This is a genomic window from Caballeronia glathei (assembly GCF_000698595.1).
GTDB classification, from domain to species: domain Bacteria; phylum Pseudomonadota; class Gammaproteobacteria; order Burkholderiales; family Burkholderiaceae; genus Caballeronia; species Caballeronia glathei.
Map to the genome: position 1 here is coordinate 1 of NZ_JFHC01000011.1, position 113,848 is coordinate 113,848.

The following is a 113,848-nucleotide window of genomic DNA, read 5'->3' on the forward strand; positions in this document are numbered from 1 at the left end:
AATTGCGTACGAGATGAATCTAAGCGAAATCACCGTGAAGATTCACCGCGGCCAGGTGATGAAGAAGATGGCTTCGCGCACGCTCCCGGACCTTGTTCGAAAGGCAGAAGCGCTCAAGATCGATCCCGATCGTTTGGGTAGCGTCTAGTCCCGGCTCAGGTGGTTTGTGCGTTCGGTTGTTTGCGGAGCCAACTGCGGCAGGCGCGATCACTGCGAGTAGCGTGCGCTTGCGCGAGGCATGCGCAAGGTAGCGCGGATATTGGATTCGCGGGCTCGCCTCCGGTTGAAGCAATATGTCGAAGGGCTGCCTCGATTGCCGGATCGCGTTGGGAAGTACCGTCTCTCATAGTTAACATAATCCCAATTAGCGTATTTTCGACATGCAGTAGCTAAATTGAAATGTCCGGTTGCCAGTCCCTCGCAAGCTGATCCACCAATCCCATCCCAAACCCATTGATAACCCCGACACATCAATCCTTCCAAAGTTTGCACTTATCGTTGCACACGGCACGGTCCAGTATTCCGGCAAAGAGAATCCGCGTGAACCGACGCGCATTCACAAATTTCCGGAGACATCCCGATGCAACCCAGCGCAACCGTCCCGTCCCGCGGGCAGTCGAAGGCCACCGCCGTTTTACGCGTGACCGCCGGCAACTTCCTCGAACAGTTCGACTTCTTCCTGTTCGGCTTCTACGCAACGCAGATCGCCGCCGTCTTTTTCCCGGCGGCCAGCGAATTCGCCTCGCTGATGATGACCTTCGCCGTCTTCGGCGCCGGCTTTCTGATGCGCCCGCTCGGGGCAATCATCCTCGGCGCCTACATCGACGACGTCGGCCGCCGCAAGGGCCTGATCGTCACGCTGTCGATCATGGCGAGCGGCACCATCCTGATCGCGTTCGTGCCGGGCTACGCGACGATCGGCCTTCTCGCGCCGGCGCTCGTCCTGATCGGCCGTCTGCTGCAGGGCTTCTCGGCTGGCGCCGAACTGGGCGGCGTATCCGTCTATCTCGCGGAAATGGCGACGCCCGGCAAAAAGGGCTTCTTCACGAGCTGGCAGTCCGCGAGCCAGCAGGTTGCGATCGTTGTGGCGGCCGCGCTCGGCTTCGGCCTGAACCAATGGCTCGACACGGCCGCCATCGCCGCGTGGGGATGGCGCGTGCCGTTCTTCGTCGGCTGCATGATCGTTCCTTTCATTTTCATTCTGCGGCGCAACCTCGAGGAAACACAGGAGTTCAAGAAGCGGCAGCATCGCCCGACGATGAAGGAGGTCTTCAGCACGCTCGTGCAGAACTGGAATGTCGTGATCGCGGGCGTGATGCTGGTCGCCATGACCACGACGAGCTTCTACCTGATCACCGTGTACGCGCCGACCTTCGGCAAGACCGTGCTGCACCTGAGCACCGCGGACAGCCTGCTCGTGACGCTGTGCGTCGGCGTGTCGAACTTCATCTGGCTGCCGATCGGTGGAGCGCTGTCGGACCGGATCGGACGCCGCCCTCTGCTGCTCTCGATGACGCTCCTCGCGATCGCCACCGCCTACCCTGCGCTCTCGCTGCTCGCGCACGCGCCGAGCTTCGTCAACATGCTGCTCGTGCTGCTCTGGCTCTCGTTCATGTACGGCATCTACAACGGCGCGATGGTCGTCGCGCTGACGGAAGTGATGCCGGTCGAAGTGCGCGTCGCCGGATTCTCGCTCGCCTACAGCCTCGCGACCGCGGTCTTCGGCGGATTCACCCCGGCAATCTCGACGGCGCTCATCCACATGACAGGCGACAAGGCCGCGCCCGGCTACTGGATGAGCTTCGCCGCGGTGTGCGCGCTCGGCGCGACGTTCGCGCTGTACCGGCGCCGTCCCGTCGTCGTGCAGACGGCCTGACGCGGCAATCCTCCGGCTCTCTTTCAAACACCAGACTGTCGCGTACATGACCATGAAAACCATGCAATCGCTTCTACTGAAATTCTGCACCGCCGCCCTCGTCGGGAGCACGGCCGCCGCGGCCAGCGTGCACGCTGACGAACTGCACGTGATGAGTTCGGGCGGCTTTACCGCCGCCTACAAGCTGCTCGGTCCCGGATATGCGGCGTCCACCGGCAACACGCTCGATACGGCGCTCGGGCCCTCGATGGGCAAGTCGCCGGAAGCCATTCCCAACCGGCTCGCGCGCGGCGAACCCGCCGACGCGGTGATCATGGTCGGCTACGCGCTCGACGACCTGATCAAGGAAGGCAAGGTCATTCCCGGCTCGCGCGTCGAGCTTGCGGATTCGCGCATCGGCATGGTCGTGCGCGACGGCGCGCCGAAGCCGGATATCGGCTCCGCGGAGGCACTCAAGGAAACCTTGCTGCATGCCCGATCGATCGCGTACTCGGACAGCGCGAGCGGCGTGTATATCGAGCGGGAGCTGTTCAGGCGACTCGGCATCGAGGACCAGGTGAAATCGAAGGCGAAGATGATCCCGCAGATTCCCGTGGCGTCCGTCGTGGCAAGCGGCGATTACGAGGTGGGCTTCCAGCAGGTGAGCGAACTGCTGCCGGTGAAGGGCGCGACCTACGTCGGCAAGATTCCGGAGGAATTGCAATCGGTGACGCGTTTCGCCGCGGGCGTCCCGGCGGGCGCGCAGCATCCGAAGGAAGCGAAGGCGCTCCTCGACTATCTCGCCTCCCCCGCCGTGCAGCGCGAAGTCACATCGACCGGGCTCGATTCCGTCACCACGCACTGAAAGGAACATGGCCGGTCCGATGGTCCGGCCGGCGCCCCGGATCGGGCATTCAGCTGCGTAAATCAGCGGGCTGATCGAACGGATCGCCCTGTTCGCGCGCGGACGGCCCCAGGCGCAATGCGTCGAGCAGCCTCGCGCGGTCGCACGAACGCTCCCACATCGACACGAAGATCACCGCGCAGGCGTTGCTGACGACGCTCGTCAACGCCCGCGCCTCCGACATGAACCGGTCGATGCCGACCAGCAGCGCGACACCGGCGAGCGGCAGGTCGGGCATCACCGCGAGCGTCGCGACGAGTGCGACGAGTCCGCTGCCCGATACGCCCGCCGCGCCCTTCGATGTGATCAGCATGATCGCGAGCATCGTCGCGATCTGCGTGCCCGAAAGCGGCACGTCGCATGCCTGCGCGATGAACATGGCGGCGAGCGTCAGATAGATCGCGGTGCCGTCGAGGTTGAACGAGTAGCCCGCGGGCAGCACGAGGCCCACGATGCCCTTGTCGCAGCCGAGCGTTTCGAGCTTGACGATGAGGCGGGGCAGCACGGGTTCGGTCGACGATGTCGCGAGCACGATCAGCAGTTCTTCGCGCAGGTAGCGCAACAGGCGCCAGAGCGAGAAGCCGTGCAGGCGCGCGAGCGAGCCGAGCACGCAGGTGACGAACAGCAGACACGCAAGGTAGAACGACACCACGAGCAGGCCGAGCGAGCCGATCGAGCGGATGCCGAAGCGGCCCACGGTGAAGGCCATCGCGCCGAATGCGCCGAGCGGCGCGAGCCGCATGATCATCGCGAGAATGCGAAAGAGCACGTGCGCGACGGCGTCGATCAATTCCTGCACCCGCCGCCCCGCGCTCGCGTTCGCGTTCAGCGCGAACCCGAACAGCAGCGCGAGCAGCAGCACCGGCAGCACCTCGCCCTTCTCGAACGCGCCGACGAGCGTCTCCGGAATCACATGCAGCGCGAAATCGACGAGCCCGTGCGTCTCCGTGTGCGTGGAATACTGCCTGAGGATCGTCGCGTCCAGGTGCCGCGGATCGATGTGCAGGCCCGTGCCCGGATGAAGCGCGAACGCCGCGGCGAGCCCGAGAACGAGGGCGACGCCGGTCAGCGCATAGAACAGCAGGAGCGCCTTCAGGATCGTGCGCCCGATCCGCGCCCCGCTCGCAAGCGAGGTGATGCCGGTCACGATCGTGCAGAAGACGATTGGCGCGATCATCATGCGCACCAGCCCGATGAACGCGTCGCTCAGCGGTTTGAGCGACGCGCCGGCGTGCGGCCAGACATGTCCGACGGCCATGCCGAGCCCCATTGCCAGCAGCACCTGCACGTAGAGCAGCCGGAAGGGTCTCGCCCCCTTTCCCCCGGCGTTCATTTCGCCGCCTTCTTCGCAGCTTCACGCGCACGGCCGCTGCGCTGCGCGTCGATGATCGTCTGATAGAACTCCTGGGCGGCCGGCGTGAGCGGGCGTCCCCTGCGCCTCACGATGCCCACGCGCCGCGTCACGACCGGATCGACCAGCGGCACGCTCGTCAGAATCGGATGGTCGCGCAGGGGCATCGCCATGGAAGGCACGGCGGCCACGCCCAGTCCGGCTTCGATGAGGCCGAGCAGGGTCGTGACATGACGCGTCTCGCAGACGCTCGGCCTGCGCGGCGCGACGGTCGCGAGCGCCTGGTCGAGCAGCAGCCGGTTGCCTGAGGTCTTGTCGACCGACACGTAATCGTGCTCGTAAAGCTCGCTCCACGACACGCGCTTCTTGCGGGCAAGCGGATGATCGCGGCGGCACGCGGCCACGAACCGCTCCTGCAACAGCACCTTGAATTCGACTTCGGTCTCCTGGCTGCCCATGAAGCTCACGCCGAAATCCGCCTCCCCGCTGATCACTGCGCCGAGCACCTCGTTGGCGCTCGAATCCAGCAGCTTCACGCGGATTCTCGGATAGCGCGCGTGATAGCTCGCGATCACGCCCGGCAGGAAATAGTAGGCGACCGACGGCACGCACGCGATGGTCACGTGACCGAGGCGGCTCGTCGAGACATCGCGGATGCCGAGCAGCGCGGCGTCGAGATCGTCGAGCAGTTGCTCCGCGCTCGGCGCGAACACGCGTCCCACGGTGGTGAGCGTGACGCTGCGCGTGGTGCGCTCGAAGAGCCGCACGCCGAGCGCGTCCTCCAGCTTGTCGATGCGGCGGCTCAGTGCCGGCTGCGAAATGTTCACCGCTTCGGCAGCCTTGCGGAAACTCCCCAACTCCACGACGGCGCGAAACGCCTGCAAATCGTTCAGGTCGAAGTTGACGCCCACGAACCGCCCTCCGCATTGTAGATGCGGGTATTGTGCATGATGCGGTGGGCGGGCGGCGTCACACGGCGGTCCATCCTCCGTCGATCGCGAGCGTCGCGCCGGTGATCATCGCGGCTGCCTGCGAGGCGAGGAACACGATCGGATCGGCCACGTTGCGCGGCTCGCCCACGCGGCCGAGCGGAATGCGCGCGAGCAGGGAATCGAGAAACACCGGGTCGTCGAGCCAGCGCCGGGTGCTGTCGGTGCGGGTGAACGTGGGCGCGACCGCGTTCACCCTGATCTGGTGAGGCGCCCATTCGACGGCGAGACACCGGGTCATGTGAATCATCGCGGCCTTCGTCATGCAGTAGACCGACTCGCCGGGCAGCGCGACGAGACCCGCCTGCGAGGCGACATTGATGACCGTTCCGTGCCTGCGCGGCACCATGCGCCGCGCCACGGCCTGCGCGGCGAAGAACGCGCCCTTGACGTTCAGGTCGAACATCGCGTCGAAGTCGGCGATCCCGACATCCAGCGAAGGCGCCGGGCGGCTGTGCCCGGCGTTGTTCACGAGGATCGAGAGCGGGCCGAGCGCCGCCTCCGCGGCATCGACGGCAGCGGGGATCGACGCAAAGTCGGTCAGGTCCATCGATACGGCCGCGGCGCGCACGCCCAGCGCCCGTATTTCGGCGGCAAGGCCTTCACCCGCGTGGCGGTCGCGGCATCCCGCGGCCACATTCGCGCCGGCCCGCGCGAGCGCGAGCGCCGCTTCGCGTCCGATGCCCCGCGTCGCGCCGGTGACGAGCGCCGTCTCGCCTACAAGGGAAAATGCTGTTGCCTGATCGCTCATGATCGGTTCCATGAATTGAAAGTGCGCCGTTCTCTCGCGTCCGCGCGAGCGAGGCGCTGGCCGGCGATGTCACACATGCATCGCGATCTCGAGCGCCTCGCGCAGCTTCGGCGTGCAGCCGATCACGCGGTTGCCCCGCTCCAGACACTGTGCGGTGAGGAAGTCGTTCGTCCACCCTCCGGCTTCCTCGATCAGCAACACGGCGGCCGCCGCGTCCCACGCGTTGATGTGCAGTTCGCAATAGGCGTCCTGCCGGCCGGCCGCCACGTAAGCGAGCCCGAGCGCGCCGGACCCGCGGCGCTTCACGCCCGCACCCAGTTCGTTCAGGCGCGTGGCGACCTTCAGATAGTCGTCGAACGGCGCGCGCGGCGACCATCCCAGTTCGACGATCGACTTTCTCGGGTCGTCGATCGCGCTCACCTTGATCGGGCGGCCATTGAGCGTCGCGCCGCCGCCGTGGCGCGCCGCGAACAGTTCCCCCGCCATCGGGTCGTAGAGCACGCCGATTTGCGTGCGGCCCTCATGCACGAACGCAATCGACACGCAGAAGTACGCGACGCCCCGCGCGAAGTCCGCGGTGCCGTCGATCGGATCGACGATCCAGACGCTTGCGCCGAAGGCGCCGCCGCCCTCCTCGCCGAAGAAGCCGTCGTCAGGAAAGGCCTGCGACAGCCGCAGCGCGATGAGCTTCTCGACTTCGGCATCGGTTTCGGTCAGATAGTCCTGTGGGCCCTTGAAGGTGAGCTCGAGCGCCTCGTCGCGTTCGAGAAAGCGCCTTCGCACGAGTTGCCCCGCTTCCTGCGCAATCGCGCAGGCCGCCAGAAAACGCAGATGCATCGAGACTTCGTTCATTTCGTCACCTCTAGTCGATATCGGATGAAAACGGAACCGCGCATGGCGATCATGCCGGCAGCGTCCCCTTGCGCACGATGATGTTGCCGTAGGGCCGCGCTTCGGCCGTTACGATGATCGCCGCGGCGTTCGCCGCGCGCGCCTTGAAGTCCGCAGGCGTCATCGATGCGATCTCCGCTTGCGGCGCATGGCGGCCCACCACGTCGATCAAGTCTCGCATGACCGGCAGGATCTCATCGGGACGGTCCCTTGCCTGCATGCGCGTCACCGTCCCCGCGCCCCTGTCGAGCGGCAGCACCGAGAGCACCGCATCGAGCGTGCGCACGCCGTCCGATCCGTCGTGGCGAATGATCGTCGGTCCCGCGCTCAGCGCGGGATAGTTGCGATCGGCGATCACGATCTCCTCGCCATGTCCCATCGCGCGCAAGATGGCGAGCAGCTCGGGGCCGAGAAGAGGGTCGATATGCTTGAGCATTCATGTCTCCGGTTATGAGGCACAGCAGGAATCACCCAGCGCCGGCAAGCTGCCCCGGCGGCGAACGTATTCACGGATGACCCGCGGCGCGCCGTGCAGGGTATTCGTCCAGCCGAGCTGCGCCCAGCGCAGGTTCACCGGCACGCCGGTTTTCGCGAAGGGCGCGTTGATTTCGATGAGGCGCGCGAGCCGCGCTCTCGGATAGTGCGCGATGTTCAGCACCCCGCCGCCGAGCACGACGACCTTCGGCGCAAGCAGCGCGACGGCCGTGTCGACGGCAAGCGCCTGATACTGCACGAAGCGCTCCAGTTCGGCGGCGAGTTCAGGCTTGCCCGTCGCCGCGCCGAATACGTTTGCAACCGGCTCGGCGTGGCGCGTCGCGATGTGTTCGAGCGCCCTCCCCGATGCGCAGTCTTCGATCGTCGGCTGCCTCGCGTCCGGTTCGCCGTTGCGTTCGAGAAGACACGGCACATGTCCCGCTTCGAGCGCCCAGCCGCATCCGCGAAACGGCCGGCCGCCGACGACCATCGCGGCGCCGATTCCGGTGCCGAAGAACATGCCCATCACCAGATCGCAATCCTGCGCGCAACCCGCCGCCAATTCGCCGAGAAGCGCGAGCGTCGCGTCGCGTTCGAGCACGACGGGGCGCTGGAGCAACTGGCCGAGTTCCGTTGCGAGACGGTGGCCGTCGAGTTCCGGAATGTTGCGCAGATGAAGGAGCGTGTCCTCGTCTTCGTCGATGAAACCGGGCACGGTGCACACGATCACGTCGGGTTCGATGCCCGCGAGCGCGATGGCTTCACGCGTCTGCGCCGCGAGGCTCGCGACCGGGTGCGCATTGCGCAGCCGCTTCGTGGGAACGAGGTGGGCGAATGCCTCGGGACGCCCCGCCACGACGAAGCCGAACTTCACATGCGTGCCGCCCATGTCGATCACGAGGATGCGGCCGGCGGCCGGGTCGCCTGCCGGCAGGAACGCGGCATTCATGGCCGCACCCCGCAACCGGCCAGAAAGGAATCCATTGCGTCGCGAAACCCGGCGACATGGGCGGGCCGGCTGACCGTCTTCGCCGTGATCTGCGCGAGCCGTGCGTCCGGTATTTCGGCGGCAAGGGTGCGGGCGTATTCGAACGGATGCATCCAGTCCTGCTGCGTTCCGATCACGAGCGTCTTCGCCGCGATGGCCCGGATGTCCGTCAGCGCGAGCCCGGGGCCGTCGAGCGGAATGCGGCTCAGGAGGGCGATCGTCGAAACGGGATCGGGACGCTCGAGCATCGCGTGCAGCGAGGCGATGTTGTCCGGCGACACGGCTGCGATCTCGGCCATGACCGGCATGGCGTCGATGAACCCTCGCGCCGTGTGCGCGTCATGCGCGGCAAGACGTGCCGCGACCTCGGCGTAGATGCGAAGGCGCGGCGGCGCGGGCGCGGCGAGCCACGCCGGACGCGCCAGAATCAGCGCCGACGTGCGGGCAGGATGCCGCGCGGCAATGTGCATCGCGATCGCGGCGCCGAGCGATATCCCGCCCACGACAGCCCGCGCGATGCCGAGATGATCGAGGAGTGCGATCGCGTCGTCGGCGAACTGGCGGATGCCGATGCGCGCGGGGTCGCCCAACTCCGACAGGCCGTGCCCCCTGCATTCCATCGTGATGCGCGAGCGCCCCGCGTGGCCGGGAAACACTTCCGCGGGCTGCCCGCGGTCGGCGCACAGGCCGTGCTGCCACAGAACCGGCAAGCCGGTTCCTGCCACTTCGTAGGCGAGCCGTGTTCCGTCGGCGGCCGTGAAATGTCCGCTATGCATGGCTCGTCTGCCCGATCAGGTGCCGAAGGTGATGCGCCACGGCCGGGGCGTCGTTTTCCGCGAAGCCGTGCGCGATCAGCGCGCCGTCGAAACCCGCCGCCCGGATGGCCGCCACGAAGGCAGGCAGATCGACGGCGCCCCTGCCCGCCGCGACGACCCGCCCTCCGGCATCGATATCCTTCGCATGCGCGAGCACGATGTCGGGGCCGAGCAGGTCCGTCGCCTGCGCTATGACCTCGTGCTGGCGAGCGAGCGTCGGCGGGCTCAGCAGATTGGCGGCATCGAGCACGATGCCGAGGCGATCCGAACCCACGTCGTCGAGAATGCGCCGCGCGATGACGGCGTCGGCGATCACGTTGCCCGGCTCCGGCTCGATCGCCAGCATGATGCCGTGCTCGTGCGCCGCGAGGAGCGCGTGATCCATTTCGACGAGCAGGTCGCGCCATGCATCGGGCGATCCATTCTGCGGATGAGCGCGCCACATGTCGTCCGGATCGCGCGAGCCCGTGCACAGCGTGACGAGCGGTGCGCCCATTTCATGCGCGGCCCGCACGACCCGGCCGAGCGCTTCACGCCCCGCCTTGCGCCGCACGAGATCGGGGTGAATCATGTTGTAGGTGCCCGAGAGCGCGGCGAGCGTCACGCCGGCGCGCCGCGCCGCGCTGCCGATACCCGCTGCCAGCCCCTGCGGCACGCCCGCCGGCATCGGGGCGAGGCCCGCGCACGCGAGGTTGAACTGGACGGCGCGATAGCCCTGGCCCGACAGGCGCGCGAAGATCGCCTCCGGGTCCGCCGATGCATAAGTGCGCGCGAAGATGCCGGGAATCATCAGAGCGCTCCCGCCACGTCAGCGAGCGCGACCGCCCTGCCCGTCCTGACCGACTGATCGATCGCCACCATCGCCCGCACCGATGCCACCCCGTCGTGCACATCGGCGCCGTGCGACGCCGTGCCGTGCAGCACGGTGTCGGCGAAGCCTTCGAGCTGGCGCCGGTAGAAGTGACCGTCGGCGCCGAGCACGCGGCTAGACGACGCGTCCTTCTCATGGAAGATGTCGACTTCGCTCGAACGGTAGTACCACGGGTTGAAGATCTTGCCGGTCGCGCTGCCGTGCTCGCCGTAGACCTGGAAACCTTCGTGCCAGTCCATGCGCACCGCGACGGTGAGGTCCAGATGGCCGAGCGCGCCGCTCTCAAATTCGACGTCGACGAACCAGCAATGCGCGCCGAAGCGCTCGTGCAGCCGGGCCTCGACCGCGACGATCGGACCCGCCAGGAAACGCGCGAGATCGACCAGATGACTGCCGTGCGCGAGCATGTAGTAGCGGCGCCTGTTCGCCTTCGGATCGCCTGAAGGCTTCATCGCATGCCTGCCGGTGCGCGGCAGCGGCTGCACGGCGTCCGTCATGTCGTAGCGATGGGTCGAATCGCAATACCAGGCCTTGAAGGCGAGCATGTCGCCCATTTCCCCGCTGATGAACGCGTGCGCCGCCTGGATGCCCGGATCGAAGCGCAGCATGTGGCCGATCTGCACCCTGCAACCGCTCTCCTGCGCCGCGGCCGCCAGCTGCTCGACTTCCTCCACCGACACCCCGACCGGCTTCTCGCACAGCACGTGCTTTCCGGCGGCGATCGCGCGCAGCGCGGCGGGCACGTGAAACGCATCGGAGGTCGCGATGATGACCGCGTCCACGTCGGGATCGGCGAGCATCGCGTCGTAGTCGAGATAGATGCGCCCGGCGTCGTAGAACGTGCCGAAGCGGTTCGCGAGCGCCTCGTCCGCGTCGCACACGGCGTGAAGCACCGCGTTGCGTGCCTTCTGCACCGATTCGAGATGCGCGAACTGCGCGATGGGTCCGCAGCCCAGGATGCCGATCTTCAAATCGGCGTTCATGCGTTGCTGCACTTGCTCGGTCATTGCCACGCCCTCCTTTTGTTTCGATTGTAAACAAACAAGTGCATTCGTCAAGGCTCGATTGTTCGCTCATTGGCGTCAAAGGCACCGTTTGAAATGCAGTCAGGATGCATATAGAATGCACGCAATACGACACGGGCCAGCCGCGGGCTGGCGACCCGGGAAATGAGCAGGCAGCAAAAATTTTTTCGCACGATCGTGGACAAGGTCGAGCCCGCCACCAAGGCGGCGAAGCTGCGCGAGGTAATGCCGGAGATCGAGCGAAAGATCGCCGCCGGCGCGCATATCGCCGACATCGTCGATGCGCTGAACAGCAACGGTTTCGACATCACGCTCGCCACGCTGAAGAGCTACCTGTACCGCTTTCGCAAGGCGGCGCGGCAAAGCGCTCCGCACGATCGCGCGGGCGTGCCGGTGGCGCGCCTCGCCGCACACGCCGACACGGCCGCACCGGACCCGCACCGCGACTCGGCCGCCACCACCACCGGCCTGCTGCGCCACATCAACACCGCGCGCTGCATGCGCATGCTGCGCCGGGGCACGCCGCTCACGCGCGCCGACCTCGCGCGCGAACTCAACCTCACCCGCGCGACGATCGGGCGCGCGATCGGCGAACTGCTCGAAGCCGGGCTCGTCACCGAAACGGCGGAGCGTGCGGAGGAGGCCCGGCTCGGCCGGCCCGGCACCACCATCCGGCTCAATCCGGACGGCGCCTATTCGATCGGCATCGATATTTCGAGTACATCGCTGACGGGCGTCCTGCTCGACCTCGACATGCGCGTGCTGCGCCGCATCTCGGTGCCGGTCGGACCCGATACGCGCGACGTGCCGGCCGTCGTCGCGCGGATCGCCCGCTTTCCTGCCGAGCTTCTTTCCACCGGCATCCCGGCGCAGCGCGTTCAGGGCGTGTGCGTTTCGGTGCCGGGGCTCGTGGACCATCGCGGGCGCGTCGTCGTTGCGCCCTTTCTCGGCTGGCATGACGTGCCGCTGCGCGATCTGCTGAGCGGGCGCCCCGAGTTGCCGTGGACGATCAGGGTATCGAACGACGCCGTCGCCTTCGCGCGCGGGGAATGCGCGCTTGCGAGCGAGCGCGACACGCAAAGCATGCTGCTCGTGCTGCTCGCGGAGGGCTTTGGCGGCGCGATTGTTCAGGAAGGGCGCGTGTTTCAGGGCGCGCACGGGTATGCGGGCGAACTCGGCCACATGGTGATGAGCGCGCGGCTCGATTCGGCGCCAACCGACACGTTCGAGGTGCGCGCGGGCTATCGGCGCTTTCTGCCGTTCCTGCCTGAGCACCTGTCGTTTGCCGACGGGCTGGCGTGGCTCGCGCGCTTCGAACCGCAGGCGCTCGATCCGCGACTCGTCGCCGTGCTCGACGAATGGTCCGAGGTGCTCGCCGTCGGCCTGCTGAACCTGATCCATGTACTCGATCCGCAAAGGATCGTGCTGGGCGGTCCGCTCAGCCTGCTGTTTCCGCACGTCGAGGCGCGGGTCAAGGGGTTGCTGCAAGGCAGCCTGCTGCACGGTTTCGAGCTGCCCGCCATCACCGTCACGCGGTTCGGCGCGGATGGCGCAGCGATCGGCGCGGCAGCGGTGATTCGCGAGCTGATGTTCTCGCTGCCGGAATTCGACCGGCGATGAGATGAGCGCGGCCGCCTCGTCCGGGAGCATTCTGGCGTCGATCGACAGGTCCGGTTTCCGGCCGTTTCGAGACCTTTGTGCACGGTCGCTCGCGTGGCCTTCACGTGCCTGCGCACACGCATCGACCCATGCTAGAGTGCCTCCGGGCTTCTTCGACCAGCGCCCGACGTAGCGCTATCGACGCGCCGGAGCGCCCGTCCGCCAGTATGCACACGCAACCCCGAAACCAGCCCGATATCAGCCCAAACCACAGCCCCGATGCCGATGCCACGGAACATCAAGATACTGATTCGATGGGGCGCCGCGCTGCCGCTGATCGCCGCGCTCTGTTACGCGGGGTACATGCTGTCGCAGCTCGCACCGGTCGGCACCGGCTATGCGGCCAAGATCCTGTGCACGGGCGTGTTCGTGTCCGGCCGGCCTGCCGATGCGGTGATCGGCGAAGACATCATGGCGGGCGTCCATCCCCTGCTGAAGCTGGTGCGCGCTTCGGTGGACGTCGAGCGGCGTCAGGCCCGCGCGAGCTTCCTCGGCTTCGCCACGCGTGAGGCCGAATTCCGGCCCGGCCTCGGCTGCACGCTGGCGCTCGGCGCGCCTGTGAAGGCACTGAGCCTCGCGAGCCAAGACATGAGTTCCCGGGCGCCGCCCGCCGCGCCCCCGCTGCCTTCCGCCGCGCCGCCCGCGGACGTGGACGTGCGCAAGCTGCGCACGGCCGTCGACAGCGCCTTCGACGAACCGGACCCGCGCGAGCCGCGACGCACGCGCGCACTGGTCGTCATGTATCGCGGCAAGGTGATTGCGGAGCGCTATGCGCCCGGCTTCACGGGTGAGACGCCGCTCATCGGCTGGTCGATGTCGAAGAGCGTGACCGCGGTGCTCGTGGGCATGCTCGTCAAAGAAGGCCGGCTTTCGCTCGATGCATCGTCGCTCGTGCCGCAATGGCGCGGCGCTCACGACCCGCGAGCGCGGATCACGCTCGACGAAATGCTGCGCATGACGAGCGGCCTGCACTTCAACGAGGACTACGACGACCCGCTCTCCGACGTCGCCCTCATGATCTTCACGCAGCCCGACGAGCCCGCGTTCGCGGCGGGCAAGCCGCTCGACGCCGCGCCCGGCACGCGCTGGGAGTATTCGAGCGGCACCTCCGCGATTCTCGCCAGCGTGATCAGGCAGGCGCTGGGCGGCACGGCCGAAGACTATCTGGAATTCCCGCGCCGCGCCCTCTTCGACCCGCTTGGCATGCGCACGGCCGTGTTCGAGCCGGATGCCGCGGGCATGCTGGCAAGCGCTGCGTTCGTGTCCGCGAGCGCGCACGACTGGGCGCGATTCGGGCAATTCCTGCTGCAGGACGGCGTCTGGAACGGCACGCGACTGTTGCCTGCCGGCTGGGTCCGATACATGAGCAGCGTGACTGCGCTCTCGCCGCGCCACGATTTCGGCGCGCACGCGTGGGTCAGGGTGCCCGAGCCGTTCGACAGCCACAGTCACAACCAAGAGTGGCCCGGGCCGTCGCTGCCGGCCGACGCGTTTCACGTCGTCGGGCACGAGGGCCAGTTCGTGAGCGTGATTCCGGACCGGGAACTGGTCGTCGTGCGGCTGGGGCTGTCGCGGCCCGAATCGGCGTGGGACCACGAGGCGTTTCTCGCGCGCCTGCTCGCGGCTATTCCCGCCGGCAAGCGCTGAGCGCCGGATCGACCGCGCGGCTACGAAGCGGGATGCGCGCGCAATTGCGCGACGAAGTTCCTGAGTTCGCTGTTGCCCGCGTCCGTAATCGCCCAGTAATTCATGCCTTGCGCGTTCCAGTGCGCGACGTGGTAGCCCTGCTGCTCCCGGATGCGCGGCTGCGCGCCCGCGTCACTGCCGGGCCACACGTACAGGTTGATCGGGTGCAGCTTGTAGCGGTAGACCATCACGGCGACCGTGCGCCCGTCCACGTAATCGAGCCGCCCGCCGACGAGCGGATAGCCCTCCTGCGCGAGATCGACCACCGGAGGCGCGAAGTCCAGCTTGCCGTTGAACCATGGCTTGACCGTGTGCCTGTCGGTGGAGATGACATCCGAGAGGTGGTTCACCTGCAGCGAGCGGATATGCGTGTCGACGAGTTCCTGCGTGAGCCGCGCTTCGCTCGACGGCACCGCCAGATACAAGCCGAGGCTCACGCTGAGCGCGACGACGCTCAGCGCCATCGCGCCCATCGCCCCGACCGCGCCGAACGGCGCCCACGCGGACGGCGCGCGGCCGCCCCGCGCGCCGAACCACCCGGCGAGCTTCTCCCACGGCGAGGGCGCGCGCGGCAGCGCGGCTTCGATGCGCATCGCCAGTTCCTTCGGCGCATCGACGCGCAAGCCGGGCTGCCTCAACTGCGCACTCACGTCGCGATGCTGCGCAAAGGCTTCCTGGCACAGCGGGCAGCCGGCGAGATGGCGCTCGAATTCGAGCGCCTCCGACAGGCCGAGTTCCTGATCGATGTAACCCGGCAGCAATGCGGATGCTTGTTCGTGGTCCATCAGTGCTCCTGCTTCGCCGGTCCGAGGAGTTCCGCCAGTTGCTGGCGGCCGCGCGCGATACGCGACATCACCGTGCCGATCGGAATGCCTACGATGGTGGCGATCTCCTTGTACGACATGTTTTCCAGTTCCCGCAGCACGACGACCTCCCGGTATTCCAGCCGCAGGCTGCGCAGCGCGGCGTGAACCCGCTTCACGCTCTCGCTGCGCACGAGCATCGCCTCGGGTCCGTCGTCCCGGTCACCGGCGCCCGCTTCGTGGCCATGCACGTCCTCCTCGAACGTCGTGGTCTCGGCGGCGTGCCCGTGGTTCTGCTGATGCCACGTATAGAACGTGTTGCGCACGATCGCGAGCAGCCACGTGCGGGCATCCTCGCCGCGAAACCCCTCGAAAAACCGGAAGGCGCGCAGATACGCCTCCTGCACCACGTCCTGCGCATCCTGATCATTGCGCGTGAGCCAGCGCGCCACATTGAATGCGGAATTCATGTGCGGCAACACGAGCGTCTCGAAGCGCTGAACAAGGAGTCGGTCGGCCATTCCAGAGTTTTCCCGCTTCCAGAGTTTTCCCGCGATAGTCGCCAATCATGACCGTTGCTACAGAAGACTGCCCCCGGGTCGTTTTTATTCCCTCGTTTTTATTCCCTCGTTCCTGTTCCCCTGCATGGCCTTTGGGCATCGCACATTGTAGCCGTGCTGCGCATGCCGTTCCGGCGCGTCGCATCATGGCCGCCGGGCGCGGCACATTTCATCGGCCGCACGGGAATAAGCGCGGGCGAAGCCCCGTCTACTGGTCGCCACTTCGCGCCGCGGATCACCCGGCGCACTGGCTCCCCGACCCCCACGTGAGGCGCATCATGTCATCAGATCTTCCATCCGATCCTTCGCGCCGCGGCGCATTGAAGTGTCTCGCCTTCGGCGGCGCCGGCACGCTGTTCGTCCTGTCGGGCGGCGTGCTGGCGCCCGTCGACCTGGCGCTCGCCGCGACGGACAAGCGAACGCCGCCGGCATCCGGCGTGCCGCTCTTCCTGCAGATCAGCGACACGCATATCGGCTACAACAAGGAGGCGAACCCGGACGTCGCGGCGACGCTCTCGCAGACCATCGACTTCGTCAACGCGATGCCCGTGCGGCCCGCGCTGACGATCCACACAGGCGACATCACGCACCTGTCGAAGCCCGAGGAATTCGACCACGCGGCGGCGCTCCTCGCGGCCCTGAAAATCACCGAACTCCATACCGTGCCCGGCGAACACGACGTGACCGACGGCCCCGGCGCGGAGTACTTCAGACGTTTCGGCCGCGCGTCGGACAACCGGGGCTACTACAGCTTCGACCATGACGGCGTTCACTTCGTCGCGCTCGTGAACGTGATGCATTTCAAGCAGAACGGGCTGGGCAGCCTGGGCGACGACCAGCTCGCGTGGCTCGCAGCCGACCTGAAGGGCCGCTCGTCGAGCACGCCGGTCGTCGTCTTCGCGCACATGCCGCTGTGGACGATCTACGAGCCGTGGGGCTGGGGCACCGGCGACGCCGGCCAAGCAATGAGCCAGTTGAAGCGTTTCGGCTCGGTCACGGTATTGAACGGGCATATCCACCAGATCGTGTCGAAGGTGGAAGGCAACATCACGTTCCACACGGCGCGCTCGACGGCCTTTCCGCAGCCGCTTGCCGGCAACGGACCCGGCCCGATGCCGCTCACCGTGCCGAGTGAGCGGCTGCCCGCGATGCTCGGCGTGACGAGCGTCGCGATCACGCGTCACCCGCTGAAGGCGACGCTCACCGACTCGACGCTCGCCTGAGCGCCGGCTGCCCTTCATCGACCCGGAGCACACTCATGTCAACCATCATGTCAATGCATGTCCCCGTTCGCGCCTTCATGCTTCGCCTCGTCGCGGGCGCGCTCATCGCGGCGTCGGCTTCCGGATTCTGTGCCGACGCGCAGGAAAATGGCGTCGTCATGGTGAAGAACTTCATGTTCTCGCCGATGTCCCTCACGATCAAGGCCGGCTCCGCCGTGACGTGGAAGAACCTGGACGGCGAGCCGCATACGATCGTCGACGACGCCGGCCTCTTCCGTTCCGCCGCACTCGACCAGAACGACACCTACAAGCACACGTTCGACAAGCCGGGCGTCTACAACGTCTTCTGCGGCATCCACCCGAACATGAAGGAGACGATCACCGTCCGGTAGGCGGGCCGGCTAGCGGCCGGCGTTTTCGGGCAGCGGCTCGAACGTGCGCACGAAGTTTTCGAAGCCTTCGATCGGCAGCGGGCGGCAGAAGTAATAGCCCTGGTAGGCGTGGCATCCCGCGTCGGCGAGGAAGTCGCGCTGCGCCTCGGTCTCCACGCCCTCCGCGATGACGCCGAGCCCGAGGCTCTGCGCAAGCGCGACGATGGTCTTGGCGATGGTGGCGTCGTTGGGGTCGTCGAGCACGTCGTGCACGAACGACTGGTCGATCTTCAACTGGTCGAGCGGCAGGCGCTTCAGATAGGAAAGCGACGAGTAGCCGATGCCGAAGTCGTCCAGTGAAAACACGACGCCGCGGGCCTTGAGCGCGCTCATCTTCTCGATGATGTCCTGCACGTTGTCGACGAGCACGCTCTCGGTCAGTTCCAGCTTCAGCCGGTTCGCGGTGGCGCCGGTCCGGCCGATCACGGCAAGCACCTTCGCCGCGAAGTCGGGTTCGCGCAACTGCTGGGCGCTCACGTTCACCGCGATCGTGAGGTCGGCCATTTCCGGCCGCGTCGCCCAGCGCGCGAGTTGCGCGCAGGCGGTCTCCAGCACCCAGCTTCCGATCGGAAGGATCAGCCCGGTTTCCTCGGCGACCGGAATGAAGTCGGCGGGCGGCACGATGCCGCGCTGCGGATGCTGCCAGCGCAGCAGCGCCTCGGCGCCCGTCACGCGCTCGCCGCCGTCCACCTGCGCCTGGTAGTAGAGCAGGAACTGATTTTCCTCGATGGCGCGGCGCAGGTCGGCTTCGAGCGCGGCGCGTTCCAGCACGACGGTCTGCATGGCGGGGTCGAAGAAACAGAGCGCATTGCGCCCTCTTTCCTTCGACTTGTACATCGCGAGATCGGCCTGCTTGAGCAATTCGTCGATCGAAGTCTGATGCCCCCTGAACACGGTCGCGCCGATGCTCGCGCTGCTGCGGTATTCGACGTCGTCCAGCTGATACGCGTTGCCGAGCACCGCGAGAATCTTCTCGCCGACCGCTTCGATCTCGATGGCGGCCTCCTGCCGGCTCTCGCCGAGGCTTCCCAGCACGACGACGAACTCGTCGCCGCCCACGCGCGCGACGGTGTCGCTCTCGCGCACGCTGGCTGCAAGACGCTGCGCCACTTCCTGCAGCAGCCGGTCGCCCTTGTCGTGGCCGAGCGTGTCGTTCAGCGTCTTGAAGTGGTCGAGGTCGATGAAGAGCAGCGCGCCGCATGCGCCGCTGCGCGCGCTGACCGTGATCGCCTGCTTCAGCCGGTCGAGCAGGAGCGAGCGATTGGGCAGGCGCGTCAGCGCATCGAAGAAGGCCAGCTCCTTGATGCGTTCTTCCGCGATCTTGCGCTCGGTGATGTCGTGATGCGTGCCCACATAGTGGCTCACCACGCCGTCCTCGCCCCGCACCGCCGAGATCGTGAGCCACTTCGGATACACCTCGCCGTTCTTGCGGCGGTCCCAGATTTCGCCCTGCCAGCCGCCCGCGCGATGAATCGTGTCCCACATCTCGCGAAAGAACGCCGCATCGTGGCGGCCCGAGCGCAGCAGGCGCGGCGTCTGCCCGACCACTTCATCGGGCGCGTAGCCGGTGCACTCGGTGAACGCCGAGTTCACTCGCAGGATCGTGCTGTTCGCGTCCGTCACCATCATCGGTTCCAGAGAATCGAATGCGACCGCGGCGATGCGCAGCTCGGCCTCGAGCCGCTTGCGCTCGGTAATGTCCCGTCCGCTCGTGCGAAAGCCCGTGAAGGAGCCTCTGGAATTGGTGATCGGTCCCCACGACACCGAGAACCAGACAATCGATCCGTCCTTGCGCACGCACCGGAATTCGAGGTCGTCGCCGCGCAGTCCGTGCAGCCCTTTCAGGAACACCGGCGCGACGCGGGCCATGTCTTCGGGATAGACGAGCGTGCCCGCGAAGTCCTGCATCGCCATGCATTCGTCCACGGTGTAGCCGGTATATTCCTCGACGGACGGATTGATCCAGCGCGGCTTGCCGTCCGGTCCCCACCACACTTCCCAGTTCACCGTGCAGTCGGCGATCGCGCGGAATTTCTCCTCGTTCTCGCGCAACTCCTTGGTCATCGTGGAAGCAAGATGCATGGCGCGGCTGCGGCCGGTGATCATCAGCCAGGCAAGCAGCGCGAGCAGCAGGCTCAGGCCGACACCGGTTCCCGCGATCAGCTCCTGGGCGTTGCCGCCGAAGCGGGACGCGAAGCCGTTGCGCGCGCTCATCGAAAGCGTCCAGTTGTGGCCGGCGACCACCAGGTACTCGTTGGCGGAAATTCCGCCGCCCCGCAGCTCGAGTTCGTGCTGCCCGTCGTGCCCGTCCTTGCCGGACGAGCGATAGAGCAGCGCCTTGGGCGACGGCTCTACGCCGTCGTAGATGGCGAGCGCGAGCCCGGGCGAGCGCTCGCCGTAGAGACTCGCGATGACGTCGTGCATCCGGAACGATGCATAGACCCAGCCGATCAGGTGCGTGCGGCGCTCTGCGACCGTGTCGAGCGGCTTGCCACGCGCGTAGATCGGCAGGTACATGATGAACCCGGGCCGCGCGTCGGCCTCGGCGTCCACCGCGAGCCGCACCTTGCCGGATACCGCCGCCATGCCCGAGTCGCGCGCGCGCTCCATCGCGAGCCGCCGCGCCGGATCGGCCCAGGCGTCGAAACCGAGGTTCGTGCGGTTGCGCCCGATGAACGGCTCGCGCTGGATGATCGGCGCGTAGTTCTCGCGCGGGCCGCCGGGCTGGATCGCGTAGCTGCCGAGGCCCATCCGGCGCATCGCCGCGACATGAAGCTCCTTCTGCGGCGCCGGGACCCACTTGACCACGCCGATCGCCTGGATGCCGGAAAAATTCGCATCGAGATTGAGCGAGCCGACGTAGTCGCGAAAGCTCTCGCGGAAATCCTCGCGGTTCATCGCGTCAGTGGCGGCAAACAGGCTCTGCACGCCGCGCAGCATCAGCTCGTAGGTCGACATGCGCTGCTCGACCCGGCTCACGGCGTCGCCGAGCGAGAAATTGAACTGCGCGAGCAGTTCGTTGCGGGAGGCCTGCCGCTCGTGATCCCACACGACCCAGGTCACGCCGAGCGCGGCGCACAGGATCAGGATCGGCAGCAGGATCAGCCGGGCCCAGCTCACGGCGTCGACTGGAAATCGACCATGGAACGCGCAAGGTCGGGTCTGAAGTACTTTTCGAAGATGCGGCGCACCGAGCCGTCGGCGCGCATTTCGTTCACGAGCGCGCGCCACTTCGCCTGCTCCGCCGCGGCCAGCGCCTTCTTCGACATGATGAGCCCGTGCGGCACCGCCGGGTCGTTGAATTCGATGATGGTGGTGAGGTCGCGGATATGCCTTTCATCGAGCGCCGGATAGTCGAACGGCTCGATGATCATGCCCTGGATGCGCCGCAGGACGAGCGCCTGATAGAGCGGGTCGAGGCCGCCCGCGAGACTCGTGCGGTTCGCCGCGGCGAGCGTGTCGACCAGCCGGTTCGCCGAGTCGCTGTAGCGGAAGCTGCGGATGATGCCGAGCTGGAACTGGTCGTTGTGCTCGAAATCGGCAAGCTGGCTGATGCCCGCGTCCTTGCGCACCAGCAAATAGTATTTGTTGCTGAAGTACCAGGCGAACGAGGCGTACTGCAGGCGCTCGTCGTTGGCGATGCCCGAGAGGCTGAAGTCGAGCGCGCCCGATTCGATCAGCTGCCAGATGCGCGCGCGCGACATGAGGCTCACGCTCACCTTGCAGCCGCTGCGGCGGATGAGCTCTTCGGCGAAGTCCTTGTCGATGCCCGTGTCGGTATCCGCGGAATAGAGCAGCCCGTGATCGTGCAGCGCGAGCGTGAACGGACGCGAGCAGTCGGGTCCCGCTGCGAACGCGCGTCCGAGGCAGCATAGCGCGAGCAGCAGGCCGCCAAGACCGTGTCGGATCACAGTGTCTCCATGGAGTGAAAGCGGTTAGAAAGCGGCTTCTTTATATCGGCTGTCTTGGGGGCGCTTTGGATTGCTTCGGGTTGCCCGGGCTGTCATTCGGCTTCGCACGCGCGATCATACAGGCAAGTCGGTCGCGCATCGCATTTCGGTTGCGTCCGCGCAGGGGCGATCAGCGCAACGACGACCGATTCACACGGGCTCCATACGCGTTGTCGGCAGCACGGCGCGCTTCTTGAGGGGCGGGCGGCAATATTTTGCCGCGGCCGCGCGTGCCTGCCCGCGCGTGGCTCGCGCCCAGGGCATGAATCACGCGCGTGCGGATCAATGCGGAACCGCCGGGGCCACCAGATCGCGCAGGTCGTCCATGTCGAATGGCTTCGCCAGAATCGTCACGCCCAGATGCTTCGCGCGCTCCAGCTCGTCGGCGTAGCCCGTCATCAGCACGACCTTCTGCGACGGCAGCCGCTGCATGATCTGCTCGGCCAGATCGATGCCGTTCATGCGCCCGGGCATCTGGATGTCGGAGAGGACGAGATCGAAACCGTAGCCCTGCCCGAGCAGCTCGAACGCGGCGTCGGCGCTGGATTCGTGATGCACCGCGCAGCCGAACACTTCCAGCACCGCGGCGACGCCCGCCGCCACGTCGCCGTTGTCCTCCACGAGCAGCACCGACGCGCCGCGCGCGCCGTGCTCCGTCTCTTCGACCGGCAACGGCGCTTCGGCCGGTTCATGCACGATCTCGATCTCCGGCTCGCGCTGCGGCACCTGTGGCACCTGCTGTACCTGTGGCGAGGGCGGATGATGGCGCGGCAGATAGAGCCGCACCGTCGTGCCCGCCCCGGCGACGCTCGTGATGCGCGCCGTGCCGCCGGCCTGCTCGCACGCGGCGAGCACCTGCGCGAGCCCGAGGCCCGTGCCCGCGCCGCGCACCTTGGTCGTGAAGAGCGGCTCGAACGCGCGCTGGCGCACGGCGTCGCTCATGCCCTCGCCGTTGTCGGATATCGATATCAGCACGTACTCGCCGTTGGGCAGCTCGCTTTCGCCCGCGCTCACGCGCACGTTCTGGCAGCGGATCACGAGGCGCCCGCCGCGCGGCATGGCATCGCTCGCGTTGACGGCGATATTGACGATGGCAAGCTCGAGCTCGACCGGGTCCGCCATCACGAACCACAGGTCCGGCGACAGTTCCACCGACACGACCACATGCGAGCGCACCGAAGACCGCACGAGTTCGGTGATGCCGGTCAGCCAGGCGCCGGGATTGATGAGTTCCTGCTTGAGCGGCTGCTTGCGCGCGACGCTCATCAGCCGCCGCGCGAGAGACTCGGCGCCCGCCGTCGCGCGCTCGACGGCGAGCACTTCGCTCTCGACATCGTTGAAGTTCTTGCGCCGCGCGAGTTCCATGTTCGACGCGACCACCATCAGGAGGTTGTTGAAGTCGTGCGCGACATTCGCGACCAGATTGCCGAGCGCGCCCATGCGCCGCAACTGCCGGCTCGACGCCTCGATCGACAGGCGCATCGCCACCTCGGCCTGCCAGCGCTCCCATGCGGCCTCTTCGGCGTTCAGGCGGCGGATGGAGAACGCGACGAGCAGCCACACCACCACGCACGGCACGAGTGCGAACGCGGCGATCAGGAGGCAGTGATGCCACCATTGCTGAAAGATCGACGGCATGGCGTAGCCGCTCGCGACGTAGAGCGGATAGTCGCCCACCCGCCGGAAGGCGAGCAGCTTCTCGACGTTGTCGATCGTCGAGGTCATGCGCATGCGGCCGTACAGTTCGTTGTTGCGAAACGCGTTGGTGAACGGCGTGTTGCCGGCGGCCGCCTGCGCATCCGCGGGCGCACCCGGATAGCGCACCAGCACGCCGCCGTCGCGGCGGTAGAGGCCGATCGTGAGCGCGGGGTCGCCGCCCGTCAGCTCGCGATAGAAATTCGAGAAGTAGTCGCGCTTGAGCGCGATCGACACGACCCCGAGGAACCGGCCCCCTAACGAAAGGCGTCCCATGGTCGTCGTGAAGACGTCGGACTGGCCGACCCTGCCGCGCAGCGGCTGCGAAAAATACGTGATGGGCGCGATGGCGCGGGCCGAGCGGAAGTCGTCGCGCTCCGCAATCGACACATGCGGGGAAGGAAAATAGCGGCTGCTCGCAAGCAGGTCGCCGTCCACGCCGAAAAGCGAAATCGCGGCCACCTGCGGATAGCCGCCGCCTATCTCGTCGAGCGTGCGATGCAGCGTGTCTTCGCGGCTTCTGATGTTCGCGTCGTCGTTGTCGGCGAGCAGATCGACGATGCGCGTCTCGAGCTGCTGGTTGAGGTCCATCACCTTGAGCGCGTGCTCGTCGGCGACGCGCGTCATGCGCTCGACCATCTCGTCCGCGGCCGCGACGCGCCGCTCGAAGTCGTAGTAAGCGTAAGCGACGAGACACACGAGCGGAATCAGGATCGACGCGACGAGCACGACCAGCAGCACCCGGCGCGTCGCAGCGAAATTGCGCGACGGCAACGGCAGGTCGAAGTTCGCGGTCTCAGTGGAATTCAAGCGTCCAGCCTCGGTGATGTCGAGTCGATATCGTAACCGGCGCGCGCGCCTCGGCATAGGTCACGCCGGGCGTGGAATTCTCATGCATTCGGGGGCGTTGCGTCAATCGGCATCGGCAGGCGGGCGCGGGCCAGCTCGTGCGGATGCGCTGTAAGGCGGCACGCGCGGGCGGCCGCCTCTTTCGGGAGGCTTCGGGAGACTACTGGCCCTTGGCGTCGGTGCTGACGTTCGCGCCGGGGTGGACCGTGGTATCCGTCGCCGATTTTCTCGGCGCCTGCTTGTGCGGCTTTGGCGAGTGGCTGCTCATTGCGCCCGAGGCGGGATCGCCGCCGGCTGTGGGGCCCGCCGTCGCCGCACCGTGAGCGTTGCCGCCGCCCGTTCCGCCCTGCCCGCCCGTGCTGCCGCCGCCGCCGCCCGCCTGTGCCAGCGCGCTCGTGCATGCCAGGGCCAGCAACGTCGATAGAAGCAGCCTGTCTGCCTGTTTCATGGTTCCTCCACGATTCTGGTGTGTGATCGCAAGCGCTCCGGCACGGATTCGAAATCATGTTCGTGCGGCCGCTTCGTTTCACAATCAGCAAGCGACGTGCCGCGCAACCGGCAGCGCGCCTTGCGTGGAAGATGGAATGCCTCGTTCGCTTTTCTGTTGCCCCATGGTCGCGCCCACCCGCCCGCTTACGCACGCCACTCGTCATGAGGCGTGACGGGCAGTGCGCGTTTGTGGCGCGTCGCATCGTGGAAACGGAAGATGGTCGTATAGACCTCGTCGCTCACGCGCTTGCCTTCGAGGAAGTCGTCGATGTCCTCGTAGGCGATGCCGTAGCTGTCCTCATCCGGACGCTGCGGCGTCAATGTCTCGAGGTCCGCCGTCGGCACTTTCTGGTAGGTTTCGGCGCCTGCGCCGAGTGCCTTCGCGAGCGCGCGCACACGGCGCTTGTTCAGGCCGTAGAGCGGCAGGACGTCCGCGCCGCCGTCGCCGTATTTCGTGAAGAAGCCCATCACCGATTCCGCCGCGTGATCCGTGCCGATCACCACGCCCGCGCGCGCGCTCGCCGCCGCGTACTGCGCGATCATCCGCTGCCGCGCCTTGATGTTGCCGTGCACGAAGTCGCGATGCTTCGCGTCGATGTATTGCGCGCCCGCCGTGTGCAGCGAATCGAGCATCGCATCGGCGGCGGGCTTCACGTTGACGACGAGCGTCTCGTCGGGCGCGATGAACTCGAGCGCGCGCTGCGCGTCCGCTTCGTCTTGCTGCTCGCCGTAGGGCAGCCGCATCGCGATGAAGCGCGCATCCACGCCGCGCCCGCGCAGGCGCTCGACGGCAAGCTGCGCGAGCCGTCCGGCCGTCGAAGAATCGACACCGCCGCTGATGCCGAGCACGTAGCTGCGCAGCTTCTGCGCCTCCAGATAATCCGCGAGAAACGCGATGCGGCGCTCGCGCTCCGCGTCGAGATCGAAGCCGGGCGTCACGCGCAATTCCTCGATGATCGCGCGTTGCCGCGCTTCGCGGGCTTGATGGTCGGGCTGCGGTGAATTCATGTCGGCACCTCTCGCGGGACGTCGAAGCGAATCGAAGGAATGCGCGCGCGGCGCGCCCACGGGCTGATCTTACGCGCCGTCGCGCGGGGGTGCGCTGCCGGACGGGCGCCGCAAGCACCATGACGCCCGCGCGCGAGCGGGGCTGCGCTCGAACCCGGCCGCGATCGCGGCGGCGTCGCCATGCCGCCCGCGCGAGCGGGCCTGCGGGGCACCCGGCGTGGCTCGTGCCCCTCTATGCGATGCCGCCCGCGCGAGCGGGCCTGTGCGCCGCAAGTGCCGTGCCGCGCGCAGGCGAGCCCGCTTGCGCCCTTCAGCCCGCCATTTCCCGCTCGGGCGTCGCCGAGATTTGATGAATGGCGAGGTCCGCGCCGTTGAACTCGTCCTCGCGGTCGAGCCGCAGGCCCACCGTCAGCTTGATCACGCCGTACACGGCGGTGCCGCCCGCGAGCGCGAGCACGATCGTCGCGGCCGTGCCCGCCACCTGCGCGCCGATCGACACCCCGCCGATGCCGCCCAGCCACTTCTGCCCGAAGATGCCCGCGGCGATCCCGCCCCACGCGCCGCACAGGCCGTGCAGAGGCCAGACGCCGAGGACGTCGTCGATGCGCCACCGGTTCTGCACACAGGTGAACATCTGCACGAACAGCACCCCGGCCACGCCGCCCACGACGAGCGCGCCGAGCGGATGCATCACGTCCGACCCCGCGCACACCGCGACGAGACCCGCCAGCGGCCCGTTGTAGGTGAAGCCCGGATCGTTGCGGCCGGCGAACCACGCGGCGAGCGTGCCGCCGACCATCGCCATCAGCGAGTTCACGGCGACGAGGCCGCTGATCTTGTCGACCGTCTGCGCACTCATCACGTTGAAGCCGAACCAGCCGACCGCCAGCACCCACGCGCCGAGCGCGAGAAACGGAATGCTCGACGGCGGGTGCGCCGCGATGCGGCCGTCCTTGTTATAGCGCCCGTGGCGCGCACCGAGCAGCAGCACCGCCGGCAGCGCGATCCAGCCGCCGAACGCGTGCACCACGACCGAGCCCGCGAAATCGTGGAACGGCGCGTCGAAGAGGTGTCGCAGAAGCGCCTGGATGCCGAAGCGCTCGTTCCACGCCGCGCCTTCCAGCACAGGATAGATGAATCCGACGATCACGAAGGTCGCGAATAGCTGCGGATTGAATTTCGAGCGCTCCGCGACGCCGCCCGACACGATCGCCGGGATCGCGGCCGCGAACGTCAGCAGGAAGAAGAAGCGCACGAGCGCGTAGCCGTTGTTCTGCGAGAGCACGTCGGCGCCGTGCAGGAACTGCACGCCGTACGCGATGTTGTAGCCGATGAAGAAGTACGCGAGCGTCGACACCGAGAAATCGACCAGTATCTTGACGAGCGCGTTGACCTGGTTTTCGCGGCGCACGGTGCCGAGTTCGAGGAAGGCGAATCCTGCGTGCATCGCGAGCACCATGGCGGCGCCCAGCAGGAGGAATAGCGTGTCGGTTCCGGATTGAAGTGCCTGCATGTTCGACGATTGGGCAAAAAAGCGGCCTGTTTTGCAAGATCCGGACCAAGCATGGTGCTTATCGCATCGAATCGGTGCGTGGCGGGCATTCGAAGCGGATTTCGTGGTGCGCGATGCGCCGCGCTGGACGCATGCGCGACGCCTCAGAATGGTGCGATGCCCGTTATTGCGGCATGAATGCACCTGTTATGGTCCTTTTATTACGGATCGCCTTCTTCGACGCTTCCACTCATTGCAGACCGGGGCGCGCGTATATTTGTTGCAATGTCCCAGCGCGAGGAGAACACCGATGTCCGACGCGCCTCCGCCTTGCTCCGTGACGCGTTTCGGCGAGCACGTCCGGCTCGAACGGCACCCGCTCGACGCCCGCGTCGCGACCGTCGTCCTCGACCGGCCCGCGCGCCGCAACGCCGTGGACCGCCCGGTCGCCGAGGCTCTGCGGACCGCCTTCGAATCCTTCGACGCCGACGCATCGCTGCACGCCGCCGTGTTGTGGGGTGCGGGCGGCACGTTCTGCGCGGGCGCCGATCTCTCCGCCCTCGACGACGACGCCCGCCGCAACGAGATCCACCCCGACGGCAGCGGCCCGGGCCCGATGGGCCCCACGCGCATGCTTGCGGCCAAGCCGGTGATCGCGGCGATCGCCGGGCACGCGGTCGCGGGCGGCCTCGAACTCGCGGCGTGGTGCGACCTGCGGGTGGTCGAGGAGGACGCGGTGCTCGGCGCGTTCTGCCGCCGCTTCGGCGTGCCCCTGATCGACGGGGGCACGGTGCGGCTGCCGAGACTGATCGGCCTGTCGCGGGCGCTCGACCTGATCCTCACCGGCCGCCCCGTCGATGCCGCCGAGGCGCTCGCCATCGGCCTCGCCAACCGGGTCGTGCCGCGCGGCAGCTCGCGTGCCGCGGCCGAAACGCTCGCGTGCGGGCTGGCCGCGCTGCCGCAGGCGGCGCTGCGCGCCGACCGGCGCTCGGCGTACGACAACGCGTTCCTGCCCGATCTCGCCGACGCCCTGCGCCGCGAAGGCGCGGGCGGCTACGCGTCGGTATTCGGCGAAGGTCTCGCCGGGGCGGCGCGCTTCGCGGCGGGAGCCGGACGACATGGCGCGCCTGACTGAAGGTAACGGCGGCAACGGCGGCAACGGCGGCCACGCGCGACGGCCGTTCGCCAAGGCGGCTTTCAATTCGGTCAAACGCCGACTAAGGTTTCTTTGGAACGCGGCGTGCGCGCCGCGGCCGGTGTCAGGTCATCGTTGGAAGGGCAGCATGGACTCGGTGTTCGAAAATCGCGCCGAGGCGGGCCGCGCGCTCGCCGCATTGCTCGGCGCCTACAGCGGCCGCGACGACGTGATCGTGCTCGCGCTGCCGCGCGGCGGCGTGCCGGTGGCGTTCGAAGTGGCGCGCGAGCTCGCCGCCGACCTCGACGTGCTCGTCGTGAGGAAGCTTGGCGTGCCGGTGCAGCCGGAACTGGCGATGGGCGCGATCGCGTCGGGCGGCGCCTTCTACCTCGACGAGACCATCGTCCGGTATGCGGGCGTCGCGCGGGCGGAACTGACCGCCGTGATCGCGCACGAGCAGGCCGAGCTTGCGCGCCGCGAAGCGCTCTATCGCGGCGCGCGGCCGCCGCTCGATGTGGAAAACCGCGTGGCGATCGTCGTCGACGACGGCATGGCGACCGGCGCGACCATGAAGGCCGCCGCGATGGCGCTGCGCGACAAGAAGCCGTCGCGCATCGTCGCCGCCTTGCCGGTCGCGCCAGCCGATTCGGATGCGCGCATCGAAAGCGTCGTCGACGAGTTCATCTGCGTGCAGCGGCCCTACAGCTATTTTGGCGTCGGCCAGTTCTACGTCGACTTCACGCAGACGAGCGACGAAGAAGTGTTCGACCTGCTTCGCCAGGCGCGCGAAGCCAGCGAGGCGCGCAGGCGGCGCGGCGGCGGGTAGTCGCGCAATTTCCGCCTGCGCAAACGCGCCGAAGCGAACGCAGCGGCGCCGCAGTTCAGCGCGCCAGAGCCGCGTCCTGCAAGGCATCCCTGATCCAGCCGCCGAACGCGTCCATCGTCGCCTGCGTGCGCGCGGGCAGGTGGCGGTCGCGCGGATAGAGGATCGACAGCTCGGGCGCGTCCGTGTCCCACTCCGTCAGCACGCGCGCGAGCGTGCCGTCGCGCAGCCCGGGCGCCGCGATGAAGCACAGCGTCTGCGCGATGCCCGCCCCTGATGCGGCCAGCTGCACGCGGGCTTCCGCGTCGCCGACGGAGATCACGCTCGGCGGATAGACCTCGGTTCTCGCGCCGTCGGCCTCGAACTCCCAGGCGAGGCTCGCGCCGGACTGCGGCAGCAGGAAATCGATCAGCCGGTGCGCGGCGAGATCGTTCGGCTCGCGCGGCACGCCCGCGTCGCGCAGATAGGCGGGCGACGCGACCGTCACGCGGCGCGGACGGCCGAGCGGCCGCAGGACGAGATCCTGGTCCTCCAGCCCGCCGATGCGTATCGCGAAATCGATGCCCTCGCGCACGAAATCGGCGCGGCCGTCGCTCAGCATCAGCTCGACGTGGATGCCCGGATGGCGCGCGAGCCATTCGGGCAGCCGCGGCAGCAGGATCGTGCGCGCAACCGCCGTATTCGCGCTCACGCGCACGCGCCCGGCGAGCGCCTCGCGCGAGCCCGCAAGCGACGCCTCGATGTCGTCGAGTTCGCCGAGCACGCGGCGGCACACCTCGAAGTAGCGCGTGCCGGCCTGCGTCGGCGCGACGGCGCGGGTCGTGCGCGCGAGCAGCCGCACGCCGAGCGCTTCCTCCAGCCGGGCCATGCGCTCCGTCGCGTTCGACGACGACATCGCGAGCGATCGTGCCGCGCGCCCGAAAGACCCCGTCTCGACGATCCGCACGAAAAGCCGCATGGCCGCCAGTTGATCGATGCGCATCGGATTACTCGTTCTGAGCGAAGAAAGAGTTCGGATTGTACGCTCTGGACGAGCAGCCTTCCGGCTCTTATCGTTGACGAACCGCCGTTGAACCGTTCAAAAGGAGCTGCACTCATGGAATACCGCATTCTCGGCCGCTCAGGCCTCTTCGTGTCGCGTCTGACCCTCGGCGCCATGACCTTCGGCGCCGGCACCGGCATGTGGGGCAACATCGCCGGGCTGGATCGCGCGGGGGCCACGCGGCTCGTCGCGCATGCCGTCGATCAGGGCGTGAACCTGATCGACACCGCCGACGTGTATTCGCAGGGCCAGTCGGAGGAAGTGACCGGACAGGCGCTCGCGGAGCTCGGCCTCGACGAAACCCGCATGCTCGTCGCGACCAAGGTGCGCCTGCGCACCGGCCCGGGGCCGAATCAGGTCGGGCTCGGGCGCTCGCACATCATCCGCTCGGTGGAGGCGAGCCTGAAGCGCATCGGGCGCGATCACATCGACCTTTTGCAGGTTCACAATCGCGACCCGCTCACGCCGCTCGACGAAACGCTGCGCGCGCTCGACGATCTCGTGCGCCAGGGCAAGGTCCGCCACGTGGGCGCGTGCAATTTCACCGCGGCCGACCTCGAACGCGCGCACGGCATCACGTCGCACGCGCACTGGGCGCCGCTCGTGAGCAATCAGGTCTATTACTCGCTCGCGGCGCGCGACATCGAGGACGAAATCGCCGCGGTCGCGCGCCAGAACGGCGTTTCGCTGACGATCTGGAGCCCGCTCTCGGGCGGCTACCTGAGCGGCAAGTACACGGCGCAGGGCGGTCAGGCGGCTGCGGGGCGGCGCACCAGCTTCAACTTCCCGCCGATCGATCCCGCGAAGGTCGATCCGATCGTGCTGGAGCTGCGCTCGATTGCCGAAGCGCTCGGCGCAACGGCCGCGCAGGTCGCGCTCGCGTGGCTGCTCGCGCGCGACGAGGTGGGCGCGGTGATCGTCGGCGCACGCTCGGAGGAGCAACTTACCGCGAACCTGAAGGCGGCCGACGTCGTGCTGCAGCCGGAGCACCGCGAGCGGCTCGAACGCGTGTCACAGCGGCAGAAGCCCTATCCGTACTGGATGCAGCAGCGTCACGATCAGGACCGCGTGCTGCCCTGACGTACGCTCCACGAAGCGCCTGCCCGCCCCTGTCGGCGCCCCGTCAGCGCGCGGTGTCGGGCGCCGCCGCGGGCCAGCTGTTCTCGTCGGCGCACAGGGCCACCGGCATGCGTTTCGCCCAGCCCTCGGTCTGGAGCATCGGCTCGTCGTAGAAGCGCTCGACGTGCCCGACGCACAGGATCGCGACCGGCTTCGCGCCGGCGGGCATGCCGAGGAGGCGCTGCACCTCGCCGACGTCGAAAAGCGACACCCAGCCGAGCCCGAGCCCTTCGGCGCGGGCCGCGAGCCAGAGGTTCTGGATTGCGCACGCGACCGACGCGAGGTCCATCTCCGGCATTGTGCGGCGGCCGAAGATGTGCCGCTCGCGGTTTTCCATCAGGCCCGCGACCAGCACTTCGCCGCAGTCCAGAATGCCCTGCACCTTGAGCCGCATGAACTCGTCGCCGCGTTCGTTCAGGGCTTGCGCCGTGGCCAGGCGCTCCTTTTCGACGATCCCGTGCAGCGCGACGCGAAGCGCGCGGTCGGTCACGCGCACGAAGCGCCACGGCTGCATGAAGCCGACGCTCGGGCCGTGGTGCGCGGCGTCCAGCAGGCGCGCAAGCTGCTCGGGCGCAACGGGCGCGGCGGTGAAATGACGCATGTCGCGCCGCTCGTAGATCGCGCGGTAGACGGCAGCGATTTCGGCGTCGGAAAAACGGTGGGGGGTCGGATCGGTCATGGGGCCGTCGTGGTGAGGTAGCGTCGTGATGTCGGTCTTGCGCAATATATACGCACGCCGCTTTCGCGTGGCAACACGATCGGATCGAACGACGGCCCTTCCCCCTGCCTGCCCGGAAACCCGCGCGGGGGCTCCCGGGCAAATCGCCCGCTCATGCGCCAACCTGCGCGCCGCGCGCCTCTTTCATCGCGCGGCAGATCTGCTCGACGTGCCGGTGATCCGTGCCGCAGCAGCCGCCCACCACCGTCATGCGCGGCAGCAACCCGCGCAGCGCGCCGTACTGCCGGCCGAGTTCGCCGGGATCGCCGTCGTCGAGATCGGGCGCTTCGTCGAGTTCCGCGTGGCTGCGCCGCGACGCATTCGCCCGCAGGCCGCGAATCCGCGCGAGCCATTCGCCGCCTCCGCGCAGGACGCCGTCGAAGTGGGTCGGATGCGCGCAGTTGATCAGGTAGTAGACCGCGTAGGCACCGGTGTCGGCGTCGGTCCGCTCGACCGCGTGCTGCAGCGTGTCGCCCGAGGGCAGGCGGCCGTCCGTCTCCAGCGTGAACGCAACCGCGACCGGCATCCCGCACGCCTTCGCCGCCTGCACGACGCCGATGCCCTCCTCCGCGTAATTGATCGTGAAGGCTGCGACCATGTCGGCGTCGGTCGCGGCGAACGTCTCGATCTGCGGTGCGTGGTAAGCGCGTGCTTCATCGGCGCTCATGCGGGCGTCGACCCGGTAGCCGTCCCCGCGCGGCCCGAGGTTGCCGCTGATCACGATCGGCGTCGCGGGCGTCTCGTACTCGTCGCGAATGCGCACGAGCAGGCTGATCGCCTTGCGGTTCGCGTCCGCGAGCGCCGCATCCGAGTAACCGAGCTTGCGCGCCCAGTCCGGATTGGCCCGCCAGGTGGGCGCCTCCAGCACGAGGCCGACGTTTTCGCCGCGCGCCATCTCGGCATAGCGCCGGAAATAGCCTTCGAGCTGCGCGGTGCCCGCCTCGTCCTTCAGCAGGTCGAACGCGGCGAAGTACGGCAGGTCGAGCTTCTGATGAAAGATCAGGGTGGTTTCGAGGCCGCCGTCCGTCATGAACAGCTGGTCGTTCAGTTGCGGCAGGTGCTTGCGGTATTTGCTCATGGTCGTGCTCCTTCAGGGACGTGCTTGGGGACGTGCTTATTGACGTGCTTGTGGACGTGCTCATGAACGCGGCTTCGAGACATCGCGGAACAGCAGCATGTCGACGATACGGGCCGATGCGCCCGGATAGAAGCCCGCCTCGGCGCTGAAATCGGGCGGATTGTGGAAGGTGCCGAACAGCATGTCGAAGACCGGCAGGTCGCCGTAATTGCCCGCATGCAGGTCGCGGGCGTGATGCCTCGAATGGCTCTCCGGACGCTGCACGATGTAGCCGAGCCAGCGCGGCGTGCGGATGTTGGCGTGCTGAAACACCGAGAGGAACGTCGTGATCAGCAGCACCAGCGTGACCGCCTGCGGCGTGAAGCCGGCGAGCGTCATGCTCAGGCTGAAGAGCACCGTGCAGCCGATCATGTCGAGCGGGCTGAACCAGAACGCGCCGAAGGTATCGAGGCGCTCGGCGCTGTGATGCATCTGGTGGAAGGTGCGCCACAGCGCACCCCACGTGTGCATCGCGCGGTGCCACCCGTACACGAGCGCCTGGTAGACGAAAAGACCGATACCCGCGCCGCCCCAGGTGCCGGCGGCGCTCAGGTCGAAGAGCCGCAGGCTCGCCAGGTGCTCGGCCCATGCGAGCGGCAGATACGATGAAAGAAGGAAATAAAACATAAAGGCAAAGAGGCCCCGCAGCCGCCACCCCTTCACGGCCGGCAGCCGGCGCGCGGGCGCGAGGGCCTCCCAGCACACCAGCGCGCCGTACAGCGCGAAGACGCAGAGCGACACGGGATCGGTGATCAGTTCGACTGGAGTTGGCATGTTCGCCTTCCTTACAGTTTAATAACAAGGGTGTGGGAGTGAAGATACGGTCAACGGCGGCTGACCGCTAAAGCGATTTCGGCAACTAACCGGACGAAACGGCCATGATCAACAAAGCGCCCGTGCGCATCAGCATCCTGGCGATGCCCGAAACCTCCGCGTCGGTGGTGTACGGCATGTACGACATGTTCATGTCGGCGGGGAGGGACTGGAGCCTGATCGTCGAAGGCGCGCCCGGCCCCGCGCCGATCGCGCCGCAGGTGGTGTCTTGCCACGGCAGTTCGTTCGTCGCGGGCAACCACGTGCGCATCACGCCCGATGCGACCCTCGACGCCTGCGCGCAGTCCGATGTCGTCTGCGTGCCCGAGTTGATGGTTCCGCCGGGGGAGCCGCTCGACGGCCGTTTTCGCGAGGAGATCGCGTGCCTGCGCCAATGCCACGCGGACGGCAAGATCCTCGCGACGGCGTGCTCCGGGGCCATCCTGCTCGCGGAGGCGGGCCTCCTCGACGGGCTGGAGGCGACCACGCACTGGGCCTATTGCGACCTGATGACCCGCCGCTACCCGGCGATCAAGGTGCGCAGCCACCGTGCGCTCGTCGCATCGGGCGAAGGCCAGCGCCTCATCATGGCGGGCGGCGGCACGTCGTGGCTCGATCTGGCGCTCTATCTGATCGCGCGGCTCGCGGGCATCGAAACCGCGATGCAGACCGCGCGCATCAACCTGATCGACTGGCACGACATCGGGCAGCAGCCGTTCGCGCGGCTCGCGCGCACGCGGCAGGTGGAGGATGCGGTGATCGCGCGCTGTCAGGCGTGGATCGCCGAGCACTACGCGGAGCCCTCGCCCGTGAGCGCGATGACGCAGTTGAGCGGACTCGCCGAGCGCTCGTTCAAGCGGCGCTTTCAGCACGCGACAGGCATGTCGCCGCTCGCCTATGTGCACACGCTGCGGCTCGAGGAAGCGAAGCAGATGCTCGAATCGGACCGCCAGCCGATCGAGGCGATCGCCAATGAAGTGGGCTACGAAGACGCGGGATTTTTCAGCCGGCTCTTTCGCCGCGAAGTGAGTCTCACGCCGGCGGAATACCGGCGGCGGTTCGGCGCGATGCGCGACGCGCTGCGAACGACAGCGTCATGCGATGCGTCATCCGGGCGCGTTCGAGCGTGAACGGTCAGCGATGCCGCCGCTGCCCCTATTGGCAGAAATATTCGTCGGAGGCCGTGCCAGGCACGTCCGTCGATGCCGCTTCGAATTGACTGTACTTGCGGTACGTCTTGCCGTTAACCGTCACCGTCCCGGCTGACGCGCCCTGCCTTGCGCTCTCGCGGTGCGCATCGACGTTCGTGTTGCTCCAGGCACTCGAACCCGAATGCGCGGATGGCTTCTCGCCGCTTTTGCTCGTGGCTGCAATCGCGTTCGTTACCGGGTTGCCGAACGCGGGCTGCTCCGAAGGCTTCGGCGGCGCATAGCCCCATTTCGACGTGAGCGTATTCATGTCGATCACTTTCGGCGTCCAGCCGACGAGCTTCGGCCCGATCACGAGCGGCGACAGTTCCACCGCGACGATCTGCGGCCCGCGGCGCGCGACCAGCAGGCACTTGCCGCCGTCTCCCGTCCTGAGCGGAACCGCGCCGCCGAGCGGAAGGAGCGTCAGCGCGGGCGCGTTGGGCATCGGCTGCTGACCGGACGGGTTGGCCGCCCACATCACCGCTCCCGGCGCAGCTTGCGCGAACACGCGCCCCGCTGCCACGAGCAACAGCATCGAAAACATCAGATGACTCTTCATTCGGCGCCTCGACAGGAAAACGAGGGTTGGCCTTCCGGGGCCATCAACAACAACCAACCCTTGGAAACGAGACAAGGCCGGGTAGACAGCCCTGTCTCTCTGGCGCAAGTTGCCATTGCGCCTGCTACGCCCTACTTCACCAGCGATACTTCGATCCCGTTGCGGGTGACTGGCATCGACTTTACATCGGCGATTTCGTTTGATTCGTTCTTCGCCGGCGCCGGATCAGCCTTCCTGACTTCGGGAGCGCGCTGGGACTTCAGGCTCACTGCAGGGTCGTTCGCCGCGGTGACCGGCAGCCCGAGGCGGGCGCGCACGATCGGATCGCGGTACTTCTCGTCGTCCGACAGTTGCGGGCCGTCGTCGGTCCGCGCAAGGGGCGTGGTCGTGCCCGGACACAGGTGCCCGGTCGCTTCCACCGCGCGGCGATTCGCGTCGCTCTGGCACAGCAGCGCGAGCGCGACGTCGGTGAGACCCATCGCGCGGAATTCGCGCGCATCGAGCCGCCGCACGCACGCCTGATCGACGAGCGTCGTGCCGCCCGTCGCTCCGAAGCCGGTGATCGACAGCCCGAAGCTGGCGGATCCCATGCAGGTGTCGGAGAGCGTCGTCGTGAGCGCGGGCGCGGCGATGCTCGGCGTCGTGTGCACGGAGTAGTTGCTCTGGTTGTAGTCGACGGTCGCGCGCGTGTCGTACGGGCTCGAGCCGGGGCCGGTCGCCGCCTTGTTGGTGGCATCCGTGGCGGTCGCGGCCGGCGTGCCCGCGCCCGTCCCCGCGCCGTTGGACGCGGCCAGGGTCGGCATCGTCACCGACACGTTGACGTTCGACGAGCCCCCCGCCGACGAGGAATTGCCGCCGCGCGCCGACGAGTTGCCGCCGGTCGCGTTCGCGCGTCCGATGCCGCCGACCGAAGACGCGTTCGAGTTGGTCGCGGCCGACGAGGTCGACGAGGTCCCGATGTTGTTCAGGCTCGACCCGCCCCCCTGCCCGATGCCGACGGACGAGGACCCCGAGGTCGAACCGGACGACGAATTGGCGGTCGTGTCGGCATGGGCGGCTTGCGCGGCGCAAAGCAACGCGGCGCAGGCCAGATGTAAAGCGGTCTTGTTCATTGTGGTTCTCCGGAAACGAAAGGGCAGCGCTATGAACAGGCGATCCCTGAACACGATTTAGAGTTGTTATGGATCGGGGGCGAGGCGTTGCGGGTCCGACCCATCGTCGGCCCCGGCGCCGCCTCGTACCCTGCCTCTAGCGCCAGCCGCGGCCGAGCGAACTCCACGCCCTCGCCGCCGCATCGGCGCCCGAGATGCCCGCCGACGACGACGTGCCGTGGCCGTAACCGCCGGCCGTCGACGTGTTGTTGTGGCTCGTGGTCGCGTTGGTCGCGTTGCCCGTTACGTTGAAGCCGCTGCCGGCGATTGCTTGCGCATTGCCGTTTGCCGTGCCGTAGTCGGTTGCGCGGAAGGACCCGAAGCCCGATACCGACGCAGAAGTTTGTCCGCCCGAAGACGACGACGAGCCAGAAGTCGTTATGCTGCCGGCCATCGCAGTGGCCGAGATCAGCGAGAACAGCGCGACGGCAATCACTCTCGTTTTCATGATTTGCATCCCTTACTAAAGTAAAAAGACCTGCTGCTTGTTTTTCTCTACATCGAGGCACTTCCTTACCGGCCAGCCCGCCTCGCCCGCGAATGATGAGCCGGCTTCATCGTGCAGCCGCGCCTAGCGCCAACCGCCGCCGAGCCTGCTCCATGCGTTGGCCGCCGCATCGGCGCCCGACGTGCCGCCCGCCTTCGAGCCGCCGAGCCCGAAGCCGCCGACCGACGACGTATTCGTGTGGCTCGTCGTTGCGTTGGTCGTGTTGCCGGTGCTGCCGAATCCCGAGCCTGCGATCGAGTAAGCATGGCCGTTCGCGGTGCCGGAGTTGGTCGCCGTGAAGTGGCCGCGGCCCGCCGCGCCCGCGCTCGTCGAGCCGCCGGAGGTCGAGCTCGAGCCGGAGCTGGTGCCCGTTGCGAGCGCTGCGCTGCAGGCGAGCGAAAGTACGGCAACTGCGATCAGATTGCGTTTCATGATGAGTCTCCTGATTGTGAAGGCGCGCACTCATCCAGCTGCATCGGCGCCGGTATGCAGCAGGTACGGCAAGAGCGGATTCAGGTCACGGGCTGTGATGCGGCCGCGCGAAGCTTCGACGAAGCGCGCGCAGTGGCAGGATCAGGAGGTGACGGGTGAGGCGACTTGTCAGGGAGTCGCCGGGACTCCGGAGAGCGCGAGGCGCCGGTGCCGGGCATCGATGGCCGATGCTCCCTTGCATTGCGCAGTCGCGAGTTCGGGTGACATGTTCGCGGCGCCCGATGCGCGCACGCGACCAGCATTCATGGACCTGGACAGCTTGTTCATCATGATCCCCCGTGGCATCGATGGTCCGATGCCGAATTGCCTACGGCTTACATCTGTCTTTCTGTGTTTCTTTTTTGTTGACTCTACGTAAGGCTAATCATGAGAAGCGTTGGAGATCCAACACTAACTGTCATCTCAAATGACCTTCGTGCGACAGTTGGTTCGTCAGCGCTCATTCATCGCTCATGCATTGCGCAGAGCCGCGCCGGCGCTCGCGATGCGGCCTCGTTGCGCCGCCCGCGAAGTGCGGATGATGGGGGTTGTTACGGACTGTGAAGCGTTGCAGGGCGCGTGGCGCCCCGCCCTCACACCGTGCTCAGGCGCGTCATCTCGGTTTCGACCAGCAGCTTCTTGAGCTCGGGCACGCACGAGCCGCAGTTGCCGCCCGCCTTGAGACACGACGTGATCTCCGCCGCGGTCTTCAGGCCCCGCTCGCGGATCGCCGAGCAGATCGTGTTGCGTCCGACGCCGAAGCACGAGCAGACGGTCGGTCCCGTATCGGCGCCCTTGCCGACCGGCTGGCCGAGCAGCAGGCCGACGCGGTCCTCTTCGTCGAGCCGCTCCTTCGCAAAGAGGCCCGAGAGCCACGCGCGCGCCGGCAGGTCGGGACGCGTGGAGAGAAAGATGCAGCTCTCGATGCGATCGTCGATAACATGCACCGCACGATACACACCCGCCGCGCGGTCTTCGTATTCGATCCAGTCCGCGTGCGGATCGTCGATGCGAAAGAGCGCACGCGCCCAGCCGCCGTGCTCGCGATGCGCGTCGAACGGGCTGCGTCCGGCGAACTCGTAGCGCACGAACTGCGCGCCGTGCACGCGCGTCCAGTAGGTCAGCTCGTCGAGCGCGGGCGCGTGGCGGCTGAGCGAAAAGCCGTGCCACGCGACGTGAAATTTCTCCACGGCGACAGGCGTGTGCTTGAACTCGGGCTCGCCCGACACCGGATCGACGGCCGGATTCACCACCGCGCCGACGCGTGCGTCGGACGCCACCTGATCGTTCCAGTGGATCGGCACGAACACGCTGCCGCGCGACATGCCGCCGCCATGCTGCACGCGGGCGACCATCGAGCCCCAGCGGCTCGACACGCGCGCAAGCTCGCCTTCGCGCACGCCGCACGCGAGCGCGTCCTGCGGATGCATGTCGACGAACGCCTCGGTCACGTGGCCCGCGAGCTTCGCGGACCTGCCGGTGCGCGTCATTGTGTGCCACTGGTCGCGCACGCGGCCGGTGTTCAGGACGAGCGGATAGTCGTCGTCGGTCGCGTTGGCCGGCGTGCGCGGCGGCGTTGCGATGAAGCGGGCCCGCCCGTCCGCATGGCGATAGCGGTGATCGCCGAAGAGGCGCGCCGTGCCGGCGGGCGGCGCGTCCTTCGCCGCGCGAACCGGCCACTGGATCGGCGCGAGCGCGCCGTATTGTTCGCTCGTGAGTCCCGTCAGGCCCGCAAGGTCGAACGCGCGCGGCACGCAATCGCTCATGGAATCGTGCGCGTGATCGCCGTTGCGATAGGCCGACAGCCGCGCGTGCTCGTCGAATATCTCGTGCGGGCCGGCGAAATCGAAGCCCGCGTAGCCCATGCGGCGCGCGACGTCGCAGATGATCCGCCAGTCGGCGCGCGCTTCGCCCGGCGCGGGCAGGAACGCACGCTGGCGCGAGATGCGCCGCTCGGAATTGGTGACCGTGCCATCCTTCTCGCCCCAGCCGAGCGCGGGCAGCAGCACGTGCGCGAAGGCGTTCGTATCCGTGTTCTCGATGATGTCGGAGCACACGACGAGTTCGCAGCGCGCGAGCGCACGCTTCGCCTGGTCGCCGTCGGGCAGGCTCACGACCGGGTTCGTGCCCATGATCCACACTGCCTTGATCCGTCCCGCCTCGATCGCCTCGAACAGATCGACGGCCTTCAGACCCGGCTTCGCCGCGATCGCCGGCGATGTCCAGAATGTCTGCACGAGCGCGCGGTGGCGCGCGTCGTCGAGTTCGAGGTGCGCCGCCAGCATGTTCGCGAGACCGCCCACTTCGCGCCCGCCCATGGCGTTCGGCTGCCCGGTGAACGAGAACGGCCCCATGCCCGGCTTGCCGATGCGCCCGGTGAGCAGGTGGCAGTTGATGATGCTGTTGACCTTGTCGGTGCCCGCCGTCGACTGGTTGACGCCTTGCGAATACACCGTCACCACGCGCTCGGTGCGCGCGAAGAGCCGATAGAATTCGAGCAGGTCGTGAGCGGCGAGCCTGCACGCCTTCGCGTATTGGGCGAGGTCGAAGCCGGCGGCGGCATCGAGCGCCTGCGCATAGCCGCTGGTGTGCGCGTCGACGAAAGCCGCGTCGGTTGCGCCGTGCTCCGCGAGAAAGGCGAGGAGGCCGTTGAACAGCTGGACGTCGGTGCCCGCCTTCAGCGGCAGATGCAGGTCGGCCATCTCGCAGGTCGCGGTGTGGCGCGGGTCGATCACGACCACCTTCATCTGCGGGCGCTCCTCCTTCATCTTCACGATGCGCTGGAACAGGATCGGATGGCACCACGCCGTGTTCGATCCGACCAGCACGACCAGGTCCGCGAGTTCCAGATCCTCGTAATTGACGGGCACGAGGTCCTCGCCGAACGCGCGCTTGTGCCCCGCCACCGACGACGACATGCAAAGCCGCGAGTTCGTGTCGATGTTCGCGCTGCCCACGTAGCCCTTCATCAGCTTGTTGGCGACGTAGTAGTCCTCGGTCAGCAACTGGCCCGACACATAGAGCGCGACCGCATCGGGACCGTGCTCGTCGATGATCCGCCGAAAGCCGTCCGCCACCACGCCGACGGCATCGTTCCACGGCACCGCATGCAGCGCGCCGGTGTGCGCATCGCGCAGCTTCGGCTGCAGCAGACGGCCGTCGAGGCCCACCGTTTCGCCGAGCGCCGAGCCCTTCACGCACAGGCGCCCGAAATTCGACGGATGCGTTTCATCACCGGCGATAGCGGGTTCGCCGTGCTGGCGCGGCGTCGCACGAACGCCGCAGCCGACGCCGCAATACGGGCACGTCGTGCGAACGCTCGCGGTGGAATCGGTGGAATCGGACGAGATCGGGATGGTGGGAAATCTCACGGTGTTCGGTTCCGGTTGCATTCAGGCAGGTTCAGGCGTGTTTCGGGCAGATTCAGGATTCACGCGCGTTTCAGGCAGGCTCCGCCTCGCAGAGCGCACGGCCGAACAGCAGCCGGCTGCGCAGCGAGGAGACGTCGGTGCGGTTCTGGATCAGGTCGAAGTACCAGCCGCCGTCCTTCACGTCGCCGTACAGCACGGCGCCGATCACGCGGTCGTTCTCGAGCACGAGGCGCTTGTACACGCCGCGTCGCGGATCGCGCAGCACGAGGTCCTCGGTGCCCGGTCCGCCGATGAAATCGCCCGCCGAATACAAGTCTACGCCCGTCACTTTCAGCTTGGTGGCGGTCGCGCGCTGCACGTAGCGGCGATGCCCCGCGCCTGCGAGATGCGCGCCCGCCACGCGCGCCTGATCCCAGATCGGCGCGACGAGGCCGAAGGTCGCTGCGCGATGCTGCACGCATTCGCCCACGGCGTAGACGCGCGGATCGTACGTCTGCAGCGTATCGTCGACGACGATCGCGCGTTCGCAATGCAGCCCCGCCGCTTTCGCGAGTTCGATGTTCGGGCGCACGCCGGCCGTCATCACGACGAGGTCTGCGGGAATCTCGCTGCCGTCCGCGAAGCGCACGGCGGCAACGCGCTCGCCGCCGACGATCTGCGCGGTGTCCGCCTTCAGCAGAAAGCGCATGCCCTTTGCCTCGAGCGTGCGTTGCAGGAGCGCCGCCGCGCTCTTGTCGAGCTGGCGGTCCATCAGGCTGTCCATCACATGCACGACCGTCACCGACATGCCCTGCCGCTGCAGCCCGTTGGCGGCCTCCAGCCCGAGCAGCCCGCCGCCGATGATCACCGCATGGCGATGGGCGCGTGCGGCGGCGAGCATCGTCTCGACGTCCTGGATGTCACGAAACGCGATCACGCCGGGCAGGTCGTGACCCGGCACCGGAATGATGAACGGCTTCGATCCCGTGGCGAGCAGCAGGCGGTCGTAGTGCGCCTCGATGCCCTTCTGCGAGCGCACCACGCGCCGCACGCGGTCGATTTCGACGACCGGATCGCCCGCATGCAGCGCGATGCCGTTTTCCGCGTACCAGGCGCGCGAGTTGATGATGATGTCGTCGACGGTCTTCTCGCCCGCGAGCACCGGCGAGAGCAGGATGCGGTTGTAGTTGCCGTGCGGCTCGGCGCCGAACACGGTGATGTCGTAGAGATCGGGCGCGAGCTTGAGCAGTTCCTCGACGGTGCGCATCCCCGCCATGCCGTTGCCGACCACGACGAGCCGAAGGCGCTTGCCCCCGGTGCCGCCCGCACTCGCCGCGGCGTATTCGGTTTTCATGCTGCGATCCAGACCTTGCCGCCCGCAACCCGCGCCGCGTAGGCGCGCACCGAGTGCTCGGGCATTTCGAGGCACTCGCCGGTGCGCAGGTCGAAGTGATGCTTGTAGATCGGCGAGGCCACGACCACGCGCTCGCCCAGGCTGCCGATCAGCCCGCGCGAGAGCACGGCCGCCTGCGAACCCGGGTCGAAGTTGCCGATCGCGAAGACGCTGCCGCCGCCTTCCGCGACATGGAACACCGCCACCTGCTCGCCGTTCACGAGCGCGCACACGCCGGTGTCCGGCACGATGTCGGCGAGTTCGCACACCGAGGTCCAGGACGGGTCGATTCTGTCGTTCATGGTGATCTCCTTGAAGCGGTTCAGGCCGTCTCGGCGACGACCGGGATGGCAATGCGCCTGATCGCGCGTTCCTCGGGCTTTGCCGGCCGGATCTGGCCGCGCTCCTCGACGAACGTCACGTTCGCATCGCCCTCTTCGCTGTTGACGAAATGGCGGAAGCGCTTGCGCGTCTCGGGATCGGTCACGGCGCGCTTCCACTCGCACTCGTAGGTGTCCACGACCAGCTGCATCTCCGCTTCGAGTTCGGCGCCGAGCCCGAGCTTGTCGTGCACGACGACGTCGATCAGGTAGTCGAGCCCGCCTTCCAGGTTGTCGCGCCACACGCTCGTGCGCTGCAGGCGGTCGGCCGTGCGCACGTAGAACATCAGGAAGCGGTCGATATAGCGGATGAGCGTTTCGCGGTCCAGGTCGGACGCGAGCAGTTCCGCGTGGCGCGGCTTCATGCCGCCGTTGCCGCACACGTAGAGGTTCCAGCCCTTTTCCGTCGCGATGATGCCGACATCCTTGCCCTGCGCCTCCGCGCACTCGCGGGTGCAGCCCGACACGCCGAACTTGATCTTGTGCGGCGCGCGCAGGCCCTTGTAGCGGTTCTCGACGTCGATCGCGAGCCCGACCGAATCGCCCACGCCGTAGCGGCACCACGTCGATCCCACGCACGACTTCACCGTGCGCACCGCCTTGCCGTACGCGTGGCCCGACTCGAAGCCCGCGGCGATCAGTTCTTCCCAGATGAGCGGCAACTGCTCGACGCGTGCGCCGAAGAGATCGACGCGCGCCCCGCCGGTGACCTTCGTATAGAGCCCGTACTTCTTCGCGACCTGTCCCACTGCGATCAGTCCGTCGGGCGTGACCTCGCCGCCCGGCATGCGCGGCACGACCGAATACGTGCCGTCACGCTGGATGTTCGCGAGGTAGTAGTCGTTCGAATCCTGCAGGCTCGCGTGCTCCTTCTTCAGCACGAACTCGTTCCAGCACGAGGCGAGAATGCCCGCGACGACCGGCTTGCAGATGTCGCAGCCAAGGCCGTGGCCGTGCTTCGCGATGAGCGCGCCGAAGGTCCTGAAGCCCTCGACCCGCACCATGTGATACAGCTCCTGGCGCGAATACGGGAAGTGCTCGCACAGGTGGTTGTTGACGGCGAGCCCCTGGCGCTTCATCTCCGCCTTCATCACCTGCGTGACGAGCGGCACGCAGCCGCCGCACGTCGAGCCCGCCTTGCAGGCGGTCTTCAGCGCGCCGATGCTCGTCGCGCCCGCGCACACCGCCTCGCAGATCTGCGCCTTCGTCACGTTGTTGCACGAGCAGATCTGCGCGGCGGCGGGCAGCGCCTCGACACCGAGGCCCGGCTTCGCCTGCCCGTCCGATTGCGGCAGGATCAGGAACTCGGGCGCTTCGGGCAGTTCGATGCGGTTGAGCATCATCTGCAGCAGCGTGCCGTATTCGCTCGCGTCGCCGACCATCACGCCGCCGAGCAGATACTTGCCACAATCGGACACGACGAGCTTCTTGTACACCTGCTTGCGCTCGTCGCTGTACTGGTACGTGCGGCTGCCGGCCGTCGCGCCGTGCGCGTCGCCGATGCTCGCCACGTCCACGCCCATCAGCTTGAGCTTGGTGCTCATGTCGGCGCCGGCGAACGCCGCCTCTTCGCCGGCGAGATGCTTCGCCGTTACGCGCGCCATGTCGTAGCCCGGCGCGACGAGCCCGAACACCTGGCCGTTCCACGCCGCGCATTCGCCGATCGCGAAGATGTCGGGGTCGCTCGTGCGGCAGGCGTCGTCGATCACGACGCCGCCGCGCGCACCGACTTCCAGCCCCGCCGCGCGCGCGAGCTCGTCGCGCGGACGAATGCCCGCGGAGAACACGATCATGTCGGTGTCGAGATGCGTGCCGTCGGAAAACTGCATGCGGTTCCTGCCGGTCTCGCCGTCGACGATCGCCTGCGTGTTGCGCTGGGTATGCACCGTCACGCCCAGTTCCTCGATCCTGCTCCTGAGCACGCGGCCGCCGCCTTCGTCCACCTGCACCGCCATCAGGCGCGGGGCGAATTCGACGACATGCGTATCGAGGCCCATGTCGCGCAGCGCCTTCGCGCATTCGAGCCCGAGCAGGCCGCCGCCGACCACCGTGCCGGTCTTCGAGCGCACGCCGCATTCACGCATCGCTTCGAGGTCCTCGATCGTGCGGTAGACGAAGCAGCCCGCCCGGTCGCTTCCGGCAAGCGGCGGCACGAACGGATAGGAGCCCGTTGCGAGCACGAGCTTGTCGTAGGCGAGCGTCTCGCCCGTCGAGACCGTCACGGTGCGCGCCGCGCGGTCGATCGACACCGCCTTCGCATTGAGCCTGAGCACGAAGTTCTCGCGCTCGAAGAAGCCCGGCGCGACGAGCGACAGATCCTCCGCCGACTTGCCCGCGAAGAACTCGGACAGGTGCACGCGGTCGTAGGCGGGACGCGGCTCCTCGGCGAGCACGGTGATGTCGAGTCCTTCCGACTGGCTTTCCGCGAGGCATTCGAGCAGCTTGTGGCCGACCATCCCGTGGCCGATGACGATGATTTTCATGACGGGATCGCTCTCAGTTTGCAATGCTGTTGTTGATGCCGAGCGCGCGGTCGCGCAGCGCCGCCTCGCGTGCCTTGTGCTCCGGGCTGAAGCGCACCGCCAGCGCGCACAGCGCGGAGAGCGCGACCAGCAGGCCGAGCATGGAGAGCGTCTGCTGCACGCCGCCGAGGCCCTTCATCAGGAAGCCCGCCGCCACCGCGCCGACGTTGCCGCCCGCGCCGATCACGCCCGCCACGCCGCCGAGCGCCTTGCGGTCGATGAACGGCACGAGCGCGTAGGTCGCGCCGCACGCCATGTGCGTGAAGAGGCCGAAGATCAGCATCGCGACCACGGCGAGCGCGACGCTTTCCGCATGCGCGAACCAGTAGAGCCCGATGCCTTCGCCGGCGATCAGCACGAAGAGCAGCGTCGAGCGGATGTCGAGGCCGCGCCGTGCCGCCACCTTGTCCGAGAGCCAGCCGCCGAGCGCGCGGGCGAAGAGCGCGAGCAGGCCGAAGCTGCCCGCCGCGATCCCGGCCGCCTTCAGCGAGAGCTGGAAGTGATCGACGTAATAGATCGCCGCGATGTTGTGGATGAACACTTCGACGCCGAAGCACGCCGCATACGTCACGAACAGCATCCACACGCGATAGTTCGCGCAGGCGGCGCGAAAGCTCGCCCAGCCTCCCTTCTTGCCGCCGTCGATTTCGATGCCGCGCGCGCGCAGGTCCGCGAAATTGCCTTGCGGGCAGTCCTGCGTATAGCGCCAGTAGAACCACGCCATGACCGGCATCGCGATGCCCGGCACGACGAGCGCGACGCGCCAGGCCGAAGCCTCGCCCACGCCGATCGCGATCGCCGCCGCCACCAGAAGCGGAATCAGCGCCTGCGCCGCGCCCGCGCCGGCGTTGCCCCAGCCGGCGCTCGTCGCGTTGGCGGTGCCGACGACGTTCGGCGCAAACATCACCGAGGTGTGGTACTGCGTGATCACGAAGCTCGCGCCGATCGCGCCGATTGCGAGGCGGCACCAGAGGAAGCTCTCGTAGCCCGTCGAGAGGGCTGCGCCCAGCACCGGAAGCGCGCCGAGCAGCAGCAGGCCCGAGTAGACCTTGCGCGGGCCGTAGCGGTCGCACATCGGGCCGATCACGAGGCGCACGAGAATCGTCACGGCGACCGCCGCGATGTTGATATTGGCGACCTGATCGACGGAAAGCCCGAACTCGCGCTTGATGAGCGGCATCAGCGGCGCACAGGCGAACCACGCGAAGAAGCACACGAAGAACGCCATCCAGGTGAGATGGAAGGCGCGCATCGGCGCCGTGCGCAGGCTGAATAGGTCGATGCGGGTTGCTTTGTCTGTCATTTTCTGTCCAGAAAAAGAAAGGCGTCCCGCGAACGCAGTCAGTCGACTGGGTTCGGGGGACGCCATTGTCCAAAAGCTTGGTGGGTCTGCTGCCGGTATTGCGGGGATGGCGCGCTGTTGCGCCGTGCCACGGTGCTGCCGGATCGCCGTTGACCCGATGGCCGGATCAAATGCAAGGCCCATGCCATGCGCCGTGAATCCGCGCCGGAAGGCCATCGCACGGACATGACGGCGTGTTTGCCGCCCGCTTGCGGACGCCGCCGCGATGCATTTTGACGCCCCCGGGCACAGGGATGGTGCGACGCAGCACTGAAGCCGTGCGGGTTTTCACGCACCAAAGCGCGGCAATGCACCGCCAGCGCGCTGGCCCGGTTATTGCGTGCACCAGACGTACTACACGCCGCCCGAGCCGGGCGCCGGCGTTCATGCCGACGGCATGCGCGGCGCCGGCCCGCAAGCGCGGACCCACGCATTCAGATGACACCGCCCCGCGCACCTTCCACCATGCTTCGCGTGCTCCTCGTGACCGACACGGACAAGCCGATCGGCGATCTGCGCCAGGCGCTCGCGCGCCTCGGCTACGACATGCTGCCCGAGGCGGCGACGCCCGCGGCGCTGCCGAAGGTCGTCGAGAGCGAGCGGCCGGACGTCGTCATCATCGACACCGAATCGCCGTCGCGCGACACGCTCGAGCAGCTTGCCGTCATGAACAAGGCCGCGCCCCGCCCGGTGCTGATGTTCAGCAACGACGCCGACCAGCAGTTCATCCGCGCGGCGGTCGGCGCGGGCGTGACGGCCTATCTCGTCGAAGGGCTCGCGGCGGAGCGGCTCGCGCCGATCCTCGAAGTCGCGCTCGCGCGCTTCGCGCAGGAAGAGAAGCTGCGCCAGCGGCTCGCGCAGGTGGAAAGCGAGCTTGCCGACCGCAAGGTGATCGACCGCGCCAAGCGCCTCCTGATGGACCGCCGCAAGATGACGGAGCAGGAGGCGTACGCCGCGCTGCGCAAGCGCGCGATGGATCACGGAATGAAGGTTGCCGAGGTTGCTCGACAGCTCGTGTCGATGGCCGATTTACTGGGGTGACCCGCACGATATGAATACGCCAACACCATCCGCGCGCGACACCGCCGCGTGCCGTCCCGAAAAGACCCACGTACGGCTCGGCTTCGTCGCGCTCTCCGATGTCGCGCCGCTTGCCGCCGCGCGCATGCTCGACCTCGGGCGCCGCCACGGCCTCACGCTCGAACTGTGCCGCCAGCCTTCGTGGGCGGCGGTGCGCGACAAGCTGCTCTCCGGCGAGATCGACGCGGCGCACGCGCTCTACGGGCTCGTCTGCGGCGTGCATCTGGGCATCGGCGGGCCGCAGGCGGACATGTCGGTGCTGATGGTGCTCAACCGCAACGGGCAGGCGATCACGCTGTCGCGCCGCCTCGCCGACGCGTTCGACGAAACCGGCAACCTGAAGGAAGCGCTCGCGTCGCTCGGGCGTCCCGCCGTGCTCGCGCAGACCTTCCCGACCGGCACCCACGCGATGTGGCTCTACTACTGGCTCGCGGCGCACGGCGTGCATCCGCTCTCGGACATCCAGAGCGTCGTGATCCCGCCGCCGCGGATGGTCGATGCGCTCGCCGAGGAGAAGCTCGACGGCTTCTGCGCGGGCGAGCCGTGGCACGCGGTTGCGGAGGCGCGCCACGCGGGCCGCACCGTCGCGCTCACGAGCGAGATCTGGCCGAATCATCCGGAAAAGGTGCTCGCGAGCCGCCGCGATTTCGCCGCGCTCCATCCGAACACGGCGCGCGCGCTCGTGTGCACGATGCTCGAAGCGTGCCGCTGGCTCGACAGCCCGGAGCACCGCGCCGAAATCTCCGGCCAGCTTGCCGCGCCCGAACTGCTCGGCGTGCCTCGCAGCCTGATCGAGCCGCGTCTCTCGGGCATCTACGACATGGCGCGGCTCGCCAGGCCGCCCCTGCCCGTCTGTTTCTTCGACGGCGGCGCCGTCAACTATCCGCGGGCGTCGGACGGACTGTGGTTCCTCACGCAGTACCGGCGCTGGGGCCTCTTAGGCGGCGAGGCCGGCGGCATCGGCGGCGACGCGGCGATCGCCGCGTCGATCTGCCAGACGGCGCTCTACCGCGAAGCGGCCGCGCTCGCGGACGTGCCGGTGCCCGCCGAATCCCGCGCCGACGTGCTGTGCGACGGCCGCGTGTGGGACGGCAGCGACCCGGCGGGCTACCTCGAAGGCTTCACCGTGCGCGCGTGAGCCGCGCCGCGGCCGGCATCCGTCGTCAAACGATCTACTATTGATCGATGGATCCCGACGCGCGCTGCGCAAGGAGGCTCACATGGAACTGTCCACGGTTCGGGTCGAAAAACCCGGCGATACCAATTTCATCCTCGGGCAGACGCATTTCATCAAGTCCGTCGAGGACCTGCACGAAGCGATCTTCGGCACCGTTCCGGGCATCCGGTTCGGCATCGCGTTCTGCGAGGCGTCGGGCAAGCGGCTCGTGCGCTCGTCCGGCAACGACGAGAGCCTGATCGAACTCGCCACGAGAAACGCGCTCGCCGTCGCCGCGGGCCACTGCTTCTTCGTGTTTCTCGGCGACGGCTTCTTCCCCGTCAACGTGCTCAACGCCATCAAGGCGGTGCCGGAGGTCTGCCGGATCTTCTGCGCGACCGCGAATCCGACGCAGGTGCTCGTCGCGGAGACGGACCAGGGGCGCGGGATCGTGGGGGTCGTCGACGGGTTCGGGCCGCTCGGCGTCGAAACCGCCGAAGACGTTCAATGGCGCAAGGACCTGCTGCGCAAGATCGGCTACAAGGCCTGAATTGCGGCGCGCGGGCGGGGAGACGGACGCACCGGGCGGCCGGGGAACCGCGTTCGAGCTTCGCGCCTTCGCCTCGTCGCCGCCGGGATGCGGCGGGACGTGTCGCCGCTCAAGGAGCGGCGGCGCTGTTCGGGTCACGGCGTTGAGCGCGTGTTTGAACTTGGCGCTTCCGCCTCACAGCCGGGATGCGGCGGGACGGCTGGCCGCTCCGGCGCGATTCGGGATGCGGCATCAAGCGCGCGTTTGAACTTGGCGCATGCGGCGGGACAGATGCGCCCTCAAGGGCCCGCTGCGGCGCCGTTCGGGTCGCGGCGTCAAACCGGCTTTTGAACTTCGCGCTTCCCCCTCGCAGCGGGAATACCACGGAACAGGTGGCCGCTCCGGCGGCCGTCAAGCCAGGCTCTGAACCTCCCTCCGCTCATCGCCCACTGACCGTACGCTTAGTGCGCCGGACCCTCACCTACCACGCGGGTACGCGCCGTGCACCGGCCAGCCGGCCATCTTTTCGCGCGGGCCCGGCGGCGCGCCCGCTGAATCCCGCCCTTCACTCCTTGACTTGAGGGCAGGAATGGCGAGAATGTGGGCCCCGGCGGCCCGCCCGGTCGTGCCGGAATGCACCGCAACGGGCCGGAACGCCGCGCCCGCGACATCACGAAACAAATCGGATGCTGTATAACCGGCTAGGCGGACCCGAAGCGGTCCGCTGCAAGCCTGTCTGGCGGCCCGCCGCCGCACCGGTATTCGACGCCGGCCGTCCGGCGCGCCCGCGCGCGCAGCCGGGGCCGCTCATCGGCGTGCGGATGCGCCTCTGCGCCCGCCGCCCGGAATCTTTCAGCGTTGCCCGGGGAAGGGTCGTCCCCGGACAACGGACTTGAGGAGCATGTCATGACCGACTTGAACCCGTCTTTCCTCGGCAGGTTGTCGATTGCCTTCGGAACGTTCTTCACCTGCCTCGGCGACGCCGCGTTCGCCGCGCGCGTGAAGCAGTTGCGCGACGGCCCCGCCCCGGCGGCGGCGCCCGTGCAGGAAGCGCCCGCGCCGGCGCCAGTGCGCCCCGCCCCTGCCCCCGCCCCCGTGCTGAAGGAAGCGAGCCCCGAGGCGGCGCTCCAGCTGCTGGGCCTGCTTCAGCGCGACGCGCGCCTGATCGACTTCATCGAAGAGGACATCGCCCGCTACTCGGACGCCGACATCGGCGCCGCGGCGCGCCTCGTCCACGAAGGCTGCCGCACCGTGCTGCGCGAGCATTTCACGATCCGCCCGGTGCGCGAGGAAGCCGAGGGCAGCCGCGTGACGCTGCCCGACGGCTTCGATGCCACCGCGATCCGCCTGACCGGCAACGTCGTCGGCAAGCCGCCGTTTCAAGGCAGCATCAGCCATCGCGGGTGGAAAGTGGCGGAAGTGCGCCTGCCGAAGCTCGCGGAAAGCCATGACGCCCGCGTCGTCGCCCCCGCCGAGGTGGAACTATGAGCGAACCGCGCTTTTCCATCGGCGTCGATCTCGGCACGACGCATTGCGCGCTGTCCTACGTCGATATCGCTTCGAGCGACGGCGAAAAGACCGTGCAGGGCGTGCTGCCCGTCGCGCAACTGACGGCGCCCGGCGCCGCCGACGAACTCGACCTGCTGCCCTCCTTCCTCTATCTGCCGCACCCGGACGAACTCACGCCCGGCGACCTCAGCCTGCCGTGGACCGCCGAGCGCGACTTCGCGGTCGGTGAGCTTGCGCGCAGCCGCGGCGCCGGCACGCCGATCCGCCTCGTGTCGAGCGCGAAGAGCTGGCTGTGCCACCCGGGCGTCGACCGCCGCGCCGCGATCCTGCCGAACGACGCCCCGCCCGAAGTGGCGCGCGTCTCGCCGCTGGAAAGCTCGGTGCGGTACCTGACGCACCTGCGCGAAGCGTGGGACCACGCGCACCCGGAGGCGCCCTTCGGCGAGCAGGAAATCACGGTGACGATCCCCGCCTCGTTCGATCCGGCCGCGCGGGAGCTGACCGCCGAGGCCGCCGCGAGCGCGGGCTATGGCCGCATGACGCTGCTGGAAGAGCCGCAGGCGGCGCTCTACAGCTGGATCCAGAAGAGCGGCGGCGGCTGGCGCAGGCAGGCGCGGGTCGGCGACGTGATTCTCGTCGTCGACGTGGGCGGCGGCACGACCGACTTCTCGCTGATCGCCGTGGTCGAACGCGAGGGCAACCTCGAAGTCCACCGGGTCGCGGTCGGCGAGCACATCCTGCTCGGCGGCGACAACATGGACCTCGCGCTCGCGCACGTGGTCGCGCGCAAGCTGGCGGCCGGCGGCACGCAGCCCGATCCGTGGCAACTGCGCGCGCTGACCTACGCGTGCCGCTCGGCCAAGGAGACGCTCCTCACCGACGCCTCGCTCGACGCCGCCCCGCTCGTCGTGCCGAGCCGCGGCTCGAAGCTGATCGGCGGCTCGCTGCGCACGGAGCTGACCCGCGCCGAACTCACGCAGACGATCCTCGAAGGCTTCTTCCCGCAGGTCGAAGGCTCGGCGCGCCCGGTGAGCCGCGCCCGCGCGGGTCTCACGCAACTGGGCCTGCCCTACGCGCAGGACCCGGCCGTCACGCGCCATCTCGCGGCGTTCCTGGGCCGTCAGGTCGCGGCGCTCGCGGAACTCGAAGGCGTGCGCGCGACGATGCCCGAAGGCGCGAGCTTCCTGCATCCGACGGCCGTGCTCTTCAACGGCGGCGTGTTCAAGTCGCCGCTGCTCGTCGAGCGCATTCTCCAGACGCTCAACGGCTGGCTCGCCGCCGACGGCGCCGCGCCCGCGCGCCTGCTCGAAGGCGCCGACCTCGATCTCGCCGTGGCGCGCGGCGCCGCCTATTACGGCTACGTGCGGCGCGGCAAGGGCGTGCGCATCCGCGGCGGCACGGCGCGGGCGTACTACGTCGCCATCGAATCGGCGATGCCCGCGGTGCCGGGGCTCGAACCGCCCGTCCAGGCGCTGTGCGTCGCGCCGTTCGGCATGGAGGAAGGCACCGAGGCCGAATTGCCCGCACAGGAATTCGGGCTGGTGGTGGGCGAGCCGGTGCATTTCCGCTTTTTCGGGTCGTCGGTGCGCAGGCAGGATCAGGTCGGCACGCTGCTCGACTACTGGCAGCCCGAGGAACTGCAGGAACTCGACGAGATCCAGGCGTCGCTGCCTTCCGAAGGCCGTACGCCGGGCGAAGTGGTGCCGGTGAAGCTCCACGCGCGCGTGACGGAAGCCGGGACGCTCGAACTCGAAGCCGTGCCGCGGGCAACGGGCGAGCGCTGGAAGGTCGAGTTCGACGTGCGCGGCGGCGCGAGCGCTTGAGCGTCGCGAGAGAGACGAAAGCCACGAAAGCCAAGAAAAGCGCGATGAAGCGGTACATCGTCGGCATCGATCTCGGCACGAGCAACACGGTCGTCGCGTACGCGCAGGCCGGGTCGGCCGAGATCCGCGTGTTCGACGTCGAGCAGTTGGTCGGCCTCGGCGAAGTCGCGGCGCGCCCGCTTTTGCCCTCGCTGCGCTATCACGCGGCGCCGGGCGAGCTGAACGCGGGCGACCTGCATCTGCCGTGGCAGACCGAGAACGAAACCGCTGCGACAGATAGCCCGGATAGCCCGGCTAGCCCGCCCGTCGTGATCGGCCGCCTCGCGCGCACGCTCGGCGCGCAGGTGCCGGGCCGGCTTGTCGCGAGCGCGAAAAGCTGGCTGTCGCATGCGTCGGTGGACCGCGTCGCGCCGATCCTGCCGTGGGGCGCCGGCGACGACGTCGGCAAGGTGTCGCCCGTCGCGGCGAGCGCGAGCTATCTCGCGCATCTGCGCGCGGCGTGGAATCACCGCTTTCCGGACGCGCCGCTCGAAGCGCAGGACGTCGTGCTCACGGTGCCCGCGTCGTTCGACGAAGGCGCGCGCGCCCTCACGCTGGAAGCGGCGCGCATGGCGAAGCTGCCCGCGCTGCGCCTGCTCGAGGAGCCGCAGGCGGCGTTCTACGACTGGCTGTTCCATCATCGCGACGCCCTGAGCGCGGAGCTCGCCGATACGCGCCTCGTGCTCATCTGCGACGTCGGCGGCGGCACCACCGACCTCACGCTCATCAAGGTGCAGATGGAAGGCGGCGAGCCGCAACTGACGCGCATCGGCGTCGGCAACCATCTGATGCTCGGCGGCGACAACATGGACCTCGCGCTCGCGCATCTGGTCGAGGCGCGGATCGCGGCGGGCAACACGCGGCTTTCGGCCGCGCGGCTCTCCCAGCTCGTCGAGCGCTGCCGCGCCGTGAAGGAGCAACTGCTCGGCGCGGATGCGCCCGAGTCGGCTTCGATCACGCTGCTCGGCGCGGGCGCGAAGCTCGTCGGCGGGGCACGCTCGGTCGACGTGACGCGCGAGGAGATCGAGCGGATCATCGTCGACGGATTCTTCCCCGCCGTTGCCGCAGGCGAGCGGCCGGGGCGCGCGCGGGGCGGCATCGTCGAGTTCGGGCTGCCCTATGCGAGCGATCCGGCGATCACGCGTCACGTCGCAGCCTTTCTCGGCCAGCACGCGGATCAGTCGCGCAAGGCGCTCGCGGCGCAAGACACTCAAGGCACGGAAGGCAGTCAAGGCACGGAAGGCGCCCCGCAAGGCGGCGGCGCGCTGCCGATGCCCGACACGCTGCTCCTCAACGGCGGCGTATTCCGCGCCGAAGCGCTGACCACGCGCCTTGCCAGCACCCTCGGCGCGTGGCGGCAAGAGCCGCTGCACGTCCTGCACAACGCCAATCCGGACGTGGCGGTGGCGCGCGGCGCGGTGGCCTACGCGCTCGCGCGCGCGGGGCGTGCGCCGAGAATCGGCGGCGGTTCGCCGCGCAGCTATTTCCTCGTCGTCGACGACGGCAACGAGGCCGCCCGAGGCATCTGCCTGCTGCCGCGCGGCACGGAGGAAGGCCAGGAGATCCATCTGGAGGACCGCACGTTCGCGCTCCGGCTCGGGCATCCGGTGCGCTTCCATCTGGTGTCGTCGGTCGCGGATACGGCGTACCGGGCAGGCGAACTCGCCGATCTGTCGGCGTCGGCGGGCGACTTCGTACGCCTTCCGCCGATCGCCACCGTCGTGCAGCCGCAAAACGCGGGCGGTGCGCGCGAAACGCCGGTCCAGCTGACGACCTCGCTCACCGAGGTCGGCACGCTCGAAATGCACTGCATCGCCACCGGCGACTCTACGCAGCGCTGGCTGCTGGAGTTCCAGCTGCGCGGCGAGCACGCCGCAGGCGACGCACTCCCGGACGCGGACGCAAACCGGCTGCCCCCGTCGCTGCCGAAGGCCGTCGAGCAGATCGACCGCACGTTCGGCGCGCGCTCGCAGGAAGTCGGGCCGAAGGAGGTGAAGCGGCTGCGCGCCCAGCTGGAGCAGCTTCTCGGCCCGCGCGAGAGCTGGGGCAGCGCGCTCTTGCGCGAACTCTTCGGCACCCTGTGGGAGCGCGCCCGGCGCCGGCGGCGCTCGGCGGACCACGAGCGCCTGTGGCTGAACTTCGCCGGCTACTGCGTGCGTCCGGGGTTCGGCTATCCGCTCGACGAGTGGCGCGTCGAGCAGCTCTGGTCGCTCTACGAGCAGGGCATCCAGTACGTCAACGAGAACCAGGTCTGGTCCGAATGGTGGACGCTGTGGCGGCGCGCGGCGGGCGGGCTCGCCGAAAGCGCGCAGTTGCGCCTGATCGACGACATCGCCTTCTATCTCCAGCCGCCCGGCACGTCGCGCTACAGGAAGCCGCCCACTGCGGCGAAGTCCGGCTACGACGACATGGTCCGGCTCGCGGCATCGCTCGAACGCGTGCCCGTGGAGCGCAAGATCGAGGTCGGGCAATGGCTGCTGACGCGGCTCGCCAAGCCGTCCGAAAACCTTCAGAGCTGGTGGGCCGTCGGGCGCATCGGCGCGCGTGCGCCGTTCTACGGCAGCGCGCACGGCGTCGTGCCCGCAGAGGTCGCCGCGCGCTGGCTCGGGACCATCCTCGCGCTCGACTGGAAGAAGGTCGAGCCGGCCGCGTTCGCCGCCGTGCAGATCGCGCGCATGACGGGCGACCGGTCGCGCGACCTGCCATTCGAGATCCGCGCCGACGTCGTGCGCCGGCTCGAGGCCGCGAACGCGTCGCGCACGTGGATCGACATGGTCCGCGAGACCGTCGAACTCGATCAGGCGGACGAAGGACGCGTGTTCGGCGAGTCGCTGCCGGCGGGGCTCAAGCTGATCGGCTGAGGCTCGCGCTCAGGTTGCGGATGAGCGCGGCGGGCCACCGCGGCGTCGAAATGCTTCGCTGTCAGAAGCGAGTGCCGAAGGGAATGCGGTCAAGCTGTCGCGCCGATACATCATCGGGAGAGCAGACTTCTTGATTCCCGGCAGGACGACGCCTATTTTTAACATGTGTCAATTCGACACATGAAGGAGGTCAACATGCCATCACCGAGAAAGGCCCCGCCGAGCAATCCGGCCGAAACGGAAATGTCGAGCCGCAAGAAAAGCGCGGCCGGCACGAAGCAATCGACTGCGAAAGCAGCAGGCGCCAAGGAAATGCAGGTCGCCAAACGCACGACCAAGGCCAAGCCCAAAGCATGAACGGCCAGCGCCCTCGTCGACTATGCCGGGGGCCTCGCCGTCTGCGGGCTGCCGCTCCTGCGCGCCCGGCCAGCCGGAACCGGCGGCCGAAGCGCCGTCGATGAGCCGACCGGACTCCTGCCCTTTTCCCCACGCCTTTCCCGAACCAGATGCCTCTGCCGAAGCACCACGGCCGGCAGCCGGTGCCGCGATCCCGTCCCCGATGCCGTCCCGATTCGCGTCGCATGCTCCCGAATTCTGGCAATTGACGCCCGTATCCCGCTTTTTCACGCCGTATCCCAAAAACTCGTTTTGTCGTACGAGCGCTCTCGCCTAAAGTAGTTAACCTCTCCTTCCTGCACAAGCGAGCATCTCATGGGTGTCCCGGACCGAATCGCCAGCATCGACAAGCCCGGGATCTTCTCTGCCACGGCGCGGGAAGCGGGCGCGAGCCTGGTGAGAAACCTGTCGATACCGGCGCCCTTCCCGGACCCGGTGCTCGAAGCGCAGTTTCTGGAGGATCACAGCCGCCGCTTCTGCGCGTTCCGCCGCGCGTCCGCGCTGCTCGCGCTCACCATCTGGACGTGCTTCCTGTGGTGGGATTTCAGCTTCGCGCGCCACAACAAGACGCTGAACATCGCGCTCTCCGACATCCTGACGCTCCGGTTTCTCGGCATCGCGCTCCTGATCGGCGTGGGGGTCCTCGTGCTCAGGCCGTCGTTTCGCACGCACGCGACCGCGCACCGCGTCATTCTCACGGGCATTTACGGGCTGCTTTTCCTGCTGATGCTGATGGTGTCGATTACGCCGAGCCCGTATAACTACACGCAATATTTCATCGGACTTTATCTCGCGCTTTTTTTCCAGTTCAGCTTCTTCTATTTGAAATCGAGAGCCGCATTGACCGTCGGCGTCGTGACGTTCGTCACGGTCATTCTGCTTCAGATCACAATAAGGATTCTGAATCCCGAGGATTTTTTCGCGGGTTTGTTTTACATGTTCAATGTGATCATTATCGGTCACGGCGTATGCGTGCACGCGGAAAGAGTTTCGCGCGAACGTTATTCGGCGGAGCGGGCGCTTGCTTCGCTCAATGACGAATTACTCACGGCGAATGTCGAACTGGAACGCAAGAACCGGCAATTGCAGGTATCGAAAAAGGATCAGGAAACCAAGACGAACGCGCTGCTTGCATTGAAGGAACAGCAGATGCTCGCCGCGGAAACCGCGAGCAAGGAGAAATCGAACTTCCTCGCCGCCGCCACCCACGACCTGCGCCAGCCGATGCACGCGCTCAACCTGTTCCTGCAGGCGGCCGCGGAGGCGATCCGCAACGGCGATTTCGCCGAGGCCGAGCGGCTGATCGACGAATGCGGGCGCTCGTCCGTGATTCTCGCGCGACTGCTGAATGCGGTCCTCGATTTGTCGCGGCTCGAATCAGGCCGCGTCATTCCGCGCTATCACGTATTTGACCTGAAAATGATTATCGAGGAAGCGGCCGAGCAGCTTCGTCCTTTTGCCGCGAGCCGCGGCGTCGATTTGCGGTTGCGATTGCCGAAGGAATGTCTCGTATGCGTTCGCAGCGACGCGCACTGGCTCGGACGCGCCGTCGCGAATCTGGTTTCGAATGCGATCAAATACGCCAATACCGGCAAAACGATGAAACCGACGGTTATCGTCGGCGTGGTGCGCTCGGCCACCCGCGCGCGAATCGACGTGGTCGATAATGGCATTGGAATATCCGCCGATTATTGGGAAGCGATATTCCAGCCGTTTTTCCAGGTCGGCAATCCGGAACAGGATCGCGACAAGGGGCTCGGCCTCGGCCTGTCGATCGTGAACGCGGTGATTTCGATGCTGGACGAGCACCGGCTCGAACTGAAGTCGGCCGAAGGGCTGGGCTCGCGCTTCTCCGTCGAAATGCCGCTGTGCGGCGCGTCGCCCGACAAGCCGTCGCCGCGCGCGCAGCCCAAGGCGGACGCATCCGAGGCGGCGCGGCTCGACGGCCTCTATGTGCTGCTCGTGGAGGACGACGGCCTCGTGCGCGCCTCCACCGAAGCGCTGCTCGCGCAGTGGGGCGTGCTGTTCGATTCGGCGGCGACCTTCCACGAGTACGAGGAGATTCTCGGCTCGGTGGAGCGCTTCCCGGACCTCATCATCACCGACTATCGCCTGCGCGACTTCAAGACGGCGCGGGAAGTGGCGATGCTCGGGGCGTCGCGGCTCGGCAAGCCGTGCCCGTGTCTCGTCGTGACAGGCGAGCCGTCGGCGACGATCGTCCCGCTCTCCTGCGATCACGACGTGCTGAGCAAGCCCGTGAGCCCGGCCGACCTGCGCCGGGAGATCCTCTCGCTCGTATCGGGGAAATGCCCGGACGAGGCGCTTCAGCAAGGCTGAGGCGAAGGCCCGGACGACGGCATCACGACGCCGACGAAGTATTGCCCATCGGCATTTCGATCCCGCGGCGCGCCATCTCGACGATCAGGAACGTGCGCCGCGTGACATGGAACCGCGCGAGCAGGTCGCTGGAGTATTCCTTCGCGGTGTTCTCGCTGATGTTCATCTTGCGCGCGATCGCCTTGTTCGACAGGCCCTGCAGCAGGTAGCGCAGGGTTTCGGTCAGACGCGGCGGCAGATCGAGCGATTCGACGGTGACGCTGTTGTGATTCGACACGGGCCTCGGGCTGTGCCCGCCCTTGCCGAGTACCGTGTTCGGCAGGTAGACGCGCCCGCTCAGGATGGTGCGCAACGCCTCGCGAAAGACGCTCGCGCCCTGCTCGCTGCCCTTCGAGATGAAGCCGCAGGCGCCGTTCTTGATGCATTCGAGCACGGTGTCGCGGTCGTCCTGCGCAGAGAGCATGATCGTCTGCACCTCGCGCTCCTCCTCGCGGATCCAGTTGAGCAGGTCCATGCCGGTCGCGTTTCCCCGCAGGTGATAGTCGAGGAACATCAGGTCGTAGGAGCCGGCGGCCAGCTTCGCCTTGGCCTGATCGAAGCCGTCCGCCTCGTCGATCTCGAGTAGCGGCTCATTGGCGAGAATCAGGCTTTTCATCGCGCTGCGCGTGAGCCCTTCGTCCTCTACCAGCAATACTGTTTTGAAGTATCCGTTTTCCATTGCAGTCCCCGAGGTCACGAACCGATGGTACGCCGCCTTCGGCCTCTCGCCACCCTCCTTTCGCAGGGGTACATTCGCAGCCCCTCCGAAAAATCGCGCCCACCCTCCTCGCGCCGGGTTTCGAATTAAGCACGGCCGGTCGAAACTGCATCCATCCGATCCACTGCATTGCGGAGGAAGACATGGGCGGCCGCTCTACCATCGACGACGAAAGGCAGTTCGCACTCTGGAGCATCAAGCGGGCGCGGACTCAGGATTCGTCGCGGCGCGTGCTGATTGCGCACAAGGACAAGTCGGTGGGCGAGTCGCTTGCCGTCATGCTGCGGCTGAAGGGCCTGCAGGTCATCCTTTCGCAGGACCTGAAAGCAGTGCGGTCGCTCGTACAGAACTGGAAGCCGCAGGCGCTCATTCTGGATACGAGCCTCGACAGCGAGTCCGGCTATGTCTTCATCCGCACGCTGCGCATGGACGCGGACATCACCGGGCGCCTGCTCGTGGCAATGAGCGACGTGTGGCCCGCCGATCCGATCGAGACGCTCAAGGACGCCGGATTCGACGCGCACTGCCGCAGGCCGTGCTCGACATGGCGCATCGTCGATCTGGTCGACGCGTATTTTTCCGCTCCGGCGGTCAGCAAGACAGGTGCCGTATGAACAAGGAAACGTGCCTCGTCGTGAGGGGAATCACGACGGCGAGCGCCTCGCGCGCCGCCTCGGGCCGCGCCGCGCCCGTCCGGGCGTCGGTGGAGGCGAAGCCTACCAGGCGCCGTCGCCGCCGCGCGGGCGGGCGCCGGTTTCCAGCACGAGCGACGCCTCTATTTCACTACCTGGCGCGATGACGGCCACGCCGGTGTCAGGCAACCCCTTCGCATGCAGGTTGAAGCCGTCGCTCACGTGCGACACCGGCTCGACGCACAAGTAGCCGGCGCCCGCCGGGCAATGCACGACGACGTGCGAGAGCCGCGCGGACGCCTCGAGCCGCAGCGTGCGGCCGTCGGCATAGCGCAGCGTCGCGCGGCCGTCCCAGCCGCCGAGATAACGCGTATAGCCCGCCGGATCGCGCACGTGCAGACGCGCCGGCGCCTGCCCTGACGGCTCGATCGCGATTTCCCCTTCGTGGCGCCAGTCGACGGCGGCGTCGAGTTCCGCCTCCGTCGCCCCGAAATACGGATGGAATCCGAAGCCCGCCGGCATCGGCTGCGCCGAGCGGTTCGCGACGCGCATCGAAAGGCGCGCGCCTTCGCCGCTCACCGAGATCGTCTGGGTGGCATCGAACGCCCACGGCCAGCCGTGCCGCCCCGCCGCGTGCGCATAGTGCAGCACGATGCGCTCCGCGCCCTGCTCCTCGACCGACCACGCCGCATACTGGCCGAACCCGTGCAGCGCGTGCTGCGCGCCGGGAAACGTCGAAAGTTCGACCCGCGCGCCGTCCGGCCCCGGGAACCGCGCGTCGCGCACGCGGTTGGAAAACGGCACGAGCGGATAGCAGCCGCCCTTGGGCCAGGCGTCCGAGAGCCAGCGCGAGACCGTCACGGGCGCAAGCCAGTCGTCGATGCCGTCCTCGCGCATCGTCGCGAAACGCGTGATGCGGCCGCCCGCCGCCGGCGCGACCTCGATGAACTGCGGCCCGCTGCCGATGCGCAGCACGGGCGCCGCGCCCAGATCGACGGTTTCACGCTCCATCCGCGACTCCCCTTTGTCCGCGCGTCATTGCTTCTGCTCCTTGACCCGCGACACAAGCTGCGTCGGACTCACGAACTGCAGCGCGATCAGCACCCACACGAGCGTGATCGCCATGTAGATCATCGCCATCGCATCGATGGACTGCGGCGCCCGCACTCCGGTGGAAAACACCGCGTAGTACAGCGCGACGACGAGCGTCTGCGTGCTCGGCCCCGCCGTGAAGAACGTCAGTTCGAACATGCCGATGGTGCGCACCAGCACCAGCAGCCCCGCCGCGAGCATGCCGGGCACGAGCAGCGGCAGCAGCACGTAGCGGAAGTAGCGCGGCGTGTTGGCGCCGAAGATACGCGCGGCGGATTCGAGGTTCGGATCGATCTGCTCGATGAACGGCGTCATTACGAGAATGACGAACGGCAGCGCGGGTACGAGGTTCGCGAGGATCACGCCCGTCAGCGTGCCGGCGAGATGCACCTTGTACATCACGGTCGCCATCGGAATGCCGTAGGTGACGGGCGGCACCATCAGCGGCAGCAGGAAGACGAGCATCGCGAGCCGCTTGCCGGGAAATTGCACGCGGGCGAGCGCATAGGCCGCCGGCACGCCGAGCGCGATCGACAGGATCACCACGGCACCGACCACCTGGATCGTCACCCACAGCACGCTCGTCAGCTGGAAGTCGCTCCACGCCTGGCCATACCAGTGCAGCGTGAAGCCCTGCGGCAGCGGCGTGCCGAACCAGCGCGTCGCGATCGAATTCACCGCGACGGTTGCGATCAGCAGCATCACGTTGAGCAGGAAGAAGGCCATCGTCGCCCACACGAGCACCTTCCACAGCCTGTCGGGCAGGCTCGTCCGCTGCTTCATGCTCCTGCCCGGCTTGGCGCCGTCGTTGAAGGCCGCCTGCGGCGAGCGCAATGCCTGCGCGGCGCGGTTCTCGGATGCCATCAGCCTTTCCCTCCGGTGACCGGGCCGGTGTAGAAGAAGCGGCGCGCGCCGAGCATCCCGCCGACCACCAGCAACTGCACGAACCCCATCAGGATCGCGATGGTGGACGCAAGCGAATAGTCGTAGCTTTCGAAGGCAGCCTCGGCGGCGGCGATGGAAATGACCCGCGTGGGCCCGGCCGGCGCGCCGAGCAGCACCGCCGACGGAAACACCGAGAACGCCTGCACGAACGACAGGCACGCGGTCATCGTGAGCCCCGGCATCAGAAGCGGCAGATAGATGCGCCGGAACTGCTGCCACGGATTGGCGCCGAGCGTGGCCGCGGCGCGCGCGAGGGTCGGATCGATGCCGGTCACGTACGAGAGCGTGAGCAGGAACGCGAACGGGAAGCCCGACACCACGAGCGAGATCAGCACGCCCCAGTAGTTGTGCGTGAGGCGCACTTCGTCGGTGTAGAGGTGCAGGCCCTGCAATGCCTGCGGAAACCAGCCGTTCGGGCCGAAGTAGGTCAGCATGCCATCGGCGATCAGCACCGTGCCGAGCGTGACCGGAATCACGAGCAGCGTCGTCGCGAGCTTCTGGTAGGGCGAGCTGCGGCGCAGCGCGAACGCCACCGGCACCGACACGCCCACGTTGATGAGCGTCGCGGGCACGGCGAGCTTCATCGTGACGATGATCGTCGGCCACATCGACGTGTCGGTGAAGAACGTCACGTAGTTCACGAGCGCGCCGCCGCCGTTCATCGGATTGAACGACAGCGCGAGCCCGTACGCGAACGGATAGATGAAGAGCGCGAGGATGAAGATCAGCGCGGGCGCGACGAGCCAGCCCTTCGGGTCGCGCCGCGTGGGCAGCGCAGGCGTGCTCATTGCGCTTCCCCGTCGTAGACGAGCGTGCGCGCCGGCGCGACGCGCAGCGTCACGTGCTCGCCCTCGGCGCACTCGCCCGCGATGCGCGCCCACAGCTTGCCGAACGCCGTGCTCACGCGGATCAGCGAATCGCGCCCGCCGTATTCGACCGTATCGACGTGCGCGTCGAATGCGTTGTCCGCGCCGGGCGCGGCGCGCTCCATGTCCTCGGGGCGCAGCGCGACGCTCACGTTCTTGCTGTTGAAGCCCTCCATCGGCGTGCCGAGAAGCCGCACGCCATGCGCCGAGACGGCCACCGCCTCGCCCTGCGTGCCTTCCAGCATGAAGTTCACGACATTGCGAAACCCCATGAAGCGCGCGACATGCAGGTTCTTCGGCCGCGCGTAGACTTCCTTCGGCGACGCCACCTGTTGCACGACACCCTCCTTCATCACGACGATGCGGTCGGCCATCGAAAGCGCCTCGTCCTGGTCGTGCGTCACGTAGATCGTCGCGCGCTCCAGCTTGCCGTGGATGCGCCGGATTTCCGCGCGCATCTCGATGCGCAGCTTGGTGTCGAGGTTCGACAGCGGCTCGTCCATCAGCACGAGCGGCGGCTCGATCACGATCGCACGGGCGATCGCCACGCGCTGCTGCTGGCCGCCGGAAAGCTGGCCGGGCAGCTTCGCGTCGTGGCCGATGAGCTGCACGAGCTGAAGCGCCTCTTTCGCGCGGCGCGTGGCCTCGGCTTTGGGCACGCCGCGCATCTTCAGGCCGAAGCCGACGTTCTCCAGCACCGACATGTGCGGAAAGAGCGCGTAGTTCTGGAACACCATGCCGAAGCCGCGCTTTTCGGGCGGCAGCACGTCGATGCGTTCGTCGTCGAGCCAGATGCCGCCGCCCGTGAGCGGCTGCAGGCCCGCGATGCAATTGAGCGCCGTCGACTTTCCGCATCCCGACGGGCCGAGCAGCGCGATGAACTCGCCGCGCCGGATGTTCAGGTCGAGGCCCTGAAGCGCGGCGAGCTGCTGCCCCTCGGCGTTCGTAAAACTGCGCGAGACCGCATCGAGGCGCAACTGTTCGAAAGAATGCTTCATGACCGCTCCCTGATGGCGCGGCGGCGCCCGCGTTTCGCGACAGCGCCGCCGTGCGTGTTCATGCACGAACCCGAGAACCGCTTACTTCGTCTTCTGTGCGCCGATCTCGCGGTCCCACTTCTGGAACGCGGCGACCATCGCGGCGGCGTTGAGCGGCACCACGTGCGGACGATCCGCAAGCAGCTTCGCGTACTCCGGCCGGCCGAACTTCTTGATCACCTCCTGGCTCTTCTCCGGAGCGGACGAGAGCGGCACGTCCTTCACCGCCGGACCCGGATAGAAGTAGCCGTCGTCGTAGGTGAGCGCCTGCTGCGCCGGCTCGAGCATGAAGTTCATCAGCTTGTAGAGCACCTCGAGCTTTTCCTTCGGCACGCCCTTCGGAATCACCATGTAGTGGGCGTCGTTCACCCAGGTCATGTTCTCGAACGCCTGCACCCGGAATTCCGCCGGCACGATGCCGAGGGCGCGCGGGTTGATGTCCCAGCCGGTCACGGTGACGGTCATGTCACGCGTGCCTTCGCCGAGCTCCTTCATCACCGCCGACGTGCCGCCCGGGTAGTAAGGAATGCACTCGTTCAGTTCCTTGAGGAACGCCCAGGTCTTGTCCCAGCCGTTGACGGGGTCCATCGGGTCCTTGTCGCCGAGGATGTACGGCAGGCCCATGAGGAACGTGCGGCCCGGGCCGGAATTGGCCGGGCGCGCGTAGATCAGCTTGTTCGGATGCGACTTGCACCACGCGAGCAGTTGCGCGGGCGTCTTCGGAATCTCCGTGACGCGCTCCGGGTTGTATTCGAGGAGCGGCCCGGCGGGCATGTACGTCACGGCGAGCCCGTAGCCCTGCGCGAGGTCCTGCATCTTGCGCGGACCCGGCGCGTACTTGTCGAGCACGCCCGGGAAGGCCGCCGAATTGTCCGGCAGGAGCTTGACCCACAGGCCCTGCTGGATGCCGGCCGCGAGCGCGTCGGTGCCGGTCAGCACGAGGTCGATGTCGGAACGGCCCGCGGCCTGCATCGCCTTGATCTTGCCGGGCAGCTGCGGCGCGGGCGCATTGGTGAACGTGATATTGGAGACGAGCGTGGGGTTCTTCGCCTTGAACGCCTCGAAGCCCTTTTGCGTGAGCTGCAGATTGCCTGCGACGTCCACGATATTGATCGACACCGGATCGGCTGCCTGCGCCGCCGTTGCGAACATCGCACCCGCCGCGACGCACAACGTCGCCAACCTGACTGACAACTGTGCACACCAGGTCATTTCGTCTCCTCACTTCTCGATTTTGAAGGGCGCCGGTCGGTTTTTTCTGTGCCGGCGTTCTTGCTTCTGGATCAGGGAAAATAGCGAACGCCGTAAGCTAATGTCAAGCAAATTTGCCGGACACGAGGGGCCGCCGTGGTCCGTGCGTTCGGGGTCTCGCGCATACGCACCGGGCGTTGCACGCATTTTCTCCGGACAAACCCGAACGGGGGCTTGCAGAACTTGTTTAACTGCTTTTTTACGCGGGTTTAGCGTCGCGCCGGACGCCGCGGCTAGTTCAGCGAGCGGTCGAGCGCGATGAGATCCTGAACGGCGGCTGCGATCGGCGCGTGATATTCGTGCGGCGTCGCGCTGAGGAGCGGCAGGATCGGCCCCATATCGGCGATGGCGGACAGCGTCACCGCGTCGTGCAGCACGCGGATCAGCGACACTTCTTCGCGCAGGGTTTCGAGCGGGAGAAACGCGGCGCGCAGTCGCTCCGCCTCGTCGGTTTTGCCCGTCTTCGCGGCACCGAGCAGCGCCGTGACGGCGCGCGGCGCGATGCAGCCGGAGCCCGTGGTCCACGCAGCCATCCCGAACTCGCGCAGGTGCAGGAGCGCGGGCCGCTCGCCCATGCCCGAGATCACCTTCGACGGCTTCACGCTCTGCAGGAGGCGCCGCAGATAGGGATCGTCGGCGGGATTCGCGCGCTGGATCGCGTACTTCACGGCGACGAGCGTGCCGTTGTCGACGAGCCGCGCGAGCGTATCCACGTCGACGTAGTCTTCGCTCTTGATATACAGCGTGAACGGCATGCCCGCGATATCGGCGAGGCGCACGAGGCCCGTCTCGACGCCTTGCGGCGTCGTAAAGCCCGCGAGCGGCAGCACCATCGCCGTCCGGTAGGAGGTCTGCGCCAGGATGCGCGCCTGATCGAGCATCTTGCCGTAGTCCGGGCCGATCGCGGGAATCACGCGCGTGTGCGGCCCTGCGCTCCCGGCGAGCATGTCGAGCAGATCGCGATACTCGCTGACCGCCACGTGATAGAAGTTCGCGTTGCCGCCATAGAGCAGTGTACGCACGCCGCCCGCCTCGATGTGGGCGATCAGCCGGCCGTTCTGCGCGGCGTCGGGCGAATGGTCTGCGCGGCGCGCGAGCGGCGGCACGGCCATCACGGTCCGGGCGAACTCGCTTTCGACGATCGGGGAGACGTTCATGGCACCTCGCGCGCGGCTCATCAACTGGATTGCCGCAAAAAGTAGCATTCCAGATTCAATGTTGTCAAACAACTTTGCGCGAGGGTGTCCGCGGACGCGAGCGGCGCGTTACGACCCGAACATGCGGTCGAGCGCGTTTTCGAGGTGGGCCCGCATCGCGCGTCCGGCGCGGGCCGGATCGCGGGCCCGGATCGCTTCGAGCACTTCGAGGTGTTCGGCCTGCACGAGGCGCTGCCGCTCGATGGTCTTCACGAGCGACAGGTTGCGCGACAGGTTCATGCTGAACACGACCTGCTCCTCGATAAACGACAGGACCGTGATGAAGAACTGGTTCTTCGACGCGCGCGCGATCGCCAGATGGAACGCGAAATCGTCCTTCGCGCCGATGCCCTGCGTTTCCACCACTCGTTCGAGTTCGTCAAAGGCCTGCTGGATCGCGAGAATGTCGCTGTCGTCCGCCTTCAGCGCGGCGAGTTCCGCGGCGCCCGCTTCGGTCACGACGCGAAATTCGTAGCAGCGGCGGATGTCTGACAGCGTTTCGAGCGGCGCGAAGCGGCGCACGTCCGGGTCCGGACGGCGGCCCACCGTCGTGCCGGAACCGCGCCGCGTGACGATGATGCCGTCGGCGCGCAGGCGCGCGAGCGCTTCGCGCACGGTCGGGCGCGACGTCGCGAAGCGTTCGGCGAGCGCATGCTCGGTCAGGAGCCGGTCGCCTTCCTTGAACTCGCCTTCCATGATGCTGTTCAGGATGTCGCTGTAGATCCGGTCGGCCAAACCCGACGATTTCCGCTCGTTCATGTCCGGGCAAACGGCTTGTCAGAGTAAAGCCCGATTGTAAGGCAGATTTCGCGAAGATTGGACCGGAAGCCGGACGGGATGGCCGGAAAGCCTGCCCGGGATCGCGTGCAACGATGGCTCGATCCCGCGAAAGGCGCGCGGCGCACGCAGGCGATGAAAAAGCGCGCCGGGGATCGCTCCCCGGCGCGCCGTCTGGCCGCGCCGATTGCCGAAGCAAGGCGTTGCGCTACATCGAAAGGAGCTTGCGCGCCTCTACCGCGCTCGCCACCGGGCGACCGTACTCCGCGCACAGCGACGCGACGCGCGCAACGAGCTGCGCGTTGCTCTTCGCGAGCGTGTCCTTGTCCCAGCGCACGTTGTCCTCGAGACCCGTGCGGCAGTGTCCGCCGAGTTCGAGGGTCCAGTGATTGACCTCCAGTTGATGGCGGCCGATGCCCGCGGCGGTCCACGTCGCGTCGGGCAATACCGATTTCAGCTGCGCGACTTCGAACTCCAGAATCTCGCGGCGCGCGGGCAGCGCGTTCTTCACGCCCATCACGAACTGCACGTGAACGGGCGATCGCAAAAGGCCCTGATTGACGAGATCGACCGTGCTGTACAGCATGGCCAGATCGAATATCTCGATCTCCGGCTTGACGTCGTGATCGAGCATCATCTTCGCGAGCGAGCGCACGAAGTCGGGCGGGTTCTCATAGACGGTCGTCGGAAAGTTGACCGAGCCCGTGGCAAGCGAGGCCATGTCGGGCTTCAGGTCCAGCATCGCGCCGCGCTGCTCGAACGAGCGGCCGCGCCCGCCCGTCGAGAACTGGATGATGATGTCGGGACAGTGCTTGCGGATGCCCTCCTGCAATTGCGCGAAACGGTCCCGGTCCGAGCTCGAATTCTCCTGTTCGTCGCGCACGTGCAAATGGACCAGCGACGCGCCCGCCTCGTAGGCTTCGTGCGTGCTTTCGACCTGCTCGGGGATCGAAATCGGCACCGCCGGGTTGTCCTTCTTTCGCGGCACCGAACCCGTGATGGCAACCGAGATAATGCAGGGATCATTCATGCTCTTCGCTCCTTTGCGGCGCCGGCCCCTTTACGTCGTGAACGTCGGATCCTGCTGCCGTATAATTTGAACTAACCAGTACAAACACGATGTTGCTGCAACGGCCGCCGCCTTGCAAGCGCGGGAAACCCTAACGCCGCTCAGCGGGGAAGCGGGGCCTCGAAGAAAACGAAGAGCCGCAACCGGAACATTCTTCCGATCCCTGCCGCGCGGTGCCGCAAGCGCACTGCCGCATCGCGCGTCCCCGGCCGGGGGCCATGCTTCACGGCACCGTGGCGACGCCCGCCGCCAGCACCTTGCCGAGCTGTTCGTCCGTCATCGCGGGCATGACGCTGAACGAGAGAAGATCGCCCCATTCGCGCACCCACATCGCGAGCGGTTCGAGCTCGGAGCACTCGCAGACGGCAATGCCGTCTATCGATCCCAGTCCATGCCAGCGCCCGAGCATCCTGACGCCTTCCGGCGGCGCGCCGCCCGTCTTGAGGAAGCGGTCTCTCGCCGCGTGTTCCACTTCGGGAAGAGCAGTCCATCTGACAATGAACAACATGGTGGTCACCTCCATGAACGAACGCCGCACGACCGGCCGGGGATGCCGCAGCGGGCCGGGCCGGGTCAGCGAGTCGATGGCGAAGCCGCGCGTGACGAGTCGCTCAATCAGTATAGGAGTCCGGCCGGCGCCCGTTGCGCCCGCCGCAGCGCTGCTGCGATGCTGCGATGCGGCTAACGGGAAATCGCAGGCTCAGTGCATTCCCGCGACGGACACGGCGAGCACCGGCTGCGCATAGGTCACCACAGGCGACGGCACGACCGCGTAGCTCACGGGCGCCTGTACGACAACGGTCGTCACCGGCCTGGGCGGCGGAGGCGGCGCAAGCACCGGCACGGGAACGACGGCGACCGGCCGCGTGACCGGCACGACGTAGGTGGGCGGCACGTAGTAGTAGGCGGGCCGCGGCGGCGGCGCATAGACGACCGCGGGCGCCACATAGGCGACACGCACGAACGTGGCCGCGGACACGCCTTCGGAACAGGCAAGCGAGCACACCGCTGCCGCTGAAACACTGATCAGACGAAAATTCATTTGAGACCTCACGCATCGAAATCCGGCGGGCGCAGGCTTCGTCGGGCAGGCCTGCCGCCGGTTGATCCGCCCCTCGCGGCACGTTGCCCCTGAGAGATGGCGAACCGTTGAAGCGCTCGTGGCGCCGACGTGCAAACGATACGTAACGGCCGCATGAAAAACGAGCCAGGAGTTATTTCATTCGATGTCACGCATGGCTGGCGCATGGCGAGCGCATGCCCGGCTAAACGGATGGTGCGCTTGCTTAATTGCGCGTGTTGCGGTGACATCCCGTGACATGATTGTCAGGCGGCCGGAAATTGCCTTTCTCGCGGCCATCAATAGAATTGCGTCTGTCATCGCGCGGATCACCGCTTTCACGCGGGCGAAGCTTGACCCATGCTTACGTTGGAGAAACGAACGCCATGAAGAAGATGCTGGCTATCCTCGCCGTGTGCATCGCGTCGGCCGGCGCGCAAGACGCGCTCGCGCAGACCGCCACGATGCCGATGGGCGCGTCGCCGCACGTCGAGCATGCGATGCAGCAGTTGCAGACGCGCTTCACGAAGGCGAACACGACGCACGACGGCAAGCTCACGAAGGCGCAGGCCGAGTCGGGCATGCCGATGGTGGCGAAGCATTTCGACGAAATCGACACGCAGCAGAACGGCTACGTCACGCTGCCGCAGATTCAGGAGTTCGTGCGGCAGCGCGAGCCATCGCACTGACCGCGCGCAAAGATCCGGGCGATGGTCGGCTGTTGCGCGCACGCGCGGCGAACGCCGGTCCGGCCCCCTCTCGCATCGTGCTTTCCTGGAGCCTTTCAGAATGGACACCCCGCCGAAAATCATCGTGCTCGACGACGAAGCGGAACTGCGCAACATGCTGCAGCGCTTTCTCGGCTTGCACGGCTTCGAGGTCCGTGTCTGCGCCGACAGCAAGCGGCTCGACCGCTATCTCCAGCGCGAGCCGTTCGATCTCCTCGTGCTCGACCTGATGATGGAGCCCGAGGACGGCCTCTCCGTGTGCAGGCGGCTGCGCGCCGAAGGGCAGACGCTGCCGATCCTCATGCTCACCGCGAAGGGCGATCCCGTCGACAAGGTGGTCGGCCTCGAAACCGGCGCCGACGATTACCTTGCCAAGCCGTTCCTGCCGCGCGAACTCGTTGCGCGCGTGCGCGCGCTGCTGCGGCGCCAGAAGATCGCTTCGGGCGACCCGGTGCTGAGCGCGCAGACCATCCGCTTCGGCGACTTCCGGCTCGACCTCGGCAAACAGCGGCTTTGTCGCGGCGGCGAGCCGTTCGAGATCCACTCCGCGCAGATGCAGTTGCTGAGCGCGCTCGGGGCATCGCCGAACCGGCCGGTGAGCCGCGACAACCTGATCGCGCGCACGCGGGGCCGCGAGCACGACGCGCTCGATCGCAGCATCGACGTGCAGGTGCTGCGGCTGCGGCAGATCATCGAAGACGATCCGTCGAAGCCGCGCTTCATCAAGACCGTGTGGGGCGTCGGCTACATGCTGCTCGCGGATCTCGACTCATGAGGGGCATCGCGTTTCCGCGGTCGCTCTTTGCGCGCAACATCCTGCTGCTCGTGGTGCTCGTCGCGGTGAGCGAAGTGTGCTCGCTCGCGATCCTGCTGCATTACGTGCAGGCGCCGCGCATCGACCGCGCGGCCGCCACCTTCGCGAACTACGTGAAGACGCTCGACGAACTGCTGGCGAACGCGCCCCCCGATACGCGCGGCGTATTCACCGCCCGGCTCGGCGGACGCACGGATGTGCCGCCGCAGGCCGAGCTGAATCCGCCGCGCTCGTGGCTCAGGTTCTACCGCACGTATCAGCGCGATACGTTCCTCGCGAGCCTGCGCCGCTATCTTCCGGCCGACATGCCGGTGCGCTGGCAGACCGAAGGCGGCCAGCGCCTGTGGATTCGCGCGCATCTGGCGGGCGAGCCGTACTGGATCGCGCTTGCCGTGCCCGAGGCCGCGCACGCGGACGGCATCGATACCACGGTCCTGCTCTCGCTCGGTCTCGCCGCGCTCGCGACACTCACCGCGTATCTGATCCAGCGCCACATCAACCGGCCGCTGGAGCATCTCGCCGACGCGGCGCGGCACCTGAGCGCGGGCGGCCAGCCGGAGCCGCTGCCCGTCGACGGGCCCACCGAGATCGCGCAGGTGAGCGTCGCGTTCAACCGGATGACGCAGGCCCTGCAGGAAGCAGACGCGACCCGCGCGCTGATGCTCGCCGGCATTTCGCACGACATCCGCACGCCGCTCACCAAGCTGCGCCTCGCAATGGCGATGGCGATTCCTTCAGGTGCCGACAGCGCGTTCGTCGTGTCGGCGGAGAACTATCTCGACCAGATCGACGGCATTCTCCAGCAGTTCATGGACTACGCGGGCAGCGGCGCGCGAGAGGCGCCGGTCGAGGGGGATATCAACGCGCTCGCAGGGAGCCTCGCGGCGGATTTCGCGGGGCTCGGCCACGAGTTCGAACTGTCGCTCGGGGAGATCGCGCCCTTCCCGTTCCGGCCGGTGAGCATGATGCGCATGCTCATGAACCTGATGCAGAACGCGGTGCTGTACGGGGTCGTGGGCCTCTCCGTGCGCACCTGGACCGACGTGCGTGCGAATGCCGTATGCATCGCCGTGGGCGACCGCGGCAAGGGCGTCGCCGCGGAGGACCTGGAAAAGCTCAAGGAGCCCTTCCGGCGCGGCAAATCGAGCGGCGAAAAGGTGAGCGGCACGGGCCTTGGCCTTGCCATCGTCGAGCGGATCGCGCGGCTGCATTCGGGCACGCTCGAACTGCGCGCGCGCGACGGCGGCGGGCTGGAAGCGGTCGTCGTGCTGCCGCTTTCGGCCGCAGACGCCGCGCACGCGAAAGCAGACGCCTGATCGGCGGTCCGGCCGGGGCGCGGTCCAATGGAACGCTTGATGCTTGGAAACGACCCCACCCGAGCCGTTTTCCCTGCCTCTCATCGAACCGGAGCGCGCCCATGTCTTCCCAACCGCTGGAATCGTTCGAATTGCCGACGCAGTTTTCGCATGTTCGTCCGCAGGATACGCACTACGAAGATCAGGGATTGCGCGATTTCTTCCTTTACCGCGATCTCGGCATCGCGGATGCGACGGGCGGCCGCGTGCTCGCGCAACTCGTCAAGGCGCATGCCGCACCACAGCAAGGCACGGGCTGGCACCGCCATGAGGCCGACTTCCACATCGTGATCATGCTGAAGGGCTGGGCGCGCTTCATGTACGGCGACAAGGAGACGCTCGTCGCGACAGGCGACTGCGTGCATCAGGCGCCGGGCATCGTCCATTACCTGTTCGACTACTCCGAGGACATGGAGTATCTGGAGATCGTCGCGCCCGCCGACTTCAAGACGGTCGGCGCCGACGCACCCTGCGAGGTGCCGGCGGTCACGCCGTGGGCGAATGAAACCGCATAAGGCGGTGCGTGCGTGCCTGTTGCGCCTGTCGCCCTATTGCGCCGCCGGCGCGGGACGTTGGTCCTGATCGGAAGCATCGTCCGCGGACGTGGCCGGATCGAGCATCTGCTCGGGCGGTATCGCCTGCAACGGGGCGTCCGGTGCGCCCTCTTGCGCCGTCGTGCTCGCGGCGGGCTCCGGCACGGCCTGCGGCGGCGGTATCGACTGAAGCGGCAGGATCGGCTGCGCGCGCGCGTTGACGTTGGTCGGACTCGCCTCGTTGTCGTAGATCAGCGCGCGCACGCGCGGATAGATCTGGCGCTCCCAGCGCTTGCCGTTGAAGACGCCATAGTGCCCGACGCCCGTCTGCACGTGATGCGCCTTCAGATACGGCCGCAGGCGGTCGCATAGGTCCTGCGCGGCGAGCGTCTGGCCGACCGCGCAGATGTCGTCGCGCTCGCCCTCGACGGTCAGGAGCGCCGTGCGCCGGATCGCCGACGGCTCCACCTTGCGCCCCCTCACTTCGAGTTCGTGCAGCGGCAGCGCGTGACGCTGGAACACGGTATCGACGGTTTCCAGATAAAACTCCGCGGTCAGGTCCATCGTCGCGAAGTATTCTTCATAGAAGACGCGGATCGCGTCGGCGGTGTCCTGATCGCCCTTCGCGCGCTCGTAGTGCATGTCGGCGAAGGAGTCGATATGGCGCGGCAGGTTCATCGCCAGAAACGCGTTCAGCTGCATGAAGCCGGGATAGACGCGCCGGCCTCCGCCCGCGAATCCGTAGGGCACCGCGCTGATCAGGTTTCGCTCGAACCACGCGAGCGACTTGCTCTTGGCAAGCTCGTTCACGCGCGTCGGGTTGATGCGCGTATCGATCGGGCCGGCCATCAGCGTCATGCTCGCGGGCTGCGCCGGATGCGCGTCCGCGGCCATCAGCGCCACCGCCGAGAGCGCGGCGACCGTCGGCTGGCAGACCGCGAGGAGATGCGAGCCGGGGCCGATCGTCTCGATGAAGTCGATGATGTGATGGACGTATTCGTCGAAGCCGAAGCGGCCGTGTATCAGCGCGACGTCACGCGGATTGTGCCAGTCGGTAATGTAGACGTCATGGTCGGCGAGCATCGTGCGTACGGTGCCGCGCAGAAGCGTGGCGAAGTGCCCGGACATCGGCGCGATCACGAGCACGCGCGGCTGGCCGGAGAGCGACGCGTCGTCCTTGACGAAGTGCACGAGCGAGCAGAATGGCGTGGAGTCCGCAATGTCCTCGGTGACGCCGACCGTCCTGCCGTCCACTTCGATCGAGTCGATCGCGAACGGGGGCCGCGCGTGCGTGAGGCCGGCGAGCGCGAGCATGTCGCAGTTCGCGCGCAGTGCGCGGGCCTGAGGCGTCTGCGCGATCGCTGGCCACGCGTCGAGCGAGCGGCTGACGAGCGCCGCGCCGTGGCGCAGTGGCAGCATCAGGTCGGACAGCGCCTGGTAGGCGGGATAGGCGAACTGGTTCATCGATTCCGCACGTGAGCGCATTATGGGGAGTTCCAGTCGACGCAATACATATGCCAATCCACCGCATATAACGATAGTAACCCCGTAGCGTTGGCATAGCACTTGCGCGAGTCCCGTTCGCGCATGTATTTCGCCGTTTTTTGGTGCGCGGGCGCACGTGAACGTGCATGCGGGGACGTCGCGCGCAGCGCCATCGGAATGAATGGTCCAGATCGTCCCGCTCAAAGGCAACCGGCACGGAGATTCGTATGGCAAATGCCACGCTCACCATCAGCAGCAAGAACTATTCGTCGTGGTCGCTGCGCGGCTGGCTGCTCGTCAGGTTCAGCGGTCTGGACTTCGAAGAGATCGCGATGCCGATCGACGATCCCGCCGCGCGCGCCGAACTGCTTCTGCTGTCGCCGTCGATTCTCGTGCCCTGCCTCGTTCACAACGGCATCAAGGTCTGGGACACGCTCGCGATCGCGGAGTACCTGAACGAGGTGCGCCCCGGCGCCGGGCTGCTGCCGCGCGAGTTGCGCGACCGCGCGCATTGCCGTGCGATCTGCGGCGAGATGCATTCGGGCTTCGCATCGCTGCGCTCCGCGCTGCCGATGAACCTCAAGGCGCACTTTCCCGGCTTCAAGGTGTGGGCGCGCGCGCAGACCGACATCGAACGCATCGTGACGATCTGGCACGAATGCCTCGGGCAGTACGGCGGGCCGTTCCTGTTCGGCGAACGCACCGCCGCCGACGCGATGTTCGCGCCGGTCGTCACGCGCTTCGTGACCTACGACGTGAAGCTCGATCCGGAGATCGTCGCCTACGGCCAGCGCATCCTCGCGATGCCGGAAATGCAGCAGTGGATCGCGGACGCGCAGCATGAAGTGGATGAAATCGACGAACTCGACATGGAGTTCTGACGCCAGCCGCACGAATCAACACGGACTCGAAGTTTGGCGCGGCGTGAACGATACTGGGAAGATGGAGGCAGGAGACGATCATGTCATCCGCAACCGGCTTCGAGAGTGCGCGTTCTCCCGCGCCGCGTCGCGTGCCACGTGTGCCGCGCGTGCGCCGCGAGGCGAGCGCCTCGCCGCATTCCACCTGCACGATGCGCCAGTTCTGCGAGCCGCCGGAACTGTCGCCCGCGGATCTCGCCCGGGTCGATTCGGTCGTGTTCGCGACGCGCAGCGTGCACCGCGGCGAGACGCTCTATTGCGCGGGCGACGACTTCCACAGCATCTACACCGTGCGCGCCGGCTGCTTCAAGACCGTGATCACGCATCGCGACGGCCGCGAGCAGGTGACGGGCTTTCATCTGCCGGGCGAGACGCTCGGCCTCGACGGCATCTGCACCGACCGCCACGGCTGCGAAGCAGTCGCGCTGGAGGACAGCATCGTCTGCATCGTGCCGTACGCCCTGCTCGAATTGCTGTGCCGCGAGGTCAAGGCGATGCAGCATCACGTGCACCGGCTCCTGAGCGCCGAGATCGTGCGCGAGTCGGGGCTCATGCTGATGCTCGGCACGATGTCGGCGGAACAGCGCGTGGCCGCGTTCCTGCTCAATCTCTCGACGCGCTTCGAGGCGCGCGGCTACTCCGCCGCGGAATTCAACCTGCGCATGACGCGCGAGGAGATGGGCAGCTATCTGGGGCTCAAGCTGGAAACGGTCAGCCGGATGCTGTCGAAATTCCAGAAGGAAGGACTCATCGACACGCACGGCAGGCAGGTCCGCATCGCCGACCGCGAGGCGCTCGCGCGGGTCTAGGCGAGAGCGTCCCTCACCCGCGGATGCGCAGCACGGCGGCGCCCGTCACGCGTCCCGCGCGCAGGTCATCGAGTGCGCGGTTCGCGTCGGCGAGCGCATAGCAGGTCGTGCGCATGTCGAGGTGGAACTGCCCGGCGAGGCGCATGAACGCGCGGCCGTCGTCGCGGGTCAGGTTGGCGACCGACACCACGCGCCGCTCGCCCCACAGAAGCGCATACGGAAACGACGGAATGTCGCTCATGTGGATGCCGCCGCACACCACGATGCCGCCCTTCGCGACCGCCTTCAGCGCGGCCGGCACGAGCGCGCCCGCCGGCGCGAAGATGAGCGCGGCGTCGAGTTCGTCGGGCGGCATCTCGTCGCTGCCGCCCGCCCAGTGGGCCTTGAGGTCGAGCGCGAGCTGCTGCGCGGCGGCGTCGCCGGGACGCGTGAACGCGTACACCGTGCGCCCCTGATGGCGCGCCAGCTGCGCGACGATATGCGCCGCCGCCCCGAAGCCGTAGATGCCGATGCGCTTCACGTCGCCCGCCATGCTGAGCGTGCGGTAGCCGATGAGCCCGGCGCACATGAGCGGCGCCGCCTCGACGTTCGAGTAGCGCGGCGGCACGTGCAGGCAGAAGCGGCTGTCGGCGACGACGCGCTCCGCATAGCCGCCGTCGATCGTGTAGCCGGTGAAGCCCGGCGTGTCGCAGAGGTTTTCGCGGCCGATGCCGCAAAAGTGGCAATGGCCGCACGTGTGGCCGAGCCACGGCACGCCCACGCGGTCTCCGACCGTGAAGCCCGACACGCCGATGCCCACCGCCGTCACCGTGCCGACGATCTCGTGGCCGGGAATCAGCGGACGCTTCGGATCGCGCAGGTCGCCGTCGACGACATGCAGGTCGGTGCGGCACACGCCGCAGGTGTGGACGTCGATCGCCAGTTCTCCGGTGCCCGCGACCGGGTCCGGCAGATCGGTCTCGCGCAGCGAGGGCGTCGAGCCGTCGAAGACCATTGCGCGCATGTCGGACCTCCGCGTTTATGTCAGTGCTTAATGGCCGTCACGGACCCTCGTGCCGCGGCCGCTTCGTGGGGCATGCCTGATCGCGCTGGTGCACGCCTGCACCCTTCGCGCGCCGGATGCCGGATGAAGACAGGCAAGCGGCGGGCGCGCGTCCCCGCGACATTCATCGAGAATATGCAATCCGCCGGCACTCGCGCGCCGCGCGCTGCGACGCACCCGCGCCCCGGGCCCGAGAGCCGGCTTGACTCGGCGTTGTCAGATACAGGGCGTAGACTAGATCATTCGCCGGACGAAAAGGGTGCGTCATGAACCTGCGACAAGATAGTTTGAACTTCGGCATTACGCTTGCTTTCTTACCTCAGTGGCTCGCAGGTCCCGCGCGTATGGCGCATGCGTTGCGCCGCGCCGCCGGCCGGCCGGCAAGCCGCCGGTCCTCACCGCGATGCGCCCGTTCACGCGCGTCGCACGAACACATAAGCGGTACGCGCGATTCCCGCCGATACCGCCGCTATCTCCCGAAGGCGCTCATAGCCCCTGTCAATCTGGCTGGTGCCTGACTATTGAAGTGAATCGTGGAGGATGTCATGCGTATCACCGTCAAACTCGATACCTTCGAGCGCGTCGATTCTGCCGCTTTCGCCATCCTGTGGCTCGACAAGGAGACACGCCGCTGGTCGCGCGAAGGGCATCAGAGCGTCGATCTTCCGGACTGGGGCGGTCTGCAGGCCGCGCCCGACGGCACGCTGATCTGCGGCCAGCACGCCGAGCGCCCGCTCTGCGTGCTCGAGCGCCTCGACTTCGACACGGCCGGCGGCCCGCGCGAAGGCCAGGCGGGCCGCGTGCTGTGGTACACCGGCGCTGCGCGTGAACCCGCGACGGGACGCTGGCATGTCCAGTGCATCGACCGCGAGCAGATCAAGGCCGAGCACGGCGTGTTCTGCGGCGACGAGGACAGCTGATCGCCGTGCCCGTCAAGATTCGTCTCTCGGCGTGGGGTTGAGGAGCACCACGAACGACGTCACGCCGACGATGATCGCCAGCACGCCGTAGTACATGACCTCCGTCTTGTCGAAGAGCAGTCCGTGGATCGCAGCGGAAATGCCCGCCAGCGAAACGAATACCGCGACCAGCGACACGACGATCCGCGATTCAGCCCTGACCATTGTCCTTCTCCAGCAGACGCACGGCCGTGTCGAATGCGACGTGCACGGCCATGTCGGGATCTTCGTCGGTGCTGCGCGCGAGCGGGATCAGCTCGTGATCGGGCGTGATCAGATCGAGCCGGGCGTCGTACAGCCGATGCCCCGGCCGGTCCCACATCGCCTCGATCGCGAGATGGCACCCGGCGATCCGCCCGGAAAAGCGCGCGAGCCGCGCGAGTTCGGCGTGGGCCTTCGCCTCGACGCCGGCGCTCCCCACGAACCCCCGGTAGGCGATCTGCATGCCGACGCTCATTGCGCACCCCCAATGACGGCGCAGGCGGCCCGCGACGACCGCAAAAGCGACCAGCGGCAAGCGGGTTCCCGCGCCCATGATTCATGGTTGTCGCCGGAACGCGCATGCGCGTTGACCTGCATCAAGATCCCGCCGCGACAAGGCAGGCACGGCTTCGCGCGACGGCCGGACGCGCGCCGCACGAGGACAGAGGCGCGCTGCATGAGCAGGCACTGACACGCCCTGCGAGGGCTCCCCGCATGCCGCGCGAACCCCATGCACCGCCCCTTTCGCTCTGGTGTTTTCCCTTGCCCCAATTGGGGTGCGTATATTGGTAGTATCAGGAGCCGGCAGCAGCGTTCGAACGAACGTCCGACATGCCGCGGTCCGATCGAGACACTACGGGAGACGCGAATGAATCAAAAATTCAGTGATCCTTTTAGCCAGTTTGCCGCGATATTCCAGCAGTACAACCTGCCCGGCTTCGACGTATCGGCCATCCTGGAATCGCGCCGCAAGGATGTGGAAGCGCTGGCCGCGACGAACCAGGTGGCGTTCGGCGGCATGCAGGCATTGCGCGACAAGCAGCTTGAAATTCTGCGCCGGACACTGAGTGAACTCGAAACGATCGCGCAGCAATTCGCGGCTTCGTCGAGCAAGCCGCCTTTCAACGCCACCGAACTCGTGCAACGCGCGCTGCGCGACGGGCTCGCCGACATGCAGGACATCGCGCGCACCACCCAGCAGACGCAGGCAGAGGCTTATGCACTCGTCGCGAAGCGCATGGACGATGCGCTGAAGGAACTGAAGGCGTCGCTGGAACGGCCCGGACAGTAGCGGACTGCCGGGGTCCCGCGGCGGCGCATCGCACGCCTGCCGCCGCTACGGAACCCGCGGCCCCGCGGCTCACGCCGAGGCCATGCGGCAAGGCAGCCTGCCGGCGGCAGGAAACGCCACGCCGCCCGCAGGCGGAGGTTTCCATGGAATATGATGATTTCAAGGCGTTCGAGCATACCGGCTGGGAGCATGTCGTCCAGGCCTATGAGGACTATTTCGGCCGGCTGACGGCCCAGTCCCACGGCGCGCTGCTCGATGCGCTTCGCGTCGGCGAGTCGAGCCGCATGCTCGACGTCGCGACCGGCCCCGGCTATCTCGCAGCAGCGGCGATCGAGCGCGGCGCGACGGCGGCGGCCGTCGACTTCTCGGCGTCGATGATCGCCCACGCGCGGCAGGCGTATCCCGAAGTCGAATTCCAGGTGGCGAGCGCCGACCATCTCCCGTTCAGCAGCGAAAGTTTCGACGCCGTCGGCATCAGCTTCGGCATGCTGCATTTTCCGCAGCCCGAACAGGCGCTGAGCGAGGCCGCGCGCGTGCTGCGCCCGGGCGGACGCGTCGCCTTCACGGTATGGGCCGGCCCCGACAAGGCCGTCGGCATGCAGATGGTCCTGAAGGCCATCGAAACGCACGGCAAGCTCGACGTCGCTCTCCCGCCGGCGCCGCCGTTCTTCCGCTTCAGCGATCCCGGCGAGTCCACGCGCGCGCTCCTCGCCGCCGGGTTCACCGACCCGCAGGTGGACGAGGTCAGCCAGATCTGGCACCTCGTGCTGCCCGAGACGCCGTTTCACGGCCTGATGCGCGGCGGCGTGCGCATCGGGGCGCTGTTGCGGGCGCAGGAAAGCTCGGCGCTCACGAAAATCGAACGCGACGTGAGGGCGAGCGTCGCACCCTACGAGCAGCACGGCGAGCTGCTCATCCCGATGCCGTGCGTGCTCGCCTCGGCGACCAAGCCCTGAATGGCGCCTGACGCTCGATAGCCCGCGACGCCCTGGCGGCGGTTCAAGCCTGGTCGGCGAGATCCGCCAGTTCCTTTTGAAGGATCGACAGGTCGATCGGTTTCGCCAGCACGCGCACGCCGGGAATCGGCTCGCCGATCTCGGCCTTGTCCCCGTAGCCGGATACGAGCAGGACCCGCGTGTCCGGCTGAAGGTCGCGCACGCGGCGCGCGAGATCGGCGCCGGACATGCCCGGCAGCGTCACGTCGCTCAGCACGATGTCGTAGCGGCGCTCCGCCACGAGCGGCAACGCCAGTTCCGCGCTCGGCACGGCGGTGCACGCGAGTCCGAGAATCGTCAGCAGGTCGTGCATCGCCTCGCGCGAATCCGTGTCGTCTTCCACCAGCAGCACCGAGCGCTCGCCGGGCGCGCAGCGCGCTTCCCTCGGCGCCGCGGCGACGGCCTGGCGGCCGCGGCTCGCGTCGAGCGCGGCGCGGATCTTGCGCGCGAGGTCGTCGCGGCGGTACGGCTTGCTGAGGAGGCTCACGCCGCGGTCGAGCTTGCCCTGGTGGAAGATCACGTCGCGCGTGTAGCCGGACGTGAACAGCACCGGAATGGGCGGCGAGCACGCCGCCGCGCGCCGCGCGAGTTCGGCGCTCTTCACCTCGCCGGGCATCACGACATCGGTGAAGAGCAGATCGATCGTGAGGCCGCTTTCGATCAGCCTCAGCGCGGCGTCGCCATCCGGCGCCTTCAGGATCTTGTAGCCGAGTTCCGCGAGCATCTCGACCGCCGCGAGCCGCACGTCGGCGTCGTCTTCCACGACGAGGATCGTCTCCTGTCCGCCGACCGGCGCGCCGGCCGTGTCGCCCGTCTCTGGCGCTTCCTGCTCGCGGCAGCGCGGGAAGTAGAGGCGCACGGTGGTGCCCTGCCCCAGCTCGCTCGCGATGACCGTATGGCCGCCGCTCTGCTTGACGAAGCCGAACACCATCGAGAGTCCGAGGCCGGTGCCGCGGCCGTCGGGCTTGGTGGTGAAGAACGGCTCGAACGCATGCTCGAGCACCTCGGGCGGCATGCCGACGCCCGTGTCCGATACCGAGAGGCACAGGTATTCGCCGCGCGCGAGTTCGGACGTCTCGCGGGCCGGCTCGGCCTCGACGATCACGTTGCTCGCCGTCAGCGTGAGCGTGCCTTCGCCGTGCATCGCGTCGCGCGCGTTGATCGCGAGGTTGAGCAGCGCGTTTTCCAGCTGGTTGCGGTCGACGAGCACGTTCCACGGCCCGGCATCGACATGCGTGTGGACCGCGACGGTCTCTCCCAGCACGCGATGCAGCAGCTCCTGCATGCCTTCGAGCAGGCGCCGCGGATTCACCACCGCCGGCGAGAGCGGCTGGCGCCGCGCGAACGCAAGCAGTTGGGCGGCGAGCCGCGCGCCGCGCTGCACGGCGTCGGTCGCCGAGGCGATCCTGCGCTGCGTGGCGACATCGTTGCCGGCGCTCGTCGCGAGCATCTGCAGATTGCCGCTGATCACCTGGAGCACGTTGTTGAAGTCGTGCGCGACGCCGCCCGTGAGGCTGCCGATCGCCTCCATCTTCTGCGCCTGGCGCAACTGCGCTTCGGCGGCGGCGCGCGCCGCGACCGCATCGGCGACGCGCTGTTCGAGCGTGCCGGTCAGCTGCAGCAGCGCCTCTTCAGCGATCTTGCGCTCGTGAATGTCGATGAGCACGCCGGGGAAGCGGTACGGCACGCCGGCCGCGTCGTTCTGGCAGCGCCCGTTTGCCTGCACCCAGCCGTAGCTGCCGTCGGGAAGCCGGATGCGGTACTCGGCGTTGAACGGCTCGCCGCTTTCGATCGCCTCGCGCGCGAGCCGTTCGATGCGCGCGCGGTCGTCGGGATGAAGCGAGCGGTTCACCACCGCGCGCGGCAGGCCGCGCGCCGCTTCCTCCGCGTCGACCGAAAAGCTGCGCGCAAAGCGCTCGTCGCCTCGCAGCGTGTCGGTCGCGAGGTCCCAGACCCAGGTGCCGAGCACCGCGCCCGTATTGAGCGCGAGCTGCAGGCGCTCGTTGGTCGCGCGGTACGCCGCCTCGGCGGCTTCGCGCTTGCGCTCGGACAGGACACGCTCGGTCGTTTCGACGACGACGGCCAGCACCCCGGCCGGCTTGCCGTCGTCGCCCGCGACCGGGCTGTAGTACAGGTCCATCCAGACGGCCTCGGGGCGGCCGTTGCGCAGCAGCACGAGTTTCTTTTCGCGATAGGTGAGCGTCCCGCCGCCGAGGCACGTATCCATCACGTGGCGATTGAACGACGCGACCTCCGGCCAGCCCAGCTCGACCGGCGAGCCGAGCAGATACGGGTGCCGCCCGCCCGCGAAGGCGGCGTAGGCGTCGTTATAGACCATGTAGCCCTGCCGGCCCCAGAGCATGACGAGCGGCACCGGCGACGCCAGCATCAGCCGCACGGTGGAGGCGAGGCTGCGCGTCCAGGCCCCGATCGGGCCGAGTTCGGTTTCCGACCAGTCGAACGCCTCGATGCGCCCGGCCATCTCGCCTTTCCACCCCGGGCACCCGTGGTCCTCCGTCAAAAAGGGCATGTGCTTGTCTCCGCCCGCTCCTGTCCTGTGGTGTCGAGCCGGATCCCATCCGGGACGATCCATGGCGATCCGCGTTTCGTTGCAGCAGTTCCCGGCCCTGAATGGCGCCCTTCTGGAATTCTATTCCAGGCACGACCCTAAAACGTACTGCGACGTACTGCGACGTACCGCGCGCCTCAGCGCTCGGCCGCCTTCACGATGATCTGCGCCTGCGTATCGCGCTCCATCTTTTTCAGCGCGGCCACCTCGGCGTCGAAATCGGCGGGCGTGCAGACCTGCTTGCCGAAGTCGGCGCGCAGCCTGCGCGTCATCTGCACGACGTTCGTCCCCGGGTCGAGCACGTAGCGCGAGCGGAAATCGAAGGACGCGCTCCTGACCTCCGCGTTGTCGGGCAGGTCGACGACGCGCACGCCCTTCGGCAGCGCGATCTGCGCGATCTCGTCGAACTCGCCGCCCACGCACACGTAAGGCTGCGTGCGCACGCGCTCCGAGAGCGCACTGCGCACCTGCGTCGCGATGCCGCCCGAGAGGCTCGTGAGCGCGGGCAGCGCGGTCGTGCCGGTCGGCCACACGACGTTGTCGAGCGTGCCGCGCAGCGTCGTGGCGAGGGGCCCGGCGTTCGCGTCGAGCTCGCTCGTCGTAAGCGACGCCGTGCCGCGCAGGTTCGTGTAGCGCAGACGGTCGGCGGCGATCTGGCCGCGGCGCTGCGCGGTCGCGCCGCGCAAGCCCGTGCGCTCCATTTCCGCGCTCCAGCCCGCGTCCTCGACCCGGTACGAGAACGCGGCGCCGCCGTCCCTGGCAACGTCGATCTGCAGGCGCGCGGTGCGCGAGAGCGGCTGCGTGGCGGGCGTGCGCGAGAGCGTGCCCGAGTCGACGAGGAGCGTGGGCCGGTCCATGTCCGTGAGCGGCAGATAGCCGAACTCGATGCTCGACGCCGTCGAATCAGCGTAGAGCCCGAGATCCGGCAGCCAGGTGATCACGTGGTTGATCGCGCCCGAGCCGTAGCCGGGCACGGCGGGCAGCGAGTACACCGAGCCCAGGCTGATCAGCGCCGGCTCGCTGCGGATGCCGGCCGCCGCGAGCAGCGCGCCGTAAAGCGCGACGTGATCCTTGCAGTCGCCGTAGCGGTTCGCGAGGACCTCGGCGGCCCGGTGCGGAATCGCGGGGCTCTGGCCGATGAAGAACGCCACGTAGCGGATATTGCGGCGCACCCAGTCGTAGAGCGTCTGCGCCTTCGCGCGGTTGTCCGGGTCGTTCAGCGTCAGCGCGCGGGCCAGATTGACGATGGCCGGATCGTTCACGGAAGTGTCGGCGGCGGGTTCGCGATAGCTCGCTGCGAACGACGCGTAGTCCGGAAACGTCGAGACCATCAGCCGGTCGCCGTAGTTCGCATACGCGATGGCGCCGTTCTCGATGCGATCGAAGCTGAGCCGGCTGTAGCGGAACTCGTAGCGCGTGCGGCCGTTTTCCGTGACGGGCGGCAGCGCGACGTAGCCGCGGGCGTCCGAATACAGCGTCTTTCCGGCGGGCAGGTCGAAGATGAGCGTCTGGCTCTCGACCGGCCTGCGGCCCGGCTCGACGAAATAGTTGAACTGGCCGGCGACGACCGGCGTCGACTGGCTCTTGTGAAAGCGCAGATAGACGCTCGACCCGACGCCGACGCCCGGAAAGATCACCGCCTTGAGCTTCGCGTCCTGGAAGGTCGGCGCGCCGGCCGACCGCGGCTCCTGGATCTCCCGGATCTGGTCCGGCGACACGGTGTGTCTCACGCCGTCGCGGTCGATCGCGTACGCATCGACGATATCGACCTTCGCCACGCTGCGGTCGAACCAGACGTAGCGCTGCGCGATCTCGTCGATGCCGGCGGGGGTATTGGCGCGCAGGACCGTGGCGTCGTCCTCGGTAACCGAGCCGTCTTCCCCGACCACGAAAAGATGCACGTCGCTCACGACCGTGGACGGCTCGTCCGGATGGTCCGCTGCGCCCGCCGCAAGCGGTGCGCCGCCCGCCAGCGCACAGGCGATCAGCAGGCGGCGCACGACGTCGAACGAATGGGTGAGCATGGGTGGATGGCCTCGTCGCGGGGCCGGCGCATGACGACAGTCCATCGTACCGTACATCGCTTCGCGCGCGCTGTTCCTCTCACGCGTGCACCGATTTGCACCGTAATTCACCGATTCTCATCAATTCGCACCTTGTGTGTGCATTTTTGTATCATGTTGCGATATAATTTCGAGATAGACGCGAAGCAAGACGGTGCCGCCTTACGGGCGCACCGGCGCGCCCACCGGTCCCGTTTCCCTTTCAGGTCCTCATTTGTTGCAATCCACGCTCGTTCGCTGGCTGCTCAGCTTTGCCCCCGCCCCGGTCGCCCTGAAGTGGCCGGAACGCGTGCGCGCGTGCGTGGGCGCGTTGATCGGCATCGTGCTCACGGGCGGCCTCACGCAGATCACCGTCGGCGAAGCGGGGATGATCCCGCTCCTCGTCGCCCCGATGGGCGCCTCCGCCGTGCTGCTCTTCGCCGTGCCGGCGAGCCCGCTCGCGCAGCCGTGGTCGATCATGGGCGGCAATCTGGCCTCCGCGGTCGTCGGCGTGACCTGTGCGGCGCTGATCCGCGATCCGGTCCACGCGGCCGCGCTCGCCGTCGCGCTCGCCATCTGCGCGATGTTCGTGCTGCGCTGCATCCACCCGCCCTCCGGCGCGGTCGCGCTCACGGCCGTGCTGGGCGGCTCGCAGGTGCACGCGCTCGGCTACGGCTTCGTGCTGGCGCCGATCGCGCTGCAATCGGCGGCGCTGCTCGGCTCCGCGATCGTCTACCACCGGCTGACCGGACACCGTTATCCGCACGCGTGGCGCCACGCGCCCCCGGCCGCCGCCGAGCCGGCCGCGAGCCCGGCCACGCCCGGCTTTACCCGCAGCGACCTGGAAGCCGTGCTCGCGCGCCAGAGCGAACTGCTCGACATCGATCCAGACGACCTCGAAGCGCTGCTGCGCGAGACGCAGTTGCAGGCCTACGCGCGCACCTTCAGGGAGCTCACGTGCGCGGACATCATGTCGCGCGGGGTCATCACGATCACGCCCGCCGCCACCGTCGACGACGCGCTGCACCTGCTCACGCGCCATCACATCAAGGCGCTGCCGGTCGTCGATCCGATGCGCCGCGTGGTCGGCATCGTGACGCGCGTCGACCTTGCCGGGGCCGAGCCCGCCAGGACGTTCAAACCGGGGCTGGCGGCGGTCGGCGGGCGCCTGCCGGAACAGCCGGAAAATGAACCGCTCGTCGCGTCGGTCATGACCGCCGATGTATGCACCGTCGAGGCGTCGACGGTAGTCTCGGAACTCGTGCCGATGTTCGCGAACTTCGGGCACCACCACATTCCGGTCGTGGACGCGGGCGGGCGCGTCGTCGGCATGATCACCGAAGCCGATCTCATCGCCGGCCTCTACCGGCAAACGAACACGGCGCAACGGCGCTCGGCCTGAGCGCCACGCCCCGCCGCCCTTGACGGATCATCAATGAAAGCAGCGGGTAACCTGACCAAGACGGATTTCGAGCAACTGTCGGAATTCCGCTACCAGATGCGGCGTTTCGAACGCTTTTCCGAACGCGCCGCGCAGGGCGAAGGCATCACCCGCCTGCAGTATCTGCTGCTGCTGCACATCAAGGGCTTCCCCGAGCGCAACTGGGCGACGGTCGGCGAACTCGCGGAGCGGCTGCAGTCGCACCATCACGGCGTCGTCGCGCTGGTGACGCGCTGCGAGGCGCTCGAACTCGTCAGGCGCCAGACCAACCAGGACGACCGCCGGCAGGTGGAGGTCCATCTGGAGCCGCGCGGCGAGCAGGTGCTCGCGCGCCTCGCCGCACTGCACCGCGCCGAGCTGAAATCCCTCGAAGGCGCGTTTCGCGTGCCGCAAATCGATCTCTGAACGAACCCCGCCATGGACCTCCACAAACGTGATTTCTCGGTCAACGAGCGCCTGCCGCGCATCTGCGCGCTCGCCGCGGCGATCGGCGCCGTCGCGACGCTCGCCGCCATCGCGCTTCTCGCGCTGATCCATCTGTTCACGAACCTGTTCTTCTTCGGCACGTTCTCGTTCGCCGAGCGCTCGCCCGCGCACCATGCGCTCGGCGCGTGGGTGATCGCGGTGCCGGTCGCGGGCGGCCTGATCGTCGGGCTGATCGCGCGCTACGGGTCGGAGAAGATCCGCGGGCACGGCATTCCCGAAGCCATCGAGGCGATTCTGTTCGGCAAGAGCCGGATGTCGCCGAAGGTGGCGGTGCTCAAGCCGCTCTCGTCGGGCATCGTGATCGGCAGCGGCGGGCCGTTCGGCGCGGAAGGTCCGATCATCATGACGGGCGGCGCGCTCGGCTCGCTCATCGCGCAATGCGTGAAGCTGACCGCGGCGGAGCGCAAGACGCTGCTCGTCGCGGGCGCGGCGGCAGGGATGACCGCCGTGTTCGGCACGCCCGTGGCGGCGGTGCTGCTCGCGGTGGAGCTGCTGCTCTTCGAGTGGCGGCCGCGCAGCTTCCTGCCTGTCGCGCTCGCGTGCGCGGTCGCGGGCTTCGCGCGGGCTTCGGTCTTCGGCACCGGGCCGCTCTTTCCGCTCGTGACGGCCCCGCCCGGCATGATGGCGCTCGCGTCGTGCGTCGTCGCGGGGCTCCTGTCGGGCGCGCTCGCGTCGGGGCTCTCGGCCGCGCTCTACAAAACCGAGGACCTGTTCGGCAAGCTGCCGCTGCACTGGATGTGGTGGCCCGCGATCGGCGGTCTCGTCGTCGGCATCGGCGGATATGTCGAGCCGCGCGCGCTCGGCGTCGGCTATGACGTGATCGGCGACTTGCTGCATCAGCACATCGTCCTCGAAGCGGCGCTCGCGATTCTCGCGGTGAAGGCGGTCATCTGGGTCGTCGCGCTCGGCTCGGGCACCTCCGGCGGCGTGCTCGCGCCGCTCCTGATGCTCGGCGCCGGGCTCGGAACCGTGCTCGGCGCGGTGCTGCCGGGCAACGACGCCGCGCTCTGGCCGCTCGTCTGCATGGCCGCCACGCTCGGCGCGACGCTCGGCGCCCCGCTGACCGCGATCGTGTTCGCCTTCGGCCTCACGCACGACAGCAACGCCCTGCTCCCGCTGCTCGCCGCCACGCTCGTGGCGCACGGCTTCGCGACGGTCGTCATGCGGCGCTCGATCATGACCGAAAAGATCGCGCGACGCGGCTATCACATCTACCGGGAATACGGCGTCGATCCGCTGGAGCGGCACCATGTGGACGAGGTCATGACGCGCGCGGTCGAAACGATCGACGCCGCCACGCCGCTCGCCGACGCGCTCGCGACGCACTTCGGCGCGGCGCAGACGCACCGCGCGTATCCGGTCGTGCGCAACGGGCGGCTCGCGGGCATGGTGGACCGGGCGGCGCTCGCGAGCCTGGCCGACGAGCCGGGCGCGGGCGACCCGTCCGTCACGCTCGGCGACGCGCTGGCGTCGCCGCCGCTCTTCGCGCTGCCGGGCGAGCCGTGCCGGCTGGTCGCGACGCGTCTCGCGGTGAACGAACTGGAGCGGCTGCCGGTGGTGGCGGACAGGGAGTCGATGCGGCTCGTCGGCATCGTGTCGCGCAGCGATCTCGTCAAGCCGTCGCGCGCGCATTTCGACGAGGAAGAGCGGCAGGAGCGCTTCAGGCACCTCCAGCCACCCTGGACGCGGCGGCGGCCGATGGGGCACGACCACCCCGCATGAACGCAACATGAAGGAAGCCGCACGCCCGGAAGGCTTCGGGCGTGCGCGCCATTGCCACCTCCCGGCGATCGAATGTCAGCCAACATTTCACCCGGCGTAATCCAGATTAACACCGGGGCACGAAGCATCCGGTGCCCCGCCACTTCGGCCTCGTCCCGGGAGACGCCCGAAATCAGGCGATTGCGGAGCTTTCGTCGCGCGGCTGAAGGCCCGCGAGTCATACGGGGGTAATCGAACGTTCGCAATATTCGGAAGCTTCTATTACCCAATGGAAAACCCGATGAACAACGAACGTAAGTTTCGGTTGCGCGGATTGCGCGCGTCGCCGCTCATGAGCGTGCTCGCGCTTGCCGCGCTCGCCTCGCTCGCCGCCTGTAACGGCAACAACGACAACGGCTCTCCCGCAAGCACCCCGGCGCCCGCGGCGTTCTCCACGCTCGACGGCAAGGCGCCCCTCGTCATCGGGCACCGCGGCCTGCCCGGCCTGCGCCCGGAGGAAACGCAGCCGTCGTACGAGCTCGCCGCCGACAGCGGCGCCGACGCGCTCGAGGAAGACCTTCATCTGTCGAAAGATTGCGTGCTGGTCGCGCGCCACAATCCGTGGCTCTCGGACAACACCAATATCGCGGATGTCGCGAAGACCAATCCGTCGGTGGCCGCGCGCAAGCGCACGGTGCCGGGCGTGCTGGTCGACGTGAAGTGGCCGACCACGCCGGCCACCGGCCCGTCCCGGTATCTGACCGACCTGACGAATCCGGCGGACCCGAAGTCGGTGCTCAAGTCGCTGATCGTCGACGGCGAGGATCACACCAACGACTGGTCCATCACCGATTTCACCGCGCAGGAGCTGGGCACGCTGATCGGCGGCACGACCTACGACGCCGCCAGCGAGCGCCCGACGGAATTCAACGGCAAGTCGCCCGTGCTGACGTTCCAGCAGATCATCGACATCGCGAAGGCGAAGAGCCAGTCGAGCGGCCGCACGATCGCCGTGTACCCGGAGACGAAGAACCCCACGTGGAACAACGCGCAGGCGATCGCGAACGGGTGCGGCGCGCCGGGCAGCCATCCGCTGGAGGACGCGCTCATCCGGATCCTCAACGACAACGGCATGAACAGCAAGGACGCGCCCGTCTTCGTGCAAAGCTTCGAGCCGGGCAGCCTCAAGTACCTGCGCAGCCACGGCCTCAACACGAAGGTCGTGCAGCTGATCGACGGCTTCGACGTCGACTACAAGACGGGCAACGTGATCTACAACGAAGTGGTCGACAGCCGGCCGTTCGACTGGACCGTCGCGGGCGACCCGCGCTGGTTCGACGTGATGCTCACGCCCGCCGGCCTCGCGGAGATCAGGACCTACGCCGACGGCATCGGCCCGTGGAAGCCGCAGGTCGTGCCGCTGAAGATCACGCCCTTCCCCGCCGCGAACCCGGACGGCACGCCGTTCGCCGGCTCCACGTCGGCGGCGAGCACGCAAAGCGCGACGAGCGTCATCGGCGATGCGCACAAGGCCGGGCTCTTCGTGCACGTCTTCACGTTCCGCAACGAGAAGAAGTACCTCGCCGCGAACTACAACGGCGATCCGAACGCGGAGTATCTCCAGTTCTTCCGGCTCGGCGTCGATGGCGTGTTCACCGACTTCGCGAACACGGGGTTCGCGGCGCGCGCGGCGTACCTGAAGGAACTGGGACGCTGACGCGAGACGATGCCGCGCGGCGCGTTCACGGCCCGCGCGGCTTGAGCCGGAACGGCACGGCCCGGTCCGGCGACGTCGTGACGGCAGCGGTCGGTCGCACGGGATCGCTGTCGGCCAGTTCGACGTCGAATGCCTGGATCAGGCGCGCGAGCACGAGCGTCGCCTCGGCGAGCGCGAACTGCGCGCCCACGCACACGCGCGGCCCGCTGCCGAACGGAAGATACGTGAAGCGCGGCGGCGGCGGCGCACCGGGCAGAAAGCGCGAAGGGTCGAACGCATCGGGGTTCGCCCAGTGCGCGCGATGGCGATGCAGCACCCACGGACTCACGAGCACGAGCGTGCCGGGAGCGATGGACAGCCCGTCCACGCGGTCCGCCGCGATGCACTGCCGCGAGATGGTCCACACGGGCGGAAAGAGCCGCAACGCTTCGCTCACGACCGCACGCGTGTACGGCAGCGCGTCGAACATCACGCCTGCGCGCGCGGGACTCAGGTCCGCGTCGCGCACTTCCGCCGCCACCGCCGCCTGCGCGTCCCGCACGTTCGCGAGCAGATAGAGCGACCAGAAGATCGCGAGCGCCGTCGTCTCATGACCGGCCACGATCATTGTGGCGACCTGGTCGCGCAGTTCCGCGCGATCGAATGCCGCGCCGCTTTCGGGATCGCGCGCCGCGCGCAGCAGGTCGAACAGATCGCGCGGGCCGTGCGCATCCGGCACGCGTTCACGCGCATCGATGATGCGATCGAGCAGCGCGCTCCAGCGCCTGCGAAAACGCGCGCGGCCGATATCGTGAAAGCTCGGCATCGATACCGGCGTGATCATGTCGAGCAGGCGCGCGCGGCCGTGGTGGTGGAAAAACCGCACGAGTTCGGCGCGCACGGCGGGCCCGTACTCCCATGTCTCGAGCGAGAACATCGAGCGCGCCGCGATCTTCAGCGCGAGCGCCTGGATGGCGGGCAGCAGATGGAACGGCGCGCCCTTGCGCGCGGCGAGCGCCTGCACGTCCTCCCCGGTGCATTCGGCGACGTGGCGTGCGAGCATCGGCAGCATTTTCGGCGCGAGCGCGGGCGCGATCGTGCGCCGCTGATGCTTCCATGTCTCGCCGCTGCTGAGCAGAAGACCGTCGCCGAGAAGCGGACGAAGCAGCCGGATCGACGTGCCGGTGCGGCCATAGTTGCCGTGGTTCTCCACCAGCACGCGATGGATCATGCCGGGCTTGTTGAGCAGCACGCGCTTGCGGCCGAAGAAGCGCTGTTCGACCCAGTCGCGTTCATACGCGTCATGCGGCCACACATGCAGGCCGTTGCGTCTCGATGCGCGCACGAACCCGAGCGACGAGTATCTGCGCGAGGGCGGCTGCGGCAGCGGCGACACGAAAAGCGGCGTCTCCCGTTCCTCGCCCGGTGCCGTTGCATGCGACGTGCCTGACGGAGCATTCAAATCGAGAGTCCCTCCGGATGAAGCGATGGACCGGGCGAGCGGCCGTGCCCGGCGTCGCCTCGCAACTTATCACTTCCCGGCAGAAAGCACAGGCGCCGGGGTGCTTCACGCGACACCTGCCTGCAGGCCTGTCCGCAATCGTTCCGCGCTCGCGACACGAAGCGCGCGATGCACGCAACGCAATGGTTTGCTAGCGAACCATTCGGCACGGGCGGCGAACCATCGAGGAATAAACCATACAGGTGGGCGTTATCCGAATACGGGCGACGATAACGGCGCCGCACCACCCTATTTCGGATACACCCTCATGAGAAACGAAGCTCAACGCATGCTTGCTGACATCCAGGAACTCGCTCCCGGATTGGCAGCGCGCGCAGCGGAGATCGAAGCTGCCCGCAAGCTTGCGCCCGATGTGGTGGACACGCTCAAGTCCGTCGGCATCTTTCGCATGTTCGTCCCGCAAAGCCACGGCGGATTCGAACTCGAATTCCCGAAGGGGCTCGAAATCATCAGCGCCCTCAGCCGCATCGACGGCTCGATCGGCTGGAGTGCTGCGATCGGCAGCACGAGCGCCACATTCATACCGCTGCTGCAGCGGGAAACCTACGAACGGATCTATCGGGACGGCCCGGACGTGACGTTCGCGGGTTCCGCGCAACCCGCCGGCACCGCGGAGGCGACGGAAGGCGGATACCGCGTGAGCGGACGCTGGCCGTTCGCGAGCGGCTGCATGCATGCGCAGTGGATCATCGGCTTTTGCATCGTGACCGAGAACGGCAAGCCGCTTCCCGGTCCGGCCGGCGCGGGCGGGCCGCCGCTCGTGCGCGGCTTCGTGATGCCGGCGCGGGACTGGCGCATCGAAGACACGTGGCATGTCGCGGGCCTCAAGGGCACGGGCAGCCATCATGTCTCGATGGATGACACCGTTGTGCCGGCCGAAAATTTCATGGACGTCATGGACGGCACGCCCTGCATGCCGGGGCCGCTCTATCAGGCGGTGCCGCAACTGCTGCCGCTCGTGCACAGCGCGGTCTCCGTGGGGATCGCCGAGGGCGCGGTGAGCGAACTGGTCGCGTTCGCGAACACCGGAAGGCAGCAGATACGGGCCGCGGTGCCGATGCGCGACTCCGAAACGTTCCAGGGCGAACTGGGCCGCATCGCGGCCGATGTCAGGTCCGCGCGGGCATTTCTGGAGGCGCAGGCAGCGAGCCACTGGCGACACGCGCAGAACGGAACGCTCAAAAGCGAAGCGCTTCACGCGGAAGGCACGCAAGCCGCGATCTGGATCGCCACCACCTGCGTTCGCGCGGCCGACGCATGCTTCACGCTCGCCGGCGGCGGCGCGCTGTACGAGAGCTCGCCGCTGCAACGGCGCATGCGGGACCTGCACGCCGCCGCCCAGCATGCCGCCGCGCATTCACGGCATTACGCGACTTCGGGCAAGCACCTTCTGGAGCATTCCGCGCTCGCCTGAGGCGCGGCAACGCGGCCGCCCCGGGAAAGCACGCGCGCATCGGTGTTAACCCAGGGCGTCCCTCCGAATCCATTTGCTTGACACCTAAACTATCAAGGACTAAATTAAATGCCGGTTCTCCCAGTAAGGAGCGGGGCATGCGCATCGTTTGCATCGGCGGCGGTCCGGCAGGGCTGTACTTCGGCCTGTTGATGAAGAAGCAGAATCCAGAACACGAAGTCACGGTGATCGAGCGCAATCGTCCCTACGACACCTTCGGCTGGGGCGTCGTGTTCTCGGACCAGACGCTCGGCAACCTGCAGGCCGCCGATGCCCCGAGTGCGAACGCGATTCTCGAAGCGTTCAATCACTGGGACGACATCGACATACACTTCGGCGGCCGCACGCTGCGCTCCTCGGGCCACGGCTTCTGCGGCATCGGCAGGAAGCGCCTCCTGAACATTCTCCAGGCGCGCGCAGAAGCGCTCGGCGTGAATCTCGTGTTCGAAACGCAGGTGGCGGACGACGCCGGCTACGACGCCGACCTCATCATCGCGTGCGACGGCGCGAACAGCGCGATCCGCACGAAATATGCGGCCACCTACCAGCCCGATATCGACATGCGCGATTGCCGCTTCGTGTGGCTCGGCACCGACAAGCTGTTCGACGCGTTCACCTTCGCGTTCGAAAAGACCGAATGGGGCTGGTTTCAGGCCCATGCGTACCGCTTCGACGAGCACATGTCCACGTTCATCGTCGAGACGCCCGAGCGCGTGTGGCGCGCGGCCGGGCTCGACGAGATGAGCAAGGAAGACGGCATCGCGTTCTGCGAGCGGCTGTTCGCACGCTATCTCGACGGTCACGGGCTCCGGTCGAACGCGGAGCATCTGCGCGGCTCCGCGCAATGGATCCGCTTTCCGCGCGTCGTCAACGAGAACTGGGTTCACTACCGCACGCGCGCGGACGGCGGCGCGACGCCCGTCGTGCTGATGGGCGACGCCGCGCACACCGCGCACTTCTCGATCGGCTCGGGCACGAAGCTCGCGCTCGAAGATGCGATCGAGCTGGCGAACAGCATCGCGTCCCATCCGCGCGATCTGGATGGCGCGCTCAGGCACTACACGGACGTGCGCAGCGTCGACGTGCTGCGCATCCAGAACGCTGCGCGCAATTCGACCGAGTGGTTCGAGAACGTGCAGCGCTATGCCTCCTTCGAGCCCGAGCAGTTCGCGTATTCGCTGCTCACGCGCTCGCAGCGCATCTCGCACGAGAACCTGCGCGAGCGCGACGCCGCGTATCTGGCCGAATTCGAGAACTGGATCGCGGAGCGCTCGGGACTCGATCTCGCCGACCCGGGCAAGCGCCCCGTCCCGCCGATGTTCACGCCGTTCAGGCTGCGCGGCGTGACGCTGAAGAACCGCGTCGTCGTGTCGCCGATGGCGCAGTATTCGGCCGCCGACGGCATCGCGGGCGACTATCACCTGATGCATCTCGGCGCGCGCGCGATGGGCGGCGCCGCGCTCGTGATGACGGAGATGACCTGCGTGTCACCCGAGGGACGCATCACGCCGGGCTGCCCGGGCCTCTACAACGATGCGCAGCGCGATGCGTGGCGGCGCATCGTCGAGTTCGTGCATCGCGAGACCGATGCGAAGCTCGGCATCCAGCTCGGGCATGCGGGCGGCAAGGCCTCGACGAAAGTCGCGTGGGAAGGCATCGACCAGCCGCTCGACGCGGACAACTGGCCGACCGTGTCGGCGTCGCCGCAGCAGTATCTGCGCGGCGTGAGCCAGTGGTCGCGTGAGGCGAGCATCGCGGACATGCGCGAGATCGAGGCCCAGTTCGTGCGCGCTACGCAGTTCGCGGCCGAAGCGGGCTTCGACTGGCTCGAACTGCACTGCGCGCACGGCTACCTGCTCTCCGGCTTCCTGTCGCCGCTCACCAATTTTCGCGAGGATGCTTACGGCGGCTCGCTCGCCAACCGCCTGCGCTATCCGCTCGAAGTCTTCAGGGCCATGCGCGCCGTGTGGCCCGCCGACAAGCCGATGTCCGTGCGCATTTCCGCGCACGACTGGGTGGACGGCGGCATGACGCCCGACGACGCGGTGGAGATCGCGCGCGCGTTCAAGGCAGCGGGCGCCGATCTGATCGACGTATCGTCGGGACAGGTCAGCAAGGACGAGAAGCCCGTCTACGGCCGCATGTTCCAGACGCCCTTCTCCGATCGCGTGCGCAACGAGGCCGGCATCGCGACGATCGCGGTCGGCGCGATTTCCGAGGCGGACCACGTGAACAGCATCATCGCCGCGGGCCGCGCGGACCTGTGCGCGATCGCGCGGCCGCATCTCGCGAATCCGGCGTGGACGCTCAACGAGGCAGCGCGCATCGGCTACTTCGATATCGCATGGCCGAGGCAATATCGCGCGGCCAAGTCGCAACTGGAGCGCAATTACGAACGCGAGCGCGTGCAGCGCGCGGGAGAGGCGGCATGAACGGCGCCCTGTTCGCAAACCGGCATGCGGTGGTGACGGGCGGCGGCAGCGGCATCGGCGCGGCCATCGCGCAGGCGCTCGTTGCGGCCGGTGCGCGCGTCACGCTGATGGGCCGCGACGCGGCGCGCCTCGCGTATCAGCGCGACCGGCTCGCGGCCGAAGGCGAGGTGAGCGTGCAGACGCTCGACGTCACGCAAGCCGATTCGGTGCGCGACGCGTTCGCCGCGGCGAGCGCCGCGCTCGGCCCGGTCGACATCCTCGTCAACAATGCGGGGCAAGCCGAGGCGTCGCCGTTCGTGAAGACGGGTCTAGCGCTATGGCAGCGCATGCTCGACGTGAACCTCACCGGCGTCTTTCTCTGTACGCAGGCCGTGCTGCCCGCGATGCTCGAGCGCGGGAGCGGACGCATCGTCAACGTCGCGAGCACGGCCGGACAGACCGGCTACGCGTACGTGGCCGCATATTGCGCGGCGAAGCACGGCGTGATCGGCATGACGCGCTCGCTCGCGCTCGAAGTCGCGACCAGGGGCATCACGGTGAACGCCGTGTGTCCCGGCTACACGGAGACGGAGCTCTTGCGCCAGTCGGTCGATCGCATCGCCGCCCAGACTTCGCGCAGCGAGGCAGAGGCGCGCGAGGCGCTCGTGCGCGCGAATCCGCAGCGCCGCTTCGTCACGCCGGACGAAGTCGCTCATTCAGTCTTGTGGTTATGCTCGCCCGGCTCCGAAGCGCTCACGGGCCAGGCCATTTCCGTTTCAGGTGGAGAAGTAATGTGACCAAAGCCGCAGCCCGTACCGCCAGGACGAGCCCGAAGCGCGATGCCGCGCTCGCCGACAACGTCGTCGATCTGGAGATGAGCACAGGAGTCGACAGCCACATGGGCCTGCGCCTGTGGCTGCGTCTTCTGACCACGGCCAATCTCGTGCAGACGGAATTGCGCAAGCGCCTGCGCACCGAATTCGACACCACGCTGCCGCGTTTCGATCTGATGGCGCAGCTCGAACGCCACCCCGAGGGCCTCAAGATGAGCGAGCTTTCGCGTCGCCTGATGGTGACGGGCGGCAACGTGACCGGCCTGACCGACCAGCTCGAAAAGGAAGGGCTCGTCGTGCGCGATGCCGACCCAGCCGACCGCCGCTCGATCACCGTGCGGCTCACGCCGAACGGCCGCCGCCTGTTCGACCGCATGGCGCGCGCCCACGAGCAGTGGGTGGTCGAACTGCTGGGCGGTCTGCCGCTTGCCGAAAAGGCGCGCATGCACCAGAAGCTCGGCCGGCTCAAGCAGCATCTGCGCGAGATCGTCAGGCCCTGACGCACACTGCGCGCGGCGCAGGGCATGCCGCACGCGAGACAGGAACGCACGGAGACACGCAATGAACGAAACCACAGCCGCCGCGCTGTTCGCCGGCAACCGCACGGCGCTCGCAGCGTATCGCGGCGCTCATTTCGGCTGGTCGGTCGAAGGCCGCGTCGGCACGATCACGCTCGATCGGCCCGAGCGCAAGAACCCGCTCACGTTCGAATCGTATGCGGAATTGCGCGACCTCTTCAGGCAGCTCGCCTATGCGACCGACGTGAAGGCCGTTGTCATTCACGGCGCGGGCGGCAATTTCTGCTCGGGCGGCGACGTGCACGACATCATCGCGCCGCTCGTCGATCTGCCGATGCCCGAACTGCTGATGTTCACGCGCATGACCGGCGATCTCGTGAAGGCGATGCGGCACTGCCCGCAACCCGTGATCGCCGCCGTGGACGGCGTGTGCGCGGGCGCGGGCGCGATCATGGCGATGGCCTCGGACCTGCGCTACGGCACCGCGCGCAGCAAGCTCGCGTTTCTCTTCACGCGCGTCGGGCTCGCCGGCTGCGACATGGGCGCGTGCGCGCTGCTGCCGCGCATCATCGGACAGGGGCGCGCCGCGGAGCTGCTGTTCACGGGGCGCCCGGCGAGCGGCGAAGAAGCGCATGCATGGGGCTTCTACAACCGCCTGTGCGATCCGGACGAACTCGTCGGGCATGCGCAGACGCTTGCGCGCGAACTTGCCTCGGGCCCGACGTTCGCGCACGGCATCACGAAGAAGATGCTGCATCAGGAATGGAACATGGGCATCGACGAGGCGATCGAATCCGAAGCGCAGGCGCAGGCCATCTGCATGGCGACGCAGGATTTCGGGCGCGCATACCGCGCATTCGCCGCGAAGACGCGCCCCGAATTCGAGGGAGACTGACGTGGCCGACGCTTTCACGGATGCGCTCGACTGGCCGTTCTTCGAGCCGCGCCATCGCACGCTGGGCCGCGACATCAGCGCGTGGGCCGCGGCGCACCTGAGGCATGCCGGACACGAGGACGTCGATACCGCCTGCCGTCGCCTCGTGCGCGAACTCGGCGCCGCCGGCTGGCTGCGCTACGGCGTCGGCGGCACCGCATACGGCGGCCACGGCGACGCCATCGATACGCGCGCCGTATGCCTGCTGCGCGAAGCGCTCGCGCGCGAAAGCGGGCTCGCCGACTTCGCGCTCGCGATGCAGGGGCTCGGCTCGGGCGCGATCACGCTTGCCGGCAGCGACGCGCAAAAGGAACGCTACCTGCCGCGGGTGGCCTCGGGCGAAGCGATCGCCGCGTTCGCCTTGTCGGAGCCCGACGCCGGATCGGACGTCGCCGCGCTTGCGCTTTCCGCACGCGCCGACGGCGACGCGTTCGTTCTCGAAGGCGACAAGACGTGGATCTCGAACGGCGGCATCGCGGACTTCTACGTGGTGTTCGCGCGGACCGGCGAGGCGCCGGGGGCACGCGGCATCAGCGCGTTCATCGTCGATGCGGACACGCCGGGGCTCACCGTCGCCGAGCGCATCGAGGTGATCGCGCCGCATCCGCTCGCTCGCCTTCGCTTCGACGGCGCGCGGGTGCCGCGCGCCGCGCTCCTCGGCAAGCCCGGCGAGGGCTTCAAACTCGCGATGCGCACGCTCGACATCTTCCGCACCTCGGTTGCGGCCGCGGCGCTTGGCTTCGCTCGCCGCGCGATGGACGAAGGCATCGCACGTGCGGCGTCGCGCAGCATGTTCGGCCAGACGCTCGGCGACTTCCAGCTGACACAAGCGAAGCTCGCGCAGATGGCGCTCACGATCGACAGTTCTGCCCTGCTCGTCTACCGCGCCGCGTGGCTGCGCGATCAGGGCAGGTCCGTCACGCGCGAGGCAGCGCTCGCGAAGTGGCACGCGAGCGAGGGCGCGCAGCAGGTGATCGACGCGGCCGTGCAGCTCTGGGGCGGACGCGGGGTGCAAAGCGGCTCGGTCGTCGAGCACCTGTACCGCGAGATTCGCGCGCTGCGCATCTACGAAGGCGCGACCGAAGTTCAGCAACTGATCGTCGGACGCGACCTGCTGAAGACGCATGCCGCGAAGGAGGCGCCATGACGTTCGAACGCCCCGTGCGCATCCGCTTCTCGCACTGCGATCCGGCCGGCATCGTGTTCTTTCCGCAGTATCTCGTGATGACCAATGCGCTCGTCGAGGACTGGTTCAACGAATCGCTCGGCGTCGACTACGGCGCGATGATCCGTACGCGGCGCATGGGCCTGCCGATCGTGAAGCTCGAGTGCTCGTTCTCGAAGCCGAGCCAGATGGGCGACACGGTCACGCTCTCGCTCGACCTGCTGCGCGTGGGGCGCCGCTCGATCGCGATCCGCATCGCCGGACACGCCGGCGGCGAGACGCGCTTCGATGCGCAGCAGGTGCTCGTCACGACATCGCTGGAAACCGGCGCATCGATCGACATCCCCGGCGACATTCGCGCGGCGCTGGCTCGCTTCGCGCCGGAGCGCGCCGTCAATACACAGGAGACGCAATCATGAAGAAGGCCCTGCTTCCCCCGGGATGGGCCGCGCCGCGCGGCTATGCCAACGGCGTCGCCGCGCGCGGCACGCAGGTGTATATCGCGGGCCAGATCGGCTGGGACGCGCAAGCGCGGTTTCACACCAGCGACTTCGCCGCGCAGGCAAAACAGGCGCTCGAAAACGTCATCGCCGTGCTGGCCGAAGCGGGCGGCCGGCCCGAGCACCTCGTGCGCCTCACGTGGTACGTGACCGACAAGCGCGAGTATCTCGCCGCGCTGAAGGAGATCGGCCGTGCGTTTCGCGAACGGGTCGGCGACTACGACATCGCGATGAGCGCCGTGCAGGTCGCCGCGCTGATCGAGGACGAAGCGAAGGTCGAGATCGAGGCGACGGCCGTCATTCCCGACTGAGGCGCCCAGCCATTCCAGTCAAACGCATCGCAATCCGGAGGCTCTCATGCAACCATCGGCTCACGTCGATTCGTTTGCCCGCGACAACCTGCCGCCGCCAGGCGAGTGGCCGGAATTCCTGCTCGACAATGATGACGTGCGGTATCCGCCGCGCTTCAATTGCGCAGTGGAACTGCTCGACCGGACCATCGACGAACGTGGCTTCGGCGAGCGGCCCGCGATCTGGTCCGACGAGAACGGCCAGCCACACGTCACGACGTATCGGGAACTGCGCGAGCGCGTGAACCGCACGGCGCACGTGCTCGTGAACGTGATGGGGCTCGTGCCCGGCAACCGCATCCTGCTGCGCGGCCCGAACACGCTGCACATGGCGATCGCGTGGCTCGCGTCGCTGAAGGCGGGGCTCGTCGTCGTGCCGACCATGCCGCTCCTGCGCTCGAAGGAACTCAAGCAGATCATCGACAAGGCCCAGGTCGGCGCGGCGCTCTGCGACGCCCGGCTCGTCGACGAACTCGCACCGTGCAGCGACCCGTCCCACCCGCATTACTGCGCGAGCCTCAGACAGGTGCGGCTCTTTCATCACGACGCGCCGGATTCCGTCGATGTGCTCGCCTCGTCCCAGCCTGCGGAGTTCGAAGCGGCGGACACGGCCGCCGACGACGTGTGCCTCATCGCATTCACGAGCGGCACGACCGGTGCGCCGAAGGGCTGCATGCACTTTCATCGCGACGTGCTCGCGATGTGCGACCTCTTCCCGCGACACGTGCTCAAGCCCGCGGCCGACGACATCTTCTGCGGCACGCCGCCGCTCGCGTTCACGTTCGGCCTCGGCGGGCTGCTGTTCTTTCCGCTGCGCGTGGGCGCATCGACGGTGCTGATCGAGCGGCTCACGCCCGAGACCCTGCTCGCCACCGCCGAGCGTTTTCGCGCGACCATCATGTTCACCGCGCCGACGTTCTACAGGCAGATGGCGGCGCTCGCCGCGCGCTTCGACCTGTCGAGCCTGAAGAAGACCGTATCGGCAGGCGAGGCGCTGCCCGACGCGACACGCCGGCTCTGGCGCAATGCGAGCGGCCTCGACATGATAGACGGCATCGGCGGCACGGAGATGATCCACATCTTCGTGTCGAGCGCGGGCGCCGACACGCGGCGTCACGCGATCGGCCGCGCGGTGCCGGGCTACGTCGTGCGCGCCGTCGACGACGACATGCGACCCGTGCCCGCGGGCGAGCTCGGCAAGCTCGCGGTGAAGGGCCCGACTGGCTGCCGCTACCTGAGCGACGCACGGCAGGCGAAGTTCGTGCGCGAAGGCTGGAACCTGCCCGGCGACACGGTGCGCATCGACGAAGATGGCTACGTGTTCTACCAGGCTCGCGCGGATGACATGATCGTCTCGGCCGGCTACAACATTTCCGGCCCGGAAGTGGAAAGCGCGCTGATGCAGCACGAGGCCGTGGCCGAGTGCGGCGTGGTCGGCACGGCGGACGAGGCGCGCGGACAGATCGTCAAGGCGTTCGTCGTGCTCAATCCGGGCTACGCGCCGAGCGACGCGCTGGTCGCGGCCCTGCAGGATTTCGTCAAGCAGCAGATCGCGCCGTACAAGTACCCGCGGGCGATCCGCTTCATCGACGCCCTGCCCCGCACCGAAACCGGCAAGCTCAAGCGGTTCGAACTGCGCGCGCTGTAGGGCGGTCCCTGTGCGCGTTCATTCCGGCTCGCAATGCACGACGAACTTCACGAGCGTGGTCGGTCCGAACGTGTTGCTGATCGCGACGTCGGCGGCATCCCGGCCTCGCGCCATCAAGACCCGCCCGATACGCGGCGCGTTGTTGCGCGGATCGAAGGTCTGCCAGGCGCCTCCCACGTAGGCTTCGAACCACGCCGCGAAATCCATCGACGCGTACGGCGGCGGCAGGCCGACGTCGCTGATGTAGCCGGTGCAGTATCGCGCGGGGATGTTCATCGCGCGGCACAGCGTGACGGCGAGATGCGCGAAATCGCGGCAGACGCCCTCGCGTTCCTGGTAGGCCTGCCATGCGGTCTTGGTCGGCCGCGCGTGCTCGTAGCCGAACGTGATGTGGCGATGAACGAAATCGCAGATGGCCTGCACGCGCTCGCTGCCGGGCGTGGTCTTCGCGAACAGCTGCCACGCGATATCCGACAGCAGATCGGTCTCGCAATAGCGGCTGCCGAGCAGGAACACGAGACATTCGTCGGGCAGCTCCTCCACCGGATGCTGGCGGCCTGCGTGCGGACGCGTCTCGAACTCGCCGGCAACCTCGAGGAGCGCCGATGTGGAGAGCGCAAAGAGGCCCTGCGGCGCGACGACCCGGCTGCACAGATTGCCGAAGCCGTCGCGGTACTGGGTGATCGGCACGGGCGGATCGACCGCGAGCACGTCGGGAACGAGCACGTCGTTCGCATGCGTGAAATGCGTGTTCAGCATCAACATCATCGGTGTTGGTTGCGGACACTCATAGACCAGATCGTAGCCAACGCGCAGTTTCATCGGAATGCCCTCTCGCTAGTTGTTGCCATCGAGGGAATCCTCGGTGACGCTTACCTCGACCTCGAGCCCCCGGAACGCACCCGGTGCTCCCTGCCAGGTGCCCCACAGCGGCAGGGCCTGATAGTGATTCCACGCGACCGCCACGCGAATCAGATGGCGATTGCCGATGATGCTGTTGGTCGGATCGAAGTCGACCCAGCCGGCACCGGGCAGATAGATCTGCAGCCATGCGTGAGTCGCCCCGCCGCCTTGCGTGGCGGAATGATCGGGTACGAAGATGTAGCCGCTCACGAAGCGCGCGGCGAGGCCGAGCGAGCGCACCGCGTCCATCATCAGAACCGCGAAGTCGCGGCAGCTGCCGCTCTTGTGGCGCAGCGTGTCGGCGGGACGGTTGACGCCCTTCTCCGTACGCCGCACGTAGGTGAAGTCGTTGGCGATCGCGAGCGTCATGGCCCTCAGCATCGAGAGGGTGCCGGTCGCGCCGCCCGATGAGAGGAACTGCCGTGCCCATGCGTCGACATCCTGATCCGGATGTTGCCGGTTGCGCGCATTGACGAGATCCGACGCCTCCTCGTTCGTATAGGCGAACGGGTAATGCGCGGCGTACCGTTCGAGCGAATAGTCCGGCTGCGGCGCCTCGAAGTGCTCGAGGGTCACGTGGCTTTCGAAGACGAGTTCGGCCGCTTCGTCCGCGAAGGTCGCGACCGCGACGGAGTTGTCGAACACATCGTGCAGCCAGTGCAGGTGCTGGGGCGTCGGGGCGATGCGCAGATGCGTCGTGACGAGGCGCAGGTCATGGCTCGACCTCGGCCGGAACATCATGCGATGCTCGCCGAATTCAACCGGCTCGGAGTAGCGGTAGACGCTCAGGTGCCGGACGGTGAAGCGCTGCGGATCGGTCACTTTGGCTCACTCGATTGAAAGCGCGTGCATCACAGGAATTGCACGAAGCGCACGAAACCCACGCATCGGACGAATCGCAACGCGCGGCGCGGCATGCCGGTCGACGCGCATGGTTCACCTCCCGCTGGCTTGCCTGAATGTTGCGTATCTCCAGTCGATTCAGCATACACGACCCGGGCCGCCGAAAAGAACTCGTTTTTGGTCAGCGCCCCTGAACCCTCGACGGGCCTGCTTCCGCGATCACGCAATGCGCGAAATGCAGCGTCTCGATCGCCGGCCGGGCGAGCATGAACGGACAGGCATCGTGCATCCCGGGGCTCCGGTTAAGGCTGTTGAGCGCATATGTGAGTGGAAACCTGCGTTTCATGGCGCCTCAGTCTTCGCAACGCACGCTCTCGAAGAACACGAGCTGGCCGCAGCGATTGCAATGGAATGCCTTCACGGGTGCTTGCGCGTCGGCAAGGCTGTGCCTGATCAAGCCCGTTTGCGCGCCGTGACAAACTGAAAGGGCCGTGATGCTGCTGCCTTCCAAGTAATTCTTACGCCGATCCGTGCCAAAGGTAAATGTGACGAAGTTGGCGGGATCGTATGAGGTAATGTCCACCCGATTGTTTTTAGCCGCGAACAAAGCCGCGCTGCAAGCGCGACGAATGTGTCCCAGCGAACTGTTCTCACGGTAGCAGGCGCCGCAGTATCTGGGCTTGGACGGCGTCCAGAGGCACCCGCGTCCGGTGCGTCGTGGCGAAGCAGGCAGGTCCATCCGAGGCGAATGTGCCTTTCCGAAATCGCGGCCCGTGCCCTGGGCCGTGCGTGGTTTGTCGATCCAGGTCCGAGGCGGCCATCCAGCGTTCCGGTTCATCCATCAGCGCCGGGCCGCTGAGCGTTCCGTTACACCCGCGCCGTCAAACCCGAGGAACGACGACGGCACGTTGCTTTTCGCCTCCGGCAGTTTGCCCTGAACAAGCGGTCAACATGTGAGAACAGGCAGATGAAAATTGCGATTGTTCACGACTGGCTTGTGGTTTCCGGCGGCGCCGAGAAGGTGCTTCAGGAGATCGTCGAGTGCTTTCCTCAGGCGGATATCTTCACCGTGGTGGATTTCCTCGAGGACCGCACGTGCCTGAAGGGCCGGCCGGTTCATGCCTCGTTCATCCAGAAGCTGCCGTTCGCGCGCAAGCGCTACAGGGGCTATCTGCCGCTCATGCCGCTTGCGATCGAGCAACTCGACCTGTCCTCGTATGATCTGGTGATTTCCAGTTCCTATGCCGTGGCGAAAGGCGTGCTGACGGGCCCCGACCAGCTGCACATCAGCTACGTGCATTCGCCGATCCGCTATGCGTGGGACCTTCAGCATCAGTACCTCAGGGAGGCGGGGCTCGCGTCGGGAATTAAGTCGGCCCTGGCGCGCGTGCTGCTGCATTACATCCGGTCCTGGGATTCGCGTTCCGCGAACGGAGTCGATTACCTGATCGCGAACTCGCGCTTCGTCGCGCGCCGCATCAGAAAGGTCTATGGGCGCGACGCGACGGTGATCTATCCGCCCGTCGACGTGAGTGGTCTGCCGTTGCATCAGGAAAAAGGCGACTTCTATCTGACGGCATCACGCATGGTGCCGTACAAGCGAATGGACCTGATCGTCAAGGCGTTCTCGGAAACGCCCGAGCGTCGCCTCGTCGTGATCGGCGACGGTCCCGACATGCAGAAGATCAGGGCCGCGGCCGGCCCCAACGTCGAGATACTCGGCTATCAGCCGTTCGAAGTCTTGCGCGATCACCTGCAGCGCGCGCGCGCGTTCGTGTTCGCCGCGGAAGAGGACTTCGGGATCTCGGTGGTCGAGGCGCAGGCGTGCGGCACGCCCGTGATTGCCTTCGGCAAGGGCGGCGCGCTCGAATCCGTGATCGGGCTGCCGAAGGAGCGGCCGACGGGCGTGTTCTTCCGCCAGCAGACCACGGCGTCGCTGCTGGAAGCCGTCGGACGCTTCGAGAAAAACGCGGGCATGTTCGACCCGCGGCATTGCCGTCAAAACGCCGAACGGTTCTCCACCGAGAAATTCAAGGCATCGCTGAGCGCGTTCATCGAGGTGCGTCTCGCGCGCTTTCGCGCCGAGCTGCACGGCTCGGAGCTGTCGGTCGAGACCGGCGGCGACGCGTCGCCCCTGGCGGAATCGCCGAGAACGGCGCGCGCATCGGGAAGCGGCATGTGGCATTGACCCGCCGCGCGAGGTCCGGGCATGTCGACAGTCGACGGCGCGCTCCGGCCGCGCGCATGGCGCCGCCGGATCGATCCTCCTGCCCTCAGCGCGCGAGGCGCGCGGCGCGGATGCGCCACACGTTCGAGGTGCGCACGATCGGCACCAGTTGCGACAGGGCCCGGTGCCGCGCGAGATACACCGTCATGTGCCCGAAGTAGAAGCATACGAACGCCGCGCAGCGCAGGAGGTTCGGTTCGATCACGCGATACCGCTTGACGCCGATGTACAGGCGCGCCGCTTCGCAGCACAGCTGATAACGCGTGAGCCCCGCCGTTTGCGTCCCCGTCAGCACGCCGCCGCCGGGCATCGTGTCCCACGCGCGCAGGCCGGGCTCCAGCTCGATCCGGTAGGCGCGCCGCAGCGCGCGCAGGCAGAGTTCGGCGTCTTCGGTGCCGAAGAAGATGTTCTCGTCAAACGTTTCACTGGCAAACAACTGCAAGGGAAAGACCGAGGCATTGATGTGCACGCATTGCGGCACATCGCCGCGCGCAAAGTAGCAGGCAAACGAAAGCCGCATCGGCCAGACCTGGTGCATATGAGGTCCGCTTTGCGGGCCGCCCGTCAGAATGGTCTTGTCGAGCAGCTCCGCCGGCACGCTGGTGTAGTGCGCGCGCGCCGTCGCGAAGAAGTCGGGTTCGACGAGAATGTCGTCGTCGACGAACGACACATAGTCGCAAGGCGACGCCTGCGCGAGACAATGCCGCACCGCGTTGTTGCGATTGGCGCAGACACCGCGCTTCGGCCCGATCAGATACGCGACGCCCGGATGAGCCGCCGCGGTCGCTTCGTTCAGCGCGCGCACCGAAGGATCGGTCGAATCGTCGGACACGACGATGAGCGCAGGAGGCGGATCGCATTGCGTCAGCTTGTCGAGGCACCCGCTCAGCGTGCCGGTGCGGTTCATCGTCGTCACGCAGACGGCGAACCGCGGCTGTGCCGCAGGAGCGGCGTCCGTCGTCGCGCGGTCCGTGCGGTCGGATTCCGCTGCGGTTGAAGTCATGTTCATCGCGGCGCTCCGGCGTGCGTGCACGCGGTCGTTCCGATACGCTCATCGGCCGGCCGGCGGCACTTGCTGGGATGATTGATTTGCACGGGTCAATCCTGTTGTTCGACTGCACGCGGGCGGCGAGGCGCGGCTTCGCATGCAGCACGCCAGGAGACGCGTCCTCGAATGCATGGCACCCGTGATGATGAAAGGGGCATTTCGCGGGGTCTGTGCGGTAGCGCGCAGTCGACCGTGGAACCAGCGGGCACGCGGCTCGGCAGGATCGGACGCGCGGATGCGACGCCCGCAGGCGCCGCCTCTTTCGTCAGATCCTTTCGCGCCTGCGCGCAGGATCACTGCGCCGCCATTGTTCCGAGTGCAAGGCTTTCGGCGTCGCGAGGGCCTTCGATGAGCTCGGTGAACGCCGCATCGCGGCGCGACGCGCCTTGCAGCAGGGGAAGACCGAGAAATCGGCGTACCACGTTGCGCGTGATCTGATCCACGACGACATGGCTCTGCGCGTTCGGGTCCATCAGAACCCGCGCCCAGTCCGTGGTGCCGCAGTTGAACACCCTGCCCTGACCGGAGCCGCCGCCGGGCGGCCGAAAGAGGCCGAGCGCGCCAGCGCCGCCCACTTCCCAGCCCTCCAGGCGAGGCGTGGATGCGAGCAGCCGGAATCCGTTGGGAACGTGCGGCACGCCGTCCACCTCGTAGCCGGCCAGGCGGTCTTCAGCGCCGAAGGTCTCGCCGTTCGTGAGCCCGGTATCGGTGAACACCCAATGATCCGCCTCACGCACGGTGAAGCCGACCGGCTCGCGTTCGCATTCCACCCAGCGCCGAAAGCGGCCCCACCGTCCCCACTTGCCGCCGCCGTAGCCGTAACTCAGACCGATCAGATCGGTCTCGCTGAAGTCGGGCCAGCTATCGCCGAGGCGGTTCATCTCCTTCATGTCGTCGTGGCGTGCGTGCACGCCGAAGTCCACCGGGCGGTAGCAGGTGTTGCCGCTGAAGACAGCCAGATTTCCGCCGCCGGCGATGAAGCAGGCCACATGGTCCCGCATCTCCTGGCTCCAGTATTCGTGATGCCCGACGCTCAGCATGCAGCTATAGTCCACGGCATCCAGAAAGGTGCCGCGATGCAGATCGAGATCCGTGTAGAAGTCGCATGCCAGGTGACGTGCGCGCAGCCAGCGGATGAACTTCGCGTCCCAGTGCGTGAACTGCTGGCGCGGAGAGCGCGTGTCGTACGGATCGTGCGGCTCGCCGAGCTGCGCGCCGAGGCCGCCGCCGGGACGGCGCAGGCTCACCTTCGATGCCGGCTGTGTCCGGTGAATCGGGTCGCCGTAAAAGCAGCCGCCGCCCGTCGAGTTGTACGCGTGGTAGGTGGCCGTCGGAATGATGTAGGCGAGCCGTGCCGAAGGCGACCGGGGACGCGCGATGACGAGCGCCATGCTGTCGCTGTCCGGCGGCGAGCCGTATAGCGGCTTGTGCGCGCTGCAGCGGCGCCCCAGGTCGGTGAGCGGCGCCCCGTCCTGGCCGACCTCGTACGCAACGGCCACGTACGCGCCGCTTTCGAGCTCCGGCACATTCGGCTTCACGGTGAGCGTGGGCCAGCCCCAGTCTTCGTCGAAGCGGACCGGCGCCTCCGAACCCGCGGACTGGAACACGTACTTCCCGCGCACGAGCGTGGTGGTCACATGTTCGGCGCCCGCAACGACGACGCCGCTCACGCTCGTCAGCGCCTCCTGGTCCTGCTGCTGATAGATCGCGATAGAAAACCTGCGTAGCGGTTGCACGGCCAGTGCGAGGAATTCACCGGCTACGAACGAAGGATCGATGGGATAGATCTGCATGCTCAATGCGCCTCTCGCAACGTCAGTGGTTGGTATCCGGCTCAAGGGGCCGTAGCGTTCGGTCAGGACGCTCGCCGCGTGGACACGGAGAGCGTGGCCGTCAGGCGTTCGCGGACTGGCGTGTGCTCGTGACAAAGGTCGCGATCGGGATGCGTGGATGAGCAGTCAATCCAGCGCATGATCTGGAGTTCGAACAATGTCCTGCATCCGGCATCCCGCGTGCGCAGCGGCCAGCGAAGCTCGTGTACGCAGAGCGGGCACGCGGGGGGCATGCCCTGCTCCACGCAATCGTTTCATTGCGTTGCCAGGCGGGCTCGGTCAAGGCTGCTCGCACAAGCGTGATGCCGGACTAATCTTGCAATGCGGCGAACGTGTCGTACGTTCGAAAGCGCACACTCGGGGTGCATCGGGCGTCATGCACGGCACTGCATCGCGGGTTCGCCCTGATGTGCGTCCGGCATCACAGGACCTCCGGGACGCTTGCGATGATGCGGGCGCAGAGTCCGGAGGAGTGCTCGTCGATGTAGTGTTGAAGCGGCACGCTGCGGCCGTAGGCGAGCGTCGAGACGAAAAGCAGCAGCATGGCGGCCCTGAGCGGGCGGGCGGGCCGGACGCCGGCGCGTGCACATGCACGCAGGAACACGGCGGCCACGAGCGCGCCCGTGAGCCATCCGGCGACGGCTTCCGCAACCGTATGAGAGTGATCGAGCACGCGCGCCGCGCCGGTCGCGGCACCCAGCGCGAGGCCCGCCCCGATCCCGAAGACGCAGGCCGTGCGCCGGCCCCGCAGCAGCAGTGCGGCGGTGACGGTCCAGACGGCGGTTGCGAGCATCGCATGGCCGCTGATCATCCGCAGGTCCATGCCTTCGATCTCGACGCCGAGGCCCGCATGCAGTACCTTCGTGATCCCGACGAATGCCACGCCCGCGGCAAGGCACGCCATCCAGAGCACAGCGAGACGGCGGTTCGACATCGCGAGCCAGATCGCGCAGGCAAACGCAACCGACAGCGTCAGCACGGCATCGCCGAGACTAGTGATTTCGCTCCACATGGATTGCCGTGCTCGGCCGCCGCATGGTTTCGCCGTGGCCTCGCACATCGCGCAGCGCCGCGTGCGCGCCCTGGCGCACGGCATGCCAGCGCCGGAAGATGCCGCGCTCGCCCTTGAGCAGCATGCGCACGACCTGAACGAGCCCCGGCGCATCGCGCGTGCCGACGAGCCGGTACCAGCGCCAGACCTTCAGGCCGCGCTCACCGGGGAAATGATCGAGCAGCACGAGATTCAGATTGTAGGAAGAATTGGCGTGGGCGATCAGCGCGGGCGCCGTGCGCGAGTCCTCGTCGAAGCGTTCCGCCTGGTAATGATCGACCTGAACGAGCGGATCGTAGAGCAGCTTCATGCCGGTTCGCCTGACCGCCAGGCTCAGGCCCATGTCGTTGTGAACCTGCGCGCCAGTGCCCTTGAGCCTGCGGTCCACGCCGATCGCCTTGACCACCTCCGCGCGAAAACTCATGTTCGCGCCCTTGAGGATGTCGACGCATCGCGGCGCTCCGTATCCCAGGTGGTGATTGCCCACCGTGCGCCCGCTCGCCTGCACGATTCCCACCTGCTTGTGCCTGCCCGTCAGCAGCCTGCCGCCGACGTGGAGCCGGTCCAGGCCGCCCACGCCGCCGATGGCCGGATCGGCCTCGAAGTGCGCGACGATGCGCCTGATCCAGTCGGGATGGGGCATCGCATCGTCGTCGGTAATGCAGACGATTTCGCACGCGCAGGCGGCGATGCCCGCGTTCAGCGCGGCGACCTGCCCGCCGTCCGTCACGCTGACGACGCGTATCGGCAGATCGCGAGACGGCGCGGGCAGCAGCTCGAGTGCGTCGTGCGTATCCTGATCATCGGTGCGGCAGACCACGAGGACTTCGGTTGCGGGCATCTCCTGCATCGCGAGGGCCTGCAGGCACTTCAGCAAATCCGTCGGACGCCGGTACGTCGGCACTAACACCGATACTTTCATCGACAGGCCCTCTTGATGACGGCAGACATAAGAAAGCAGCTTGGGCATGCGCGTTTCTCGCGGCGCGTGCCGCTCACGTACCAAGCGTGTCATTACATCCGCAACGTGCCGGGCGGAATGTGCGGCACCGCGCAATACGAGCAAGGTCGCGCCGGGCGACGGCGCCTCGTGCAGCCGCCCCGCATGCGCCCGGGCACGCATCGCAGTGGCCCGCCAGGAGGCTTTCTTCGGGGGAAAGAGACGGCTGCCCGGGCGTGACGACGCGCAGCGTTAAATCGGACGATAGGCACGCGCCCCGCGCCTTCAGCCGCCGGCGGGTCGTTCGGGACTTGGTGCGATGGCACACAGAAGCGCCGCGCATCGGCACGTAACCTTGTGAACCGTTGCCCTGCGAGTCAGGTGGACGCCGCTCGCGGACGCGGCGCGCGGGCAATGTCGCGGCACACGCGGCATTGCCGCTCGAATTCCGCGCCCGAGCTTCGCATGGGCGTCGATGCGCGACGACGAAACCCCAATCTGAGGACTTCATCATGCAAGGCGTTTCGACGACGAATTCGATGGATGGCGGCACGCGTGTCGCGCAGGCTGCTCGCGGGCGCTGCATGCCCTGTTCGCGGCGCCTTTCGAGCGCCGCGTGCCGCGCCTGCGATGAAGTGGTCGAAACATGAAGACACTCGCCACCTCGACGATCCCGCCCGCACTTGCTACCGCCCGCGCCCTGGATCGCGCTGTGGCCCCGCCCGGCACGCCATCGGACGAACGGACCATCGACTCCCTCCAGATCGGCATGAACTGGTTCTCCGAGCATCCGGGCGGCCTTGACCGGATGGTGGACGCGCTCGTGCGCACACTGCCCGCGCAAGGCGTGCGTGTGCGCGGTCTCGTGGCCGGCAGCGCAAACGTTCGAGTGTCGACTGACGGCGTCGTCACGCCTTTCGCGGCAGTCGACGCGCCGCTCGCGCGCCGGATCTGGAACCTGCGCCGCGCGGCTGCCCGGCTGCGCGCGGAGCGCGTGCCCGATGTGATCGCCGCGCACTTCGCCCTCTATGCGGCGCCCGTCCTCGGGACGTTCGCGCAGGTGCCGAAGGTCATCCATTTTCATGGACCGTGGGGCGAAGAAAGCGCCTACGGTACGCGCGCACGGGCGAGCGTGGACATTCAGCGCGCGATCGAACGGTACGTGTACCGGCGCGGAAAGCTGCATATCGTGCTGTCGCAGGCGTTCGCCGACGTTCTGCAGCGCTATGGCGTCGATGCCCGCACCATTCGCATCGTGCCGGGCTGCGTGGACGTGAGCCGCTTCAGCATCGATGTCGACCGGCGCACCGCGCGCACCGCGCTCGGCCTGCCGCAGGACCGGCCCGTGCTTTTCAGCGTGCGGCGGCTCGTCTCGCGCATGGGTCTGGAAGACCTGATCGATGCGATGGAACTCGTGCGAAAGGCCGTGCCCGACGCGCTCCTGACCATCGCCGGGAAGGGTTCTCTCTCCGCGGCGCTGCAGGCGCGAATCGAACAGCGCGGCCTCTCGCAGCATGTGCGGCTCGCGGGCTTCGTGGCGGACGAGGCGCTGCCGCTCTGGTACCGGGCAGCGAATGTATCGGTCGTGCCGACGGTGGCGCTGGAAGGCTTCGGCCTCACCACGATCGAATCGCTCGCGGCCGGCACGCCCGTCGTGGTGACGCCGGTAGGCGGTCTGCCCGAAGCGGTCATGGCGCTCAGCCGCGATCTCGTGCTCGAATCGAGCGGCGTGAGCGCGCTCGGCGCCGGGCTCGCCGACGCGCTGCTCGGCCGGCGCATACTTCCCGGCGAAGACGCCTGCCGCGAGTATGCCCGTTCGAATTTCGACATGCCGGTCATCGCGGCGAAAGTCGCGACCGTGTATCGCGAAGCAATCGATACATCGTGACGCGCGGGGCGCGTGCAGCACGCATGCGATCCGCTCTCCCATTTACGCACGACGCTGTTGACGGCCCCTCCGGTGCTCAATGGAAAGAGTCATTCTGAAGAACATAGCGATCAACTTTACGGGGCTCGTTCTGCCCGTATTCGTGTCGCTCGCCACCGTGCCCGCGTACATCCGCGGCATGGGCGTCGAGCGCTACGGCGTGATCAGCCTCGTATGGGCGCTCATCGGCTACTTCAGCGTGCTCGACATGGGCATCTCGATGGCGACCGAGAACCGTATCGCCCGCGTTCGCCATCTGAAGGACGACAGCGTCCAGCGCGTCTTCTGGAGCGCGCTGATGCTCAACCTGGCAACGGGCATCCTGGGCTCGGGGCTGATCTGGGTGGGCGCTTACGTGTACGTCCAGCACATCGCGACCATCGAGCCCGTGTTCCAGCGCGAAGTGCTCGACGCGCTGCCGTGGATCGCGCTAGCCGTGCCGATCGCGAACGTCTCCTGGGTGCTGTCGGGCGCGATCACCGCGCTCGAGCGGTTCGTGCTGCTCAACGTGAACCAGACGATCGGCACGTTCATGCTGCAACTGCTGCCGCTCGCCGCGATCTACATGGTGTCGCCGTCGCTTGCGGTGGTCGTGCCGGCAGCGGTGATCGCGCGGTTTCTCGCCCTGGTCCTGCTCGGCTGGGGCACGTTCCGCGCGCTTCACATCAGGAGCATCCGGATGCCGGAATGGCGGCTGATCGTCGAGCTGATCGACTACGGCCGCTGGATCGTCCTGCTGAGCGGCGCGAACGTGATTTCTTCGACACTCGACCGCGTCGTGATCGGCGCCATGCTCGGCGCGAGATACGTGGCGTACTACAGCGCGCCGCAAAACCTGGTGTCGCGGCTCGACATGCTCCCAAGCGCGATGCTGCGCACGCTGTTTCCGCGCTTTTCCGCCTCCGAGAGCCACCACGCCGACGACCTGTCGTACCGCTCGCTCGCGCTGCTCAACTGCGTGTTCACGCCCTGCATGATCGTCGCCCTCTTCGCCCTGACGCCGTTCATGCACATCTGGCTCGGCCACGACATCGCCGAGCATGCGGCGCCCGTCGGACGCGTCCTCGTCATGGCGGTGTGGCTCACCGGCCAGTGGAACATCATCAGCGTGCTGATCCAGGCAAAGGCGAAGCCGGCGGGCGTGGCGCTCATCGGCTGGATCGGGCTGCCGGTCTTCGCAGTCGTCCTGTGGCTCGGCATTCGCTGGGGCGGGATCGTCGGCGCGGCGGTGGCGGTGGTCGTCAAGGCGTACTTCGACTACGCCGCATTCCTTTTTCTGTCGAAGCTCGCGGTGCGGCCGATCCTGCGCAACATGCTCGGGCATCTCGCGTTCATGATCGTCGCGACCGCGTGTGCCGACCTGATGGATTCGCTGACGCGCATGGCCGCTGTCTGTGTGGCGCTGCTCGCGGGCAATCTGGCGTGGTCGCTCTTCGAATCGAGCGAACTGCGCGGAGTCGCAGCGCAGATTCGACGCAGATTCCTGTATCGTGCCGAGTAGCCCGCAATCGTCAGACGTTTGGCGAGGCCCTGCTCTGTGCGCAAGGCCATATAGCGGGCTCGGGTTTTCACCAATAATGACGACCGGGCTGCCTCTGCCATAACTGCCGGGTCGGTGTGCCGTACTCCTCCTCCAGCGATGAGCCAACATGAACTCTCATGGATTGAAGCGCAGGTTGCTGCCCGGGCGGTATGTGTCTTCCGCAACGCGCCCGCGAAGCGGCGACGGGCAGCATGCGCACACGCCGACCGTGCTCTTCGTCGACCAGAGCGGTGAGCTTGGCGGCGCCGAGTTCGCGCTGCTGCCGCTCGCGGCGGCATGCGCCGCGCGCAGCGAGGTGGTGCTGCTCGCGGACGGCCCCTTTCGAGGCAGGCTCGAAGCGAGCGGCGTGCGCGTGCAGGTGCTGAACGACGCGCGCGTGTCGAACATCGACCGGGAAGCGCTGCGCCTGAACTGGCTCTATGCGGCGCCCGCGATCATCCGGCAGGTGTGCGCCATCGCACAGCAGGCGCGCCGCTTCGACGTGCTGTTTCTGAACACGCAGAAGGCGCTGGTGCTCGGCGCGCTCGGCAAGCCGCTGCATCGGCGGCAGGTGGTGTGGTACCTCCACG

101 protein-coding genes (1 of these 101 cut by a window edge) are annotated in these 113,848 nt (G+C 67.6%); 46 read left to right on the forward strand and 55 right to left on the reverse strand.

Going from position 1 to position 113,848, the window contains the following annotated elements; translation table 11 throughout:
- From BG61_RS09890 to BG61_RS09900, 3 genes are all read left to right on the forward strand, one after another.
- On the forward strand, positions 1-148 hold a 148-nt coding region (locus BG61_RS09890), incomplete at its 5' end, for a LuxR C-terminal-related transcriptional regulator (protein WP_035941642.1).
- Between the two features lie 432 nt (positions 149-580).
- Positions 581-1,876 carry an MFS transporter gene (tcuC, locus tag BG61_RS09895; protein ID WP_035929953.1) on the forward strand — a complete coding sequence of 432 codons (1,296 nt, stop codon included), beginning with the start codon at positions 581-583 and terminating at the stop codon, positions 1,874-1,876.
- 61 nt (positions 1,877-1,937) lie between these two features.
- Positions 1,938-2,720, forward strand: coding sequence for a substrate-binding domain-containing protein (locus BG61_RS09900; RefSeq protein WP_035930119.1), 783 nt, complete (start codon positions 1,938-1,940; stop codon positions 2,718-2,720).
- A 49-nt stretch (positions 2,721-2,769) separates the two neighbouring features.
- On the opposite strand, the gene dctA is transcribed toward BG61_RS09900, so the two are convergent.
- The 9 genes from dctA to BG61_RS09945 all read right to left on the reverse strand — a co-directional run bounded on the left by dctA (position 2,770) and on the right by BG61_RS09945 (position 10,896).
- Positions 2,770-4,092 (reverse strand): C4-dicarboxylate transporter DctA, encoded by a 1,323-nt coding sequence (gene dctA, locus BG61_RS09905; protein ID WP_035929950.1) that lies wholly within the window; start codon positions 4,090-4,092, stop codon positions 2,770-2,772.
- Positions 4,089-5,021 (reverse strand): LysR family transcriptional regulator, encoded by a 933-nt coding sequence (locus tag BG61_RS09910; protein ID WP_035929948.1) that lies wholly within the window; start codon positions 5,019-5,021, stop codon positions 4,089-4,091. Before BG61_RS09910 ends, dctA begins: the two co-directional genes overlap by 4 nt.
- A gap of 58 nt (positions 5,022-5,079) precedes the next feature.
- Positions 5,080-5,850: an SDR family NAD(P)-dependent oxidoreductase gene (locus BG61_RS09915; protein ID WP_035930116.1), complete on the reverse strand. Its 771-nt coding sequence runs from the start codon at positions 5,848-5,850 to the stop codon at positions 5,080-5,082.
- A 69-nt stretch (positions 5,851-5,919) separates the two neighbouring features.
- On the reverse strand, positions 5,920-6,702 hold the full coding sequence (locus BG61_RS09920) for an inositol monophosphatase family protein (protein WP_035929945.1): 783 nt from the start codon (positions 6,700-6,702) through the stop codon (positions 5,920-5,922).
- Between the two features lie 49 nt (positions 6,703-6,751).
- Positions 6,752-7,177: an RbsD/FucU family protein gene (locus tag BG61_RS09925; RefSeq protein ID WP_035929942.1), complete on the reverse strand. Its 426-nt coding sequence runs from the start codon at positions 7,175-7,177 to the stop codon at positions 6,752-6,754.
- 12 nt (positions 7,178-7,189) lie between these two features.
- Positions 7,190-8,164, reverse strand: coding sequence for an ROK family protein (locus BG61_RS09930; protein WP_051672403.1), 975 nt, complete (start codon positions 8,162-8,164; stop codon positions 7,190-7,192).
- Complete coding sequence (locus BG61_RS09935; protein ID WP_035929941.1) at positions 8,161-8,979, reverse strand: alpha/beta fold hydrolase; 819 nt, start codon at positions 8,977-8,979, stop codon at positions 8,161-8,163. The genes BG61_RS09930 and BG61_RS09935 overlap by 4 nt, the downstream gene beginning before the upstream one ends.
- A complete protein-coding gene (locus BG61_RS09940; protein WP_035929939.1) occupies positions 8,972-9,808 on the reverse strand; it encodes a sugar phosphate isomerase/epimerase family protein in 837 nt (278 codons plus the stop codon). The genes BG61_RS09935 and BG61_RS09940 overlap by 8 nt, the downstream gene beginning before the upstream one ends.
- Positions 9,808-10,896 (reverse strand): Gfo/Idh/MocA family protein, encoded by a 1,089-nt coding sequence (locus tag BG61_RS09945; protein ID WP_206540581.1) that lies wholly within the window; start codon positions 10,894-10,896, stop codon positions 9,808-9,810. Before BG61_RS09945 ends, BG61_RS09940 begins: the two co-directional genes overlap by 1 nt.
- A gap of 162 nt (positions 10,897-11,058) precedes the next feature.
- Between BG61_RS09945 and BG61_RS09950 the strand changes: the two genes are divergently transcribed.
- Complete coding sequence (locus BG61_RS09950; protein WP_035929936.1) at positions 11,059-12,534, forward strand: ROK family transcriptional regulator; 1,476 nt, start codon at positions 11,059-11,061, stop codon at positions 12,532-12,534.
- Between the two features lie 264 nt (positions 12,535-12,798).
- Positions 12,799-14,220 carry a serine hydrolase domain-containing protein gene (locus tag BG61_RS09955; protein WP_370818061.1) on the forward strand — a complete coding sequence of 474 codons (1,422 nt, stop codon included), beginning with the start codon at positions 12,799-12,801 and terminating at the stop codon, positions 14,218-14,220.
- A 20-nt stretch (positions 14,221-14,240) separates the two neighbouring features.
- On the opposite strand, the gene BG61_RS09960 is transcribed toward BG61_RS09955, so the two are convergent.
- Both BG61_RS09960 and BG61_RS09965 read right to left on the reverse strand, forming a co-directional pair.
- A complete protein-coding gene (locus tag BG61_RS09960; protein ID WP_035929930.1) occupies positions 14,241-15,044 on the reverse strand; it encodes an anti-sigma factor family protein in 804 nt (267 codons plus the stop codon).
- Positions 15,044-15,583, reverse strand: coding sequence for a sigma-70 family RNA polymerase sigma factor (locus tag BG61_RS09965; protein WP_035929926.1), 540 nt, complete (start codon positions 15,581-15,583; stop codon positions 15,044-15,046). The genes BG61_RS09960 and BG61_RS09965 overlap by 1 nt, the downstream gene beginning before the upstream one ends.
- 317 nt (positions 15,584-15,900) lie before the next feature.
- On the opposite strand from BG61_RS09965, the gene BG61_RS09970 reads away from it, so the two are divergent.
- Together BG61_RS09970 and BG61_RS09975 are read left to right on the forward strand one after the other, a co-directional pair.
- A complete protein-coding gene (locus BG61_RS09970; protein ID WP_035930108.1) occupies positions 15,901-16,845 on the forward strand; it encodes a metallophosphoesterase family protein in 945 nt (314 codons plus the stop codon).
- A 77-nt stretch (positions 16,846-16,922) separates the two neighbouring features.
- The gene (locus BG61_RS09975; RefSeq protein ID WP_370818060.1) at positions 16,923-17,237 is read left to right on the forward strand and encodes a cupredoxin domain-containing protein; all 315 of its coding nucleotides are present in this window, start codon (positions 16,923-16,925) and stop codon (positions 17,235-17,237) included.
- Positions 17,238-17,246: 9 nt separating this feature from the next.
- On the opposite strand, the gene BG61_RS09980 is transcribed toward BG61_RS09975, so the two are convergent.
- The 6 genes from BG61_RS09980 to BG61_RS10005 all read right to left on the reverse strand — a co-directional run bounded on the left by BG61_RS09980 (position 17,247) and on the right by BG61_RS10005 (position 26,780).
- Entirely contained in the window at positions 17,247-20,396 is a 3,150-nt protein-coding gene (locus BG61_RS09980; RefSeq protein ID WP_035929921.1) for a bifunctional diguanylate cyclase/phosphodiesterase, read from the reverse strand.
- Positions 20,393-21,187 (reverse strand): substrate-binding periplasmic protein, encoded by a 795-nt coding sequence (locus tag BG61_RS09985; RefSeq protein ID WP_035929918.1) that lies wholly within the window; start codon positions 21,185-21,187, stop codon positions 20,393-20,395. The genes BG61_RS09980 and BG61_RS09985 overlap by 4 nt, the downstream gene beginning before the upstream one ends.
- Positions 21,188-21,508: 321 nt before the next feature.
- Complete coding sequence (locus tag BG61_RS09990) at positions 21,509-23,731, reverse strand: hybrid sensor histidine kinase/response regulator (RefSeq protein ID WP_035929915.1); 2,223 nt, start codon at positions 23,729-23,731, stop codon at positions 21,509-21,511.
- Between the two features lie 199 nt (positions 23,732-23,930).
- The gene (locus BG61_RS09995; protein ID WP_035929913.1) at positions 23,931-24,218 is read right to left on the reverse strand and encodes a hypothetical protein; all 288 of its coding nucleotides are present in this window, start codon (positions 24,216-24,218) and stop codon (positions 23,931-23,933) included.
- A 185-nt stretch (positions 24,219-24,403) separates the two neighbouring features.
- Positions 24,404-25,267: an ammonia-dependent NAD(+) synthetase gene (gene nadE, locus BG61_RS10000; RefSeq protein WP_035929911.1), complete on the reverse strand. Its 864-nt coding sequence runs from the start codon at positions 25,265-25,267 to the stop codon at positions 24,404-24,406.
- A 310-nt stretch (positions 25,268-25,577) separates the two neighbouring features.
- A complete protein-coding gene (locus BG61_RS10005; protein WP_035929908.1) occupies positions 25,578-26,780 on the reverse strand; it encodes an ammonium transporter in 1,203 nt (400 codons plus the stop codon).
- A 289-nt stretch (positions 26,781-27,069) separates the two neighbouring features.
- Between BG61_RS10005 and BG61_RS10010 the strand changes: the two genes are divergently transcribed.
- Together BG61_RS10010 and BG61_RS10015 are read left to right on the forward strand one after the other, a co-directional pair.
- Positions 27,070-27,894, forward strand: coding sequence for a crotonase/enoyl-CoA hydratase family protein (locus BG61_RS10010; RefSeq protein WP_051672404.1), 825 nt, complete (start codon positions 27,070-27,072; stop codon positions 27,892-27,894).
- A gap of 148 nt (positions 27,895-28,042) precedes the next feature.
- Positions 28,043-28,720, forward strand: a complete 678-nt coding sequence (locus tag BG61_RS10015) for a phosphoribosyltransferase (protein WP_035930103.1) — start codon at positions 28,043-28,045, stop codon at positions 28,718-28,720.
- A gap of 55 nt (positions 28,721-28,775) precedes the next feature.
- On the opposite strand, the gene BG61_RS10020 is transcribed toward BG61_RS10015, so the two are convergent.
- Positions 28,776-29,699: a LysR family transcriptional regulator gene (locus tag BG61_RS10020; protein WP_081868026.1), complete on the reverse strand. Its 924-nt coding sequence runs from the start codon at positions 29,697-29,699 to the stop codon at positions 28,776-28,778.
- 114 nt (positions 29,700-29,813) lie between these two features.
- On the opposite strand from BG61_RS10020, the gene BG61_RS10025 reads away from it, so the two are divergent.
- The gene (locus BG61_RS10025) at positions 29,814-30,839 is read left to right on the forward strand and encodes an aldo/keto reductase (protein WP_035929905.1); all 1,026 of its coding nucleotides are present in this window, start codon (positions 29,814-29,816) and stop codon (positions 30,837-30,839) included.
- Positions 30,840-30,882: 43 nt separating this feature from the next.
- Here the strand turns inward: BG61_RS10025 and bluB are convergent, their stop codons facing one another.
- From bluB to BG61_RS10040, 3 genes are all read right to left on the reverse strand, one after another.
- Complete coding sequence (gene bluB / locus BG61_RS10030) at positions 30,883-31,557, reverse strand: 5,6-dimethylbenzimidazole synthase (protein WP_035929903.1); 675 nt, start codon at positions 31,555-31,557, stop codon at positions 30,883-30,885.
- 151 nt (positions 31,558-31,708) lie between these two features.
- Positions 31,709-32,674 (reverse strand): homocysteine S-methyltransferase family protein, encoded by a 966-nt coding sequence (locus BG61_RS10035; RefSeq protein WP_035929900.1) that lies wholly within the window; start codon positions 32,672-32,674, stop codon positions 31,709-31,711.
- A 60-nt stretch (positions 32,675-32,734) separates the two neighbouring features.
- Entirely contained in the window at positions 32,735-33,487 is a 753-nt protein-coding gene (locus BG61_RS10040) for a sterol desaturase family protein (protein ID WP_035929898.1), read from the reverse strand.
- Positions 33,488-33,591: 104 nt separating this feature from the next.
- Here BG61_RS10040 and BG61_RS10045 point away from each other — a divergent pair, with 104 nt between their 5' ends.
- Positions 33,592-34,656, forward strand: coding sequence for a GlxA family transcriptional regulator (locus BG61_RS10045; protein WP_035929895.1), 1,065 nt, complete (start codon positions 33,592-33,594; stop codon positions 34,654-34,656).
- Between the two features lie 25 nt (positions 34,657-34,681).
- Here BG61_RS10045 and BG61_RS10050 read toward each other — a convergent pair whose 3' ends face one another.
- The 9 genes from BG61_RS10050 to BG61_RS10095 all read right to left on the reverse strand — a co-directional run bounded on the left by BG61_RS10050 (position 34,682) and on the right by BG61_RS10095 (position 46,332).
- Entirely contained in the window at positions 34,682-35,275 is a 594-nt protein-coding gene (locus BG61_RS10050) for a hypothetical protein (protein ID WP_035929893.1), read from the reverse strand.
- A gap of 131 nt (positions 35,276-35,406) precedes the next feature.
- The gene (locus BG61_RS10055) at positions 35,407-36,387 is read right to left on the reverse strand and encodes a hypothetical protein (RefSeq protein ID WP_035929890.1); all 981 of its coding nucleotides are present in this window, start codon (positions 36,385-36,387) and stop codon (positions 35,407-35,409) included.
- Positions 36,388-36,523: 136 nt separating this feature from the next.
- Positions 36,524-36,883, reverse strand: a complete 360-nt coding sequence (locus tag BG61_RS10060; RefSeq protein ID WP_035929887.1) for a hypothetical protein — start codon at positions 36,881-36,883, stop codon at positions 36,524-36,526.
- Between the two features lie 114 nt (positions 36,884-36,997).
- A complete protein-coding gene (locus BG61_RS10065) occupies positions 36,998-37,345 on the reverse strand; it encodes a hypothetical protein (RefSeq protein ID WP_035929884.1) in 348 nt (115 codons plus the stop codon).
- A gap of 632 nt (positions 37,346-37,977) precedes the next feature.
- Positions 37,978-40,776, reverse strand: coding sequence for a nitrate reductase (locus BG61_RS10075; protein WP_051672405.1), 2,799 nt, complete (start codon positions 40,774-40,776; stop codon positions 37,978-37,980).
- Positions 40,777-40,825: 49 nt separating this feature from the next.
- Positions 40,826-42,088: an NAD(P)/FAD-dependent oxidoreductase gene (locus BG61_RS10080; RefSeq protein WP_051672406.1), complete on the reverse strand. Its 1,263-nt coding sequence runs from the start codon at positions 42,086-42,088 to the stop codon at positions 40,826-40,828.
- A complete protein-coding gene (gene nirD, locus BG61_RS10085; protein ID WP_035929878.1) occupies positions 42,085-42,429 on the reverse strand; it encodes a nitrite reductase small subunit NirD in 345 nt (114 codons plus the stop codon). Before nirD ends, BG61_RS10080 begins: the two co-directional genes overlap by 4 nt.
- Positions 42,430-42,449: 20 nt before the next feature.
- Positions 42,450-44,990, reverse strand: a complete 2,541-nt coding sequence (gene nirB, locus BG61_RS10090) for a nitrite reductase large subunit NirB (protein ID WP_035929876.1) — start codon at positions 44,988-44,990, stop codon at positions 42,450-42,452.
- A gap of 13 nt (positions 44,991-45,003) precedes the next feature.
- Positions 45,004-46,332 (reverse strand): MFS transporter, encoded by a 1,329-nt coding sequence (locus tag BG61_RS10095; RefSeq protein WP_035929873.1) that lies wholly within the window; start codon positions 46,330-46,332, stop codon positions 45,004-45,006.
- Positions 46,333-46,836: 504 nt separating this feature from the next.
- On the opposite strand from BG61_RS10095, the gene BG61_RS10100 reads away from it, so the two are divergent.
- From BG61_RS10100 to BG61_RS10130, 8 genes are all read left to right on the forward strand, one after another.
- A complete protein-coding gene (locus BG61_RS10100; protein WP_035929870.1) occupies positions 46,837-47,412 on the forward strand; it encodes an ANTAR domain-containing response regulator in 576 nt (191 codons plus the stop codon).
- Between the two features lie 10 nt (positions 47,413-47,422).
- Positions 47,423-48,589, forward strand: coding sequence for a CmpA/NrtA family ABC transporter substrate-binding protein (locus BG61_RS10105; RefSeq protein ID WP_035929868.1), 1,167 nt, complete (start codon positions 47,423-47,425; stop codon positions 48,587-48,589).
- 82 nt (positions 48,590-48,671) lie between these two features.
- Positions 48,672-49,157, forward strand: coding sequence for an adenosine-specific kinase (locus tag BG61_RS10110; RefSeq protein WP_035929862.1), 486 nt, complete (start codon positions 48,672-48,674; stop codon positions 49,155-49,157).
- A gap of 885 nt (positions 49,158-50,042) precedes the next feature.
- Entirely contained in the window at positions 50,043-50,624 is a 582-nt protein-coding gene (locus tag BG61_RS10115; protein WP_035929859.1) for a DUF2760 domain-containing protein, read from the forward strand.
- Entirely contained in the window at positions 50,621-52,468 is a 1,848-nt protein-coding gene (locus tag BG61_RS10120) for an Hsp70 family protein (protein WP_035929856.1), read from the forward strand. Before BG61_RS10115 ends, BG61_RS10120 begins: the two co-directional genes overlap by 4 nt.
- Before the next feature lie 44 nt (positions 52,469-52,512).
- On the forward strand, positions 52,513-55,368 hold the full coding sequence (locus BG61_RS10125) for an Hsp70 family protein (protein ID WP_035930094.1): 2,856 nt from the start codon (positions 52,513-52,515) through the stop codon (positions 55,366-55,368).
- Positions 55,369-55,548: 180 nt separating this feature from the next.
- Positions 55,549-55,725: a hypothetical protein gene (locus tag BG61_RS42760; protein WP_158447172.1), complete on the forward strand. Its 177-nt coding sequence runs from the start codon at positions 55,549-55,551 to the stop codon at positions 55,723-55,725.
- Positions 55,726-56,079: 354 nt separating this feature from the next.
- Complete coding sequence (locus tag BG61_RS10130; protein ID WP_035929853.1) at positions 56,080-58,101, forward strand: ATP-binding response regulator; 2,022 nt, start codon at positions 56,080-56,082, stop codon at positions 58,099-58,101.
- A 22-nt stretch (positions 58,102-58,123) separates the two neighbouring features.
- Here the strand turns inward: BG61_RS10130 and BG61_RS10135 are convergent, their stop codons facing one another.
- Positions 58,124-58,819: a response regulator gene (locus BG61_RS10135; RefSeq protein ID WP_035929851.1), complete on the reverse strand. Its 696-nt coding sequence runs from the start codon at positions 58,817-58,819 to the stop codon at positions 58,124-58,126.
- Positions 58,820-59,001: 182 nt separating this feature from the next.
- Between BG61_RS10135 and BG61_RS10140 the strand changes: the two genes are divergently transcribed.
- A complete protein-coding gene (locus BG61_RS10140) occupies positions 59,002-59,472 on the forward strand; it encodes a response regulator (protein WP_035929848.1) in 471 nt (156 codons plus the stop codon).
- A gap of 102 nt (positions 59,473-59,574) precedes the next feature.
- Here the strand turns inward: BG61_RS10140 and BG61_RS10145 are convergent, their stop codons facing one another.
- The 10 genes from BG61_RS10145 to BG61_RS10190 all read right to left on the reverse strand — a co-directional run bounded on the left by BG61_RS10145 (position 59,575) and on the right by BG61_RS10190 (position 68,765).
- Positions 59,575-60,501, reverse strand: a complete 927-nt coding sequence (locus tag BG61_RS10145) for an aldose epimerase family protein (protein ID WP_035929845.1) — start codon at positions 60,499-60,501, stop codon at positions 59,575-59,577.
- A 24-nt stretch (positions 60,502-60,525) separates the two neighbouring features.
- Positions 60,526-61,446 (reverse strand): ABC transporter permease, encoded by a 921-nt coding sequence (locus tag BG61_RS10150; protein WP_035929843.1) that lies wholly within the window; start codon positions 61,444-61,446, stop codon positions 60,526-60,528.
- A complete protein-coding gene (locus tag BG61_RS10155; protein WP_035929840.1) occupies positions 61,446-62,315 on the reverse strand; it encodes an ABC transporter permease in 870 nt (289 codons plus the stop codon). The genes BG61_RS10150 and BG61_RS10155 overlap by 1 nt, the downstream gene beginning before the upstream one ends.
- Positions 62,312-63,391, reverse strand: a complete 1,080-nt coding sequence (locus BG61_RS10160) for an ABC transporter ATP-binding protein (RefSeq protein ID WP_035929838.1) — start codon at positions 63,389-63,391, stop codon at positions 62,312-62,314. The genes BG61_RS10155 and BG61_RS10160 overlap by 4 nt, the downstream gene beginning before the upstream one ends.
- Positions 63,392-63,472: 81 nt before the next feature.
- On the reverse strand, positions 63,473-64,582 hold the full coding sequence (locus BG61_RS10165; protein WP_370818059.1) for an ABC transporter substrate-binding protein: 1,110 nt from the start codon (positions 64,580-64,582) through the stop codon (positions 63,473-63,475).
- 332 nt (positions 64,583-64,914) lie between these two features.
- Positions 64,915-65,838: a dihydrodipicolinate synthase family protein gene (locus BG61_RS10170; protein WP_035929832.1), complete on the reverse strand. Its 924-nt coding sequence runs from the start codon at positions 65,836-65,838 to the stop codon at positions 64,915-64,917.
- A gap of 108 nt (positions 65,839-65,946) precedes the next feature.
- Positions 65,947-66,636 carry a FadR/GntR family transcriptional regulator gene (locus BG61_RS10175; protein ID WP_035929830.1) on the reverse strand — a complete coding sequence of 230 codons (690 nt, stop codon included), beginning with the start codon at positions 66,634-66,636 and terminating at the stop codon, positions 65,947-65,949.
- A 226-nt stretch (positions 66,637-66,862) separates the two neighbouring features.
- Positions 66,863-67,684, reverse strand: coding sequence for a 3-oxoadipate:acetyl-CoA acetyltransferase (locus tag BG61_RS10180; RefSeq protein ID WP_035929828.1), 822 nt, complete (start codon positions 67,682-67,684; stop codon positions 66,863-66,865).
- Positions 67,685-67,946: 262 nt separating this feature from the next.
- The gene (locus BG61_RS10185) at positions 67,947-68,231 is read right to left on the reverse strand and encodes a DUF3303 domain-containing protein (RefSeq protein ID WP_035930083.1); all 285 of its coding nucleotides are present in this window, start codon (positions 68,229-68,231) and stop codon (positions 67,947-67,949) included.
- A gap of 192 nt (positions 68,232-68,423) precedes the next feature.
- Positions 68,424-68,765, reverse strand: a complete 342-nt coding sequence (locus BG61_RS10190) for a hypothetical protein (RefSeq protein WP_035929824.1) — start codon at positions 68,763-68,765, stop codon at positions 68,424-68,426.
- Positions 68,766-69,169: 404 nt separating this feature from the next.
- Between BG61_RS10190 and BG61_RS10195 the strand changes: the two genes are divergently transcribed.
- From BG61_RS10195 to BG61_RS10210, 4 genes are all read left to right on the forward strand, one after another.
- Positions 69,170-69,472 carry an EF-hand domain-containing protein gene (locus BG61_RS10195; protein ID WP_035929821.1) on the forward strand — a complete coding sequence of 101 codons (303 nt, stop codon included), beginning with the start codon at positions 69,170-69,172 and terminating at the stop codon, positions 69,470-69,472.
- Positions 69,473-69,572: 100 nt separating this feature from the next.
- Positions 69,573-70,286, forward strand: coding sequence for a response regulator (locus tag BG61_RS10200; protein WP_035929818.1), 714 nt, complete (start codon positions 69,573-69,575; stop codon positions 70,284-70,286).
- Positions 70,283-71,641, forward strand: a complete 1,359-nt coding sequence (locus tag BG61_RS10205) for an ATP-binding protein (RefSeq protein ID WP_035929814.1) — start codon at positions 70,283-70,285, stop codon at positions 71,639-71,641. Before BG61_RS10200 ends, BG61_RS10205 begins: the two co-directional genes overlap by 4 nt.
- 101 nt (positions 71,642-71,742) lie before the next feature.
- A complete protein-coding gene (locus BG61_RS10210; protein ID WP_035929811.1) occupies positions 71,743-72,195 on the forward strand; it encodes a cupin domain-containing protein in 453 nt (150 codons plus the stop codon).
- Between the two features lie 33 nt (positions 72,196-72,228).
- Here the strand turns inward: BG61_RS10210 and BG61_RS10215 are convergent, their stop codons facing one another.
- Positions 72,229-73,677, reverse strand: a complete 1,449-nt coding sequence (locus BG61_RS10215; RefSeq protein ID WP_075584144.1) for a polyhydroxyalkanoate depolymerase — start codon at positions 73,675-73,677, stop codon at positions 72,229-72,231.
- Positions 73,678-73,925: 248 nt separating this feature from the next.
- On the opposite strand from BG61_RS10215, the gene BG61_RS10220 reads away from it, so the two are divergent.
- Both BG61_RS10220 and BG61_RS10225 read left to right on the forward strand, forming a co-directional pair.
- The gene (locus BG61_RS10220; RefSeq protein WP_035929808.1) at positions 73,926-74,579 is read left to right on the forward strand and encodes a glutathione S-transferase family protein; all 654 of its coding nucleotides are present in this window, start codon (positions 73,926-73,928) and stop codon (positions 74,577-74,579) included.
- Between the two features lie 80 nt (positions 74,580-74,659).
- Positions 74,660-75,427, forward strand: a complete 768-nt coding sequence (locus BG61_RS10225) for a helix-turn-helix domain-containing protein (protein WP_035929805.1) — start codon at positions 74,660-74,662, stop codon at positions 75,425-75,427.
- A gap of 13 nt (positions 75,428-75,440) precedes the next feature.
- Here the strand turns inward: BG61_RS10225 and BG61_RS10230 are convergent, their stop codons facing one another.
- Complete coding sequence (locus BG61_RS10230; RefSeq protein WP_035929802.1) at positions 75,441-76,430, reverse strand: zinc-dependent alcohol dehydrogenase family protein; 990 nt, start codon at positions 76,428-76,430, stop codon at positions 75,441-75,443.
- Between the two features lie 584 nt (positions 76,431-77,014).
- On the opposite strand from BG61_RS10230, the gene BG61_RS10235 reads away from it, so the two are divergent.
- Positions 77,015-77,389, forward strand: a complete 375-nt coding sequence (locus BG61_RS10235; protein ID WP_035929799.1) for a DUF3564 family protein — start codon at positions 77,015-77,017, stop codon at positions 77,387-77,389.
- Between the two features lie 12 nt (positions 77,390-77,401).
- Here BG61_RS10235 and BG61_RS10240 read toward each other — a convergent pair whose 3' ends face one another.
- Positions 77,402-77,593: a DUF2964 family protein gene (locus BG61_RS10240; protein WP_035929798.1), complete on the reverse strand. Its 192-nt coding sequence runs from the start codon at positions 77,591-77,593 to the stop codon at positions 77,402-77,404.
- Positions 77,580-77,945: an HPF/RaiA family ribosome-associated protein gene (locus BG61_RS10245; protein WP_338152271.1), complete on the reverse strand. Its 366-nt coding sequence runs from the start codon at positions 77,943-77,945 to the stop codon at positions 77,580-77,582. Before BG61_RS10245 ends, BG61_RS10240 begins: the two co-directional genes overlap by 14 nt.
- A 333-nt stretch (positions 77,946-78,278) precedes the next feature.
- On the opposite strand from BG61_RS10245, the gene BG61_RS10250 reads away from it, so the two are divergent.
- Both BG61_RS10250 and BG61_RS10255 read left to right on the forward strand, forming a co-directional pair.
- Positions 78,279-78,701, forward strand: a complete 423-nt coding sequence (locus BG61_RS10250; RefSeq protein WP_035929794.1) for a phasin family protein — start codon at positions 78,279-78,281, stop codon at positions 78,699-78,701.
- 143 nt (positions 78,702-78,844) lie between these two features.
- A complete protein-coding gene (locus tag BG61_RS10255) occupies positions 78,845-79,657 on the forward strand; it encodes a class I SAM-dependent methyltransferase (RefSeq protein ID WP_035929790.1) in 813 nt (270 codons plus the stop codon).
- A gap of 43 nt (positions 79,658-79,700) precedes the next feature.
- Here BG61_RS10255 and BG61_RS10260 read toward each other — a convergent pair whose 3' ends face one another.
- Both BG61_RS10260 and BG61_RS10265 read right to left on the reverse strand, forming a co-directional pair.
- Positions 79,701-82,226, reverse strand: a complete 2,526-nt coding sequence (locus tag BG61_RS10260) for a hybrid sensor histidine kinase/response regulator (RefSeq protein WP_035929788.1) — start codon at positions 82,224-82,226, stop codon at positions 79,701-79,703.
- Between the two features lie 176 nt (positions 82,227-82,402).
- Positions 82,403-84,289: a DUF3857 domain-containing transglutaminase family protein gene (locus BG61_RS10265; RefSeq protein WP_051672407.1), complete on the reverse strand. Its 1,887-nt coding sequence runs from the start codon at positions 84,287-84,289 to the stop codon at positions 82,403-82,405.
- Positions 84,290-84,542: 253 nt separating this feature from the next.
- Here BG61_RS10265 and BG61_RS10270 point away from each other — a divergent pair, with 253 nt between their 5' ends.
- From BG61_RS10270 to BG61_RS10285, 4 genes are all read left to right on the forward strand, one after another.
- Positions 84,543-85,709 (forward strand): HPP family protein, encoded by a 1,167-nt coding sequence (locus BG61_RS10270; protein ID WP_035929786.1) that lies wholly within the window; start codon positions 84,543-84,545, stop codon positions 85,707-85,709.
- A 33-nt stretch (positions 85,710-85,742) separates the two neighbouring features.
- On the forward strand, positions 85,743-86,153 hold the full coding sequence (locus tag BG61_RS10275; protein ID WP_035929784.1) for a MarR family winged helix-turn-helix transcriptional regulator: 411 nt from the start codon (positions 85,743-85,745) through the stop codon (positions 86,151-86,153).
- Positions 86,154-86,165: 12 nt separating this feature from the next.
- Entirely contained in the window at positions 86,166-87,956 is a 1,791-nt protein-coding gene (locus BG61_RS10280) for a chloride channel protein (RefSeq protein ID WP_035929782.1), read from the forward strand.
- A 331-nt stretch (positions 87,957-88,287) separates the two neighbouring features.
- Positions 88,288-89,652 (forward strand): glycerophosphodiester phosphodiesterase family protein, encoded by a 1,365-nt coding sequence (locus tag BG61_RS10285; protein WP_035930064.1) that lies wholly within the window; start codon positions 88,288-88,290, stop codon positions 89,650-89,652.
- 25 nt (positions 89,653-89,677) lie between these two features.
- On the opposite strand, the gene BG61_RS10290 is transcribed toward BG61_RS10285, so the two are convergent.
- On the reverse strand, positions 89,678-91,093 hold the full coding sequence (locus BG61_RS10290) for a cytochrome P450 (RefSeq protein WP_206540583.1): 1,416 nt from the start codon (positions 91,091-91,093) through the stop codon (positions 89,678-89,680).
- A gap of 307 nt (positions 91,094-91,400) precedes the next feature.
- Here BG61_RS10290 and BG61_RS10295 point away from each other — a divergent pair, with 307 nt between their 5' ends.
- The 9 genes from BG61_RS10295 (at position 91,401) to BG61_RS10335 (ending at position 100,965) form a co-directional block, all read left to right on the forward strand.
- The gene (locus BG61_RS10295; protein ID WP_035929780.1) at positions 91,401-92,567 is read left to right on the forward strand and encodes an acyl-CoA dehydrogenase family protein; all 1,167 of its coding nucleotides are present in this window, start codon (positions 91,401-91,403) and stop codon (positions 92,565-92,567) included.
- Between the two features lie 137 nt (positions 92,568-92,704).
- On the forward strand, positions 92,705-95,038 hold the full coding sequence (locus BG61_RS10300) for a bifunctional salicylyl-CoA 5-hydroxylase/oxidoreductase (protein ID WP_051672409.1): 2,334 nt from the start codon (positions 92,705-92,707) through the stop codon (positions 95,036-95,038).
- Complete coding sequence (locus BG61_RS10305) at positions 95,035-95,814, forward strand: SDR family NAD(P)-dependent oxidoreductase (protein WP_035929777.1); 780 nt, start codon at positions 95,035-95,037, stop codon at positions 95,812-95,814. Before BG61_RS10300 ends, BG61_RS10305 begins: the two co-directional genes overlap by 4 nt.
- Positions 95,748-96,350 (forward strand): MarR family winged helix-turn-helix transcriptional regulator, encoded by a 603-nt coding sequence (locus tag BG61_RS10310; protein WP_051672410.1) that lies wholly within the window; start codon positions 95,748-95,750, stop codon positions 96,348-96,350. The genes BG61_RS10305 and BG61_RS10310 overlap by 67 nt, the downstream gene beginning before the upstream one ends.
- Before the next feature lie 61 nt (positions 96,351-96,411).
- Positions 96,412-97,263, forward strand: coding sequence for an enoyl-CoA hydratase family protein (locus tag BG61_RS10315; RefSeq protein WP_035929772.1), 852 nt, complete (start codon positions 96,412-96,414; stop codon positions 97,261-97,263).
- A 1-nt stretch (position 97,264) separates the two neighbouring features.
- Positions 97,265-98,449, forward strand: a complete 1,185-nt coding sequence (locus BG61_RS10320) for an acyl-CoA dehydrogenase family protein (RefSeq protein ID WP_035929769.1) — start codon at positions 97,265-97,267, stop codon at positions 98,447-98,449.
- Positions 98,446-98,886: an acyl-CoA thioesterase gene (locus BG61_RS10325; protein ID WP_035929766.1), complete on the forward strand. Its 441-nt coding sequence runs from the start codon at positions 98,446-98,448 to the stop codon at positions 98,884-98,886. Before BG61_RS10320 ends, BG61_RS10325 begins: the two co-directional genes overlap by 4 nt.
- Positions 98,883-99,278, forward strand: a complete 396-nt coding sequence (locus BG61_RS10330) for a RidA family protein (protein WP_035929764.1) — start codon at positions 98,883-98,885, stop codon at positions 99,276-99,278. The genes BG61_RS10325 and BG61_RS10330 overlap by 4 nt, the downstream gene beginning before the upstream one ends.
- Positions 99,279-99,324: 46 nt before the next feature.
- Complete coding sequence (locus BG61_RS10335; RefSeq protein ID WP_035929762.1) at positions 99,325-100,965, forward strand: AMP-binding protein; 1,641 nt, start codon at positions 99,325-99,327, stop codon at positions 100,963-100,965.
- An 18-nt stretch (positions 100,966-100,983) separates the two neighbouring features.
- On the opposite strand, the gene BG61_RS10340 is transcribed toward BG61_RS10335, so the two are convergent.
- The 3 genes from BG61_RS10340 to BG61_RS41820 all read right to left on the reverse strand — a co-directional run bounded on the left by BG61_RS10340 (position 100,984) and on the right by BG61_RS41820 (position 103,057).
- Positions 100,984-101,787 carry a transglutaminase-like domain-containing protein gene (locus BG61_RS10340; RefSeq protein WP_035929760.1) on the reverse strand — a complete coding sequence of 268 codons (804 nt, stop codon included), beginning with the start codon at positions 101,785-101,787 and terminating at the stop codon, positions 100,984-100,986.
- A 15-nt stretch (positions 101,788-101,802) separates the two neighbouring features.
- Positions 101,803-102,690 carry a transglutaminase family protein gene (locus BG61_RS10345; protein ID WP_035929756.1) on the reverse strand — a complete coding sequence of 296 codons (888 nt, stop codon included), beginning with the start codon at positions 102,688-102,690 and terminating at the stop codon, positions 101,803-101,805.
- A gap of 202 nt (positions 102,691-102,892) precedes the next feature.
- Entirely contained in the window at positions 102,893-103,057 is a 165-nt protein-coding gene (locus BG61_RS41820) for a putative zinc-binding metallopeptidase (protein ID WP_129572109.1), read from the reverse strand.
- Between the two features lie 621 nt (positions 103,058-103,678).
- Between BG61_RS41820 and BG61_RS10350 the strand changes: the two genes are divergently transcribed.
- Positions 103,679-104,899 carry a glycosyltransferase family 4 protein gene (locus BG61_RS10350; protein WP_075584143.1) on the forward strand — a complete coding sequence of 407 codons (1,221 nt, stop codon included), beginning with the start codon at positions 103,679-103,681 and terminating at the stop codon, positions 104,897-104,899.
- A gap of 85 nt (positions 104,900-104,984) precedes the next feature.
- Here BG61_RS10350 and BG61_RS10355 read toward each other — a convergent pair whose 3' ends face one another.
- From BG61_RS10355 to BG61_RS10370, 4 genes are all read right to left on the reverse strand, one after another.
- A complete protein-coding gene (locus BG61_RS10355) occupies positions 104,985-105,947 on the reverse strand; it encodes a glycosyltransferase family 2 protein (protein WP_051672411.1) in 963 nt (320 codons plus the stop codon).
- Positions 105,948-106,279: 332 nt separating this feature from the next.
- A complete protein-coding gene (locus tag BG61_RS10360; protein WP_051672412.1) occupies positions 106,280-107,779 on the reverse strand; it encodes a N,N-dimethylformamidase beta subunit family domain-containing protein in 1,500 nt (499 codons plus the stop codon).
- A 460-nt stretch (positions 107,780-108,239) separates the two neighbouring features.
- Positions 108,240-108,830, reverse strand: coding sequence for a phosphatase PAP2 family protein (locus tag BG61_RS10365; protein ID WP_035929751.1), 591 nt, complete (start codon positions 108,828-108,830; stop codon positions 108,240-108,242).
- A complete protein-coding gene (locus BG61_RS10370; RefSeq protein WP_063740968.1) occupies positions 108,811-109,839 on the reverse strand; it encodes a glycosyltransferase family 2 protein in 1,029 nt (342 codons plus the stop codon). The genes BG61_RS10365 and BG61_RS10370 overlap by 20 nt, the downstream gene beginning before the upstream one ends.
- 739 nt (positions 109,840-110,578) lie before the next feature.
- On the opposite strand from BG61_RS10370, the gene BG61_RS10375 reads away from it, so the two are divergent.
- From BG61_RS10375 to BG61_RS10385, 3 genes are all read left to right on the forward strand, one after another.
- Positions 110,579-111,697, forward strand: a complete 1,119-nt coding sequence (locus BG61_RS10375) for a glycosyltransferase family 4 protein (RefSeq protein ID WP_051672415.1) — start codon at positions 110,579-110,581, stop codon at positions 111,695-111,697.
- Between the two features lie 79 nt (positions 111,698-111,776).
- The gene (locus tag BG61_RS10380; RefSeq protein WP_035929745.1) at positions 111,777-113,237 is read left to right on the forward strand and encodes an oligosaccharide flippase family protein; all 1,461 of its coding nucleotides are present in this window, start codon (positions 111,777-111,779) and stop codon (positions 113,235-113,237) included.
- Positions 113,238-113,385: 148 nt separating this feature from the next.
- A protein-coding gene (locus tag BG61_RS10385) for a glycosyltransferase family 4 protein (RefSeq protein WP_081868028.1) crosses the window boundary here: on the forward strand, positions 113,386-113,848 show its 5' end (the start). 785 nt of this gene lie beyond the right edge of the window; only the first 463 of its 1,248 coding nucleotides appear in the window; its start codon is at positions 113,386-113,388; the stop codon falls past the right edge of the window.

What these genes read in the sequence shown, in the direction of transcription:
- BG61_RS09970 (WP_035930108.1), top strand. Translation starts at nt 15,901, where the DNA reads ATGTCATCAGATCTTCCATCCGATCCTTCGCGCCGCGGCGCATTGAAG.
- BG61_RS09900 (WP_035930119.1), top strand. Translation starts at nt 1,938, where the DNA reads ATGCAATCGCTTCTACTGAAATTCTGCACCGCCGCCCTCGTCGGGAGC.
- BG61_RS10295 (WP_035929780.1), top strand. Translation starts at nt 91,401, where the DNA reads ATGAGAAACGAAGCTCAACGCATGCTTGCTGACATCCAGGAACTCGCT.
- BG61_RS09935 (WP_035929941.1), bottom strand. Translation starts at nt 8,979, where the DNA reads ATGCATAGCGGACATTTCACGGCCGCCGACGGAACACGGCTCGCCTAC.
- BG61_RS10145 (WP_035929845.1), bottom strand. Translation starts at nt 60,501, where the DNA reads ATGGAGCGTGAAACCGTCGATCTGGGCGCGGCGCCCGTGCTGCGCATC.
- BG61_RS10305 (WP_035929777.1), top strand. Translation starts at nt 95,035, where the DNA reads ATGAACGGCGCCCTGTTCGCAAACCGGCATGCGGTGGTGACGGGCGGC.
- BG61_RS10140 (WP_035929848.1), top strand. Translation starts at nt 59,002, where the DNA reads ATGGGCGGCCGCTCTACCATCGACGACGAAAGGCAGTTCGCACTCTGG.
- BG61_RS10240 (WP_035929798.1), bottom strand. Translation starts at nt 77,593, where the DNA reads ATGGTCAGGGCTGAATCGCGGATCGTCGTGTCGCTGGTCGCGGTATTC.
- BG61_RS41820 (WP_129572109.1), bottom strand. Translation starts at nt 103,057, where the DNA reads ATGAAACGCAGGTTTCCACTCACATATGCGCTCAACAGCCTTAACCGG.
- BG61_RS10065 (WP_035929884.1), bottom strand. Translation starts at nt 37,345, where the DNA reads ATGAAACGCAATCTGATCGCAGTTGCCGTACTTTCGCTCGCCTGCAGC.
- BG61_RS10210 (WP_035929811.1), top strand. Translation starts at nt 71,743, where the DNA reads ATGTCTTCCCAACCGCTGGAATCGTTCGAATTGCCGACGCAGTTTTCG.
- BG61_RS10115 (WP_035929859.1), top strand. Translation starts at nt 50,043, where the DNA reads ATGACCGACTTGAACCCGTCTTTCCTCGGCAGGTTGTCGATTGCCTTC.
- BG61_RS09920 (WP_035929945.1), bottom strand. Translation starts at nt 6,702, where the DNA reads ATGAACGAAGTCTCGATGCATCTGCGTTTTCTGGCGGCCTGCGCGATT.
- BG61_RS09925 (WP_035929942.1), bottom strand. Translation starts at nt 7,177, where the DNA reads ATGCTCAAGCATATCGACCCTCTTCTCGGCCCCGAGCTGCTCGCCATC.
- BG61_RS10250 (WP_035929794.1), top strand. Translation starts at nt 78,279, where the DNA reads ATGAATCAAAAATTCAGTGATCCTTTTAGCCAGTTTGCCGCGATATTC.
- BG61_RS10330 (WP_035929764.1), top strand. Translation starts at nt 98,883, where the DNA reads ATGAAGAAGGCCCTGCTTCCCCCGGGATGGGCCGCGCCGCGCGGCTAT.
- BG61_RS10355 (WP_051672411.1), bottom strand. Translation starts at nt 105,947, where the DNA reads ATGAACATGACTTCAACCGCAGCGGAATCCGACCGCACGGACCGCGCG.
- BG61_RS10010 (WP_051672404.1), top strand. Translation starts at nt 27,070, where the DNA reads ATGTCCGACGCGCCTCCGCCTTGCTCCGTGACGCGTTTCGGCGAGCAC.
- BG61_RS10155 (WP_035929840.1), bottom strand. Translation starts at nt 62,315, where the DNA reads ATGAGCACGCCTGCGCTGCCCACGCGGCGCGACCCGAAGGGCTGGCTC.
- BG61_RS10055 (WP_035929890.1), bottom strand. Translation starts at nt 36,387, where the DNA reads ATGAACAAGACCGCTTTACATCTGGCCTGCGCCGCGTTGCTTTGCGCC.
- BG61_RS10190 (WP_035929824.1), bottom strand. Translation starts at nt 68,765, where the DNA reads ATGAATTTTCGTCTGATCAGTGTTTCAGCGGCAGCGGTGTGCTCGCTT.
- bluB (WP_035929903.1), bottom strand. Translation starts at nt 31,557, where the DNA reads ATGACCGATCCGACCCCCCACCGTTTTTCCGACGCCGAAATCGCTGCC.
- BG61_RS10340 (WP_035929760.1), bottom strand. Translation starts at nt 101,787, where the DNA reads ATGAAACTGCGCGTTGGCTACGATCTGGTCTATGAGTGTCCGCAACCA.
- nirB (WP_035929876.1), bottom strand. Translation starts at nt 44,990, where the DNA reads ATGAAAATCATCGTCATCGGCCACGGGATGGTCGGCCACAAGCTGCTC.
- nirD (WP_035929878.1), bottom strand. Translation starts at nt 42,429, where the DNA reads ATGAACGACAGAATCGACCCGTCCTGGACCTCGGTGTGCGAACTCGCC.
- BG61_RS09960 (WP_035929930.1), bottom strand. Translation starts at nt 15,044, where the DNA reads ATGGACCACGAACAAGCATCCGCATTGCTGCCGGGTTACATCGATCAG.
- BG61_RS10310 (WP_051672410.1), top strand. Translation starts at nt 95,748, where the DNA reads ATGCTCGCCCGGCTCCGAAGCGCTCACGGGCCAGGCCATTTCCGTTTC.
- BG61_RS10035 (WP_035929900.1), bottom strand. Translation starts at nt 32,674, where the DNA reads ATGAGCAAATACCGCAAGCACCTGCCGCAACTGAACGACCAGCTGTTC.
- BG61_RS10020 (WP_081868026.1), bottom strand. Translation starts at nt 29,699, where the DNA reads ATGCGCATCGATCAACTGGCGGCCATGCGGCTTTTCGTGCGGATCGTC.
- BG61_RS09940 (WP_035929939.1), bottom strand. Translation starts at nt 9,808, where the DNA reads ATGATTCCCGGCATCTTCGCGCGCACTTATGCATCGGCGGACCCGGAG.
- BG61_RS09945 (WP_206540581.1), bottom strand. Translation starts at nt 10,896, where the DNA reads ATGACCGAGCAAGTGCAGCAACGCATGAACGCCGATTTGAAGATCGGC.
- BG61_RS10215 (WP_075584144.1), bottom strand. Translation starts at nt 73,677, where the DNA reads ATGAACCAGTTCGCCTATCCCGCCTACCAGGCGCTGTCCGACCTGATG.
- BG61_RS42760 (WP_158447172.1), top strand. Translation starts at nt 55,549, where the DNA reads ATGAAGGAGGTCAACATGCCATCACCGAGAAAGGCCCCGCCGAGCAAT.
- BG61_RS10365 (WP_035929751.1), bottom strand. Translation starts at nt 108,830, where the DNA reads ATGTGGAGCGAAATCACTAGTCTCGGCGATGCCGTGCTGACGCTGTCG.
- BG61_RS09955 (WP_370818061.1), top strand. Translation starts at nt 12,799, where the DNA reads ATGCCACGGAACATCAAGATACTGATTCGATGGGGCGCCGCGCTGCCG.
- BG61_RS10220 (WP_035929808.1), top strand. Translation starts at nt 73,926, where the DNA reads ATGGCAAATGCCACGCTCACCATCAGCAGCAAGAACTATTCGTCGTGG.
- BG61_RS09930 (WP_051672403.1), bottom strand. Translation starts at nt 8,164, where the DNA reads ATGAATGCCGCGTTCCTGCCGGCAGGCGACCCGGCCGCCGGCCGCATC.
- BG61_RS09965 (WP_035929926.1), bottom strand. Translation starts at nt 15,583, where the DNA reads ATGGCCGACCGACTCCTTGTTCAGCGCTTCGAGACGCTCGTGTTGCCG.
- BG61_RS10375 (WP_051672415.1), top strand. Translation starts at nt 110,579, where the DNA reads ATGAACTGGTTCTCCGAGCATCCGGGCGGCCTTGACCGGATGGTGGAC.
- BG61_RS10160 (WP_035929838.1), bottom strand. Translation starts at nt 63,391, where the DNA reads ATGAAGCATTCTTTCGAACAGTTGCGCCTCGATGCGGTCTCGCGCAGT.
- BG61_RS09915 (WP_035930116.1), bottom strand. Translation starts at nt 5,850, where the DNA reads ATGAGCGATCAGGCAACAGCATTTTCCCTTGTAGGCGAGACGGCGCTC.
- BG61_RS10230 (WP_035929802.1), bottom strand. Translation starts at nt 76,430, where the DNA reads ATGCGCGCAATGGTCTTCGACGGCTCGACGCCCTCGCTGCGCGAGACC.
- BG61_RS10300 (WP_051672409.1), top strand. Translation starts at nt 92,705, where the DNA reads ATGCGCATCGTTTGCATCGGCGGCGGTCCGGCAGGGCTGTACTTCGGC.
- BG61_RS10100 (WP_035929870.1), top strand. Translation starts at nt 46,837, where the DNA reads ATGCTTCGCGTGCTCCTCGTGACCGACACGGACAAGCCGATCGGCGAT.
- BG61_RS10025 (WP_035929905.1), top strand. Translation starts at nt 29,814, where the DNA reads ATGGAATACCGCATTCTCGGCCGCTCAGGCCTCTTCGTGTCGCGTCTG.
- BG61_RS10360 (WP_051672412.1), bottom strand. Translation starts at nt 107,779, where the DNA reads ATGCAGATCTATCCCATCGATCCTTCGTTCGTAGCCGGTGAATTCCTC.
- BG61_RS10105 (WP_035929868.1), top strand. Translation starts at nt 47,423, where the DNA reads ATGAATACGCCAACACCATCCGCGCGCGACACCGCCGCGTGCCGTCCC.
- BG61_RS10225 (WP_035929805.1), top strand. Translation starts at nt 74,660, where the DNA reads ATGTCATCCGCAACCGGCTTCGAGAGTGCGCGTTCTCCCGCGCCGCGT.
- BG61_RS10280 (WP_035929782.1), top strand. Translation starts at nt 86,166, where the DNA reads ATGGACCTCCACAAACGTGATTTCTCGGTCAACGAGCGCCTGCCGCGC.
- BG61_RS10235 (WP_035929799.1), top strand. Translation starts at nt 77,015, where the DNA reads ATGCGTATCACCGTCAAACTCGATACCTTCGAGCGCGTCGATTCTGCC.
- BG61_RS10110 (WP_035929862.1), top strand. Translation starts at nt 48,672, where the DNA reads ATGGAACTGTCCACGGTTCGGGTCGAAAAACCCGGCGATACCAATTTC.
- BG61_RS10080 (WP_051672406.1), bottom strand. Translation starts at nt 42,088, where the DNA reads ATGAAAACCGAATACGCCGCGGCGAGTGCGGGCGGCACCGGGGGCAAG.
- BG61_RS10045 (WP_035929895.1), top strand. Translation starts at nt 33,592, where the DNA reads ATGATCAACAAAGCGCCCGTGCGCATCAGCATCCTGGCGATGCCCGAA.
- BG61_RS10380 (WP_035929745.1), top strand. Translation starts at nt 111,777, where the DNA reads ATGGAAAGAGTCATTCTGAAGAACATAGCGATCAACTTTACGGGGCTC.
- BG61_RS09995 (WP_035929913.1), bottom strand. Translation starts at nt 24,218, where the DNA reads ATGAAACAGGCAGACAGGCTGCTTCTATCGACGTTGCTGGCCCTGGCA.
- BG61_RS10205 (WP_035929814.1), top strand. Translation starts at nt 70,283, where the DNA reads ATGAGGGGCATCGCGTTTCCGCGGTCGCTCTTTGCGCGCAACATCCTG.
- BG61_RS10125 (WP_035930094.1), top strand. Translation starts at nt 52,513, where the DNA reads ATGAAGCGGTACATCGTCGGCATCGATCTCGGCACGAGCAACACGGTC.
- BG61_RS10150 (WP_035929843.1), bottom strand. Translation starts at nt 61,446, where the DNA reads ATGGCATCCGAGAACCGCGCCGCGCAGGCATTGCGCTCGCCGCAGGCG.
- nadE (WP_035929911.1), bottom strand. Translation starts at nt 25,267, where the DNA reads ATGAATTCACCGCAGCCCGACCATCAAGCCCGCGAAGCGCGGCAACGC.
- BG61_RS10285 (WP_035930064.1), top strand. Translation starts at nt 88,288, where the DNA reads ATGAGCGTGCTCGCGCTTGCCGCGCTCGCCTCGCTCGCCGCCTGTAAC.
- BG61_RS10265 (WP_051672407.1), bottom strand. Translation starts at nt 84,289, where the DNA reads ATGCTCACCCATTCGTTCGACGTCGTGCGCCGCCTGCTGATCGCCTGT.
- BG61_RS10315 (WP_035929772.1), top strand. Translation starts at nt 96,412, where the DNA reads ATGAACGAAACCACAGCCGCCGCGCTGTTCGCCGGCAACCGCACGGCG.
- BG61_RS10195 (WP_035929821.1), top strand. Translation starts at nt 69,170, where the DNA reads ATGAAGAAGATGCTGGCTATCCTCGCCGTGTGCATCGCGTCGGCCGGC.
- BG61_RS09950 (WP_035929936.1), top strand. Translation starts at nt 11,059, where the DNA reads ATGAGCAGGCAGCAAAAATTTTTTCGCACGATCGTGGACAAGGTCGAG.
- BG61_RS10200 (WP_035929818.1), top strand. Translation starts at nt 69,573, where the DNA reads ATGGACACCCCGCCGAAAATCATCGTGCTCGACGACGAAGCGGAACTG.
- BG61_RS10040 (WP_035929898.1), bottom strand. Translation starts at nt 33,487, where the DNA reads ATGCCAACTCCAGTCGAACTGATCACCGATCCCGTGTCGCTCTGCGTC.
- BG61_RS10325 (WP_035929766.1), top strand. Translation starts at nt 98,446, where the DNA reads ATGACGTTCGAACGCCCCGTGCGCATCCGCTTCTCGCACTGCGATCCG.
- BG61_RS10130 (WP_035929853.1), top strand. Translation starts at nt 56,080, where the DNA reads ATGGGTGTCCCGGACCGAATCGCCAGCATCGACAAGCCCGGGATCTTC.
- BG61_RS10165 (WP_370818059.1), bottom strand. Translation starts at nt 64,582, where the DNA reads ATGTTCGCAACGGCGGCGCAGGCAGCCGATCCGGTGTCGATCAATATC.
- dctA (WP_035929950.1), bottom strand. Translation starts at nt 4,092, where the DNA reads ATGAACGCCGGGGGAAAGGGGGCGAGACCCTTCCGGCTGCTCTACGTG.
- BG61_RS10050 (WP_035929893.1), bottom strand. Translation starts at nt 35,275, where the DNA reads ATGAAGAGTCATCTGATGTTTTCGATGCTGTTGCTCGTGGCAGCGGGG.
- BG61_RS10060 (WP_035929887.1), bottom strand. Translation starts at nt 36,883, where the DNA reads ATGCAAATCATGAAAACGAGAGTGATTGCCGTCGCGCTGTTCTCGCTG.
- BG61_RS10135 (WP_035929851.1), bottom strand. Translation starts at nt 58,819, where the DNA reads ATGGAAAACGGATACTTCAAAACAGTATTGCTGGTAGAGGACGAAGGG.
- BG61_RS10120 (WP_035929856.1), top strand. Translation starts at nt 50,621, where the DNA reads ATGAGCGAACCGCGCTTTTCCATCGGCGTCGATCTCGGCACGACGCAT.
- BG61_RS10255 (WP_035929790.1), top strand. Translation starts at nt 78,845, where the DNA reads ATGGAATATGATGATTTCAAGGCGTTCGAGCATACCGGCTGGGAGCAT.
- BG61_RS10180 (WP_035929828.1), bottom strand. Translation starts at nt 67,684, where the DNA reads ATGAATGATCCCTGCATTATCTCGGTTGCCATCACGGGTTCGGTGCCG.
- tcuC (WP_035929953.1), top strand. Translation starts at nt 581, where the DNA reads ATGCAACCCAGCGCAACCGTCCCGTCCCGCGGGCAGTCGAAGGCCACC.
- BG61_RS10350 (WP_075584143.1), top strand. Translation starts at nt 103,679, where the DNA reads ATGAAAATTGCGATTGTTCACGACTGGCTTGTGGTTTCCGGCGGCGCC.
- BG61_RS09975 (WP_370818060.1), top strand. Translation starts at nt 16,923, where the DNA reads ATGCTTCGCCTCGTCGCGGGCGCGCTCATCGCGGCGTCGGCTTCCGGA.
- BG61_RS10335 (WP_035929762.1), top strand. Translation starts at nt 99,325, where the DNA reads ATGCAACCATCGGCTCACGTCGATTCGTTTGCCCGCGACAACCTGCCG.
- BG61_RS10175 (WP_035929830.1), bottom strand. Translation starts at nt 66,636, where the DNA reads ATGAACGAGCGGAAATCGTCGGGTTTGGCCGACCGGATCTACAGCGAC.
- BG61_RS10005 (WP_035929908.1), bottom strand. Translation starts at nt 26,780, where the DNA reads ATGCAGGCACTTCAATCCGGAACCGACACGCTATTCCTCCTGCTGGGC.
- BG61_RS10170 (WP_035929832.1), bottom strand. Translation starts at nt 65,838, where the DNA reads ATGAACGTCTCCCCGATCGTCGAAAGCGAGTTCGCCCGGACCGTGATG.
- BG61_RS10260 (WP_035929788.1), bottom strand. Translation starts at nt 82,226, where the DNA reads ATGCCCTTTTTGACGGAGGACCACGGGTGCCCGGGGTGGAAAGGCGAG.
- BG61_RS10075 (WP_051672405.1), bottom strand. Translation starts at nt 40,776, where the DNA reads ATGCAACCGGAACCGAACACCGTGAGATTTCCCACCATCCCGATCTCG.
- BG61_RS10015 (WP_035930103.1), top strand. Translation starts at nt 28,043, where the DNA reads ATGGACTCGGTGTTCGAAAATCGCGCCGAGGCGGGCCGCGCGCTCGCC.
- BG61_RS10095 (WP_035929873.1), bottom strand. Translation starts at nt 46,332, where the DNA reads ATGACAGACAAAGCAACCCGCATCGACCTATTCAGCCTGCGCACGGCG.
- BG61_RS10275 (WP_035929784.1), top strand. Translation starts at nt 85,743, where the DNA reads ATGAAAGCAGCGGGTAACCTGACCAAGACGGATTTCGAGCAACTGTCG.
- BG61_RS10185 (WP_035930083.1), bottom strand. Translation starts at nt 68,231, where the DNA reads ATGTTGTTCATTGTCAGATGGACTGCTCTTCCCGAAGTGGAACACGCG.
- BG61_RS10370 (WP_063740968.1), bottom strand. Translation starts at nt 109,839, where the DNA reads ATGCCCAAGCTGCTTTCTTATGTCTGCCGTCATCAAGAGGGCCTGTCG.